The 86,592-nt window shown below is 39.9% G+C and carries 78 protein-coding genes and 2 pseudogenes; 38 read left to right on the top strand and 42 right to left on the bottom strand.

Annotation, left to right across the window (positions count from 1 at the left end):
• Positions 1–160: pseudogene (locus tag VGE44_RS04490) on the top strand (gfo/Idh/MocA family oxidoreductase); the annotation flags it as partial.
• Between the two features lie 156 nt (positions 161–316).
• Here the strand turns inward: VGE44_RS04490 and VGE44_RS04485 are convergent.
• The 3 genes from VGE44_RS04485 to VGE44_RS04475 form a co-directional block, all read right to left on the bottom strand.
• Positions 317–1,294 (bottom strand): acyl transferase, encoded by a 978-nt coding sequence (locus tag VGE44_RS04485; protein ID WP_331076554.1) that lies wholly within the window; start codon positions 1,292–1,294, stop codon positions 317–319.
• A 389-nt stretch (positions 1,295–1,683) separates the two neighbouring features.
• The gene (locus tag VGE44_RS04480; protein ID WP_331076552.1) at positions 1,684–2,034 is read right to left on the bottom strand and encodes a hypothetical protein; all 351 of its coding nucleotides are present in this window, start codon (positions 2,032–2,034) and stop codon (positions 1,684–1,686) included.
• 28 nt (positions 2,035–2,062) lie between these two features.
• Positions 2,063–4,504 (bottom strand): penicillin acylase family protein, encoded by a 2,442-nt coding sequence (locus tag VGE44_RS04475; protein WP_331076551.1) that lies wholly within the window; start codon positions 4,502–4,504, stop codon positions 2,063–2,065.
• Positions 4,505–4,727: 223 nt separating this feature from the next.
• On the opposite strand from VGE44_RS04475, the gene VGE44_RS04470 reads away from it, so the two are divergent.
• From VGE44_RS04470 to glgB, 3 genes are all read left to right on the top strand, one after another.
• The gene (locus VGE44_RS04470) at positions 4,728–7,604 is read left to right on the top strand and encodes a TonB-dependent receptor (protein WP_331076550.1); all 2,877 of its coding nucleotides are present in this window, start codon (positions 4,728–4,730) and stop codon (positions 7,602–7,604) included.
• Positions 7,605–7,852: 248 nt separating this feature from the next.
• Entirely contained in the window at positions 7,853–10,309 is a 2,457-nt protein-coding gene (locus tag VGE44_RS04465) for a TIM-barrel domain-containing protein (RefSeq protein WP_331076549.1), read from the top strand.
• 50 nt (positions 10,310–10,359) lie between these two features.
• Complete coding sequence (gene glgB, locus VGE44_RS04460) at positions 10,360–12,315, top strand: 1,4-alpha-glucan branching protein GlgB (protein ID WP_331076548.1); 1,956 nt, start codon at positions 10,360–10,362, stop codon at positions 12,313–12,315.
• Between the two features lie 16 nt (positions 12,316–12,331).
• Here glgB and VGE44_RS04455 read toward each other — a convergent pair whose 3' ends face one another.
• The 4 genes from VGE44_RS04455 to pfkA form a co-directional block, all read right to left on the bottom strand.
• Positions 12,332–13,300: a Gfo/Idh/MocA family oxidoreductase gene (locus VGE44_RS04455; protein WP_331076547.1), complete on the bottom strand. Its 969-nt coding sequence runs from the start codon at positions 13,298–13,300 to the stop codon at positions 12,332–12,334.
• A 175-nt stretch (positions 13,301–13,475) separates the two neighbouring features.
• Positions 13,476–14,474, bottom strand: a complete 999-nt coding sequence (gene gap / locus VGE44_RS04450; protein WP_331076546.1) for a type I glyceraldehyde-3-phosphate dehydrogenase — start codon at positions 14,472–14,474, stop codon at positions 13,476–13,478.
• Between the two features lie 91 nt (positions 14,475–14,565).
• Positions 14,566–15,414, bottom strand: a complete 849-nt coding sequence (locus tag VGE44_RS04445) for a hypothetical protein (RefSeq protein ID WP_331076545.1) — start codon at positions 15,412–15,414, stop codon at positions 14,566–14,568.
• A 3-nt stretch (positions 15,415–15,417) separates the two neighbouring features.
• Positions 15,418–16,401, bottom strand: a complete 984-nt coding sequence (gene pfkA / locus VGE44_RS04440) for a 6-phosphofructokinase (RefSeq protein ID WP_331076544.1) — start codon at positions 16,399–16,401, stop codon at positions 15,418–15,420.
• A 118-nt stretch (positions 16,402–16,519) separates the two neighbouring features.
• On the opposite strand from pfkA, the gene VGE44_RS04435 reads away from it, so the two are divergent.
• The gene (locus tag VGE44_RS04435) at positions 16,520–17,215 is read left to right on the top strand and encodes an NUDIX hydrolase (RefSeq protein WP_305366446.1); all 696 of its coding nucleotides are present in this window, start codon (positions 16,520–16,522) and stop codon (positions 17,213–17,215) included.
• Between the two features lie 41 nt (positions 17,216–17,256).
• Here the strand turns inward: VGE44_RS04435 and VGE44_RS04430 are convergent, their stop codons facing one another.
• The 6 genes from VGE44_RS04430 to VGE44_RS04405 form a co-directional block, all read right to left on the bottom strand.
• A complete protein-coding gene (locus tag VGE44_RS04430) occupies positions 17,257–18,303 on the bottom strand; it encodes an alkane 1-monooxygenase (RefSeq protein WP_331076543.1) in 1,047 nt (348 codons plus the stop codon).
• 46 nt (positions 18,304–18,349) lie between these two features.
• A complete protein-coding gene (locus VGE44_RS04425; RefSeq protein WP_331076542.1) occupies positions 18,350–18,712 on the bottom strand; it encodes a hypothetical protein in 363 nt (120 codons plus the stop codon).
• A gap of 56 nt (positions 18,713–18,768) precedes the next feature.
• Complete coding sequence (locus VGE44_RS04420) at positions 18,769–19,173, bottom strand: hypothetical protein (protein ID WP_331076541.1); 405 nt, start codon at positions 19,171–19,173, stop codon at positions 18,769–18,771.
• Positions 19,174–19,190: 17 nt separating this feature from the next.
• On the bottom strand, positions 19,191–19,550 hold the full coding sequence (gene gldC / locus VGE44_RS04415) for a gliding motility protein GldC (protein WP_331076540.1): 360 nt from the start codon (positions 19,548–19,550) through the stop codon (positions 19,191–19,193).
• A 168-nt stretch (positions 19,551–19,718) separates the two neighbouring features.
• Positions 19,719–19,982 carry a hypothetical protein gene (locus VGE44_RS04410; RefSeq protein WP_331076539.1) on the bottom strand — a complete coding sequence of 88 codons (264 nt, stop codon included), beginning with the start codon at positions 19,980–19,982 and terminating at the stop codon, positions 19,719–19,721.
• Complete coding sequence (locus VGE44_RS04405; protein ID WP_331076538.1) at positions 19,979–21,355, bottom strand: DEAD/DEAH box helicase; 1,377 nt, start codon at positions 21,353–21,355, stop codon at positions 19,979–19,981. Before VGE44_RS04405 ends, VGE44_RS04410 begins: the two co-directional genes overlap by 4 nt.
• Positions 21,356–21,620: 265 nt before the next feature.
• Here VGE44_RS04405 and VGE44_RS04400 point away from each other — a divergent pair, with 265 nt between their 5' ends.
• Positions 21,621–22,955: a dihydroorotase gene (locus VGE44_RS04400; RefSeq protein ID WP_331076537.1), complete on the top strand. Its 1,335-nt coding sequence runs from the start codon at positions 21,621–21,623 to the stop codon at positions 22,953–22,955.
• A 47-nt stretch (positions 22,956–23,002) separates the two neighbouring features.
• On the opposite strand, the gene VGE44_RS04395 is transcribed toward VGE44_RS04400, so the two are convergent.
• Positions 23,003–23,497: a DinB family protein gene (locus VGE44_RS04395; protein WP_331076536.1), complete on the bottom strand. Its 495-nt coding sequence runs from the start codon at positions 23,495–23,497 to the stop codon at positions 23,003–23,005.
• Positions 23,498–23,657: 160 nt separating this feature from the next.
• Between VGE44_RS04395 and hscA the strand changes: the two genes are divergently transcribed.
• Together hscA and VGE44_RS04385 are read left to right on the top strand one after the other, a co-directional pair.
• On the top strand, positions 23,658–25,508 hold the full coding sequence (gene hscA, locus VGE44_RS04390; RefSeq protein ID WP_331076535.1) for a Fe-S protein assembly chaperone HscA: 1,851 nt from the start codon (positions 23,658–23,660) through the stop codon (positions 25,506–25,508).
• Positions 25,509–25,648: 140 nt separating this feature from the next.
• Positions 25,649–26,791: a tetratricopeptide repeat protein gene (locus VGE44_RS04385; protein WP_331076534.1), complete on the top strand. Its 1,143-nt coding sequence runs from the start codon at positions 25,649–25,651 to the stop codon at positions 26,789–26,791.
• Between the two features lie 113 nt (positions 26,792–26,904).
• On the opposite strand, the gene VGE44_RS04380 is transcribed toward VGE44_RS04385, so the two are convergent.
• The 4 genes from VGE44_RS04380 to VGE44_RS04365 form a co-directional block, all read right to left on the bottom strand.
• Positions 26,905–27,216, bottom strand: coding sequence for a hypothetical protein (locus VGE44_RS04380; RefSeq protein ID WP_324488191.1), 312 nt, complete (start codon positions 27,214–27,216; stop codon positions 26,905–26,907).
• A gap of 485 nt (positions 27,217–27,701) precedes the next feature.
• Positions 27,702–28,292 (bottom strand): riboflavin synthase, encoded by a 591-nt coding sequence (locus VGE44_RS04375; RefSeq protein WP_331076533.1) that lies wholly within the window; start codon positions 28,290–28,292, stop codon positions 27,702–27,704.
• 17 nt (positions 28,293–28,309) lie between these two features.
• Positions 28,310–29,794 carry an acetyl-CoA carboxylase biotin carboxylase subunit gene (gene accC / locus VGE44_RS04370; RefSeq protein WP_331076532.1) on the bottom strand — a complete coding sequence of 495 codons (1,485 nt, stop codon included), beginning with the start codon at positions 29,792–29,794 and terminating at the stop codon, positions 28,310–28,312.
• Between the two features lie 55 nt (positions 29,795–29,849).
• Positions 29,850–30,884: a GntG family PLP-dependent aldolase gene (locus VGE44_RS04365; protein WP_331076531.1), complete on the bottom strand. Its 1,035-nt coding sequence runs from the start codon at positions 30,882–30,884 to the stop codon at positions 29,850–29,852.
• A 193-nt stretch (positions 30,885–31,077) separates the two neighbouring features.
• Here VGE44_RS04365 and VGE44_RS04360 point away from each other — a divergent pair, with 193 nt between their 5' ends.
• Positions 31,078–33,258 carry a bifunctional alpha,alpha-trehalose-phosphate synthase (UDP-forming)/trehalose-phosphatase gene (locus tag VGE44_RS04360; protein ID WP_331076530.1) on the top strand — a complete coding sequence of 727 codons (2,181 nt, stop codon included), beginning with the start codon at positions 31,078–31,080 and terminating at the stop codon, positions 33,256–33,258.
• Positions 33,259–33,292: 34 nt separating this feature from the next.
• On the opposite strand, the gene VGE44_RS04355 is transcribed toward VGE44_RS04360, so the two are convergent.
• On the bottom strand, positions 33,293–35,074 hold the full coding sequence (locus VGE44_RS04355) for a glycoside hydrolase family 15 protein (RefSeq protein ID WP_331076529.1): 1,782 nt from the start codon (positions 35,072–35,074) through the stop codon (positions 33,293–33,295).
• 337 nt (positions 35,075–35,411) lie between these two features.
• On the opposite strand from VGE44_RS04355, the gene VGE44_RS04350 reads away from it, so the two are divergent.
• Positions 35,412–36,275 (top strand): N-acetylglucosamine kinase, encoded by an 864-nt coding sequence (locus VGE44_RS04350; RefSeq protein WP_331076528.1) that lies wholly within the window; start codon positions 35,412–35,414, stop codon positions 36,273–36,275.
• Between the two features lie 53 nt (positions 36,276–36,328).
• Here VGE44_RS04350 and VGE44_RS04345 read toward each other — a convergent pair whose 3' ends face one another.
• Together VGE44_RS04345 and VGE44_RS04340 are read right to left on the bottom strand one after the other, a co-directional pair.
• Complete coding sequence (locus VGE44_RS04345; RefSeq protein WP_331076527.1) at positions 36,329–36,853, bottom strand: DUF421 domain-containing protein; 525 nt, start codon at positions 36,851–36,853, stop codon at positions 36,329–36,331.
• Position 36,854: 1 nt separating this feature from the next.
• Entirely contained in the window at positions 36,855–37,334 is a 480-nt protein-coding gene (locus tag VGE44_RS04340) for a methylated-DNA--[protein]-cysteine S-methyltransferase (RefSeq protein WP_331076526.1), read from the bottom strand.
• Between the two features lie 86 nt (positions 37,335–37,420).
• Here VGE44_RS04340 and VGE44_RS04335 point away from each other — a divergent pair, with 86 nt between their 5' ends.
• The 12 genes from VGE44_RS04335 (at position 37,421) to VGE44_RS04280 (ending at position 47,009) form a co-directional block, all read left to right on the top strand.
• Positions 37,421–38,083 carry a heme exporter protein CcmB gene (locus tag VGE44_RS04335; RefSeq protein ID WP_331076525.1) on the top strand — a complete coding sequence of 221 codons (663 nt, stop codon included), beginning with the start codon at positions 37,421–37,423 and terminating at the stop codon, positions 38,081–38,083.
• A gap of 12 nt (positions 38,084–38,095) precedes the next feature.
• Positions 38,096–38,761, top strand: a complete 666-nt coding sequence (locus VGE44_RS04330) for a cytochrome c biogenesis protein (RefSeq protein ID WP_331076524.1) — start codon at positions 38,096–38,098, stop codon at positions 38,759–38,761.
• Positions 38,762–38,880: 119 nt separating this feature from the next.
• Positions 38,881–39,093, top strand: coding sequence for a CcmD family protein (locus VGE44_RS04325; protein ID WP_331076523.1), 213 nt, complete (start codon positions 38,881–38,883; stop codon positions 39,091–39,093).
• A gap of 152 nt (positions 39,094–39,245) precedes the next feature.
• Positions 39,246–40,682, top strand: a complete 1,437-nt coding sequence (locus VGE44_RS04320; protein ID WP_331076522.1) for a Glu/Leu/Phe/Val dehydrogenase — start codon at positions 39,246–39,248, stop codon at positions 40,680–40,682.
• Between the two features lie 156 nt (positions 40,683–40,838).
• A complete protein-coding gene (locus VGE44_RS04315; RefSeq protein WP_331076521.1) occupies positions 40,839–41,249 on the top strand; it encodes a cytochrome c maturation protein CcmE in 411 nt (136 codons plus the stop codon).
• 6 nt (positions 41,250–41,255) lie between these two features.
• Positions 41,256–43,721: a heme lyase CcmF/NrfE family subunit gene (locus VGE44_RS04310; RefSeq protein WP_331076520.1), complete on the top strand. Its 2,466-nt coding sequence runs from the start codon at positions 41,256–41,258 to the stop codon at positions 43,719–43,721.
• Positions 43,721–44,497 (top strand): Rossmann-like and DUF2520 domain-containing protein, encoded by a 777-nt coding sequence (locus tag VGE44_RS04305; RefSeq protein WP_331076519.1) that lies wholly within the window; start codon positions 43,721–43,723, stop codon positions 44,495–44,497. Before VGE44_RS04310 ends, VGE44_RS04305 begins: the two co-directional genes overlap by 1 nt.
• Before the next feature lie 24 nt (positions 44,498–44,521).
• Positions 44,522–44,854, top strand: a complete 333-nt coding sequence (locus VGE44_RS04300; RefSeq protein ID WP_331076518.1) for a 2Fe-2S iron-sulfur cluster-binding protein — start codon at positions 44,522–44,524, stop codon at positions 44,852–44,854.
• Positions 44,855–44,870: 16 nt separating this feature from the next.
• The gene (iscX, locus tag VGE44_RS04295) at positions 44,871–45,113 is read left to right on the top strand and encodes a Fe-S cluster assembly protein IscX (RefSeq protein WP_305366672.1); all 243 of its coding nucleotides are present in this window, start codon (positions 44,871–44,873) and stop codon (positions 45,111–45,113) included.
• A gap of 67 nt (positions 45,114–45,180) precedes the next feature.
• A complete protein-coding gene (locus VGE44_RS04290; protein WP_331076517.1) occupies positions 45,181–45,711 on the top strand; it encodes an HAD-IIIA family hydrolase in 531 nt (176 codons plus the stop codon).
• Between the two features lie 62 nt (positions 45,712–45,773).
• Positions 45,774–46,139: a hypothetical protein gene (locus tag VGE44_RS04285; protein ID WP_331076516.1), complete on the top strand. Its 366-nt coding sequence runs from the start codon at positions 45,774–45,776 to the stop codon at positions 46,137–46,139.
• Positions 46,140–46,433: 294 nt separating this feature from the next.
• On the top strand, positions 46,434–47,009 hold the full coding sequence (locus VGE44_RS04280) for a Maf family protein (protein WP_331076515.1): 576 nt from the start codon (positions 46,434–46,436) through the stop codon (positions 47,007–47,009).
• Here the strand turns inward: VGE44_RS04280 and VGE44_RS04275 are convergent, their stop codons facing one another.
• The 4 genes from VGE44_RS04275 to VGE44_RS04260 form a co-directional block, all read right to left on the bottom strand.
• Positions 47,010–47,936 (bottom strand): exopolyphosphatase, encoded by a 927-nt coding sequence (locus VGE44_RS04275; RefSeq protein ID WP_331076514.1) that lies wholly within the window; start codon positions 47,934–47,936, stop codon positions 47,010–47,012. It lies immediately after the preceding gene.
• Between the two features lie 186 nt (positions 47,937–48,122).
• Positions 48,123–49,427 carry an ABC transporter permease gene (locus VGE44_RS04270; protein ID WP_331076513.1) on the bottom strand — a complete coding sequence of 435 codons (1,305 nt, stop codon included), beginning with the start codon at positions 49,425–49,427 and terminating at the stop codon, positions 48,123–48,125.
• Between the two features lie 7 nt (positions 49,428–49,434).
• Complete coding sequence (locus VGE44_RS04265; protein WP_331076512.1) at positions 49,435–50,331, bottom strand: ABC transporter ATP-binding protein; 897 nt, start codon at positions 50,329–50,331, stop codon at positions 49,435–49,437.
• A gap of 102 nt (positions 50,332–50,433) precedes the next feature.
• Entirely contained in the window at positions 50,434–51,552 is a 1,119-nt protein-coding gene (locus tag VGE44_RS04260) for an AI-2E family transporter (RefSeq protein ID WP_331076511.1), read from the bottom strand.
• 247 nt (positions 51,553–51,799) lie between these two features.
• Between VGE44_RS04260 and VGE44_RS04255 the strand changes: the two genes are divergently transcribed.
• From VGE44_RS04255 to VGE44_RS04235, 5 genes are all read left to right on the top strand, one after another.
• Positions 51,800–54,532, top strand: coding sequence for a DUF1553 domain-containing protein (locus tag VGE44_RS04255; protein WP_331076510.1), 2,733 nt, complete (start codon positions 51,800–51,802; stop codon positions 54,530–54,532).
• Between the two features lie 31 nt (positions 54,533–54,563).
• Positions 54,564–56,069, top strand: a complete 1,506-nt coding sequence (locus VGE44_RS04250) for a DUF1501 domain-containing protein (RefSeq protein WP_331076509.1) — start codon at positions 54,564–54,566, stop codon at positions 56,067–56,069.
• 20 nt (positions 56,070–56,089) lie between these two features.
• Positions 56,090–57,025, top strand: coding sequence for a sugar phosphate isomerase/epimerase family protein (locus VGE44_RS04245; protein WP_331076508.1), 936 nt, complete (start codon positions 56,090–56,092; stop codon positions 57,023–57,025).
• Positions 57,026–57,040: 15 nt separating this feature from the next.
• A complete protein-coding gene (locus tag VGE44_RS04240) occupies positions 57,041–58,465 on the top strand; it encodes a c-type cytochrome domain-containing protein (protein WP_331076507.1) in 1,425 nt (474 codons plus the stop codon).
• Positions 58,466–58,571: 106 nt separating this feature from the next.
• Positions 58,572–59,408, top strand: a complete 837-nt coding sequence (locus VGE44_RS04235) for a metallophosphoesterase (RefSeq protein WP_331076506.1) — start codon at positions 58,572–58,574, stop codon at positions 59,406–59,408.
• Between the two features lie 54 nt (positions 59,409–59,462).
• On the opposite strand, the gene VGE44_RS04230 is transcribed toward VGE44_RS04235, so the two are convergent.
• The 7 genes from VGE44_RS04230 to VGE44_RS04200 all read right to left on the bottom strand — a co-directional run bounded on the left by VGE44_RS04230 (position 59,463) and on the right by VGE44_RS04200 (position 66,330).
• Positions 59,463–61,550, bottom strand: coding sequence for a TonB-dependent receptor (locus VGE44_RS04230; protein ID WP_331076505.1), 2,088 nt, complete (start codon positions 61,548–61,550; stop codon positions 59,463–59,465).
• A 219-nt stretch (positions 61,551–61,769) separates the two neighbouring features.
• Positions 61,770–62,111, bottom strand: coding sequence for a hypothetical protein (locus tag VGE44_RS04225; protein ID WP_331076504.1), 342 nt, complete (start codon positions 62,109–62,111; stop codon positions 61,770–61,772).
• Between the two features lie 125 nt (positions 62,112–62,236).
• The gene (gene dnaJ / locus VGE44_RS04220; RefSeq protein WP_331076503.1) at positions 62,237–63,409 is read right to left on the bottom strand and encodes a molecular chaperone DnaJ; all 1,173 of its coding nucleotides are present in this window, start codon (positions 63,407–63,409) and stop codon (positions 62,237–62,239) included.
• A 77-nt stretch (positions 63,410–63,486) separates the two neighbouring features.
• Positions 63,487–64,101: a nucleotide exchange factor GrpE gene (locus tag VGE44_RS04215; protein ID WP_331076553.1), complete on the bottom strand. Its 615-nt coding sequence runs from the start codon at positions 64,099–64,101 to the stop codon at positions 63,487–63,489.
• Positions 64,102–64,286: 185 nt separating this feature from the next.
• The gene (locus VGE44_RS04210) at positions 64,287–64,967 is read right to left on the bottom strand and encodes a cell division ATP-binding protein FtsE (RefSeq protein ID WP_331076502.1); all 681 of its coding nucleotides are present in this window, start codon (positions 64,965–64,967) and stop codon (positions 64,287–64,289) included.
• Entirely contained in the window at positions 64,964–65,167 is a 204-nt protein-coding gene (locus VGE44_RS04205) for a fructose-6-phosphate aldolase (RefSeq protein WP_331076501.1), read from the bottom strand. Before VGE44_RS04205 ends, VGE44_RS04210 begins: the two co-directional genes overlap by 4 nt.
• Before the next feature lie 137 nt (positions 65,168–65,304).
• Positions 65,305–66,330, bottom strand: a complete 1,026-nt coding sequence (locus tag VGE44_RS04200; protein WP_331076500.1) for an acyl-CoA reductase — start codon at positions 66,328–66,330, stop codon at positions 65,305–65,307.
• Positions 66,331–66,433: 103 nt separating this feature from the next.
• Between VGE44_RS04200 and VGE44_RS04195 the strand changes: the two genes are divergently transcribed.
• Positions 66,434–66,784 carry a 4Fe-4S binding protein gene (locus VGE44_RS04195; protein ID WP_305366030.1) on the top strand — a complete coding sequence of 117 codons (351 nt, stop codon included), beginning with the start codon at positions 66,434–66,436 and terminating at the stop codon, positions 66,782–66,784.
• 55 nt (positions 66,785–66,839) lie between these two features.
• Here the strand turns inward: VGE44_RS04195 and VGE44_RS04190 are convergent, their stop codons facing one another.
• A complete protein-coding gene (locus VGE44_RS04190; RefSeq protein WP_331076499.1) occupies positions 66,840–67,313 on the bottom strand; it encodes a universal stress protein in 474 nt (157 codons plus the stop codon).
• Between the two features lie 86 nt (positions 67,314–67,399).
• On the opposite strand from VGE44_RS04190, the gene VGE44_RS04185 reads away from it, so the two are divergent.
• A complete protein-coding gene (locus VGE44_RS04185) occupies positions 67,400–68,185 on the top strand; it encodes a C40 family peptidase (RefSeq protein WP_331076498.1) in 786 nt (261 codons plus the stop codon).
• A gap of 299 nt (positions 68,186–68,484) precedes the next feature.
• On the opposite strand, the gene VGE44_RS04180 is transcribed toward VGE44_RS04185, so the two are convergent.
• The 9 genes from VGE44_RS04180 to hisG form a co-directional block, all read right to left on the bottom strand.
• On the bottom strand, positions 68,485–69,402 hold the full coding sequence (locus tag VGE44_RS04180) for a WD40 repeat domain-containing protein (protein WP_331076497.1): 918 nt from the start codon (positions 69,400–69,402) through the stop codon (positions 68,485–68,487).
• A gap of 21 nt (positions 69,403–69,423) precedes the next feature.
• Positions 69,424–70,017: a bifunctional phosphoribosyl-AMP cyclohydrolase/phosphoribosyl-ATP diphosphatase HisIE gene (hisIE, locus tag VGE44_RS04175; RefSeq protein ID WP_331076496.1), complete on the bottom strand. Its 594-nt coding sequence runs from the start codon at positions 70,015–70,017 to the stop codon at positions 69,424–69,426.
• A gap of 11 nt (positions 70,018–70,028) precedes the next feature.
• Positions 70,029–70,829 (bottom strand): imidazole glycerol phosphate synthase subunit HisF, encoded by an 801-nt coding sequence (hisF, locus tag VGE44_RS04170; protein ID WP_331076495.1) that lies wholly within the window; start codon positions 70,827–70,829, stop codon positions 70,029–70,031.
• A gap of 115 nt (positions 70,830–70,944) precedes the next feature.
• Positions 70,945–71,694 carry a 1-(5-phosphoribosyl)-5-[(5-phosphoribosylamino)methylideneamino]imidazole-4-carboxamide isomerase gene (gene hisA / locus VGE44_RS04165; protein ID WP_331076494.1) on the bottom strand — a complete coding sequence of 250 codons (750 nt, stop codon included), beginning with the start codon at positions 71,692–71,694 and terminating at the stop codon, positions 70,945–70,947.
• Positions 71,695–71,698: 4 nt separating this feature from the next.
• Complete coding sequence (gene hisH, locus VGE44_RS04160) at positions 71,699–72,292, bottom strand: imidazole glycerol phosphate synthase subunit HisH (protein ID WP_331076493.1); 594 nt, start codon at positions 72,290–72,292, stop codon at positions 71,699–71,701.
• Positions 72,289–73,383 (bottom strand): bifunctional histidinol-phosphatase/imidazoleglycerol-phosphate dehydratase HisB, encoded by a 1,095-nt coding sequence (hisB, locus tag VGE44_RS04155; RefSeq protein ID WP_331076492.1) that lies wholly within the window; start codon positions 73,381–73,383, stop codon positions 72,289–72,291. The genes hisH and hisB overlap by 4 nt, the downstream gene beginning before the upstream one ends.
• Complete coding sequence (gene hisC, locus VGE44_RS04150) at positions 73,380–74,441, bottom strand: histidinol-phosphate transaminase (RefSeq protein WP_331076491.1); 1,062 nt, start codon at positions 74,439–74,441, stop codon at positions 73,380–73,382. Before hisC ends, hisB begins: the two co-directional genes overlap by 4 nt.
• A gap of 29 nt (positions 74,442–74,470) precedes the next feature.
• Positions 74,471–75,769: a histidinol dehydrogenase gene (hisD, locus tag VGE44_RS04145; protein WP_331076490.1), complete on the bottom strand. Its 1,299-nt coding sequence runs from the start codon at positions 75,767–75,769 to the stop codon at positions 74,471–74,473.
• 10 nt (positions 75,770–75,779) lie between these two features.
• Positions 75,780–76,631, bottom strand: coding sequence for an ATP phosphoribosyltransferase (hisG, locus tag VGE44_RS04140; protein WP_331076489.1), 852 nt, complete (start codon positions 76,629–76,631; stop codon positions 75,780–75,782).
• 364 nt (positions 76,632–76,995) lie between these two features.
• Between hisG and VGE44_RS04135 the strand changes: the two genes are divergently transcribed.
• The 9 genes and pseudogenes from VGE44_RS04135 to VGE44_RS04095 all read left to right on the top strand — a co-directional run.
• A complete protein-coding gene (locus VGE44_RS04135; protein WP_331076488.1) occupies positions 76,996–79,050 on the top strand; it encodes a BatA domain-containing protein in 2,055 nt (684 codons plus the stop codon).
• Positions 79,047–80,312, top strand: a complete 1,266-nt coding sequence (locus tag VGE44_RS04130; protein WP_331076487.1) for a dihydroorotase — start codon at positions 79,047–79,049, stop codon at positions 80,310–80,312. The genes VGE44_RS04135 and VGE44_RS04130 overlap by 4 nt, the downstream gene beginning before the upstream one ends.
• A gap of 9 nt (positions 80,313–80,321) precedes the next feature.
• Positions 80,322–80,990, top strand: a complete 669-nt coding sequence (locus VGE44_RS04125) for a hypothetical protein (protein ID WP_331076486.1) — start codon at positions 80,322–80,324, stop codon at positions 80,988–80,990.
• Between the two features lie 20 nt (positions 80,991–81,010).
• A complete protein-coding gene (locus VGE44_RS04120) occupies positions 81,011–81,586 on the top strand; it encodes a DUF4199 domain-containing protein (RefSeq protein ID WP_331076485.1) in 576 nt (191 codons plus the stop codon).
• Positions 81,587–81,711: 125 nt separating this feature from the next.
• On the top strand, positions 81,712–82,665 hold the full coding sequence (locus tag VGE44_RS04115) for a glycosyltransferase family 2 protein (protein WP_331076484.1): 954 nt from the start codon (positions 81,712–81,714) through the stop codon (positions 82,663–82,665).
• Positions 82,666–82,692: 27 nt separating this feature from the next.
• Positions 82,693–83,661, top strand: a complete 969-nt coding sequence (locus VGE44_RS04110; protein ID WP_331076483.1) for a glycosyltransferase — start codon at positions 82,693–82,695, stop codon at positions 83,659–83,661.
• 3 nt (positions 83,662–83,664) lie between these two features.
• On the top strand, positions 83,665–84,423 hold the full coding sequence (locus VGE44_RS04105; RefSeq protein ID WP_331076482.1) for a DUF975 family protein: 759 nt from the start codon (positions 83,665–83,667) through the stop codon (positions 84,421–84,423).
• Complete coding sequence (locus VGE44_RS04100; protein WP_331076481.1) at positions 84,413–85,915, top strand: GH3 auxin-responsive promoter family protein; 1,503 nt, start codon at positions 84,413–84,415, stop codon at positions 85,913–85,915. Before VGE44_RS04105 ends, VGE44_RS04100 begins: the two co-directional genes overlap by 11 nt.
• Positions 85,916–85,986: 71 nt before the next feature.
• A pseudogene (locus VGE44_RS04095) lies at positions 85,987–86,592 on the top strand (1-deoxy-D-xylulose-5-phosphate reductoisomerase); the annotation flags it as partial.

Raw genomic sequence — 86,592 nt, 5'->3', positions numbered from 1 at the left:
TGATGTCCGTAAAGCAAATGCTTCAGGGAATGGTTTCACCTACCCGGGAAGATATAAAAAGCTACTTTGGGACGGCCCAAATATGAAAATTACCAACTTTGATGAAGCCAATCAGTTCGTTAAACGGGAGTACCGTAAGGGCTGGACGTTGGGAGCGTAGTAAGTTGTACGTTATTAGTAATAAGTAATAAGTAATAAGTAATAAGTTTTATGGCTGCTTCATATTAAATGAAGCAGCCATAATTTCTTTGGTCTTTAGTCTTTGATCCTTGTTCTTGTTCTTTTCTCATATCTCAAATCTCACATCTCAATACTATTATTGCACCAGCAAATTACACCCCCTGATATCGCTGTGATCGAATCTGCCCAGGACTTCAAAACTTCCATCATCATAGCATTTTCCAAGATCTTGGGTAGCTATAAACGAACAGGAGTGGATATTTGCAAGATCAATAATATTGATTCCGCCGGTGGATTCATTTCCTAATAGAGTAAGCGGATCGTTAGTATCCCTGATTCTCACTTTCATCCATGGGGGAGTCTGAAAAATCCCTGATCCTTTAGAATAGGCCTGTGAGAGCAGTTCAGTCATACCGTATTCTGAATGAATTCGCTGCACTCCAAAACCCGCACATAAGACTTCATGGAGTTCTGTTCTAAGAATTTCCTTGCGCTTTCCTTTCATTCCACCGGTTTCCATAACGATCAGCTCCGGAAACTCAATGGAGTGACTTTCTGCAAAATCCAGCAGAGCATAGGTTACGCCAATCAGGATGGTAGGTGTTTCAGAAGCCTTGAGTTCCTCAAGTGTCTGTTTCAAAAGATCATGATTGTCGAGAAAATAGCCACTTTTTTGATGATTGCTTAAGCTGATCAGATCATTAACCATATAAATTAATGATGATCCTTCCCGCTCAAGATAGGAGGGCAGCAGGGCCAGAACAGCGTATTTACTGATCTCGCCATAAAACAGACTAAAAGTTTTTCTATAGCTTTTTATGTAGATATCGATATCCTTTACATAATGCTTACTCTGGGTCATTCCTGTCGTACCCGAACTACTGAAAATAGTTTTTGCATTATTTTCTCCGCATATAACCTGCTGGCTTTTGAAGAATTCTATTGGTAAAAAGGGAATACTGTTGTAGTCTTTTACCTTCCGGATATCAATCCCAAGATTACTGACAAAGCGTCCATAAACCTCACAATTCCCGACCTGATAGTTGAAAATCTCAAGAGACAGTTTTTCAAATTCCAGAGAATCAGAAACAGAGAAAATATGATCCGGGTTTATGTATTGCACATACAAAGATAAGAAATGCGTTGCTAGTTGAGACCCGATAGCCATCGGGTTGAGAAGGGAGAGTTGAGACGATAACTATCGGGTGGAGATCAAATGAACTATTAATAGTCTTTATTCCTTGTTCTTTGCTCCTTGTTCAAGTAAAAAGCAAAGGGATTACCCGACTCGAGTGTCGTTCAAGCCTTGTCCTACCCTTGTCCTACCCTGTCTGTATCGGTATAAGGTCGGTATAAGGACCCTATAAGGTCGGTATAAGGCTTGCAAGAAATTCTTTGAAGGGATTATTGATTTGATTAAATACTAATATAATAAAAAATAAGATCATATCCACAAAACCTTTTATCTACCAAATTGAACTGTCAATTATCAATTATCAACTGTCAACTTTTCTTTATCGCTTCTTTGAAGTAAAATCCTGATAGTCCTGAAAACCCGGATGCAAGTCCGCCGATTATTCCAGTAAGTAACAGCACAATTATCCAGTTAAATGAAGTGTCGGGCAGACTTAACATGCTCCCGACTCTGTTAGCCAGGATATTTTCATTTGGCAGAGTATGGATTAATCCCATACCTATCCATAAAAGGAATATAGCCAGAAAAGCTGACCCAAAGGCCTGTTTACCCGACCTGGCCATCCAGAAAGAAATACCAAAGGAAATGGGAGCAATGATCCACCATGGAAGAAAAAATTGTAAGATCAGAGAAACTACGGCAATAATAAGTATTAGCATGATTTTTTAATTTAAGATTTTAGCCGGTTTATTTTTTACTTAATTTCCAGGAAGTAATAATGCGTTTTGATTTCTCATCTTTTGTTTTCAGGTAAACCAGTTCATTTAGTTTACCATCCGACCAGGTATCGATCATATCATCATAATAATGGCTGCCCGGATTCCCTGACTCACCTCCGGGGAATACACCGTAAGCTTTTACATCCTTGCCAAGTGCAACGATCATTCGCCATGAAGGGCCATTGCTTTCACTTGTTGCATTAACCGATGTTTTTGAGCCTCCATTATAAAGGAACTTCGATCCGAATCCTGCCACCTTGGCCAGATGGGGAACATGGGTCTTTTTCAAGTTAGCCCATGCCCAGTCACTATCTAAAGGACCGAATTTTCGCTGGAGACTGTCGATAGCAAATTTAAAAGAGGCATTAACCAGATCAGCCCGGGTTTCTTTTTTTGCAGTTTTTACATTATCCCACCATACTGCATCGGGCTCATTTAGAAGTAGCTCTACATTCCTGTCGCGGGAAGGGTATCGCATTGGCGTTTTCGGATCTCCAAATTCGTCCTGCCAGATCTGAAGCCCCAGATTCTTATGCCAAAGTTCAAATATGCTTGCCCCGATTTCATCAGCATCGAAAAATTTATTCCATTGGCTAACAATATTGAATCCTTCTCGTTCACTGGCATTCAGTTTCTCGGAATCAACAAGGCTGACCAGGGTTGATAAAATATTTTCAGCAAGGATACTGTAATTATCATTCTGTAGATTTTGAAGGCTATCAACATTTGCCTGAGTCATTACCGATAGTCTTTTGTTGATGCGGTGTGAACGCTCGTAACCCGAATATTCCCAGTTAAGGTAATATGGATAGCTCTGATCAGATGGAAACTGATTTGCCGAGCTTACAAAATTCCGTTCAGGGTTCTTTACAGTTGGGTTATGTTCTGCCGGAATCCTGCCTTTCCAGTCGTTTGCAGGATCTGTTCCATCTAGCAAAAATTTGCCCTGTCCCTTCCATTTCAATGGGAAATAGCCATTAGGTGTGATCGCAATATCATTTTCAATACTGGCAAACACAAAATTCTGTGCAGGAGCAGAAAAATAAGTAAGCGCTTTACGATAATCGGCGTAATTCTTTGCCTTATTAAGGGAGATGAAGGTTCTGACGTCATTTGAGCCAATATGGGCGACCCATTTTAAGGCATGTCCGGTCGGAATATTATTGATCTTTGGAAAATTATCAGGTCTTTGTTCACTGGTATAAACTACAGGGCCATGATGAGTATACAAAACAGTATCAGTCAATATTTCACCATTGCTGATTTTTATGTTCTCAATCCTCTCCTTTACAGGGTTCCATTTATTATCGTACCAGTATTCCTTTTTTGAAGCGTCTTTAAACTTAATATTGTACCAGTCAAGAACATCAGCGCCTACATTCGTTACTCCCCATGCCACATCCTTATTAAAACCAATGATAATTCCAGGTGAACCAGGAATCGAAACCCCGCAGGCATTCATATCATTGGATACAAGCTGGATCTGATACCAGATAGCAGGCAGGGTAAGGTCTAAGTGAGGATCATTGGAGAGTAAGGGATAGCCGCTAGCCGTTTTCTTTCCTGAAAGCGCCCAGTTATTACTTCCGATACCTTCTTCTTTTTCTTTTGTTTGTATGTTAGACGCCGTTTTATTTTCACTAATGGCAGGCATTTGCGGGATGTTTACCGGATCAAAATCCCATTTCGTTCCAACAGGTATGATTGGATCCTCTCTGAAGGGGTAATCAGGGAAAAGATTTTTCGTAATCTCCGGCCCATACTTCTGCAGTATATTATTCATGTAAAATTCATTGGAACCTCCGGCAAGGGTGGCCGACATGAGTTTCAATAATAAGGCAGAGTATAATGGTTGCCAGTCTTCGGGTTCATAATTCAAAAGCTTGAATTCAATTGGATAATCTGCAGATTTTAAAGAATGAATGTAGGCGTTTACACCTGCAGAATAGGCATTCATTATCGCCTTTATTTCAGGGTCCTTCATCATAACTTCCACCATATTCTCAGCTCCGAAGCTCATTCCCATACGGCGCTGGTATCGATCGAGCTCAATCGCTTTAGGTCCTACAACCTCCGAGAGTCTTCCGGCAGCAAAACGCGTCTGAAAATCCATTTGCCATAGTCTGTCTTTTGCAGTGATATAGCCCTGAGCAAAATACAGGTCATGATCATTGTCAGCGAAAATATGAGGGATCATCTGATCATCAAAATGGATTTCAACCTGGCCATTTAAACCTTCAATTGTCAAATTCTTTTCAGGATCCTGTACTTTACTTTCAGCATTTGCCCAGAAACCATTAAATGGATCAAGGAATCTGGCGAGAGGAGGAATATCCCCAAATTTATTATTGAGGACATAAATCAACGCAAAGGCAAAAAGACCTGAAATGGCTGCTTTAACTATTTTCATGAGATTTTTTAAAAGATTAAATATGTTAAAAATTAATAGTTAATTCAAAATATTGTTTGCTTTAATGGAATTTAAAAAAAGCTCAAATCCTTTGTTATTTAAGAGTAGGGCCAGTATTTTACTATGCAAGCATAAAAAAAATATCAAAATCCTTTGTTTGAATTAAAATATTACAGTATTTTGTATAGTTAAAATGTATTTAACCAATATAAATCTGAGAGTTATGAACAGAATCATTACTTGTTTTGCCTGTTTTTTAGTTCTGCTTACAATGACCATATCAATGGCTTTTGCTCAAAGCGTTACTATTTCGGGAACTGTCACCGACAGACAAACAAATGAAACCTTACCCGGGGTTTCCATTAATGTAAAAGGAAAATCAATTGGGGCATCTACAAATGCAGATGGTAAGTTTACTTTCAGTACATCTGAGAGTACCCCATTTACGATCGTGATCAGTTATCTTGGTTATAAATCAATAGAGCAGGAAATAAATGCATCTGTTTCTGACTTGGTATTTGCATTAGAATCTCAGTCTATTCTTGGACAGGAAGTTGTAATTGCCGCTTCACGTACCCCGGAGCGGATTTTGGAATCTCCGGTTTCAATTGAGCGTTTCGGACAGGCCGCAATACGCGAAACTGCATCACCGACCTTTTATGACGCCCTGAATAATTTGAAAGGTGTTGAGATGAGTGCTCAAAGTTTAACTTTTAAATCAATCAATACCAGAGGTTTTAATGCCAATGGTAATACCCGTTTTAACCAGTATGTAGATGGTATGGATAATCAGGCTCCCGGTCTGAATTTTTCAGTGGGTAATATTATAGGTATATCTGAACTGGATGTAGATAATGTCGAATTACTACCAGGTGCTTCCTCTGCTTTATATGGTGCAGGTGGTATCAATGGAACAATGTTAATGACATCAAAAGATCCATTTACTTCAGAAGGTGTCAGCTTTTCTATCAAGAAAGGAATAAACCATGTAAATGATCCGCTGCGGGATACACAGCCATTTGAAGAAGCAGGAGTACGGGTTGCTAAGGCCTGGAATAAATTTGCATTTAAGACTACATTTTCATTCCTGCAGGCAGACGATTGGCAGGCATCGAACTATTCTAACTTCGACCGTACCGCAAGAACCTTTAAAAACGGTGACAGGAGCACTGATCCAAATTATGATGGTATAAATAGCTATGGTGATGAAGTGAGTCAGAATATGAGAATTATTGCAAACTCAGTTCAAACTGCAACTAATGCAGGTGTCGCAGCGGCAACAGGAGGTGCAATTCCGAATATAATCGGAATGATCAATGCCTCTCTTCCTCCAACGGCTACGCCAGCACAGATTGGTGGATTTTTGAGTGCTTTTCCGGCTGCATTAAGGCCCACAATACAAAATGTTCTTCCTTTCAACTTCGGTTTGAGAGCAGGAATTATTCCTGATCAGGCGGTATCAAGAACTGGTTATAATGAGGTTAATCTTGTAGACTATAATACCAAATCATTAAAAACATCGACTTCATTACATTATAAATTAAGTAACACAGTTCAGGCCATTTTTCAGGCTAACTGGGGTTCCGGTACATCTGTTTATACTGGTTCAGATCGTTATTCACTCCGTAATTTCAGTATCGGACAATACAAACTGGAGTTAAAGGGAGAAGACTTTATTGTTCGTGGTTATACCACGCAGGAACGTTCAGGAGATTCTTACATTTCTTCAATCCTTGGAAGTTATATTAATGAAACATCAAAAGCAAGTACCACATGGTTTCCTCAATATATCGGCAATTATGTAGGTGCACGTTCTGCCGGTTTACCTGATGCTCAGGCACATGCAATGGCACGTTCTGTTGCCGATCAGGGTAGGTTTGAACCTGGATCTGCAGAATTCGCAGCTGCCAAAAACAAAATTATGAACACAACTATCAGTGCAGGTTTAGGAGCAAAGTTTGATGATAAAAGTAATCTATGGCATTATGAGGGGATGTATAATTTCACAAATGCTTTGAAAGGTGCTTTGGATCTTCAGGTTGGTGCATCATTCAGAAGATATGATCTGAATTCCGCAGGTACTGTATTTGATGACCTTAACCGTACAATTGATATAGATGAGACCGGTGCCTTTATACAAATGGGTAAAAAGCTAAGTGAATCATTCAAACTTGCTGTATCTGGTCGCTATGATAAAAACATGAATTTTGAAGGACGGTTTACACCTAGAATTACGGGTGTTTATACCGTTGCGCCTAATAATAACATCAGATTGTCATACCAAACCGGATATCGTAATCCAACCACACAAAATCAGTATATCGACCTTTCTGTTGGTGGTGGATCAACCCGTTTAATTGGTGGTTTACCTGAGATGGTTCAAAAGTATAACCTATATACTAATAAACCATTTACAGATGTCAGCTACAGGAATTTCCTTGCTTCAGCTTCAGCTGGTGCGGCAAACCCTGCTTTGCTTCAGACCTATACATTCGATCCTAAAGGAGTAAGACCTGAAAGTGTTAAGGCTTACGAACTTGGATACAAAGGATTACTTGGAAGTAATGTATTGGTTGATGCCTACGGATATTATAATACCTACAAGGATTTTGTTACTGCAATTGAGGTATTCCAGCAAAACGGAACCGCATTTACCAAGTTTGGTGTACCGGTGAATGCTGCCGGTGATGTTTCTGCTTATGGAATGGCACTTGGACTGGATTATTTAGTCGGAAAATTCAATCTGAATGGAAATATTTCATATAACCAGATTGGGGATCTCCCTGCTACTTATGTAAATGATTTTAACACTCCAAAAGTACGCTACAACCTGGGAATCAGTAATCGCAGTGTTGCAAAGAATGTAGGTATGAATGTTTCATATCGCTGGCAGGATTCATTCTACTGGGCATCATCTTTTGCCTCAGGAGCGGTTCCATCTTTTGGAACTGTAGATGCACAGGTAAATCTGAAAATTCCTTCAGTAAAGGGTATGGTTAAGATCGGAGCATCAGACATCTTCAATAAATACTATGTAACATCATACGGAAACCCTGAGATGGGCGGTATGTATTATATTGGATTTACATTTAATCAGTAAGATCAGGAATTCTATAGGGTTCTGCTTAAATGATCTGAAAATTTTATACTAACCAATTTATAAGTCTCGTTCCATGTAATGGAACGGGACTTATTTATATAGAAATATGGCAGATTCGATTTTTATTTCTAACTATGTGGCTTAGTATGAATTTAAGCGGTATACAAAATTGTTTAAGTTAAACTTTAGCCCCGGCTTCTCATATATCTAACAGGAGAAGACGTTTAATATATAATAAAGAATAAAATATGGAAGTAAGTAAGGATCCCTTATCTACGATTTTGGATGTCAATGATCTTGAGGATGATATTCAACACGTAAATAATCCTATTGTGGGGCTTGAGCCCATAGTTAAGAAGTATCTGGCAGATGTAAAAGAGTACCGGCAGGAAGGCAATAGTTTTTTCTTCTCTGACGGGAGTGCTCAGGTTGAGGTACGTGTGGTAAGTGATGAAATAATACGGGTCAGACTTGCTCCACAGGGAGTATTCCTTGAAGAGTTTTCCTACGCTCTCAGCCATACCGAACAAAAAGTTACAGTTTTCTCCTGTATTGAAGATGAGCATACTTATAGTGTTCAAACAAATACAGTAGCCTGTAAAATTAATAAGAGCGATTTTTTTATATCCTTTGAAGATATTGATGGCCATTTAATTAATCAGGATCTGAATGCGATGCATTGGGAAGAGAATGTTGATTTTGGTGGGTATTATGTATACGCGACAAAAAAATGCAATGAAGAAGAAAGTTTTTTCGGATTAGGAGATAAGTCGAGTGATTTCAACCTGCGGGGTAACCGTTATATAAATTGGAACACAGATGCTTATTCTTTTGGGAAGGGGCAGGATCCGCTTTACAGAACCATCCCGTTTTATATGGGCATTAATCAAGGTATCAGCTATGGGATATTTTTTGATAATACCTTCAAAAGCCATTTTGATTTTGCCTGTCAGGAAAAGGATAAAGTAAGCTTTTGGGCTGATGGTGGCGAAATGCAGTATTATTACATTCATGGTCCGCATATGATGGACGTTTTAAAGCGTTATCATAGTTTGACAGGCACTCATCAAATGCCGGCAAAATGGACACTGGGTTTTCATCAGTGCCGCTGGAGTTATTATCCTGAGAAGAAGGTAAAAGATATAGCCCGTAATTTTCGCGAGCGGAAGATTCCTTGTGATGCAATCTATCTCGACATAGATTACATGGATGGATATCGCTGCTTTACCTGGAACAGAAAGTATTTCCCTGATCCCGCGAGGATGATGAAGGAATTGGCTGACGATGGATTCAAGACGGTGGTTATCATAGATCCGGGAATCAGGGTTGACGAAAACTACCGGATATTTAAGGAGGGTAAGCAAAATAATTATTTCTGCCGGCGTTGTGATGATTACTTTATGGAAGGGCATGTCTGGCCTGGAAGATGCCAGTTTCCAGATTTTACAAATCCTAAAGTAAGGGAATGGTGGGGAGGATTATTCAAGGAGCTTGTGGATGCAGGAGTAGCCGGAGTTTGGAATGATATGAATGAGCCTGCCGTTTTCGGATCAGGTACCTTTCCTGTTGATGTGCGTCATAATTACGATGGATTTCATGGATCGCACCGCAAAGCTCATAATATTTATGGTATGCAGATGGTACGCTCCACTTATGAAGGATTGAAAAAACTTCAAAAGAATAAAAGGCCATTTACTATTACCAGAGCAGGTTATTCAGGTGTTCAGCGCTATGCCACAGTGTGGACTGGGGATAATGTGGCATCATGGGAACACCTTAAAATAGGCATAGTGCAATGCCAGCGTTTATCAATATCAGGTATCTCTTTCTGTGGTACAGATATTGGTGGTTTCAGTGGTGAACCTGATGGTGAGTTATTTGCACGCTGGATACAGATGGGAGTATTTTCACCATTCATGAGAGCACACTCAGCTGGGGATACTGCAGAGCGTGAGCCCTGGAGTTTTGGACAGGAGTATGAAGATATCAACCGTAAATTTATTGAGCTCAGGTACAGATTGCTTCCTTACATTTACTCGGCTTTTTGGGAGCATCACAGGCATAGTTTCCCGATTCTCAGGCCATTGGTCATGCAGGAACAGGAAAATGTGCTCACACACAGTATCCAGGATATATTTACTTTTGGAGATAAAATATTAGTCGCTCCGGTTAGTGATCCGGGTGCGACAAGTAAAAATGTGTATTTGCCTGTTGGTAAATGGTATGATTACTGGACCCATGAACCTTTTGCCGGTGGGCAGGAACATCTGGTATCTGCACCTATTGATTCAATGCCAATTTTTGTGAAGGCGGGTTCTGTTATTCCTGAATCACCCCTGATGCAGTATGTAGGTGAGTATGAAGTTGATGAGCTGGTTTTTCAGATTTATTACTCCGACTACGAAGTGAATTCTTTCTATTTTGAGGATCACGATGATACCTTTGCCTTTGAGCAGAATATCTACCTTGAGAAAAAGTATGTGGTGAATGGCGATCATAAATCCATGACGATAGTACAAACCGTAGAAGGTTTATTTACACCTCGCTATGAAACCTATGATTTGAAGATAATTGGCTTGCCATTTAGCCCTTCTAAAGTGTTGATAGATGGAAAAGAATTTACTAATGATCTGGAGTTTGATGAATTGAAGCGTGTTAGAATAAAGTCGAGTAAGAATTTCAGACGAATAGAAATCCTTGCCTGATATATTGTAGTCATTAATTAAATATTCATGTAATGTAATCTACCCTAATTATGGCAAAAAAAGTTAATGCCATTCAGGCTGTAAAGAACGAATCTGTATCAACAGAGTCATGGTATTCCCGTTTTTCGGATTTTGATATCAGTCTTTTCAGATCGGGTAAACATTACAGGTTATATGAGAAATTAGGTTCTCATGTTGTTGAACATGGAAGAGTTAATGGGACATATTTTGCAGTATGGGTTCCAAATGCCCACCAGGTTTTCGTAGAGGGTAATTTTAACGGATGGAATAAGGCCTCTCATCCCATGCAGGTCAGATGGGATGAATCCGGTATATGGGAAACTTTTATTCCAGGGATTGGAACCGGGGAAGTTTATAAATATTATATTCAGTCAAATTCAGGAGAGAGTCTTGAAAAAGCTGATCCCTTTGCATTAAGATGGGAGGAGCCGCCATCTACAGCCTCTATCGTTTGGGATACCTGGTACGAGTGGAAGGATGGCCCATGGATGAGATCAAGGTATGATATAAATGCCCTGAATAAACCCATGTCGGTTTATGAAATGCATTTTGGATCCTGGGCACGTAGTCCTGAGTCGCCTGATGAGTTTTTAAGCTATCGCCAAATGGCAGAGAAGCTTATTCCATACCTTTTAGAAACAGGGTTCACCCATGTAGAATTTCTTCCATTAATGGAACATCCATTCTATCCTTCATGGGGTTACCAGATTACCGGATATTTTGCTGCCACTTCCAGATATGGAACTCCGCAGGATTTGATGTACCTTATTGAACAATTGCACCAAGCCGGAATAGGAGTGATTCTCGATTGGGTACCTTCTCATTTTCCCGGTGATGAACATGGCCTTTATCGTTTCGATGGAACTCATTTATATGAGCATGAAGATATGAGGAAGGGTTTTCATCCCGACTGGAAATCCTATATATTCAACTATGGAAGAAATGAAGTGAAGTCATTTCTGATCAGCAATGCTATATTTTGGCTTGACCGTTATCATGCCGATGGTTTGCGAGTAGATGCTGTAGCATCAATGTTATATCTCGATTATTCGAGAAAGGATGGTGAATGGATACCTAATGATGAAGGTGGACGAGAGAATCTGGAAGCAATAAGTTTTATCAGGGAATTCAATGAGGCGGTTTATTCTAATTTTCCGGATGTTCAAACCATTGCTGAAGAATCCACTGCATTTAGTGGTGTAAGCAGGCCTACTTTTATGGGTGGATTGGGTTTTGGGATGAAATGGATGATGGGCTGGATGCATGATACGCTCAACTATTTTGGGAAGGACCCTGTCCACAGGAAATACAATCATCAGGGAATAACTTTTAGTACTGTTTATGCATTTACGGAGAATTTCATGCTCCCATTTTCACATGATGAAGTAGTTCATGGCAAGGGCTCATTACTTGACAGAATGCCTGGCGATGAATGGCAGAAGTTCGCCAACCTGAGGTTATTATATCTGTATATGTTTACTCACCCGGGCACAAAATGCCTTTTTATGGGTTGTGAGTTTGCCCAATCTGCGGAATGGAATTTTAATCAGTCCCTCGACTGGCATTTGCTCGAATATGCACCGCACCAGGGCATCAAAGAGACAGTTACGGTATTGAATAAGTTATACCGATCAGAACCTGCTTTGTATGAAAAGAGCTTTGAGTCTGGGGGGTTTGAATGGATTGAAGGTGGGGATGCCGAAAATTCAGTACTTGTGTATACCAGAAAGGGAAATAATCCTTCTGATGATCTTCTGATTGTTTTGAACATGACACCGGTGCCAAGGAAGACCTGGCGTATAGGACTTCCAGCAGAGGGCAAGTGGAAGGTAATACTGAATTCAGATGATTCGCATTTTTATGGATCTGGTTTATTTCTGGATCAAAATGTTATTTCTGAAGAGATATTCTGGCACGGAAAAGTACAATCAGGCCTAATGAACCTTCCACCTCTTGCGGGTTTGGTGCTGAAAAAGGTTAATTGATCTTAGGGGAAGGCCCTTATTTGAGTTTTCCGCACACCCGATCCATCATCTCCATTACAATTAGTGCCTCCGAAGCTGAACATGGATTAGGGCCTTTATTGAGGAAATAATTTACAACCTGTTCAATCATAGGTTGTTGTACATGCGGAATTGGAGGAAAATGGAGGTCTTTGGTTAGACCTTCCAGCGTCAGTTGACATCCATCAGTAAAGATCGGAAAACGAAGGGTTCCCTTCGTTCCTTTAATTTCACAGAGATCAAGTTCTTTATCGGGTGTGATAGTGTAATCCCAGGTCCCTTTGAAAGGCACATTATCTCCAAAAATAATATCCGCAGTCACATAATCATCTGCCTGGTAATTCTTCCCCCGGTTAGATGAACTTCCTTTTACCGATTTTGGCTCCCCAAAAAAATAAAGCATCAAATCCAACTGGTGTGGAGCAAGATCATGAAATAGTCCGCCCCCTGAGATTGAAGGATTTACCCTCCATGTATCTGCTACACCTGGAGTAGGTGCCTGGGATAATCTGATTTCTGCAGATAGAATTTCACCCAGAGTATTATTTCGGATCAGGTTACGGATTTCTAAAAACCTGGGTTGAGCTCTGCGATAATGTGCAACACTGAGCTTACATGAATATTTTTCTGATGCTTCCAGCATTCTCCGTGCTTCAGAAGAATTCAGGGCCATAGGTTTTTCGACGTAAACCGGTTTACCTGCCTTAAATGCAGCGATGGTATATTGCTCGTGAGAATTGGGAGGGGTAGCAATGTAAATGGCATTAACATCCCGGTCATTGATCAGTGCATTAGCGTTTGAGTACCATTTTTTTACATGATGCCTTTGCGCATAATCTTGTGCCAGTGTTTTATCGCGGCGCATAACTGCCGCCAATGATGAGTTTGCAACTTTGTTAAAAGCCGGTCCGCTTTTGACTTCAGTAACATTACCGCAACCGATTATACCCCAAACTATTTTATCCATTATTTCCCTAACGCTGACAGGGTTTAAAACCCTGTCAGCGTTGCGAAAATAATTATTTATAATCGAAAAATCTGTATACGGTTAATATCAATTAGTAAGCGGTATTAGTCAAAACAAAAAACCCTGCTTTAAACATAAAGCAGGGTCCAGGTTAGTATAGAAAGCTATTAGAATATTATTTCACATTAGCGATATGCTGAACAAGGTCAATTAGTTTGTTGGAATAACCCCATTCATTATCATACCATGCCACAACTTTTACGAAGTTATCGTTGAGGGCAATACCTGCTTTTGCGTCAAATATTGAGGTACGCGCATCGCCAAGGAAATCAGTTGAAACAACATCCTCTTCAGTATATCCTAAAATTCCTTTAAGCTCACCTTCAGATGCTGTTTTCATTGCCTTTTTGATCTGATCGTAGGACGCTGGTTTGTTCAAACGGACAGTCAGATCTACCACTGAAACGTCAGCAACTGGAACACGGAATGACATACCCGTTAATTTTCCCTTTAATTCAGGAATGACCAGAGTCACAGCTTTGGCTGCACCTGTTGAAGATGGAATTATATTCTGGTATGCACCTCTTCCGCCTCTCCAGTCCTTTGCTGATGGTCCATCAACAGTTTTCTGAGTAGCAGTTGCGGCGTGTACAGTAGTCATTAATCCTTCCAGAATCCCGAACTCATCATTCAGCACCTTTGCAAGAGGGGCCAGGCAATTGGTGGTACATGAAGCATTAGACACAATTGTTTGATCTGCTTTCAGGTCTTTGTGATTTACACCCATTACAAATGTTGGAGTGTCATCCTTCGCCGGAGCGGAAAGAACAACTTTCTTTGCACCGGCCTGAATATGTTTTTGTGCGTCTGCCTGAGTTAGAAATAAACCTGTTGACTCAATAATGACTTCGGCTCCAACTTCACCCCATTTCAGGTTTGAAGGATCTTTTTCCGCAGTAACCCGGATAGTTTTTCCATTTACTACCAGGTGGCCACCTTCAACTTCAATTGTTCCTTTAAACTTACCATGAGTTGAATCATACTTAAGCATATATGCCATATAATCAGGCTCTACAAGGTCGTTGATGCCAACCACTTCAATACCTTCACGTTCAATTGCAGCTCTGAAAGCCAAACGGCCTATTCGGCCAAATCCGTTGATTCCAATTTTCATCTGTTTACTTTTTTGTTTTTATTGTCTTAGAATCCCCTGAATGAAACAGGTCTTATAAGTGCTTTAATGCAAATCACTTAATGATTCATTATTAATTTTTGTTTGAATAATATTTTAACAAGTTATATATAGGCTCTTTAATAACGGAGCTTACTTTTAAGTTATTGCTTTGTGCAGCCTGATGAAGATATTCCTGGAATCCCGCTGCTACTGTTCCAATCATGTGTAATGGGACATTCGGATATTGTTCTTTAAGAGGGATGATATAAGTTTTAAAATAAATATCAAAACCATCAGTTACCATGTTTTTTACAAAGCTGTCCTCTTTATTTTCCATAAGAAAATCGGCAAATGAACTTAAAAACAAAGAAGGCTGAGCTTGTCTGTATACTTTGTCGAGTATCTGAGTCCTGTCGAGGTCATATTTCTTTTTGAATTTAAATTCGAATTCGTCAGGAAGAAGATCATTCAGATATGATTTCAGCAATCTGCGTCCCAGCCAGTTTGACGACCCTTCATCACCCAGAATATAGCCCAGTCCGTAATTATTCTCTATTATTTTTTTACCATCAAAATAAGCCGCATTTGACCCACTTCCCATAATGCCCAATATCCCAGGTTCATCCCCGCTTGCCGCAAGTGCAGCTGCTTTGAGGTCATGGTCTACAATAACCTTACTGAATCTGAAGAAACGGCCAAGGGCGTTCGCTACAATTTCCCTGCGCTCATTTGATGATGCTCCTGCCCCGAAAAAATATACCCATTTAATTTTTTCGGCATTATTTATTAAGTGGATATTCTTATTGAGGAATTGCGTAATATAGTTTTCATCATTAAAAAACGGATTGATTCCAGGGGTTCTGAATTCTGAAATTGTTTTCCCTTTTTCAGCTAGCTTCCAATCGGCATGCCTTGATCCACTATAAACTACTGCAATCATATATTAAATAGATAATACACTCACCATTTCCATTAAATCGTCCTCAAGTTTAAAATGAGTAAAATTTAATGCTTCCTCGAGGGGTGTCATCACAACTGAATTTCCCCGGAGTCCTACCATTTGCCGGCTATTTCCAGCGATCAATCCTTTGACTGCTGCAAAGCCCAGGCGACTGGCCAGAACCCGGTCAAAACTGCTCGGACTGCCTCCACGTTGCAAGTGCCCTAATATAGTGACTTTGACGTCGTAAAAATCAAATTTTTCTGTAACACGTTTAGCTAAATGATAGGCTCCACCACTTTTATCACCTTCGGCTACTATCACAATACTGGATGTTTTTTTGTTTCTGGCATCAAGCGATAGCTTTTCGATGAGTTCATCAATAGCAGTCTCACGTTCTGGTAAAAGAACAGCCTCAGCTCCCCCCGCAATTCCCGAGCGTAAAGCAATGCACCCGGAATCGCGTCCCATTACCTCTACAAAAAACAATCGGTTATGCGATGCTGCAGTGTCTCTGATTTTGTCAATCGCTTCAATAACCGTATTGGTAGCAGTATCGAATCCAAGTGTGAAATCGGAGCCATAAAGATCATTGTCAATTGTTCCTGGAATACACATGGTCGGAATATCGAATCGCGAAGAAAGACGCTCTGCACCTCTGGCTGTACCATCACCTCCTATTGCAACCAATGCATCGATTCCTTTTGCTTTCAGATTATTGTATGCCTTTTCCGTTCCTTCATCTGTCTTGAATTCCAGACAGCGGGCAGTTTTTAGAATTGTACCTCCTAGATGAATGATGTTTCCAACAGAACGTGCGTCCATGTCCCAAAAATCACTATCCAGCATTCCCTGGTATCCCTTCCGAATACCTACTACTTCAATGCCCATGAATACTGCTGTACGAACAACTGCCCTGATACATGCATTCATTCCGGGTGCGTCACCTCCAGAAGTAAAAACGCCTATTTTTCTTATTCCTGACAAATCTGATTATGAATAATATGCACGAATATAGTGTGTATTTTTTACACTAAGTAATTTTTGAATATTTTTTCACTCTTTATGACTAATCCTTATATATTTAGTTTTTAAATTTTACATTTTGGGAACAATCCTGCCTAAGTTCGATTCGGTATTTTCTATTGACTGTGTAATATTTGGTTTCGATGAAGGAGAATTGAAGATTCTTCTGATTGAACGAAATGAAGAACCATTCAAAAACTGGTGGGCATTGCCCGGATATATTGTTGAGCAGGATGAAAGTATTGATCATGCAGCTGAACGTATTCTTTATGAGCTAACCGGGCTTAGAGGAATTTATATGGATCAGTTTTATACTTTCGGGGATGTAAACAGGCATCCTCAGGGAAGGGTAATTACTGTTGCCTATTATGCAATGATCAGATTAAGTGGGAGTAAGGATCTTAAGCCCGTCAGCAATTATGCATCCAAAGCTGTCTGGATTCCGGTAAATGATTTGCCAAAGCTGGCTTTTGATCATGAGAAGATCTTTTCCAAAGGTTTTGAAAAGATCAGACACAAAATTAGTTATCAGCCCATTGCATTCGAGTTGCTTCCGGAAAAATTTACCCTGACCCAGCTTCAGCATCTTTATGAAGTCATTCTAAACAAGAAGCTGGATAAGCGGAATTTCAGAAAAAAGATGCTCAATTACGGGATTCTAAAAGAACTGGACGAGAAGCAGAAGGGTGTATCATACAGAGCAGCTAAACTCTATAAGTTTGATAAGCGAAAATATGCCAAACTGTTCCAGAAGGAAATTACGTTTGGGAAGTGATTGCGGATCGGGGTCCGCAATGGCAGGAGATGTGGAATTATTTATGTTGTTTGGTGAAAACCTTCAGGAATTCTTTTATCTACAAGCTTAAACCATAATGGTGGAATCAGTGCAGGTAACATCATACTTGCATAACCTCCCGGGAGAACCGGACTTTCAGGATACGACAGTAATTGATTAAATGGCTTTGCAGCATGAAAGTGATGATCTGAATGCCTGCTAAGGTCTATCAGTAGGAAACGGCTGATCAGTTTATCACTCTGCCAGGAGTGTTTTTCATTCACACGCTCATTGTCCATCCTGCTCAAACCATAATGTTCAATATAGTTTGTATACTCAAGTAAAAGGTTTGCAAAAATGGCCTGGAGAAGTACTGCAACTGATACTTCCCAAGCCCAAAAGATCGTGCAAAGCAAAATGATTCCGAGGTATCCGGATATACAACTAATCATATAATTGTTTAATCCGTATGGAGCCAGTTTTTTAGCCACACAACGCTGTTTTTCCATTTTCATGGATTGTTTTAACTGTCCGCCAATGGAGCGTAAAACAAAATGATAATAGTTTTCGCCGAATTTTGCAGTTACCGGATCCTGATCTGTACCGACATATTTATGGTGAATACGAAGGTGATGTATATAAAAATAGGGGTTGAAAACTGTAAATAAAAGAAAACGACCAGCAAAATTCCAGATCCTGTTCTTTCTGTGAATCAATTCATGAGCAACAACGATGGCCAGAGTTCCAGAAGATCCACCTGTTGAGAGTGCCGCAGTGATTATCCATTGGTCGTGAATAATGCCTGTTGAAATACCATAAATGAGACTTGAAATTGCTAAAATTTGTCCGGTAATCGATAAAATCATTAGGATATCCGGTAACTCATCCTCTATCCAATCATCGTTTGTATGGTCTTCCGGAAGCAATATCTCAGCAATTCCAAGTAAAATAAAAGAGAATGTAAAATTCAAAAGCGTAAACCAGCCACCCGAAAGGTTTCCAAATATGACCAGTATTACCGGAGTCAGATTTAAAAAGTACTTCCAGTTTCGGAATGATCTGCCAGTTCTCTTAACTTCAGTATGCATTTTTGATCTTAGGGTTTGGCAGCGAATATCAAATAAATTCCTGCTTTTATTTAGATGAAGAACTTCCTATATAAAGTGCTCCAGCCATCAGGGCAAGATCCTTCAATAAGCTTCCCATCCCATTCTGATCACCACCCATAACCACCGGCAGATGTATAGTTAGTATAAATATCAGCATTAATCCACCCAATAAGTAGCCTGCAAGTTGCACCGATTTATTGATTATGAAACCAGCAGCGCCCAGTATTAATAAAACACCAGTGATGTACACCCAGATTACCCCGCCCGGAACATAGGAAGGGACCATTCCCTGCATCTTGTCGGCAGACATAAGATGCATCACGCCAAATACTGCAAACGGGATTGCAAAAATTACTCTTAATAGACCGTGGGAAAGAATTTGATTCATTTTTTTAGGTTTAGGTTAAGAATTTGATTTAATTTCTATACCTAATTTACTAATTATCAATGAATTTGAGTTTTTTTATTCTTTCCAGAAAAAAGTATGATTAAAAGAGCTCCGAAGGCTATTAATGCCCAGCCAATCCATCTGTAATGGATCATTCTGCCGGCAACAGCCGCCAGCTTTTTCAATGGAATGAAATTAAAATAATTGCTTACTTTAAAATAAACTGCCCCGAATGTAAAGGCCAGAACAAGGAGTAAAGTCCATCCGCAAAAACGCAGCAAACCTGTTTTATTGCTTGCAGCAGCTATCAGTGATAGAATGGCGAGCGAATAGACAATCGAAGCCAATACCGTATCAAGATCCCAGTAATTCCAGTTGCCGATAATTGGTATATGCAGCATGGGCATCATTCCCCCGGCAATAACCAGAAGAGCACCAATGATTCCGATGTAGTTTTTCAAGGTCATGGCATTTAGAATTAACCTTTTAGATCTGATTGAGGGTTATTGCCTTCTGTCAGCTCCATTTTTTCAGCAAAATGAGCACAGTAATCACGAAGATCTTCTACAATTGCTTCTTCACCAGTTGCCCTTAAAAAACTGTCGCCCATAGTCTGAAGTGTCTCATAAAAAAAACGTTTCATTTCATCAACTGGCATATCCTTGGTCCAAAGGTCTATGCGCAGGGAGTTCTTATAATTATGGTCCCATAAAGCCAGCATCATTGATTTAACAGGCAATGCTTCCTTGTTCTGAGAGTCGGTTGATTCCCAAAGGATATTTTCAGGTACGTTTTGATCGTCTAGTTCTATGGTAAGTTTTATTTCGGCTTTTTTCATTATCGAGTTGTAGGTTTTAAGTTGTAAGTAATAAGTTCTAGTTGAGCCTGTGTATGGTGTTATTTATGGGATTCTATTTCTCTGTATTTTAGGTTTTAATGGCTTGTCTTTTCATTCTCAACCCGATAGCTATCGGGTCTCAACTGTCAACCCGATAGCTATCGTGCCTCAACTGAAAATATACAATTTAATCAGAATTATCAAAACAGCCACAAAGATGAGAAATAGAAGTTCAATTAACCAAATGCGTTTTAGCTCTGGTATAAATCTACGGAATACCTGATCTGTGATAAAACTGAGAATAACCAGAATGATAAATGGAATCCCCCCTATTTTACGAAATAAGTTTCCATCCGGGGAAAGTGGAAGGAAGATAGTGCTTACAATTAAGAGGGAAGTGACGATGTTAAGCGGAGTTAAACGCAGCTTCATTTTTTTCGGTCTTTTTTATGAACAGAGTCAAATTTGACACTTTTCTTTCTTCTGGCAGCACCGGGTTTATTATTTCTAGCCTTGGCCTTAGGTTCTCCCTTGGCTGATTTTACCGATTTCGAATTCTTAGCTTTTTTCTCATGGAACGCTCCTTTGAATTCGGGATCTTCTCTACGTTTTTGCAGATCAATTTCCCGCGCGATATTCTGACGTTCCTCATAAGGAGTATCATCGATGAATACATTTTCAGGCATTTCGGATATTGGAATGGTCTGACGGATCAGTTTTTCAATCTTTTCAACGTAATATTCCTCAGAAGGGCTGCAAAAAGTGATCGCATCTCCTGTTTGAAGAGCCCGGCCGGTTCGTCCGATACGGTGAACATAATCTTCAATGATAATCGGCACATCAAAATTGATCACATGGCTTACATTGCTTACGTCCAGTCCGCGGGAAGCCACATCTGTTGCAACCAGAATCCGTATTTCCCCTTCCTTAAAGGCATTGATCGAATTAATCCGGGTGTTTTGTCCCTTATTGGCATGAATAACCCTTACCTGATCAGCACCATATCGCCGTTCAAGGAAATGAAAAATATTATCAGCTACGGTTTTTGTTTTACAGAAAACAATCAGACGGGTAAAATCCTCTGTATCCCTGAGCAAATGCTGCAACAGGTTTAGCTTGGTTTTCAGATTCGGAACTTTATACAATACCTGACTTACTGTTGCTGCAGGAGTAGCCTGCTCTGCCACCTCGATCACAGTGGGATGTTTCAGGAAATCACCCGATATCTTATGCACCAGTTCACTCATAGTAGCCGAAAACAGTAGGTTCTGACGTTTTCTTGGCACCACTTCCAGAATGCGGTGAATTGAACCGATAAAGCCCATGTCCATCATTTTATCGGCCTCATCCATCACCAGAAATTTCAGATTTTGAGTGTTGATATTTCCTTCAAGATATAAATCAAGAAAGCGGCCCGGCGTTGATATGATGATATCTACCCCTTTTTTTAATTCAGCGATCTGGGTTTTTGGACCTAATCCTCCATAAAGCACAACAGTCCGAAGATCAGTATATTTAGCAAAGGTTTTTACATTTTCTTCGATCTGCATTGCCAGTTCACGGGTAGGGGCGATGATTAATGCCCTTGGATCATTTCCCTGAGCATATTTCAGCTTCATCAGAATGGGCAGCACAAAAGCGGCGGTTTTACCGGTTCCGGTTTGCGCAATCCCCATAATATCCTGTCCGGATAAGATCGGCATGATCGCTTTTTCCTGTATTGGAGTAGGTAGGGTATAACCTGCATCAGCAACAGCATTCAGGATCTGCCTGTTCAGCTTAAAATCTTCGAAGGATAGTGACATCGTGCAAAGGTAGGGATTTGGAATTTAGATTAGGACTTAAGAGGTCAGTTGTCTGTTATCACCCGATTGCTATCAGGTTGCCTGTTGTCTGAAAAATCAGCCAATTCCAGATCAGTGGTTCACTCTCCTTAATCCTTATACCTTTTTCTTGACTCCATTATTTTATCGATTCTGGTAGGCGAAATTTATTTACACTTATGCTGACCAAGAACTAAAGAAAATTATACCGAAATTTGCATTCAAATATTAATCTAAAACTCAAAGAATGTCCTCAATAATCATCAAATCTGCGACAATTGTAAATGAAGGCCGGACATTTATAGGGGATGTTTTCATTAAAAACGGACTCATTGAACAAGTCGGGTCAAGCCTCAATATGGCTGCTGATAAGGTTATCAATGCCGAGGGGCTGCACCTTTTTCCGGGATGCATTGATGATCAGGTTCATTTCAGGGAACCCGGATTAACCCATAAAGCAGATATTTTTACAGAGAGCAGGGCGGCAATAGCAGGTGGGATTACCTCCTTCATGGAAATGCCTAATACAGTGCCCAATACCCTTACACAGCAATTGCTTGAAGATAAATATCAGATCGCAGGAAGGACTTCTGCCGCAAATTATTCTTTCTTCATGGGAGCCGGGAATGATAACCTTGAACAAGTACTAAAAACAGATCCGAAAAATGTCTGTGGCATCAAGGTATTTATGGGCTCTTCTACAGGTAATATGCTTGTGGATAATGAAAAGACCCTGGATGGGATCTTTAGCCGGACACCTATGCTGGTTGCTACTCATTGTGAGAATGAGGCTACCATTAGGGCAAATGCAGAGCGATTCAAACTTCAGTATGGGGATAATTTAACACCCGAAATGCATCCTCTGATCCGAAATGCTGAAGCCTGTTTTATTTCAAGCTCTTTAGCCGTAGGACTTGCAAAAAAGTATAATACCCGTTTGCATATTCTGCACATTTCTACCGCAATAGAGACTTCTCTTTTTGATAATTCTATCCCTCTCGAAAAGAAGAGGATTACCTCTGAAGCCTGCATCCATCATTTATGGTTTTCGGATGCTGATTATGCTAAAAAAGGAAACTGGATCAAATGGAATCCCGCTATTAAAACTGCTGCAGACCGGGATGAGATATTTAAAGCGGTATTGGATGATCGGATTGATGTTATTGCCACAGATCATGCACCGCATACGATCGAAGAAAAATCACAGCCTTATTCAAAGGCACCGTCCGGCGGACCATTGGTGCAGCACGCACTGATTGCCATGCTGGAATTTTATAAACAGGGCAAAATATCTCTTGAGAAGATCGTTGAAAAGATGGCTCATAGTCCGGCGATCTGTTTTCAGGTTGAGAATCGCGGATTCGTTCGTGAAGGCTATTGGGCTGATCTTGTATTGGTCGATCTCAATAAACGATCAACAGTTAACAGAGCCAATGTGCTTTCTAAATGTGGCTGGAGCCCGTTTGAGGGACAAACATTTGCATCTTCTGTAGTAAGTACAATCGTATCAGGAAACCTGGTATATGAAAATGGTAAAATTACAGATGGGATATTTGGGAAGAGGTTGGTGTTTAACAGATAGTTTAAGGCTGACAGGGTTCTAAACCCTGTCAGCCTTTCTAAACCCTGTCAGCCTTTTTCTCTCAAAAACATTATGAAATCACTTGCCGACTGGTCGGTATATCCCACATGCCTGAGCATACATATCACTTGCCCACGGTGAAAAGTTGAGTGATTCATGCAGTGAAGGATGATTTCAGCATTATTCTGGCTGAAAGTCTTTCCCTTCAAATTGATATATTCAGTACCGGACAGGAAGAATTGATCTTCTTTCCCGGATATAAAATCGATAAAATCTGTTGAATTGTTTCTGATCGTTTTGCAAATATCAGTAAAGCCACTTGTAGCATCCAGATTATGCATATGAGGAATATTCTTTCCATTCAGGCGGGCTAGCCAGGTTTGCTCGGCATCTGCAATATGTAGTATTACTTTTTTGATGGTCTGATATTCAGCTTTTTTATTTGCAACGATCTCATCTTCATCAACGCCTGACAGATAATTACACATTTTCTCATTTGCCCAATGATTGTATTGCAGGTAATTTAAAAGAAGTGTTTTCATATTCCGGCTTTAGGTTAATTTAAAAATACGATTATTTAGATAGAAAATTGCCCCATGCATTCTTAAAAACTAATCAGATTGTAATAAAATCTCAAATTGAAGGGAATAGTTCCTTATTGTGGGTAAACTGCATACCTTTGCGCCTTGTTGATAAGCAATTATGGCTAAAGTTTCTATTAATATTGCAACCGGTTCTGTACAGAAGGAAGATATAATTGTTGGGATAGACCTGGGCACAACAAACAGCCTGGTCGCCTTTATTAATCCTGAGGGCCATCCACAAGTGATAAATGATACCGGTAAGGGTGTACTTGTACCTTCAGTAGTTCATTTCCAGTCGGACGGTGGACTTATTGTAGGAAATGAAGCTAAAGAGTTTTTAATATCTGATCCTCAGAACACTATCTTTTCTGTAAAACGACTCTTAGGTCGATCATTTAAAGATATTCAGGAGCATAGCAATTTATTTTCCTACAAAATTATTGACGACGATAGTGAAAGTCTGGTAAAGATTAAGGCAGGAGATAAATATTTTACCCCGATTGAGCTTTCGGGGATGATTTTGAAAGAACTGAAGGAAAGAGCTGAGCATGCCTTGAAAACCTCGGTTAACCGTGCTGTGATCACCGTGCCGGCTTATTTTAATGATAGCCAGCGTCAGGCGACACGCGATGCCGGTAAACTTGCAGGACTTGACGTTTTACGTATCGTTAATGAACCTACTGCTGCAAGTCTGGCCTATGGTATCGGCCTTGATCCTGAAGAAGAAAAGATCATCGCAGTCTATGATCTGGGAGGCGGAACCTTCGATGTTTCTATTCTGAAAATACAGAACGGAATTTTTGAGGTCCTTTCAACCAACGGGGATACCTTTTTGGGCGGAGATGATTTCGACAGGGCAATTGTGGATTACTGGATCGAACAGAATCAGTTAGGAGACAGGGCAAAGGGTTCATCATTAAATCAGGCGCTGCGTTTGAAAGCTGAAGAGGCAAAAAAGGCACTGACTACACAGAATATCTTTAATGGTTTTGTGGATGACATTCCTTGTGCAATCACTAAACAGAAATTTGAAGAACTAATTCTTTCCCGTGTTGAGCAAACGATAAGTTGTTGTAAAAATGCTTTGAAAGATGCAGGTCTGAAGACAGATGATATTCAGGAAGTGGTGATGGTCGGTGGTTCAACCAGGACACCATTGGTTAAAAAGATGGTTGCTGCATTCTTTGAGAAGGAAGTTCATGATCAGATCAATCCGGATGAGGTGGTAGCATTAGGTGCTGCAATTCAGTCGGATATCCTTGCAGGGAACAGAAAAGATATTTTATTGCTGGATGTTACGCCACTTTCACTGGGGATTGAAACCATGGGTGGACTTATGGACGTGATCATCCCCAGGAACGCCAAAGTACCCGCCAAGGCAGGACGACAATATACTACCTCCATTGACGGGCAGATCAATATGAAAATCTCTGTTTTTCAGGGTGAGCGTGACCTTGTGTCCGAGAACCGGAAGCTGGCCGAATTTGATTTGAAAGGAATCCCGGCAATGCCTGCAGGTTTTCCAAAGGTGGATATTAATTTCAGGTTGAATGCCGATGGAATTCTAACTGTTGAGGCAATTGAATTGCGCTCAGGAGTAAAACAGGAAGTTGAAGTGAAACCAACCTATGGCCTTACTGACGAACAGGTAGAAAAAATGCTGATCGATAGTATTGAAAACGCTAAAGATGATGTAAGCAGGAGAATGCTGATAGAAGCCCGTACAGAGGGGGAACAGATGGTCTATACTGTAGAACGCTTTTTGGAGAAGAACAGCGAACAGGTTTCTGCACAGGAAGCAATTGATACTCAAAAATTAATTGGGAATCTAAAGTCTGCTTTAGGCTCAGGCGACAAAGATCTGATCCACAAAAGTATTGATGAGCTAAATGAATTTACCCGGCCATTTGCTGAGAGACTGATGAACACAGCAATTTCTTCTGCAATGAAGGGGAAGGCGATAGAGTAGGAATGTTGTCTGACTTCTGATGTCTGAAGTCTGAAGAAGTACTGCTGATTTGAAATTAGTATTTATGTCCTGAATCTTGGCTCCTGATTCTTTGTTCTATCAACTCTATTGAATAATTGAACCATTTCAGAGGTTTTTCTATGAGAATCATAGTATTGTTATCTATTTTACTCCTTTCACTGAAATGTTCTGCCCAGAATACAGCGGCGGATAATTTGATGATACTCGAACTTCTGCAGAATCAACGCTATGATGAAGCAGCCGAAACCCTCAGGAAAATCTATCCAGAGCCTATTTCCGATTCAAAAATTCTATCCAGAATAGGCTACAGTCTGAGGATGGCCGGTAAATTATCTGAAGCAGAAACTTATTATCTCCGAATTCTGGAACAGGATCCCTCAGAGATTTCTTCACTTTTCAGCATGGCGGGTATCAGTCAGCGCAAGGGTAATTTTGTAAAAGCAAAAGAGTATTATAAACTGATTTTAGCGAGTGATAGCACCAATTTTTCGGTTTATAAGCAGTTAAGTGATATGATCGAGTCTTCCGAAGGTCTTCTATACGCAAGCGCCTACCTTCAGAAAGCTAACAGTCTTAATTCTTCCGATGGGGATATAGCCTACAGTTATTCCAAAGTTTTGAAGGATATGAAGCAGTTTGAATCAGCTGCCAGGGTGCTTAATGATGCAATAAAAGCTGATTCGACCAATCTGATTCTGTTGCGGGGTAAAGCTGAGCTGGCTTATGCTATGAAAGACTGGAATGGAGTAATTGACATCTGCAGTGTCATTATCAGGGATGGTGACCGCAGTCCAAACATTGTCAAAATGCTTGGAGAAGCATATTACTCAGTCGGAAAATATCAGCAGGCAATCGATATTCTGGAAGGAATGGAAGCCAATGATATGAAGACTGAGTCGACCCTGTATTTCATTGCAATGAGTTATAAAGCGCTCAATAATTATAGCAAATCGGTTGATTATCTCAATAAAACAATAAAGGAATCAATTTCGCAAAACACCGCCGGATATTATGCGCAGATAGGGGATGTGCTGGAGAAAAGTCAATTGACCAGTAAGTCGCTCGAAGCCTATCAGAAAAGCCTCTTTTTTGAGAATAAACCTCTGACTCTTTATACAATCGCGACGATTTACGATCAGAAACTGAAGCAGCCTAAAACTGCCTTAAGCTATTATAAAAGATATATTAACTCAAAGCCTCCTGCTGAGCAGAAGGCCTATGTCGAGTATTCAAATTATAGGGTATTACAATTGAGCAAATAAATCAGTTTCGGGGTATAAAATGTCATAATGAGTCAATCTCCTGCCCAATAGCCATCAAATCCCTATTCCCCGTTTCCTCAATCGCCAGCACAAATCACCCAATAAGCTTTTTATTAGTTCTTTGCTCCGCCTTCCATTGCTTCCCTGATCGCTTCCTGTTCTTTCAGTCCTTCAATGTTATTTTTCTTGCCATAGACATCTTTAGCTTCTTCAAAGCTTATTAAGATCTCAGCAATTTTATCAAGATTGTCAGCAACATTCTGGTGCATTTCGGGAAGAATCCGCTCAAGTGTTTTATTTCCCAGGTCAAAATTGTCGATCTCGATTTTACCGATCTTTTGGACGATTGCAGTCTGACTATTTTTCAAATCTTCCAGCTCGTTCGTAATTTTCTCCATCAACTCAAATTTTTTCAGCTTATCCATAGTATTTCTTTATTTTAAATATTAATACAGGTTAAGCAATTATACTGCCACTAATTTTGCAAAATTTAAGAGTTTTGGTTATAAATGTAATTGAGTTCTATATGAGGATTGTATTTTAACCTGAGTTGGAAAAGAAAGGGCAAAAAATTACCATTATAATTGGTCATATAATACCTTGGAGCCAAGATAATTTGTTTTTTGAAACCAATACCCGTGTGTTATAGGCTGGTTCAGCCCTTTCCTCCGGAGTATTTCCGGCAGGAAATCGCGTTTTATTTCAAAATACCAATAGCCGGAAGCTACCTCCTCCGGCAAGGTTTATTTTACTACCAGCTGTTTTTCATTGGGAAGGTCAGCCCGGCAAAAGGATTATTTGCCATTTGAGGTAAACCTAAGGGGTGGCCTATCTGTCTTTATGCTCAGAATTTTATGTGATAGGAGACCCCCCACGCACGTATTCTGTCTCATATCTCACATCTCCCATCTCATATCTTTTGACGTGTTAAACGGGCAACATATTTTCCAATAATATCGAATTCAAGATTTACAGTATCACCAATCTTAAGGCTTTTCATATTGGTATGTTCATAGGTATAGGGTATTATCGCTACAGAAAAAGAATTTTCTTTTGAGTTAACAACTGTCAGGCTTATACCGTTAACACAGATTGAACCCTTTTCGACGGTGATATTTCCAATTGCAGCATCATAGCTAATGGTATATTCCCAGCTACCATTTTTTTCGATTAGTTCAGTACAAATACCTGTCTGGTCAACGTGTCCCTGAACAATATGTCCATCAAGCCGGCCATTCATCTGCATGCAGCGCTCCAGATTCAGAAAATCTCCTTCTTTAAGTTTACCGAGGTTTGACTTATTTAATGTTTCTGATATGGCTGTCACGGTATGTGTGCCCTCTCCAAGTGCTACTACAGTTAAGCAGACTCCATTATGAGCAACAGACTGATCTATTTTCAATTCGTTTGAAAGGTCAGATTCAATGGTAATCTCAAGATTATCCTGATCCCTTTTCAGATTGGAGACCCTGCCTATTGTTTCGATGATACCCGTAAACATTTTTTATTTTTTATGAGTTAGTACGATTTTCTGTTTTTATGCCAGGAAGATGCTGAAGGAGTTTGGTCGGTATTTATTAAGCTACTGCTTTTTTGCATCATAAACTCTGCCCCGATTAAAGCTGCAATCATTGCTTCTTCCTCATTTTCAGTACTCAGATATTCAGGACGGAAGTACTTACCTACGAAATGTGTGTCAAACTTACCCGAAATAAATGCTTCATGCTGCATCACAAACTTCCCGAAAGCCAATGTAGTCTGAATTCCTGTGATGCGGTATTCATCTATCGCTCTGATCATCCGTTCTATGGCTTCAGTCCGGTCTTTACCATAAGTAACCAATTTTGCAATCATCGGATCATAATAAATAGGTATCTCCATGCCCTGTTCAAAACCATCATCTACCCGTACTCCAGGGCCTTTTGGGGTGATATAGGTTTGAAGTCTGCCAATATCAGGGAGGAAATTATTTGCTGGATCTTCGGCATAAACTCTTACCTCAATTGCATGTCCCCTGATCTTCAGATCTTCCTGTTTGAAACTTAATTTCTCTCCTCTGGCTATTTTAATTTGCTCTTTAACCAGGTCGATGCCGGTAATCATTTCAGTTACCGGGTGCTCAACCTGAAGTCGGGTGTTCATTTCCAGGAAGAAAAAATCAAGGTTCTCATCGAGAATAAATTCGACGGTTCCGGCTCCTGTATAATTGCAGGATCTTGCAGCATTTACAGCGCTTTCACCCATTTTTTGTCTTAATTCTTCGCTCAGAATGGATGATGGAGCTTCTTCAACAACTTTCTGATGTCTTCTTTGAACTGAACAGTCGCGCTCAAACAAATGAACAATATTGCCATGATTATCTCCCAGAACCTGAATTTCAATGTGCCTTGGTGAGGAGACATAGCGCTCAATAAAGACAGATCCATCTCCAAATGCCGATGTGGCCTCAGAAACAGCCAGATCCATTTGCTCTACAAAATCAGCCGGCTTCTCTACAATCCTCATTCCCTTCCCACCGCCACCTGCTGCTGCTTTGATGAGGATAGGGAAACCGATCTCCTGAGCTCTGTTTTGAGCAATAAGAATATCTGTTACTGCCTCCTCTGTCCCGGGAACCATAGGGATATTGTATTTCATCGCTGCTGCTTTTGCTGACAACTTATTTCCCATGATCTCCATCGCTTCAGGAGAAGGCCCGATAAGTGTCAAACCGGCCTCTTTTACCATTCTGGCAAATGCCGCATTCTCTGAAAGAAAACCATAGCCTGGATGAATTCCCTGAGCACCTGTACTGATACAGGCTTCTATAATTTTTTCTCCTGAAAGATATGATTGAGAAGAGGGAGCAGGGCCAATACAAACAGCTTCATCGGCATATCTTACATGCAGGGCATTGCGGTCGGCTTCTGAGAATACCGCTACAGTTTTTATGCCCATTTCTCTTGCTGAACGCATGATGCGTAGCGCTATCTCTCCCCGGTTGGCTATCAGGATCTTTTCCATTTACAAAGGTATTTATTTAGGCGCTACGCTGATAGGGCTAATTCGAACTCAACGTTTAATGCATTTTCTTCAAAACATCAATGGTATATTCTATTTGCTCATCATTGATATCCAGGTGTGTAACAAATCTGATCATTTGTTTGCCGAAGGTATTACACTTTATTCCATGATGTTTTAATTTTTCAACAAATTCATCCGGATTATGTTTTTTGTCGAGCTCAAAGATCACAATATTTGTATCTGCGGGCATAATACTGCTTACAAATGGTAAACTAATTAATGTTTCAGCCAGTATTTTAGCATTCTTATGATCCGTTTTCAGGCGATCAATATGATGATCAAGGGCATAGATTCCGGCCGCTGCCAGATAACCTGCCTGTCGCCAGCCTCCCCCCAACGCTTTACGAATCCTTCTTGCATGATAAATGGTTTCTCTGCTTCCTAAGAGCACAGAACCTACAGGAGCTCCCAGACCTTTTGATAAACAAACGGATATCCCATCAAACATTCTTCCATACTCCTTGGGATCATCTCCCGACTCAGCCAGGGCATTAAAGATCCTGGCTCCATCCAGATGCAGGAAAATGTTTTTTAATCGGCATAAATGATAGATCGGCTCAATCTGATCCAGAGTATAAAAACTTCCACCACCACGGTTTACTGTATTTTCAAGGACAACCAGACTGCTTTTTGGATAATGAACATTATCGGGGTTTATATGAGGTTCGATAAGCTCGGCACTAAGACGGCCTCTGTCGCCATAAAGCAAGCGGACAGAAGCCATAGAATTGTAGGCGATTCCACCACCCTCATACCGATATATATGCGCGGTTTCATCACAGATCACCTCTTCCATCGGATTGGTAAAACGTTTGATCGCAATCTGGTTTGTCATAGTCCCGGAAGGACAAAAAAGTGCATCTTCCATACCAAAGATGGCTGCAGTTTTTTCCTGCAATTCATTTACAGTTTCATCTTCTTCAAATACATCATCCCCAACCTTTGCACTATACATAGCCTCCAGCATTCCTGGTGTTGGCCGCGTAACTGTATCACTTCGCAGGTCAACAATCATTTTGTTCTCATTCATGCCTAAAATTATATTTTATACCTATTATCAAAAATTTTTTCTTATATTAATCCTAAATCTTTTGTAAATCAGCAATTATTGCAATTTACAATGGTCGTTTCTGACCAATAATATCCCGGTTAATGAAGTTTTAATTGACCATATCTGGCTCATTTTAAGGAACCAGGGTCTGCTTATTAATCTAAAAAATCACATGAGTAAAACAATAATAGTATCAAACAGGTTACCCGTCAAAATTTCTGAAGAGAATGGGGAATATACCTATTCTTCAAGTGAAGGCGGACTGGCAACGGGTTTAGGTTCTATCTATAAAGATGGTGAAAATATCTGGATTGGTTGGCCTGGAATTGAGGTGAATGAATCCGGAAAGAAGGCTGATATTACCAGAAATCTGAGAGACATGAAACTTCTCCCTGTTTTCTTAAGTCAGGAGGAGATTTCAGAATACTATGAGGGTTTTTCCAACGAAATTTTATGGCCAATATTTCATTATTATGCTTCAACTTATGTTAATTACAAACAATCAAACTGGGATTTTTACCAAAGTGTAAATCAAAAGTTCAGGGATGTTATATTAGATGTAGCAGAACCTGGTGACACAATTTGGATACATGATTATCAATTATTGTTGCTACCGGGAATGATCAGGGCAAAGAATGCTGATCTGACTATAGGGTTCTTTTTGCATATTCCCTTTCCTTCTTATGAATTATTCAGGCTAATTCCCTGGAGAGCAGAATTACTTGAAGGTATGTTAGGAGCTGATTTGGTTGGGTTCCATACCTATGACGATGTACAGCATTTTATGAATGCGGCTATTCGTATCCTGCCAATTAATTCCAATTCTAATATTTTGACCGTAGATGACCGTCCGGTTGTTGCTGAAGCTTTCCCTATGGGGATTGATTATAATAAGTATTCTTCTCTTACCAATGACGATGCAGTATTAGAACAGATCGAACTACTAAAGGAAAATTTTAGTGATAGCCGAATTATTTTATCTGTAGATCGACTGGATTATAGTAAGGGCATTTTGCAAAGATTAGCAGCTTTTGAGCTTTTGCTCGAATTGTATCCTGAATATATAGGTAAGGTGGTGCTATATATGGTTGTTGTTCCATCCCGGGATACGGTACCTCAATATAAAGAGTTGAAAGATCATATTGACAAAAAGGTAGGAAATATTAATGCCTCCTACCGTACCATGCAATGGTCGCCTGTGTTGTATTTCTATCGATCATTATCTATTGAAGAATTATCAGCTTTATATCAGATCGCTGATATCGGTCTTGTAACTCCTATGCGCGATGGGATGAACCTTGTCAGTAAAGAATATGTAGCCAGCCGAACCGGCAATAACGGAGTTTTAATTCTTAGTGAAATGGCAGGGGCATCTAAAGAGTTGATTGATGCATTAATTGTGAATCCGAATAATATAGGAGATATAACCAGAGCAATAGTTCAGGCCTTGAATATGACTTTAGCTGAACAGGAAACCAAAATGGCGGAAATGAGAAAGGTGGTTTCTCAGTTTAATATCTTTCATTGGGTCAAGATATACATGGATAAGTTGCAAGAAGTCAAGGAATTGCAAAGATCGCTGCAATCAAGGCATGTTGATCAGAGTATAGCAAAAACAATAATTACCAGATATTCTGCTGCCTCAAAACGCATTATCTTTTTAGATTATGATGGCACACTGGTTAATTTCAATAGTGACATAAATAAAGCCAGTCCTGATTCCGGACTATATCAATTACTTGCAAAACTAAGTGCAGATAAGGCAAACGAAATTGTTCTGATAAGTGGACGTGATCATAATAAGATGGAGGAATGGTTTGGTAATTCCGGCGTTCACATTATTGCTGAACATGGTGTCTGGCAAAAGGAGATAGGTGGTAATTGGACAAGCATTATGGGATTAACCGATACCTGGAAAGAAGAAATATTTCCGATTTTAAACACTTATGTCGAACGGACACCTGGCTCATTTATTGAAGAGAAAAGCTTTTCTCTTGTATGGCATTTCCGGAAGGTCCCAAAAGATCTGGGAGATCTCAGAGTTTCTGAACTTGTAAACAACCTTGTGTACCTTACTAAAGATAAAGGTCTTCAGCTTTTACCGGGTAACAAAGTGATCGAGATCAAAAATATTGAGATCAATAAGGGAAAAGCTGCCCTGAATTTCATGTTCAAGAAAGATTATGATTTTATAATGGCAATAGGCGATGATCATACCGATGAAGATATTTTCAAGGCCCTGCCAGATTCTGCCTTTACCTTTAAGGTAGGCAGCAGCTTATCAGCTGCCCGTTTTTATCTTCGTAATTCCGGCGATGTAAGACAATTTTTACATCATCTTAGCTCTGAATGAATTCTAAACATATTTGCCTGTAATTCAAAATGGTCTATATAAATACAGGCCTGTCTAATTTTATTGCAATCCTGTAAGCAGCATTCATTAAACCTACATGGCTGTAAGCTTGAGGGAAATTTCCCCATTGGCTCCCAGTTTCTTCATCTACATCTTCACTAAACAAGAGGAGATGGTTTGAATATTGCAGCAGGTTTTCAAATTCCCGGATTGCATCATCAAGCCGGCCTACACATGCCAAAGCTTCAACATACCAGAAAGCACAGATTAGGAAGGTAGATTTTGGTTTGCCAAAATCATCCGAATGTAAATACCTGTGAAACAGTCCATTATCCGTTTTTAATTCTTTCTCAAGCATGCAGAGATGGTCTTTGGCGCGGTCAGAACTTGGGTCAAGGTAATTCATCATGATAAGCTGTAATGTACTTGCATCAAGATGCGGGCTTCCTGCGGCATGGGTATAGACTTTGCGTATCGGATCATAGCAATTTTCAATATGAACCGCAGCCCTGTTTTTAAGTGAAATTGCTTTTTCAACCAAATCAATGTCCCCTAATGCTCGTGCCATTTTCTCTGCGGCAGAGCAACCAGCCCATTGAAAGAGGTTACTGTAGCAGTGGGTATTCGAAATATTTCTGAATTCCCAGATCCCTGCATCCTTTTCATCAATGGTTAGTTCAACTTTCGAAAGTAAATAGCTGATCCAGCGTGCAGAATCCTTTCTCTCAGAATTAACAAAACGATGGTCTGTGTACAATGGCAGGAGAGAAATGAGAACTTGGCCATAGATGTCATTTTGAATATGTTCAAATGCCTGATTACCAATACGAACTGGTTTATTACTCTGATATCCATCAAGATGCTCCAGTATGATCTCATTCAGGAATTTTTCTCCTGTTATACCATACAATGGCTGATATCGTCCTTTTTCTGAAAATGAAAGATCTGAAACATAGTTGAAATAGCGCTCCATTTCTTCAAAATGCCCGATATGACTTAATGCATTAATAACATAAAATGTATCTCTTAACCAGCAATAGCGATAGTCCCAGTTGCGCCCACTGCCCGGAAATTCAGGCAAACTGGTTGTACTTGCAGCAATAATTGCACCTGTGTCTTCATATTGATGGATTTTGAGTGCCAGAGCAGATCTGATTACATTTTTTTGATAGAATATTGCTATGGAAGAATGTTTTATCCAAAGTCTCCAGTAATTGATAGTTTCGAGAAGAAAACGTTCAGCAGTTGTCGCCAATGGAGCTTCAAGCGGTTCACCATAGGTAAATACCAGGTATTTAGGTTCATTTAAAACCGAAAACTGTTCGTCAATAATATAATTAACGGGGATATTTGTTGTTAAACGTATTCTATCATCGGAGCCACTATATTCGATATGGCTGCTTCCACGAGATACTTTTAACTTCTTTTCCCCATAATCATAAACTGGTTTGCATTTAACCCTTATCCGAGGTGTTCCACTAATCAATTCAACTTTTCTGATCAGCATTAAAGGTTTAAAAAATCTATCAAACTGATTAAATCGGGGTGCAAAATCAGTTATCCTGTAAACCCCCTCGGTAGATGTAATTTCTGTACAAATTACATTGGTATTCTCCAGATAATATTGATGGGATTCATAATTGCCTGATGGTAAAATGGAAAATTCACCCCCTTTGTCTTTATCTAAAAATCCGCCGAAAACAAATGAACTATCAAATCTTGGCCAGCATAACCAGTCTATGTTGGTATTCTTGTTAATATGTGCAATAAAAGCACAGTTTCCTATTATACCGGTTTGATATGTATGTTTTTGCATAATTTTTGCGAAAAATTTCGGGATAAGTCCCGGAGATGCATTTTACAGCCTAAATAATATAGATACTCCCTTTTGCAGATTTACTACAATACAATTGAACGGGCATTTCAAATTTATATTTCGATGAATAGATATGCCTCAATCGCTAAAATACATCATTTTTTACGGCATTGCTAAAATTAATCCGCTATTTAAAAGGGAAATTTCTAAATAGACTTAATTTCGGGCCTTGAAAACTCTTGATAATAAAAGCAGAGCAATGTAAATTTCAAATACTCTCTTATCGGACAATTAGTATAAATTCATACATTTAGCTTTTTAAAAATATTTATAAACTATGATCATTATTGCAGATGGAGGGTCTACCAAGACCAATTGGTGTTTATTGAATAAATCTGGTCAAAAAATCTATTTTAATACCGAAGGATATAATCCATATTTTGTAAGCGCTGAGTATATAATTGATTCACTCAGGAAAGGATTACCAAGCGATCTCGATCTTTCTGATATTCATGAAGTGAATTATTATGGTGCCGGTTGTTCGACTGAAGATAAGGTAGAGATAGTTGAAGAGGCTATGTCTACAGTATTTAATAAAGCCAGTATTTATGTTGGACATGATCTTCTTGCTGCAGCACGGGCTTTACTTGGTTTAGATAGTGGTTTTGCCGCTATTTTGGGGACAGGAACAAATACTGGTCTTTATAATGGTAAAGACATTTCATTAAATATTGATTCTGCAGCTTATATTCTTGGTGATGAGGGTAGTGGTTGTGATATTGGTAAAAAATTACTAACTGATTATTTAAGGGGTTACATGCCCGAAGTGGTCAGAGAGCGCTTCTGGGAAACTTATAAACTTACTCCTGATGAAGTGACTGACAATGTTTATACCAAACCATTGGCAAATCGTTTTTGTGCGAGTTTTGCCAAGTTCGTATACGATAATAATGTTCATGCAGAATATTCACGGAACATTGTAAAAACATCCTTCGTTGATTTCTTCGAAAACCTGGTTACTCACTATCCTAATTACAAAGATTATACATTTAATTGCATAGGTTCTGTCGGGTATAATTTCAGAAACGTACTCGAGGAAACTGCCACAGAGTATGGAATGAAGGTGGGTAAAATCATCCGTTCTCCAATAGATGATCTTGTGCGTTATCATGTTGAATTGGCACCACGGGTGCAGTCCTAGGCCGCACTGACAACGTCTCCAGACCGCACTGTAATTGCAGACTTGATCCGCAATCAGTTCTTATTTGCAAGATTTTTATTTTTCCTGCGATGCTTATTCTGGGGCGGCCTAAGTTTATCAGGTTCACCTGCAATAACACTGATATTGCCATCAACTTCAAGAATGGCAAGTTTGACATTTTTGTAAGAGTCAATTCCGTGTTCTCTGATTGCTTCTTCAAGCTCATCCATACTAATACTTTCCTGATGCAGGTGAGCTATATCAATTTTGCCATGATAGACCAGTATGACAGGTTTGCCCTCGATCAATTCCTTTACAGATGATGAATGGTACATGATAAGCTTCATAAGATAGTTTAAGCAGAATAAAACACTGGCCGCAACCAGTCCACCTGATAGACTTGAATTGGAACCTACCATAGAATTCTGTACCGAGTTACTGATTAAAACAATAAATACCAGGTCTGTTGTTGAAAGCTGCGACAATTCTTTTTTGCCAAAGAATCGTATAGCCAATACCATAAAGAGGTATACACCAATACACCTTAAGATTATATCCAGGTAAGGATTAATATCCATTTTAGAAAGTTAAAGTTGACTGGCCAATAGAGGTCATTTTTGCTTCATGTTCAAGCAGCCATTTTTTACGCCATAATCCTGCCGAGAAGCCAACCAGATCACCATTACTTCCTATAACTCGATGACATGGAACGGCTATCATCAGATTATTGCGGCCATTTGCCGATGCGATGGCGCGTATGGCCAAAGGATTTTTCATTCTTTTTGCTAAGGCTGCATAACTTATGGGTTTGCCCGCATTAATTCTTCTGAGTTCATCCCATACTTTTTGTTGAAAATCTGTGCCGGGTTGGGCCATTGGAAAATCGAAATGCTTTCTTTTTTCCTCAAAATATTCTCTGAACTGCTCTTTTGCCATTTCCGAGAGTTTATTGGGATTCTCCAAAGGTAGTTCCGAAGGAAAACCAATAGCACATATCTCATGCTCATCCGCCTCAATGACCATTTGTCCGATAGGGCTATCAAGTATTGAAAAAAACATGACACAAAATACAAAGAAATATTCGATTCATTTATTGCACCATTATGAATACCCGAAACTGAAAAGCAAATTCTATATTTGTTGCAATGGATTTATTGAATCAGGTTAAATTTCTGATCCGTAAGGAAATCATGCTTGAATGGCGTTCAAAATATGCATTGAATGGCATTTTACTATATGTGGTTTCAACAGTTTTTGTATGTTATCTGGCTTTCCGTGAGATAACAAGTCCGCCGACCTGGAATGCCCTCTTCTGGATCATTATGCTGTTCGCCTCAGTGAATGCAATCACCAAAAGTTTTATCCAGGAAAGCAGGGGAAGGCAGTTGTACTACTACACAATTACCAGTGCGCAAGCGATCATTATCTCCAAGATCATTTATAATGTTTTTCTGATGCTTTTGCTCTCTGCTATCGCACTAGGTTTTTATACCCTGGTATTTAAAAATCTGCTGGGAGATCCACTATTCTATTTTTTTGCAGTTCTCTTGGGAAGTGTCAGTTTCGCATCTGTCTTCACGATGATTTCGGGGATTGCCTCCAAAGCAAACAACGCAGGAGGGCTCATGGCTATATTGAGTTTCCCGGTAATAATACCCCTGTTGGTGGTGCTGATTAAGTTATCGAAGAATGCAATGGACGGTTTGGACCGTTCGGTATCATATGATGAGATCGGTGTTCTGATAGCCATAAATATCATCGTGATCACTACATCTTTATTGTTATTTCCTTACCTTTGGAAGGACTAATTAAAGAACCTTATGAATAAAAACTGGTGGAAAATCCTGGCCACAGTTCTTGTGCTCTACTCAATTATTGCGGGGTTTTTATTTCATGTTCCGGCAAAGCCGATATTAAACGAAACTATCCGTAATATTCATTTTCATGTACCGATGTGGTTTGCCATGATCGTCATGTTAACTGTTTCTTTTGTGTACAGTATCCGTTATCTGAACTCTTCAAATGAAAATGATGATCTGATGGCCGTAGAAAGTGCCAATGTCGGAATCATTTTTGGTATTCTGGGTTTGGTTACCGGTGCAGTATGGGCTAAATATACCTGGGGCGAAGCCTGGAGTAATGACCCGAAACAAAATAGTGCAGCAATTGCTTTGCTTGTTTATCTGGCTTATCTTGTGCTTAGAAACTCTCTGGAAGAAGAACAGAAAAGAGGCAGAATATCAGCTGTATATAATATTTTCGCATTCCCGATCATGGTGGTATTACTATTCATACTTCCGCGGATGACCGACTCACTCCATCCTGGAAATGGTGGTAACCCCGGATTTAATACCAAGGATATGGCACCAGAGCTGCGCCCGGTATTTTACCCGGCTGTATTGGGATGGATTTTGATCAGTACATGGATTACAACTATCAGGTATAGGATAAGGAAGGTTGAGAATAGGCAAAACTTTATCAATTGAGAGTGGAGAATTGAGACCCGATAGCTATCGGGTGGAGAATTGAGAGTTCCTGATTACAAATCATTCGACATTTAGCAGTATTTGCTAACAACCAATAACCAACAACCAACAACAAAATGATGAAAAAATTTATCCTTACACTAGCCTTAATTCTGTCATTTACTTTAAACCTTCTGGCACAGAATTCCAATGGAGTTGAGATGGCAGATTCCCTTAGAAGTTCCGGAAAGATTTATGTGGTGGTACTGGTTATTTCAGTTGTCTTCATCGGATTGGCCATTTATCTCTTTTCCATCGATAACAGGTTGAAAAAAATTGAAAAACAGAAGTAATAAATATACCTTGTTTAAGTTCTTTAAATAAGGTTTATACCTGCTTATTAGATATTGTATCCTATACACTAAGTAATTTTCATTTTTAGTATCGGTTTATTTCTATCAACTTTGCAGCATATAACCAATTATTCAAATTAATTTATTTTCTTATGGCTAAGTCTATAGACGCAGCGCATTCAGAAACTTCGTTTTTTGGTGACGTTTGCCAGTTTTTTGATCATGCAGCACAGTTTACTTCCCACCCGGAAGGATTGCTTGACCAGATCAGGTCATGTAACAGTGTTTATCGTTTCCGTTTCCCAATCCGGCGTGAGAACGGTTTTGAAGTAATTGATGCCTGGAGAGTAGAGCATTCACATCATAAATCACCAACAAAGGGTGGTATTCGTTACAGTGACATGGTAAATGAGGATGAGGTGATGGCACTTGCAGCACTCATGACTTATAAGTGTGCGATTGTAAATGTTCCTTTCGGTGGTGCGAAAGGTGGTATTAAGATCAATACTAAAAATTATACTGTTGCCGAACTTGAAACCATAACCCGCAGATATACTGTGGAATTAATTAAAAAGAATTTTATCGGTCCCGGTATTGATGTCCCTGCTCCTGATTATGGTTCAGGCGAGCGTGAAATGAGCTGGATTGCAGATACTTACCAAACCATGAATCCCGGGCAATTGGATGCATTGGGTTGTGTTACCGGTAAACCGATTGCTTTACATGGCATCGCAGGACGAAGGGAGGCTACCGGTCGCGGGGTAGCTATTGCTGTGCGCGAATGTGTTGATATCACCGAAGATATGAATAAACTTGGCCTTAGTACAGGTCTATCCGGTAAACGGGTGATCGTTCAGGGATTGGGAAATGTGGGTTACCATACCATTAAATATCTGATTGAGTTTGGTGCTACAGTTGTTGGTATCTGTGAGTTTGAAGGAGCTATTTATAATCCTAACGGACTTAATCTGGATGAAGTGTTCTACCATCGCAACACCACCGGTTCGATTCTTGGTTTTGCCGGATCAACAAAGGAATTTATCAATTCGGCCGAAGGTTTGGAACAGGAATGTGATATTTTGGTCCCTGCTGCGCTCGAAAACCAGATCACGATAGCGAATGTGGCTAATATTAAAGCAAAAATTATTGCTGAAGCTGCCAACGGGCCAACTACTCCGGATGCAGCCGATTTTCTTATCCAAAAGGGTTGTATTTTAATCCCTGATATGTATTGTAATGCCGGTGGTGTTACGGTTTCTTATTTCGAATGGCTTAAAAACCTTTCACATGTAGCATTTGGACGTATGGATAAGCGGTATGAAGAAAATGCCAATCAGAACCTGGTTAATATGGTTGAAAAGATCACAGGCATTTCCCTTGATTCAGCTCAAAAGAGTATAATCGTTAAAGGAGCCTCAGAATTGGAATTAGTCAATTCCGGGCTCGAAGACACCATGATCCGATCTTATCATGAGATACGTGATATACAAATGGCTAATCCTAAAATTGACGGACTCAGAACTGCGGCATTCGTTGGTTCTATCGATAAAGTCGCCATTTCTTACATGAATATGGGAATCTGGCCATGATCAGAACTGTTTAATTATACAAAGGGAGGCTGTAAGGTTTCCCTTTGTTATTTAGAATGATTCTAATATAGAAACATTCTTGTTATATTGACTACTAAAGTGAAGTATTTAGTACTTTTGTAATTGCATTTGATTGAATTAGTTAAAAGCATAATTATGAAAAAGAGTTCCATCGCCGGTATCGTTATCATCGCATTAGCAATTGGTATTATTATCAGTACATACGCTGATTCAAGTACTTATGGATCATTTGCAGATGCCACAGAGAGCAGTTCAGAATTGCATGTTGTTGGACAACTGAATAAAGAAAAAGAGCTTTTTTATAAACCACAGCAGGATGCTAATTATTTTGCATTCTATATGAAAGATAATGAGGGGAAAGAGTGTAAAGTGGTGTTTAATGGCTCCAAGCCGCAGGATTTTGAACGTTCAGAACAGATTGTACTAACGGGCAAAATGATTGGTAATGAATTTCATGCTTCAAAAATTCTAATGAAGTGCCCTTCTAAATATACTACGGATGAAGTTGAGGTTACTGAGGTTACTGCTACATCCGCAAAAATCTAAATCTTAATGGAAATACAATACATTGGAGAAAACCTTCTTCCGGGGAAGTTAGGTCAGTTCTTCATCATCCTGTCGTTTTGTACTGCTCTTCTGGCAACCCTTGCCTATTATTTTGCAACGACTAGCGCACTCTCTAAAGACCAGTCAAAGCAGGCAAGTTCTGATGGCTGGAGACGAATTGCAAGAATCGCATTCCGTTTAAATACAGTTGCCGTTATTGGAATAGGGTCATGCCTGTATTACATTATCTATAATCACTTGTTTGAATACCATTATGCATGGGCTCATTCATCAAAGATACTTCCGGTCTATTATATTATTTCTTCCTTTTGGGAAGGGCAGGAAGGAAGTTTCTGGCTTTGGATGTTCTGGCAGGCATTTTTAGGAACAATTATACTTTCAAAGGGCAAAACCTGGGAAAATTCAGTTATGACTACCATCATGCTATCTCAGGCCTTTATCGCATCAATGCTGGTTGGGGTTGAGGTTTTCGGACTCAGGATCGGAAGTTCTCCATTTATCTTATTGAGAGATGCTGTACCAGGGCCAATCTTTGCAAGAGGTGATTACCTGAGCATGATAACTGATGGTAACGGATTAAATCCGCTGCTTCAGAACTACTGGATGGTCATACATCCACCAACATTATTCCTTGGCTTTGCATCAATGATTGTTCCTTTTGCTTATGCAATTGGCGGACTATGGGAGAGAAGATATTCGGAATGGATTACTCCAGCTTTGCCATGGACACTTTTTGCCGTGATGATTCTGGGAACAGGTATCATTATGGGCTCATTCTGGGCATACGAAGCACTCAATTTTGGAGGCTTCTGGGCCTGGGATCCGGTTGAGAATGCCTCTATCATTCCATGGATGACTTTGATTGCAGCCGTCCACGTTCTGATTGCTTATAGAAATGCAGGCCATTCTTATTTTACAGCCACTTTTCTGGTACTGATCAGCTTTGTACTGGTGCTTTATGCCTCCTTCCTTACCCGTAGTGGTATTTTAGGTGAAACATCTGTACACGCTTTTACCGATTTAGGGATGTTCTGGCATCTGGTTCTTTATGTGGTGGCATTCCTCTTTATTGCTGTTTTGTTTCTGGTTATCCGCTGGAAGGAACTGCCAATAACCAAAAAGGATGAAGAAACTTATTCGCGCGAATTCTGGCTTTTTATAGGTGCTTTGGTATTATCAATCGCCTGCGTTCAGATACTTGCTACTACCTCAGTGCCGGTATTTAATGCCATTTTCGGAACTGAAATTGCACCGCCAGCGGATGTTATTGCACATTACAACAAATGGCAGGTTCCTTTTGCTGTAGTAATTGCCTTCATTTCGGCATTTTCTCAATTCCTGAAATACAAAAAGACAGATCCTAAAAAGTTCTTTGTCAGTATTTCGATATCCCTGCTTGTTTCAGTATTCATTACCGCAGCAGCCGTTTACCTAATGAATATATATACCAATGTGATGTATATCATACTGACCTATGCTTCAGTATTTTCGATACTTGCGAATGCCAAGATTCTGGGTGAAGCTTTCAAGGGGAAGTGGAGACTTGCAGGATCTGCAGTTGCACATATTGGCTTTGCCTTATTGCTTGTCGGAGCACTTGTCGCTGCCGCAACGAATAAAATTATTTCAATCAATAATACAGGGATTGGTTTTGGTGATGAGTTCGCAAAGAGTAATAACCCCCGTGAAAACATTATCCTGTACAAGGATGAGCCTACAAAGATGGATCGTTATACCGTCACTTATTTGGGTGATTCAACGCAGGGTGTAAATACCTATTACAGAATAAATTACAAAGTGATTGATGAGAAGAGCGGAGACGTTAAAGAGAACTTTACGCTTTATCCAAATGCTCAGCAAAATGCCAAAATGAGGCAGATCATTGCTTCTCCTGATACCCGGCATTACCTGTTTCATGATGTTTATACCCATGTAAGCAGCGTGCCTTTGAAAGAAGAGGACCATGAAGATCATGAGGGTCATTCTGAGGATGAAAAATATGAAAAGCCTGCTACTTATGAAGTGAATGTTGGTGACACAGTCCGTTTCAGAGAAGGTTATATATTGGTTAAGGGTATTAACCGTGAGGCAAAGATTCAGAATATTCCTGTTGGTGAGCGGGATATCGCCATTGGGTTGCAGTTAGATATTGTTTCAGATGGTAAAGTTTACCCGTCTGAGCCTATCTATTTATTAAAAGATGGTTCCAAATTTGATTTCGGAAAGACAGTCGATGAAAAGGGACTGAAATTGCGTTTTTCAAATGTTTATCCTGATAAGGACAAGCTTGAGCTGATGGTCTATCAGAAACCAAAAGCAGAGAAGGATTGGGTAGTATTAAAAGCCATTGAATTTCCGTATATAAATTTATTCTGGGGAGGAACGATCATTATGGTGATCGGATTTATTCTATCCATTTTCAGGAGAAATAAGGAAATCAAAACAGTCTGATGAATATTGTCATTTTAGGCAGTGGTAATATAGCCACGCATTTAGGTCGTGCATTTAAAATGGCCGGCCAGGATATATCTCAGGTTTGGAGCCGTGATATAACCCACGCAAGCTCACTAGCAGATACTCTGGCAGCAGAAGCCATCGACAATATGTTTGATCTGGATCGCTCTGCCGACTTGTTTATCATCGCTGTTAAGGATGAAGCAATCAGGGAAATTGCTCTTGAATTAAAGCTCAGTGATCAATTGCTTGTACATACATCCGGTTCAACCGGACTTTCTGCTCTGGAAGGAGCATCCACAAAAATTGGTGTGTTTTACCCGCTGCAAACCTTTTCAAAGGTCAAATCGGTCGATTTCAGGCAGATTCCAATCATTATTGAAGCAAATAGCCCCGATGTATTGTCAGGTATCCGGGCAATTGCTGATCGCTTATCAGAAAAAGTAATTGAATTAAATTCAGAACAACGTAAAACACTTCATGTTGCTGCTGTATTTGCCTGTAATTTTACCAATCATCTCTTTGGACTCGCTCAGGAATTATTGGAAGAAAAGGGCTTGGATTATGAACTCTTGAAGCCACTGATTGAAGAAACCCTCAGTAAAATTGAAATGAATGATCCTGTTTCTGTCCAGACGGGGCCGGCTATTAGGGAAGACCAGGCTACCATTCAGTCACACCTCGAACTTCTTAAACATAATCCCGCCTTATCAGAACTTTATACTAAACTTAGTCAAAGCATAGTCAATTTGCACAAGCGCTCACAGGGCTGAGTTTAAAATGCTATTTTTGCACTAATGAACATTTTTAAATTAAAAATCAATTTTGAAGAGGCTTCAAAGTCAGCCGTAGAGCTTCCGATAGCAGAAGGCGAATCAGTTCTTGATGTTTGTCTGGATAACGGGATTGAATTACAACATAATTGCGGAGGCGTTTGCGGATGCAGTACCTGTCAGGTTTATGTTAATTTCGGGATGGATAATATTCAGGAAATATCCGATAAAGAAGAAGATTTTATCGATCGTGCGGTCAATCCAAGAATTAACTCCCGTCTGGGTTGTCAGTGTGTGTTAATAAACGGTGATCTTGAAGTAACGCTTCCGGATCAGAATCAGTTTTTAGGACATTAATAATTATACAAGAGAAATGGCGAAGGAAAGTTTTGAATTACCGATTTACTGGAATGACTATGAAGATATAGCCATGGGCCTTTATGAGAAATTTGGCGATGATTTCGGAGAATCTCAGATCTACAGAATACGTTTCACCGAACTTCTTGACTGGATTTTGAGTCTTCCAAATTTTGCAGGTACCCGTGAACAATCCAATGAAGGTCATCTGGAGCAAATTCAGACAGCCTGGGTTTACGAGTGGCGCGACAATCAATAGGAGATCGGAAGTCTGATGTCAGAAGTCCGACCTGATACCTCTTACTTCAAACCTCAATTCTACTACCATGTTCTTAGAAAAACTGAAGCATATTAAAGCATTTATTCTTGATGTTGATGGTGTCATGACCAATGGTATGCTTTTGGTTACTGAGTCGGGGGAATTTTTGAGGCAGTTTAACATCAAAGATGGTTATGCACTGCAACTTGCAGTGAAGAGAGGATTTAAAATAGCAGTTGTTTCCGGTGCAAGATCCAAAGGAGTAGAGCATCGCTTGAGAGGATTGGGTATTACAGATATTTATCTCGGTTTGGATTCGAAAACGGCTGCTTATAACGAGTTTATAGAAAATAATGGATTATTGCCGGAGCAAGTACTCTTTATGGGGGATGATATTCCTGATCTGGAACTTATGAAGATGGCAGGTCTTGCAGTTTGTCCGGCTGATGCAGTTGAGGAGATTAAAGCTGTTGCCCACTATATATCCCCAAAAAATGGCGGTGATTCATGCGTCAGAGATATCATTGAAAAAGTATTGAAGATTCAGAATCTATGGATCAATGCGGATCCTTCATCTGCTGACGGTAGCAAAATTTGATTATTTCCTTCAGATTTAAACCTTTTGCTCTACTATCAATCAAAAGGAGAAAACCAGCAGATATGAAAAGATTAATTATTGCCATGGGATTGATTCTCTGCATGGCAACATTCGCCAATGCACAGGGCGGCCGACAAATGGGTACACCAGAGGAAAGAGCCGAGCGCCAGATTGCTCAATTGGAAACACTAAAGCTTTCAGCTGAACAAAAAACTAAATTAAAGGATGTATTTATCTGGTCGGCAAAACGTGTTGATAGTGTCAGAGCCACTCTAACAGATGGTGGTAATTTTCAGGCATTACGTGCTAAAATGGCACCTTTGCAGGCAGAAACAACGACTAAAGTGAATGCTTTACTAAACGATGAACAAAAGAAAGCCTATGAAGCTATTCTGGAAGAGCGTCGTGCCAGAATGAGGAATAACTAATAAACCCATTTTTATTGAGTAGGGGATAGATTAGGTTTAATTGTACTGTCTGATGTTTTTAAACCCGATTGCAGCGGATACCAGCCTGTGCTTAAGGCCTGTGGCGTATGAGCGAAAAGCGGGAATGCATTTAAGAAGAGCACAGCAGCACATTTCCAAATGATAAAAATCTTAATACAAGCCCGAAAAAGCATAGTAAACTATATTTATAATTACGAACTCAGTTTAAGATTCTTTTCTACATATTAAAGCGGCTTTTAGCCGCTTTTCTTATTTTTGGCAAAGTCCAATCAGATGATCAAACAATTTCCGCCAATTATTCTGGCCTCCAAATCACCGCGCAGACAAGAACTGCTGAAACTCATGGGATTTGATTTTCAGGTTGTTCTCAGAGAGGTGGATGAAAGTTATCCTCCCGGATTATCGCCATCTGAAATTGCTGTTTATATATCCGAAAAAAAAGCAAAAGCTTTCGATCTGCTGATTGAAAATGAGATCGTGATTACGGCAGATACAATTGTCTCCCTTGATGGTAAAATATTGGGTAAACCCGAAAATGAAGATCATGCATTTGGGATGCTTTCTGAGTTATCGGGTAAAAGACATGATGTGATTACAGGAGTAAGCTTGCTCAAGGATCATAAGCTTAGCAGTTTCTATGAACTTACAGAAGTGTTCTTTAAGGAGGTCAGTGCTGAGCAGATACGATATTATATTAATACGTGTCAGCCGATGGATAAGGCAGGAGCTTATGGTATTCAGGAATGGATAGGCTTGGTAGCAGTTGATAGGATCAATGGTTCTTACAGCAATGTGGTAGGCCTTCCCACTCATCGTCTTTATACTGAGTTGTGTAAGTTATCTGAATGATCACAGGGTTTTGTTTTTCAGGTATTCGTACAGCAGGCCTTCTTTCAATGAATAAGTTGACAATTTAAGTGCTTTAAAAGCAAACTGATTCATAAGGTACTTTGTGATCAGGGTGGCCATAACGATCATATCAACCCTGACAGGAATAATCGCAGGATTCCTGCTGCGCTCTGCATGTGAGCTTTTCAAAATGAACTCTGATACTCCTGCAAAATCACTCAAATCAATCTTTATTTCAGGATTTGTAAAACTGGTCTTAAATTGGGGATTAATAAGTGTTGCAAAAGTTTCAAATGCACCTGCCGAACCAATGAGCAGTTCTGGTTTATAAATTTTAACTTGATTTCTGAGCTCAGAAAGAGTACTCTCAAGATATAAATTGAGTTTATTTATATCCGGTTTAGAAATTGGGTCTGAATGATGAAACTGTTCCATGAGCCGGGCTGCCCCGATGTCATAGCTCCTTTTCCAGAAAACTTCTTCCTGATCGCAGATGATAAATTCAACACTTCCACCGCCAATGTCAATAATCAGACATTTCTCATCGCCCATATTAATAGCTGCCCTGACACCCTGATAAATCAGTTCCGCTTCATGCTCTCCAGAAATAATTTCAGGTACAATTCCAGTTTCAGATCGGATTTTATCTAAAAATTCCAGTCCGTTGCCGGCAGTCCGGAGTGCTGAAGTTGCTGCAGCCCTGACCAGCTTAACCTGATACAGATCTATTGATTTTTTGAATTGTTTTAGTGCTGAAAGTCCACGATCAAAAGCTGTCTCGATTATATAACCTTTTTCGATTCCACCTTCACCTAATTTTACAGCAATGCTCTCCTCAAGAACAAGCACAGGCTTATTATCATTGATGTTTGCAATCAATAATTGAAAGGTATTGGTGCCCAGATCCAGGATTGCAATTGAACTCATTTTTTGGAGTTATAAGTTGTAGGTTTTAAGTTATAAGTAATAAGTTTTAAAAGGAGACCTGTTAACTTTAACTTTCTGCCTTTAACTTTCACCTTTTTGCTTTCCACTTTAAGCTTTCCACTAAAAGCACTTAATTTTATCTTAACCAGTATTAATACTTACAACCTACAACTTGTTACTTACAACTTATTCTTTATACATAAACCATTTCCCCAACTCCGCAAAACTTACCTTTTTGCCATACATCAGAATACCTACACGGTAGATTCGTGATGCTACCCATGTGGTGAATATAAATCCGCCGATAAGCAGAACTATAGACAATGCCAACTCCCAGTTTGGTACCCCGAAAGGTAATCTGACCATCATCGCTATTGGCGAGGTAAAGGGTATGATACTCAACCAGAAAGAAAGACTACTGTCTGGATTATTAACAATAAAACTGAATGACATAATATAGGTAAACAGCAGTGGCAGGGTAATGGGCAGCATAAATTGCTGGGTTTCGGTATCACTGTCTACGGCAGAACCTACTGCGGCAAAAAGAGCGCTGTACAACATGTATCCACCAAGAAAGAAAATAATGAATACCGGAAGAATGTAGGTCCAGTTAACGGTTTGAACAGCCTTGATGATGTCCATTCCGGGGCCATCACTGCTTGCTGCAGCAGCCTGTTTGCTCATCGGCATTTCAGATTTTATCTGTTCCATTTTGCCTTTAAATATGATCTGACTTGCAACGGTCATCAGTCCTATTGAAAGGGTGATCCAGAGCAGGAACTGTGTCAAACCTACCAGTCCGATTCCGATTATCTTTCCCATCATCAGCTGAAATGGCTTTACAGATGAAATAACAACCTCAACGATTCTGCTGGTTTTTTCTTCAATAATTCCCCGCATTACCTGAATCCCATAAATGAAAAGTGACATATAGATCAGAATAGCGGCGGCAAATCCAACGGCCATTGCTGCGCCTGAGCTGCTGTCTTTTTCTCCCTCGAGGGTTAATTCTTTCGAAACAACAGATAATTTTGGTTTTATTTTATCCAGTGTAAGGGCATCAATTCCGGCATCTGCGAGTAGTTTGGTCCGCATCTGATCGTTCAATTGATTTTCTATCGTGCTGATCACAGAAAGTCCTGCCTTTTTCTGAGAGAACATTTCAATCGTTCCTCCGCTGGCAATATCCGCCGGGATGTATAGCACAAAGGCATCTTCATTTTTAATAACTTTCTGTTTAGCCTCTGACAGTGTGAGTTCAGATTTACTAAATGTTGCTGACTTTTTATTTTCGAGACCTTTGTCAAATATTCCGCTATCATCAATGACTTCGACTGCGGGGATATTGTCGCCACCTTTCATCGAGAGTGCAAAAATAAGTGCGTACATACCAATAATTAACATCGGTACAAGAAAGGTCATAATCAGAAATGACTTCTTTTTTACCCTGCTGAAATATTCTCTTTTTATAATGAGTATAATCTTGTTCATTTCCTGATTAGTTTTTTACGTTTTGAATGAAAATGTCGTTCATGCTGGGCACAATTTCGGTCAGCTCGGTGACCTGAACCTGTGGTATTAAGAACTTCAATACATCATTTGAAGAATAACCCGGATTGATTTGAATCGTCAGATGCGTGGCTTCCTCATCTTTCTTCTCTTCATTGATGTTAAATAAGGGAGTTTCAACCGGATTCAAAATTCCTGCATAAGCTATTCTGTAGGTGTTATTTCTATACAGATTCTTAATATCCTTAACCTTTCCATCAAGAATTTTCTTCGATTTATGAATCAGGGCAATGCTGTCGCATAATTGCTCTACAGATTCCATCCGGTGGGTTGAAAAGATAATGGTAGCACCTTTTTGGTTTAATTCAAGGATTTCATTGGTAATTAACTGGGCATTTACCGGATCAAATCCCGAGAATGGTTCATCCAGAATGATCAGTTCAGGATCATGAACAACAGTAGCAATAAATTGTACCTTTTGTTGCATGCCCTTGCTCAGATCCTCCACCTTTTTATTCCACCAGCTCTGAATACCCATTTTCTCAAACCAGTATCTGATCCTTGCTGTGGCATCAGCCTTTGATAAGCCTTTTAACTGTGCCAGATACAGCATTTGTTCACCAATCTCCATTTTTTTATACAAACCCCGTTCTTCGGGCAGATATCCTATTTTGGAAATATGGGATGGATTAAGCTTTTCGCCATTTAATAATATTTCGCCCTGATCCGGTGCCGTAATCTGATTGATAATTCGAATCAGTGAGGTTTTTCCGGCACCATTTGGACCCAGCAATCCGAAAACTGAGCCCTTCTCGATTTCGATCGAAACATTGTCTAAAGCCCTGTGATTAGAGTATTGTTTTACTATATTTCTGATGCTCAGCATATTGTTGGATTATTCATAATTAGAGGAATTCAGCGGATTTTTGTTACAGTTTTCTCCGGTATTAATTATACACAGTTTTTGCCTGAAATTGTATTCCAGGTTCTATGAGTTTGTTGAGACCTTATTATTCAGGCCTAACCAGTTTCGAAGCTTTATGACAATCCTTGGATGCTTGTCTGATCTTGCGCGACCAATAAGAAAACCATATGGCTTAAGCTGTGTCACATGATCACAAATAATTTTAACTATCCCAAGCATAGGTATAGCAAGAATCATCCCCGCAACACCCCAAACAATCTCCATGAAAACAATGATCAGGATCGTAAATAATGGATTAATATTTACCTCAGAGCCTACTACCAGCGGTTCTAGAAAATAAGTTTGAATAAATTGTATTATCAAATAAGTTACAATCACACCTATAATCATTCCGTTACTTCCACCCTGTGAAATTACTGCCAGTACAGTTATTACAGTACCTGTGAAGTTTCCTATGAATGGAAGAATCTCCAGAAGACCGCATAAAATAGCAAAGAATATTGCACTTTTTACTCCAACAATTGAAAATCCGGCAGCATACATGATCCATAAAATAACAATCATACTGCTAAGCCCTGAAATGTATTTCTGCGCCACTTTTCCAGCGTCGGATATGATCTTTTCAGTTTCGTCTGTTTCACTCAAAGGAACCAGCATCAGGATGAATTTTTTAAGGTGAGACCGGTAATAGATGAACAGAAAGAGGTAAACAAGGACAAGAATAAAGTGGATGAAAATGCTCATCAGCGAACTTAGCATCAGCCCGGCCATGCCTAAGGTTGCAGATGATCCATTCGTTTGGTTTAACATCCATTGTTTTTGTTTTTCAGTAGATATGCCAATATTCCTGGCGATAAATTCCCTGAGATCGTCGGCAATCATACTGATACGCCGGGTAATCTCAGTAAGATCCTCGGAAATTCCGCTTGCCTGCCATGAAAGCAAACCAATTATAGCACCAGTACCCAGTAAAAAGATCAATACACAGATTACTCCAGCTACCATTCGGCTAATACCCTTGTTTTCAAGCCAACGGGAAAGAGGAACAAACAACATGGCCAAAAGAGCACTGATCGCTAAAGGGATCAGGAAATTCTGTGCAAAATAGAGTCCGCTAATTACCAGAAATGAAAAGAATAATATATATATGCTTTTTTGTAAAGATGGTGATGATCTAATCATAGCTGTTCCTCGGATCAATGATCATAAAGATACCTGAAGTTTTCTTTATTTAATAGGTCCATAGGTTTATGCCAGGATCTTGTAAACTAAACGAATACCGTAGTTATGAATATGATATGTTCTGAAAGAAAATTACACATTGTTTATCCCTGGTTTTTGCAGCTTATCTGAAGGATTCGTACCTAAAATGTTTCGTACCGGTCTTTTTTTTGAGTGGAATTTATATCTTTAAAATAAGGATAAACCGATGAAGATATTTTACTCAAGAAAAATTATTGTGTTGCTTGCGCTGCTGCTGGTGGTAAGCGTCTTGTATAAATTGGCTTTGTCAAATCAGAAGATCGATTATAATACACAGGTTAAGCCTATAATCAATAAAAAATGTATCTCCTGCCATGGCGGAGTGAAGCAGGAAGCCGGATTTAGTCTTCTTTTTCAGGAAGAGGCTTTGGGACTTACAGAATCCGGAAAACCAGCGATTATCCCTGGTGATCCCGAAGGCAGTGAACTGATCAGAAGAATTACTGAAAATGACCCGGATGAAAGGATGCCCTACAAGCATGAAGCACTTTCTGAAGAGGAGATCGAAGTTTTCAGACAGTGGATTAAAGAAGGAGCAAAATGGGGAGAGCACTGGGCTTATGTGTCTGTAAAAAAACAAAATATTCCTGATGTAGAAAATAAGTGGGTAAGAAATGATATAGACCGCTTTATTTATGAAAAACTTGAGGAACAAAAATTGGAACCCTCAGAAGAGGCTGATAAGGCAACTTTGTTAAGAAGACTCAGCCTTGATCTTATCGGACTTCCGGCTTCAGCCGGTATTACAAAAAAGTATCTTCAGGATAATTCCGATAAAGCATATGAGAACCTTGTTGATGAGCTCCTTGCCTCGCCCCGCTACGGTGAGCGCTGGACATCCAATTGGCTTGATATTGCCCGTTATGCAGATACCAGAGGCTATGAGGCCGACCGCGGACGAATTATCTGGAAATACCGTGACTGGTTGATTAAAGCTTATAATTCGGATAAACCATACAATGATTTTCTGATCGAACAGCTCGCCGGAGATCTGATGCCAAACCCTGATGATGCAAAATACATAGCTACGGCTTTTCACCGGAATACAATGACTAATGATGAGGGCGGGACTGATAATGAAGAATTCAGAACCTCTGCCGTCATGGACAGGGTGAATACAACATGGAGTGCTACAATGGGCACAACTTTTAATTGTGTTCAATGTCATAGCCATCCTTATGACCCGTTTAAAGCTGATGAATATTATAAGTTCATGGCATTTTTTAATAATACGCGGGATGAAGATACAAATGCTGATTATCCATTATTGCGGCAATACGATTCTCAGGACAGTTTAAAACTGGTACAATTGACTGGCTGGTTAAAGAGCAATGCCTCAGAAGCTCTGGCAAAAAAATATTTTAACTTTCTTAAAACCTGGCAGCCTACAATTAACTCACTGCAATGTGATCAGTTTGTGAATGCTGCCCTGATCAGTAGCTGGTTTGCCGGATTGCGAAATAACGGAACATGCCGGTTGAAGGATGTTGTACTACAGGATAAGACCCAGCTGATGTTTCGTTATAAAACCAATTTTGATGGAGGTAAATGGTCTATTTATCTCGATACATTGAATGGGAAACTATTGAAAACTGTTCCGCTTGCAAATACAAAGGGCGAATGGAAAATTGTGACTGTACCGATACCTGCTGAAAAGGGAAAGCGAAACCTGTTTTTTAAATATTATAGTCCGGTGATAAAAAGCCCTGATGATACAGGTGTACAGTTTGAATGGTTCCAGTTTGATGTCCCCTTTCCTGGTAAGGGAAAACCTGGCTATGAGCTTGCTTTGAGTAATTTCAATCAATTGATGCAGGCTAAAGTAGATGAAACGCCGATTATGATCGAGAATAACAGGGAGCAGTTCAGAACCACCCATGTTTTTGAACGGGGTAACTGGATGGTCAAAGGAAATAAGGTAGAGCCGGGTGTACCTGATATTATGAACCCAATGCCGGCAAATGTGCCCAAAAACAGATTGGGAATGGCATTATGGTTAACCGATAAAAAAAATCCGCTTGTAGCCAGAACCATGGTGAACCGTTTATGGGAGCAACTGTTCGGATTCGGAATTGCCGAAACACTCGAAGATCTCGGTTCACAGGGAATTGCACCTACTCATAAAGAATTGCTTGATCATTTATCCTGGCAGTTTATGAACGAGTATAACTGGAGCATGAAGCGTCTTTTAAAAGAGATTGTAATGTCTGCGACATATCGGCAAAGTTCTGCTGTGACTGAGGAAAAATTAAAGATCGATCCTAATAATAAATTTTATTCCAGAGCATCCAGAATCAGACTTTCAGCAGAGCAGCTCAGGGATCAGGCATTAGAGGTAAGTAATGTGTTGAGCAAAAAAATGTATGGGCCAAGTGTCATGCCATTTCAGCCTGAAGGAATCTGGCGCTCCCCTTATAATGGCGAAAAATGGAAAATGAGTACAGGTGAAGACCAGTACAGAAGAGCAGTTTACACTTACCTGAAGCGTACTGCCCCTTATCCTTCAATGATGACTTTTGATGGTAGTGCAAGGGAATCGTGTCTGCCCCGAAGAATCAGAACCAATACTCCATTGCAGGCACTAACCTCTCTGAATGACTCGACCACCCTGGTCATTTCAAGAAGTCTTGCTCTTCGCATGAAGGAACTGGGAGGCAAGGAAAGTAAGGTTCAGATCAGTAAAGGCTATGAAGCCATGATGTTTAAGCCTATTTCAGCGAAAAAGTTAAAGGCACTATCCGACTTGTATGCAGAAGCCCTCAGGAAATATAAAACGGATAAAACAGCCATGAATCAATTAATGGGAGCAAAAGATAAGCCTGCAGATCCTGAAACGGCATCACTTGTCATTGTTGCCGGCGCGATGCTGAATATGGATGAATGGCTGAATAAGAATTAGACAGGGTCAAAGTATTCAAATACTATCGATTATGAAGAGAGATGCTCAGGAGCAAAGGTTAGCAAGGGAAGCAGAACATGCAGCTTTACAATTACATACCCGTCGTCATTTTTTAAAGGAAGGGGCTATGGGCTTTGGAGCTTTGGCATTAGGCTCTTTGCTTGGAAGCTGTGGTTTAGGTGGTTCTTCTGCTCCGAATGCAATGTTCGATGCTTCCAATCCGCTTGCACCAAGGCCACCAATGTTTCCCGGGAAAGCTAAATCTGTTATTTATTTGCACATGGCAGGAGCACCCTCACAGCTGGAGATGTTCAGTTATAAGCCGGAACTTGCAAAACTCGACGGACAGGAATGTCCACAGTCTTTACTGGAAGGCAAGAAGTTTGCCTTCATAAGGGGGGTGCCTAAAATGCTTGGTCCGCAGGCCAATTTCAGGCAACATGGAAAAAGTGGGTTATGGCTTTCAGACAATTTACCTCATCTGGCCACTGTTGCTGATGAGATTGCAATGCTGAATGCGGTTACAACCGATCAGTTTAATCATGCACCAGCCCAATTATTGATGCAAACCGGTTCAGCACGTCTGGGAAGGCCAAGTATAGGTGCATGGGTAACCTATGGAATGGGATCAGAAAATAAAAATTTACCGGGATTCGTCGTATTAACTTCCGGAGGCAATAATCCCGATGCAGGCAAGAGTGTATGGGGAAGCGGCTTTTTGCCGAGTGTCTACCAGGGCGTTCAATGCAGGGGAGAAGGCGATCCTGTTTTGTTCATAAAAGATCCGGCAGGGATGGACAGGGATCTGCGCAAGGCATCAATTGATGCGATCAATAAAATAAATCAGGAACAGTTCGAAGAATATAAAGATCCGGAAATTCTGTCGCGCATAGCACAGTATGAAATGGCTTACAAAATGCAGATATCTGTGCCTGAAGTAATGAATATCAACGATGAACCGGCATACATCCATGAGATGTACGGTACTGAGCCGGGTAAAACGAGTTTTGCAAACAATGTGCTGCTGGCCAGAAAACTGGTTGAAAAGGGTGTTCGTTTTGTCCAGTTATTTGACTGGGGTTGGGATACTCATGGTACTTCTGCCAGTGGGTCTGTTGATATTGGTCTTGTAAACAAATGCCGGAGTGTGGATAAACCGATTACAGCATTGATTCTTGATTTGAAGCAAAGAGGTTTGCTCGATGAAACCCTGATCGTTTGGGGTGCTGAATTTGGCAGAACTCCGATGCAGGAGAACCGTGAAGGTAAGGATATGCCATTCAAAGGCAGGGATCATCATGCCGCTGCTTTCAATATGTGGATGGCCGGAGGGGGCATCAAAGGTGGTACCACTTATGGAGAAACAGATGAGATAGGATATGATATTGTAAATGGAAAGACAGAAGCGTTTGATATTCAGGCGACTATCCTTAATCAATTGGGTTTTGACCACGAAAAATTCACTTATGAATCTCAGGGCAGACCTTTCCGTTTGACTGATGTTGGAGGGAAAGTGATCACCGATATTTTAGCATAAACGAATTTTGCAGCAATTATATGAGACAAGACAGAAGAAAGTTCATTAAAGCATCTGCAGCAGGTTCGGCTGCCCTGCTATTATCCTCCTTAGAATCTTTCGCATTACCCGAAATGACTTCATCTGCCGTGAATAGGAACTACGATCTGAAAATCATGGCAACCAGCTGGGGCTATCAGGGAACGATTGATTCATTCTGCGCAAAGGTTAAGAAGGAAGGTTATGATGGAATAGAATTATGGTGGCCTACTAATAATAAAAAGGCACAGGATGAAATATTTGCTGCTCTGAAGACTCATGATCTGGAAATCGGTTTCCTCTGCGGAGGGTCTCAGTCCAATCCACAGGAGCATCTCGAATTCTACAAAAGAATGGTGGATGCAGCCGCAAAGCAAAACATTCAGCGACCACTCTATATTAATAATCACACAGGAAAAGATTATTTCAGCTTTGATGACAATAAGAAATTCATTGAGCATACACAGGCATTGGCAAAAGAAACAGGCCTGTTGATATGCCATGAAACACACCGTGGCAGAATGCTGTTTGCTGCACATATAACCAGAAACTTTCTTGAAAAATACCCTGATCTGAGACTGACTCTGGATATTTCACACTGGTGCAATGTGCATGAGAGTTTACTGGCTGATCAGAAGGAGACAATTGATCTGGCATTGGCTCGTACTGATCATATTCACGCCAGAATTGGCCACCCCGAAGGCCCGCAGGTGAATGATCCTCGTGCCCCTGAATGGGAGCAAACCGTGAAGCAGCATTTCGAATGGTGGGATAAAATTGTGGAAAGGAAAAGAAGAAATGGAGAGCGGATAACTGTTCTTACAGAATTTGGTCCACCCGATTATATGCCCACTTATCCATATACCAGACAGCCACTGGCTGATCAATGGGCCATTAATGTGCACATGATGCATTTGCTTAGAAAACGATATTCCTGATTTCATACTCCCTGAATGAGCACACTTTCTGTTTTTTTGTTTAGCCTGATTGATTTTATTGGGAGTTTTCATCCCTTGCTTGTACATCTCCCGATAGGGGTATTGCTGCTCGCCGCCTTGTTTCAATTTTTATCCCAAAAGGAAAAATATCAGTCGCTGGCTTCAGCAGTAAGTATTTCTTTGTTTATTGGGATGCTCAGTGCGATTGCATCATGTATTAGCGGCTATTTGCTTTCAGGCACTGGTGATTATGATGAAGGCCTGATCTTTAATCATCAATGGTCTGGTATAGCGCTCGCTATAATTTCAATTGTTGCTTGGTACTTAAACTGGAAGGGAAAACAAATCAGCTGGATTACCGCCCTTATGGTGTTCCTGATTATCCTTACCGGTCATTTTGGAGGTTCAATTACACATGGGTCAGACTATTTGACCCGGGCATTCTCTGCAGAAGGCTCAGGACAGGCTGAAGAGAAAAGAAAACCTATCCCGAATGTTCAGCAAGCCATGGCTTACCAGGATGTGATTAAACCAATTCTGACTTCGAAATGTTATAAATGTCATGGCCCAAATAAGCAGAAGGGAAAACTTAGACTAGACATGCCTGATTTTATTTTAAAGGGTGGCAAGGGTGGAAAGGCGATTATTGCCGGAAATACAGACGAAAGTGAATTGATCAAACGAATCCTATTGTCAAAAGAGAGTGATGATCATATGCCGCCTCTCGAACAGCCGCAGCTGACTAAAACTGAACTTGATCTGATCCATTGGTGGGTTAGCAGCGGAGCTGATTTTAATAAAAAAGTGGCTGAGCTTGCCCAAACTGAAAAGATCAAGCCGGTTCTTTTGTCCCTTCAATCTGAAGAAAAAACTGAAACGGCATTGATCTCAGATATTCCGGAAAAGAGTGTCGGACAAGCAGATGCGAAGATAGTTCAGGAACTGCTCGCCCGCGGAATTGCAGTTATACCGGTCGCACTAAACAGTAATTACCTTTCTGTCAATTTTGTAGCGCTGGATTCAATCACTGCAAAGGATCTGCAATTACTTGAACAATTAAGTAAACAGGTGATATGGTTAAAAATCGGGGATTCCAATCTGGATGATAATGATCTGAAATCAATAGTGAAATTATCGTCTCTTACCCGCCTTTCCATTGAAAGGACTGCTGTAAGTGATGCGGGAATTGCATTATTGAATGGTTTGCCGAAACTGACTTACCTAAATTTGGTTGGAACTAAAATAACAGCAAAAGGACTTACACAGTTGAAATCATTAAAGGACCTGAGACAGATTTTTCTGTATCAGACAGCGATTTCGGGAGCTGAGTTCAGTCAGCTTAGCAAACTTTTCCCAAAGGCTCTTATTGATACCGGAGGGTATAAACTTCAGTTCCTGGAAAGTGATACTGTGGAGTTGAAGTCGGCAAGACTTAAATAGAGCAATTCGATTTAATCTTAACAGGAAATTAATATGCATACAAACATTAAAATGCACCTTTGAATAAGGGATTTTAATGAATCATTTTGACAAAATTATACAGAATATGGAAAAAAATTTAAACAGTCAGACACGGAGGAAATTCATTCAGCAGATTTCTTTGGCATCTGTTTTATTGCTCAGTGGCAGAATTACTGACCTTTCTGCAGAAGAGGTTTATGGCCTGAAAGCCAAAGTTAAGCTGAGGTTTGTGCTTGCATCCGACTTTCATTACGGGCAACCGAATACAGCATTTGATGAAATGACTGACAAGGTGATCAATCAGATTAATTTGTTCAATAAGAATAATCGTATTGATTTCTGTGTGCTGAATGGGGACATTATTCATAACGAAGAGAATCTTTTACCATTAGTCAAGAAAAAAACAGATAATCTTCAGGTGCCCTATTATGTTGTAAGGGGGAACCATGATATGGTAACAGAAGAACTCTGGAATGAGGTATGGAAAATGCCTTTGAATCACAGTTTTGAGGCTAAGGGCTCGGCATTTATACTTGCAGATACCTCTAATGTCCAGGGAACTTATGTTTCACCTGATCTGAAATGGTTAAAGGAAAAACTGGAACAATACAAAAGCAAAAAGAATGTATTTCTGATCCTGCATATTCCCCAGGCTAAATGGACTGATCATGCGATAGATACCCCTGAATTTTTTGAACTGATTCATAAATATCCAAATGTCAGAGCAGGATTTCACGGTCATGTACATGATCAGGATGGTGTGTTCATGGCGAAAAATATCCCCTTCTTATTCGACTCTCATGTTGGAGGCAATTGGGGTACACCTTACAGGGGCTTTAGAGTGGTGGAGTTATTGAACGATGGTACGCTTATAACTTACATGATGAATCCAACTGAGAAACTGGCTGAACTCAAATATTAAGCATTATTTACTCATCCGATGACTCTGAGTCATTGGATGAGTAATCATGAAATATTATAAGGTATATTTTACTCCGCCAAAGAAGTTACGCTTCGCAGCCGCATTGAAATACCGGCCTCCAAAAGCATTTATGTCATTCCCAAGACTATAGGTTTCGTTCAGAAGATTATCTATTCCTGCGTAAAAATCAAGTACAGGTTTTCCAGGTTTTGAACTTCTCCAGCCTGCTTTGAAATGTACAAGGTCAAAACTTCCAGCGTATACACTGTTCGCATCATTCAAAGGAATTTTCGAGGTATAATTGTGCTGTGCAAACAGGTAGAAATTCTTTTGAAAGCGGAAATCAAGACCACTTACTATCACACTTCTTGGCGTGCCGGTTAAACGGTTTCCCGAATAATTAGCTGTCCCATTCTGATAATCCCTGAAAAAATATTTACTGAGTGTAAAGCTGTTTTGCAGCTGAAGGCCGCTTAAGAAGCCTTTTGAACCCGGCTCGATAAGCCAATAGCTGGTTTGGGTTTCAACACCTGTTTGACGGGTACCACCGGCATTTAAATAAAACTCGGTATCATCTGCGTTTACACGACGAACAATTGCATTTTCAAGACGGTACTGGAAAATAGAAGCATCTATCCAAAGACGGTCGTTACTGTTACGTAAACGGAAACCGGCTTCGTAGTTCCATCCTGTTTCAGATTCCAGGGTTGTATTGATCTTATTGTCGGAAGCTCTAACCTCGGCAATTGTAGGAGGTGAGTAACCTCTGCTGACAGAAGAGCGAATTGCCAGCATATCTGAGACCTGGTAAGATAGTGCAAACCGTGGCATTAGTTCAGGATCAAAATTGCGTTCAAATCTGCTTGCATAAGATCTGATATCCTTTGAAAACTTATACCTGTAATAATTTAAGCTGGCGGCAACTTCTGCAGTAAGCTTATCGCCGATATTTGCAGAAAAACGTGTGAAGTAGAAAAATTGACGCGAAAGAATATCGTCCTGTGCCTGTAAACTACCCTGAACTCCTCTGTTATTATTATAGTTGGCAATATCAGCACTGGTACCCTGTAATTCAAGTCCGGCATTCCATTTCCAATTCACTGCTTTATCTTCATTTCCGGATAGCTCGAGGTATGTTCTTATTCCACCTGTATATTCTTTACGGATCTCATAATTGGTAATGAAAGGATTCAGATAATCGGTTTTTGAGCCATATACAGCAAGAACATGTCGTAAGTTACCGGTGATCTTTGCGTCATTCACAATTCCGGCATACAAAGTATTGTTTTCAATCCTGGCTTTTTGTGCAACCGGACCCGCCGCGAATGCCGTTGACGGTCTCGCTGCCTGTGGATTAAGATTGTATTGAGCCAGGGTTAAACCTCCCGGAGTTTTGTATTCCAGATCTGAGTAAAAAGCAAGTACGCGAAGCTGATTCTCTTTTGAATAATTCATTCTATACATCAGCTGTGCATAATGACGGCTCATGGCGCTATGTTCACGGTAACCATCTGATCTCTGATAAGAATGGTTAATATTCAGGTACTGGTTTTTGAATTTTTTCTGAACGGCTAGTTTTTCATGGAACAAACCATATGATCCGCTACTGATACCTGCAGATGCCCAGGTACTGTCGGCATTTTTGTCGACCGGGTTTATCAAAACAACTCCGCCGGAGTTTGCTCCAAATAAACTGCCATCCGGGCCTTTCAAAACTTCAATATTATGGATGCTGTTCACATCGATCAGATTCAGATAGGTATTTCCACCCGCATCTGTCAGTGGGAATTCATCCAGATAGATTTTCACGTTTCTTACTCCAAAAGGGGATCTTAATGAACTTCCACGAATGGATAGGCGATAACTTCCGGGAGATCTTTCTTCCATTCTGATACCGGGAACCGAGTTAAGGGCGGGTACCATAGAGATTCCGGGCTGGTCTCTCAATTGTTTATTACTGATTAAACTCACAGATGAAGGAACCTGTAATATTGGCTGTTCAGATAGGTAGGCCCTGATCACAATTTCTTTTACTTTCTGAACTGAATCTACCTTGCTTTGTGCAAAGCTAACATTCACAAGTAATGAAAGAATCAGGACAAATTTTATTCCTCTAAATCTTAAAAATTTGCTTATTTCCATTTTTATTATTGATTATCCTTTTCTCTAAGGAGCGGCTAATTTATTAAAACTTCTATTGGATTTTGTGCAACAAAAGTAGCAGATGTGCAGTATTGATGTAAAATTTTTGAGTGATAAGGAACAATCCTGATCTGGTTCTTCAATAACAACCTTATTGAAGAAAATAACAAGATTTGTTTTCCTGCATTCATCATATCCTCCATGTTCTATGCTCAACATTTATTTGTCTTTAAAATCAGGCCCCTTAGATATTTTTGGGTTAATAAATGAACCTATAGAAAATAGTTTCCAGTTAGGGTGTTCATCATATTCTGCCACATTAATAAGTAAATTGTGGCTGATTTCATGCCCTACTGCTTGCATTGCGCTGCCCGGTGGGTTCCCAATAAGGAATACCTGAATTGCAAAATTATCAGCCATAATATTCATGCTTGAATCAATACTGCCTAAAAGCTTAACAACAGACTTTGTTTTTACAGGCTTTAAAGAAGGTTCAGGTAATTGGCTAAAGGAAAGGAATGCCCGACTTATTAGAAGCAAGCAAATGATTATGGATTTCATCAGAGATAGATTTATACATCAAGGTACAAAACTTTGAATTGCCTGGTTTAAGCCAAAGCTAAGCCCACATTCATAAAAAAACCCATCCGGTTTTGGATGGGTTTCATGAATCGAAATTAGATTTTTTATTCGAAATACTCCTTCATTTTATCGAAAAAGCTCTTTTCATTTTTCCCTGGCTGAGGTTTAAAATTCGGAGACTCTCTTAGTCGGTCAAGTATTTCGTGCTCATCTTTTGACAATGCTTTTGGAGTCCAGATATTAACGTAAATGAGTTGATCTCCTTTATGATAAGAATTTACTTCCGGAACACCCTTGCCTTTCAGGCGTAAAATTTTTCCACCCTGGGTACCTGATTCAATCTTGATTTTTGCTTTTCCATCAATAGTTGGTACTTCAACGCTGGCGCCAATGGCAGCATCTATGAAACTGATATGGAGGTCGTAAATAACATTATTTCCTTCACGTTTCAATGATTCATGAGGGATTTCTTCAATTAGAATGATCAGATCGCCAGGAATACCACCTCTTGGAGCTGCGTTTCCTTTGCCACTCATTGAAAGCTGCATGCCTTCACTAACCCCTGCAGGGATATTGATGCTGATTGTTTCTTCGCCTCTTGTTAATCCATCACCATGGCAAACAGTACATTTTGAAGTAATCTGTGTTCCTTCACCATTACAGGTAGGACAGGTGCTGGTAGTTTGCATCTGACCTAAAATGGTATTGGTTACCCTTCTTACTGCTCCGCTTCCGTTACAGGTACTGCAAGTATTAAATGAAGATTTATCTTTAGCACCGCTTCCGTCGCAGGTATCACAAACAACCTGTTTGTTCACTTTTACTTTTTTCTCAACTCCTTTGGCTATCTCTTCAAGACTTAATTTAACCTTGATGCGAAGATTACTTCCTCTGGAAGCACGGCGTCCGCCTCTGCTTTGCTGCTGGCCACCGAAAAAACTATCGAAGGGACTCCCGCCACCACCGCCACCGCCAAAGATGTCTCCAAACTGACTGAAGATATCCTCCATATTCATGTGGCCACCGCCATAAGAACCACCATTCGGACTAGATGCGCCTCCGGCATGACCAAACTGATCGTATCTTTTTTTCTTATCAGGATTGCTTAAAACCTCGTAAGCCTCGGCAGCTTCTTTAAAATTCTCCTCAGAAGCTTTATCCCCGGGATTTTTATCCGGATGATATTTGATCGCCATTTTCCGATAAGCTTTTTTTATCTCATCGGCATTTGAACTGCGTGTGACACCAAGTATGTCGTAGTAATCTCTTTTAGCCATTTTTATAAATCAACAATATGCACGTTGTTTAATTGAGCAATTAATTCTGATTTGAATATAATTGCCAGCATATTATTTTATGCACCAATAATAACTTTTGCAAAGCGTATAACCTTATCATTCAGTAAATACCCCTTTTCTAATTCATCTATAACCTTGCCCTTCAAATCAGCTGAAGGCGCAGGAATACTGGTTATTCCCTCATGCAAATCGGCGTCAAATTCTTTGCCTATTGATTCCATCTCCTTCAAACCTTTTTGGTTAAGGATACTTTTTAATTTATGTTGAACAAGTGTTACCCCTTCTTTCACTGCTACCACATCTGTAGCAGTTTCTATCGATTTTTGCGCTCTTTCAAAATCATCGAGTACGGTTAAGAGATCAGATATGACATCTTTTCCTGCTATTTGCAGTAATTCCAGTCGCTCTTTACTAGTGCGGCGTTTAAAATTGTCAAATTCTGCATATAAACGCAGGTATTTATTCTGCCATTCAGTAGATTCTGCCTTTAATTTATCTTCGTCTGAAACCTGGGACTCTTTATTTTCAGGAGACGATTCTTCTGATCCCTCTTCTAAACCATCTGAAACTTCATTTTTATCGGTCTCATTTTCATGCAATGTTTCATTTTGCTCTGTATTTTCAGGATTTTGATTCACTTCCATTTTGTTCTTCTTCTTTTTATTCAATATTTCTGAAAAGTTCATATAAACTCATGACAATTTTTTTGCCAAAGATAAAATCAGTCAAGCTGTCAGTGTTTTTGCAGGATAGAGGATTAAAGAGCAGGGAACAAAGACAGGTTAGCCGTCAATAAAATTTTTGATTTAATTGAGCTTGAAATCAAATTAGAGATTAGTCTGTTTTAATCTCCGCTCTATATTTTGACATCTTCATGAACCATTCCAGCTTCACATTTGATAATTCTGGATGGAAAGGTCCTTATGATATGATAATCATGTGAGGCCATCAAAACCGCAGTACCCGACTGACTAATCTGCTTCAAAAGTGTAACAATCTCTTCTGATGTTTCAGGGTCAAGATTTCCTGTTGGCTCATCCGCAAGTATTAATTCAGGATCATTCAATAATGCTCTTGCAATTACAACGCGCTGCTGCTCCCCACCGGATAATTCATGAGGCATTTTTTTGATCTTTGAACGTAATCCTACCTTTTCCAGAACATCAAGTATGCGTTCTGAAATTAGTTTTTGATCCTTCCAGCCGGTGGCTTTCATTACAAATTCAAGATTTTGTTCAATTGTACGATCGGTCAGTAACTGAAAATCCTGGAAAACAATTCCCAGTTTACGACGAAGAAAAGGGATGTCTTTTTCTGTTAGTTTCTTAAGATCAAAACCAGCAACAAGCCCGTTTCCATTTGAAATATGCAGATCTCCATAGATAATCTTCAATAAACTGCTTTTTCCTGAACCGGTTTGTCCGATCAAAAACACAAATTCACCCGGATTGATATGCAGATTTACATTGCTCAGCACCAGATGCTTTTGCTGATATACATCTACAGCTTCTAATTTTATAACGGAGTTCCCGATCATAATTCTAGTTTTAAAATTTGCCCGAAAGGCAGTTCTTTAATTTTATTCATGATGTAATCTGCCTGCTCTGCAAGTCCCGCTTTCTCCAGTGCTTTTTCAGGCCTGTCAACACGAAAATACGCCAGAAGTGTGAATTTCTCATCACGCAATTGAACATAATCCGGGATTTTTGCCCCCCCCTTTACTTTAATCACATACATTATGGTCAAAGTTAATTATTTAGTTCAAGTATCAAGTATCAAGAGCCAGGAATCAAGACTGGATTCAGCTTCATTTGATATTTAGAACATAGAGATAAAGTACTAACTTATTTCAGACCTCAGATAACAGACAACTCCTATCTCAGTTCTCTCAAAAACTTCATCGTATCCACCCCATCGGCATAATCGAAAAGACCGGGGCACTGGCTTTGACCAAATGTTACTGTACTGAGTGGCAATTTAGAATTTGAAACGATGCACTGGATCAGATCTTCATTTTTCAGTAATTCGGATCCCACTTTTTCCAGGCTCTGATATTCTTCGTAATATAATACTGCCAGAGGTGAAACAAAACGTGAATCTTCTTTTAATAGCAGAAATCCATTGTCGAGGTGTTTGTCGAGATTGACTAAAAAGATCGACTTGTTATAGTCGTAGTTATTATTGTACTTATGATGATCAGCTACCGGTTTAAATTCTTCAATCGACTCAAAAAATGTTCTGAAATCATAGCCTTGAGGTACATAGAGTTTTGAGACGTTCCTGCAGCCGAGTCCGAAATAATCAAAAATATCATGGCCAAGAGCTTTGAGCTCATCCCTGTTTTCCTGACCGTTTAATACAGCCACACTGTTTCGGTTTTTGCGGATGATATGCGGGACCTTGCTGAAATAATAGTCAAAATATCTTGAAGTATTGTTGCTGCCGGTCGCGATTACTGCATCAAAATCTTTCAATCTATCAATATAACTGATCTGCTGCTCAAAACCGGGCTCAATTTCAATTAGTTTATCTAGTATGTAGGGTATAAATTTCTGATCCTGGGAAGATAGTTTGATCAGCGCCTTGTGTCCGGATGCCAGTACGCAAAGAATATCATGGAATCCAACTATCGGAATATTGCCTGCCAGAATTAAACCTATGGAGAGCATGTTAGTTTTGGTGCCTTCCGGTTCATTTTCCAGCCATTTTTCCAGATCATTTTTATTCAGCATTCCTGCAATTGCACTCACCGCCATTGCAGCACTTTGAGGAGTGAACCAGGCATTGTATTGGTGTGCAGAGTTAATCAATGTACTTAATTGCTCATCTGGTTTTGCGATGATACGCCCTAAAGCCTCAAAAGCCGCGATTCGTTGATTGCTTGTCAAAATCTTACTCATTCAAATATTTACTTCAAATAATGTTATATTTGTCCAACATTAAAAAATGAGTTTCTGCTCAATTTTAGTGCAAAAATAACTTAAAAATAGACTTTTAGATAAGATGGCAATTAAAATCACCGATGAGTGTATTAACTGCGGGGCGTGTGAGCCCGAATGCCCAAATAACGCAATTTATGATGCCGGTGCAGCATGGAGATTTTCAGATGGCACAGGATTAAAAGGGCTTATTGATTTTGGAGATGGTTCGACATTGAATGCAGAAGAAGCACAAGCTGCTATTTCTGATGAGGTATATTACATTGTTTCCGATAAGTGTACCGAGTGTGTTGGTTTTCATGATGAACCACAATGTGCTGCAGTTTGTCCGGTTGACTGCTGTGTTGATGACGAAGATGTTCGCGAAAGCCGTGAAGAATTGCTTGCTAAGAAGGCATGGCTTCACGTTGAATAGGATTAATAGATTATAATAGCGGTCTGATAATTCAGGCCGCTTTTTTTATGTCTTTTTATTTCTTTTCGGGATTGGGAATGATCAAAACAGGGCATTTTGATTTTCTGGCAACACTCTCAGAAACACTCCCTGAAATGAAATGATCAAATCCTGTTCTTCCGTGTGTTCCCAAAATAATGAGATCTGCTTTGCATTCCTCTGCTACTGAAAGTATTTCATCCTGTGGCCTTCCAATCCGGGTATAGGTTGAAATTTCTACGGTCTCACCATGCTTCTTGATCAACCTTTTAAATAGATTTTTGCTTGCTTCTTCCTGTATGTTCATTAACTCAGGAATCATTGCCGGTGACTCATTAAGTAATGGATCAGCTGTATATGATGAGGCAATAGGAATTTCATCAGCATGAACCAGGATGATATTAGAACCAAGATTTTTGGCCAGTAATACACCATAATTTACCGCCAATTCCGAATAAGGGCTGTCTTCAACCGCTATAAGTATTCTGTTAATGTTTTCAGGACTTATCATAATTCATTTTTGGTTAAATTTCAGTCATTTTGGTAATTAGGATTCAATTATCGCTCAATTTAATGTAAAATTGGTTTATTTGCAATATGAATCAACAGTTTGGTGTCTGTAATCTTGCACTTGTCCCGCTCCGGACTGATCCTTCTGATAAGAGCGAGATGTGTTCCCAACTATTATTTGGCGAAGTTTTTAGCATTCTTGAAGTTGGAGAAAAATGGACAAGGGTTCTGACAAGCTACGATGATTATGAAGGCTGGATCGATAATAAGCAATACATTGGGATCAGTGATACCGCACATGCGGGTCTATCAAACCTGAATACAATACTTGGTTTATCTGCAATTCATGCAGTATTGAAAACCGATACTTCAGAAGTGCTGAATCTGCTGGCGGGCACAATTATTCCGCATACTGTTGATAATTATTTCTATCTGGGAGAAACCCGATATAAACTTGAGGGGCAAGTCCACCATCCGAATATTAACGAGTTCAGATCTTCAGTTGCTGATGCAGCCATGTTTTATATTAATGCACCTTATCTATGGGGAGGACGTTCAGTTTTTGGGATTGATTGTTCAGGGTTTACACAAATGGTGTTCCGGCAGTTCGGTATCCGCATAAAACGGGATGCATGGCAGCAGGCCGAACAAGGACAATTACTAGGATTTATTCAGGAAGCCAGAGCCGGTGATCTTGCTTTTTTTGATAATGATGAAGGCCGCATTACCCATGTAGGAATCATGCTTGATAATGGCCGTATCATTCATGCTTCAGGAAGGGTTAGAGTCGATCCGATCGATACTCAGGGTATATTTAATCAAGGGCTGAATAAGTATACGCATAAGTTGAGGATAGTTAAGAGATTTAATTAGTTTTTAATTGATAATTGACAGTTGATAATTGACAACGAAGAGAATCCTCTAATTAGTAAAATCCAATTATTCATAATCAACCATTAACATATTTCTGCTTTCCAATTATCCGTCATGCCGACGAGCGAAACATATTTTGAATTTATCGGGATTTTTGCGCGAGGAGAGATCTGTTGCAAGTGCAGTAGAGACCTTATAACAATCGGGTTGAGAAAGCATTTTAAAATTAAGATATTTTGAAAGCAAATGCCTGAACTTAGGACAATTTCACTGAAAACTGACAACTGATAACAGGCAACTTATTCCTCAAATTCCACTTTCCAAATCTTCAGTAATTTATCGTCACTAACTGAAATGAGCTGATTATCTACTGGTTCCCAGATAATTTTATTAATTGACAGGCGGTGTGCATTATAACCTTTTTCAAGGCTGATGGTTTTCTTTAAGCTATAAGTTTCTGTATCCCAAATCTTAATACTTTTATCTCTGCTTGCAGTGGCCATAAAAGGCAGGTCGGGGTGAAAGGCGATACTGTAAATCGAAAATAAATGTGCCGGAATACTTTGAACCAATGAATAATCGGAACTACTCCAGATCTTCAACTGAGCATCCCTGCTTCCTGATAAAAGGTGCTTCCCATCAGGAGAAAACTGGATTGAACTGATTGGCATAGTATGCTCATCAATAATATGAATCAGGTTATAATCTTCAAGATTGTATATCCTGATCGTATTATCCTTACAACCAAAAGCAACTGTTTTTTCATCGGGGCTGATACTGATCACCCTGACCGTATCTGTAGAGACCTTAAATGAAAATAAAAGCTTCAGACTTTTAATATCCCAGATGCTTATGGTACCATCCTCAGATGAAATAATCAGTTCATTTTTGGAAAATACAGATTTGATATCAAAAACCGGAAGTTTATGATGATCCAATACAGCTACAATCTTTTGTTCCTCAAAATTGAAAACATCCACAACACCGCTACGCTCAGCAGCAAGAAGGAGTGGCGCGGAAACAGGGCAATGCAGACTGTATACAGATGATCTTACGGGGAAAAGCACCTTAATAAAGCCCGGATTTTTTACATTCCATTCAACAACTCCTTTATCATTTCCTCCTGTAAAGATTATCCCTGCTTTCTGAGAGTTCTCGACGGTAAAAATAGGGTTCTGATGCCCAGATAAAGTGGCTGTATTTTGAATCTCAATCATATTTGGCGGGTGCTCAAAAAACTATTTTCCCGAATGTCTGCCTTCCAGGTTCCGGGCAATTTTTTCGAGACTGACATTCTTTTCTTTTAATAATACCAGAAGGTGAAACACCAGATCAGAGGCCTCGTTGATTAAGTCATGTTCTGTTTCATTCAGAGCAGCGATCACAGTTTCAACCCCCTCTTCACCAACCTTTTGCGCAATCTTATTCAATCCTTTGTTACGAAGCTTGTTTACATAAGATCCTTCCACGGGATTTGCGTAACGGTCCTCAATGATTTTCTCCAGTTCAAAGATGAAATTCTGGTTATAAGCCGTATCAAAACAGCTTCTGTTACCTTTGTGACAGGTTGGCCCAACCGGATTTACCTTAATCAGCAGGGTATCATTATCACAGTCTTCACTTATGGATACCACATTGAGAAAGTTTCCACTCTCTTCACCTTTTGTCCACAAACGGTTTTTCGTCCTTGAAAAGAAAGTAACCTTATTTTCAGACACCGTTTTCTGATATGCTTCTGCATTCATATAGCCAAGCATAAGCACTTCCAGCGTTTGCTCATCCTGAATAATTGCAGGTACCAGACCTTCTCCTTTATTGAAATCAATCGTCATTTTCTCCGGACTTATATTCTAACCTCGATATTGTTTTGCTGCAGCACTTTTTTAAGATCAGGGATCAGAATTTCACCATAATGAAAAACCGAAGCTGCAAGTGCTGCATCAGCATTACTTATTTTAAACACATCCACAAAGTCCTGAATATTGCCGGCACCGCCGGAGGCAATCAAAGGAATGCTCAGTGTATCATTTATTTTCTTTAACAGGCCATTGTCAAAACCCGCTTTTGTGCCATCATGGTCCATAGAAGTCAGAAGGATTTCTCCTGCGCCTCTGCTTTCGGCTTCTCTTATCCAGTCTTCGGTTTCAATTTCAGTAGCTATACGCCCGCCATTTAAATGAACATAGTTTTTGCCATTGATGTGTTTAGTGTCAATGGCCACAACAACAAATTGCTTTCCAAATGCCAAAGCAAGTTCATCAATGAAAGCCGGGTTTCTTACAACTGCAGAATTTACGGATATTTTATCCGCTCCTGAGTTAAGAAGTATGTCGGCATCAGAAATCTCATTTATTCCTCCCCCAATGGTAAATGGAATATTTACCTGCCGGGCAACAGCTTTTACGAGTTCAACTATAGTTTTTCGTCTCTCATGAGTAGCGGTAATATCCAGAAAAACAAGCTCATCGGCACCCTGTCGTGAATACTGATAGGCAAGTTCAACAGGGTCCCCGGCATCGCGTAATGCAACAAAATTGACGCCCTTAACTGTGCGGCCATCTTTTACATCCAGACAAGGAATGATTCGCTTTGCCAGATCATTGCCGGCTTTAATAACTTCAGTTTGTAGGCTTGAGGATTCCAAAACTTAGATAAATATATTACCCATATACATACGGGAATTGATCGTAAAAACGATTTAATTAATTGCTTGCCTATGGACAGGCCAAATTTTCCGGTTCTCAGAAAAATACTGAATCTTAGAAACTAATCAGCGCTTTCAGATTCCAGTCTTTGATTTCTTCTATCGAAATTCTTCCTTCATAAATTGCTTTTCCAACAACACAGGATTCAACTTTTATCTTCTGCAGCTCTTCAATATCCTTCATTGAACTTATTCCTCCTGAAGCAATCAGTTTTATAAAAGGGGAGTGTTCAAGCAGTTTTTTGTAAAGACTTACCCCTGCACCACCCAGTTTTCCATCTTTGTCGATATCGGTACAGAGAAATCTGAAAAAACCAAGATTCAGGCACTTATCAACATAATCCATCAGTTTAATCGGAGAACTCTCCATCCATCCCGAATATTTGATCACTTCATCAAGTACATCAATAGCCACCACAACCTGATCCTGACATTTCTCTTTACCGCAAACTTCCTGACTTAATTCCTGAAGGAAATTTACATTTGTGATTGCCTGAGTTCCAACGATAACCCGGTGAACTCCGGCATCGATCAGTTCTTTCACTTTATCGATGCTCCTGATACCGCCACCGTACTGGATCTTGATACTGGTCTTGTTGATAATGTCAAACAGGTATTTCTGATTGCTAAAATCACCTTTGGCGCCGTTAAGATCAATGATATGAATGAACTCGGTACCATTAGATTTGTATTTTTCAATCATCTCCTCGAGGGTAACATCATAAAATGTTGCCTGCTCGTAATCACCTTCGCGTAAACGGACAACTTTTCCGTTTAAAATATCAATTGCTGGAATTATATACATGAGTTTATGCTAAGTGTGCAAAATTTTTCAATAATTGTTCTCCGGCAATACCGGATTTTTCAGGATGAAACTGAACGCCATAAAAGTTATCTTTCTGTATTACAGCAGAGAATTTTATTCCGTATTCTGCTAAAGCAATCGTAAAAATAGGATTAAATTCTATAAAATAGGAATGAACAAAATAAAAATGAGTTCCCGGTCTTATATCACTGAATAAAGGATTTTCAGATGATTGAAAGACTTTATTCCAACCTGTATGCGGCACCTTAACGTTAAGTTTGTCACTAAAAAGCCTTGTTTGCAATGGTATAATACCTGTAAGTTCAGAATCACCTTCTTCTGAATGAGTGGTTAGCAATTGCATCCCTACGCATATTCCAAGCACTGGTTTCCTGAGAGCAATAATGGATGGTACCAGACCTGTATCCTCAAGCTTTTGCATAGCAGAACCTGCATGGCCTACACCAGGAATAATATAGCGGTCATATTTTTCAAAGTCTTCAGCTGTTTTAATCATGCCATAACTTAAGCCCAGGCGATCAAGTGCAGCTGTTAATGAAAAAATATTTCCGGCACCATAATATACTATACCGATCATAATACTCCTTTAGTACTTGGTAATTCTGTTCCAGTAATTTGAATAGCCTGTTTAATGCTTTTAGCCAGGGCTTTAAAGCTGGCTTCTATCATATGGTGGGTATTGCTCCCGTCAATAATTTTTAAGTTTAAATTCATTCCGGCATGTTCAGAGAATGATTTCATCCAATGTTCAAACATTTCTGTCGGGAAATCACCTACATACTCCCGATCGAACTTACCTTCATAAATAAAATATGCACGGTCAGAAAAATCAATGGCGCATTGAACCAGGGCCTCATCCATAGGCAATAGGAATCCATAACGCTCTATTCCGCGCTTATCACCCAGTGCTTGTTTAAAGGCTTTACCCAACGCAATCGCACTGTCTTCTATCGTATGGTGTTCATCAATTTCAAGATCACCTTCTACAGTCAAACTGAGGTCAACACCAGAGTGTTTTGCGAGCTGATCGAGCATATGATCATAGAATTTCAATCCGGTATCAATTTTATGTTCACCGTTTCCATCCAGATTCAGACTAAGCCTGATCTTTGTTTCCTTTGTATTGCGTTCAAGCTCTACCAGCCTGTCTTTTTTAGCTGTAAGAAACTTGCAGATCTCCGGCCAGCTATTGCTGTTCAGGGCTGTATTTTCCAAACTTCTGTCTGAAAAAAAGATAGCCTTACATCCCAAATTTACCGCAAGCTGAACATCCGTTTCCCTGTCGCCAATGGTATAAGAATTATGAAGGTCAATGAGGTTGGATATGAGGTAATTGGTTAATAATCCGGTATTCGGCTTGCGATTCGGACTTTTGTCTTCAGGAAAAGAATCATCAATAAATATTTCTGCAAACTTGATGCCTTCAGCGGCAAGTGTATTCAGCATTTTCTGATGTGGTTTCTGAAAATCCTCCTCAGGGAAACTGCTCGTTCCTCTTCCATCCTGATTGGTAACCATCACAAGCTCGTAGCCATAATCCTGAAGCTTTTTCAGAGATGAGATCGCATAGGGCAGAAACTCCAGTTTTTCCAGGCTGTCAACCTGTAAATCGACAGGAGGTTCAACGATCATGGTTCCATCTCGGTCTATAAACAATACCTTTTTCATATTTTATCAGATTCCTGAAAGGATTTTAACGCATTTAATAATTCTATATTTTCTTGCGGCGTGCCTATGGTGATCCTTAGACAGCCTTCACAAAGTTCGACTTTTGAGCGGTCGCGAACAATGATCCCCAAATTGACTAGGTGATTGTAAATACCTTTTGGATTACTTGTTTTCACAAGAATGAAATTCGCATCTGAGGGGTATATTTTCAGGACAGAAGAGATTTGGGCAAGTTCAGCTATTAATTTCTCACGTTCTGCAACCGTTTCTTTTATCCAGTTGTTTATCTGATCCACATTTTGCAATGCTTCAAGAGCCAGTTCCTGCGATGCTTCATTGATGTTATAAGGTGGTTTCACCTTATTGAAAATTTCTATGATCTCTTCACTCGCAAATGCCATTCCGACTCTCAATCCTGCAAGTCCCCAGGCTTTTGAAAGGGTCTGAAGTATAACCAGATTCGAATATTCAGTCAGTTCCTGAATAAAAGTTTTTTGCCTGCTGTAATTAATATAGGCTTCATCAATCACCACCAGACCATTAAAGTTGGCAAGAATGGTTTCAATATCCTGTCTGTCAATGGAGTTTCCGGTGGGGTTATTGGGAGAGCAGATAAAAATGATTCTGGTATGCTCATCTATTGCTTCTGCAATAGCTTCCATATTCAGCTGGTAATCAGGTCTGAGTGGTACTTTTCGTACTTCGATATCGTTGATATTTGCAGAAACCTCATACATTCCATAAGTAGGAGGAAGGGTTATTACATTATCCACACCGGGATTGCAAAATGCTCTGAAAAGAATGTCAATGGCTTCATCACTGCCGTTCCCTAAGAAAATATTCTTACCAGGCACTCCTTTTATTTCAGCAAGGCGATTTTTGACCTTCCATTGCAGCGGGTCAGGATAACGATTGTAATTATGGTTTAATGGTGAGCCATAACTGTTCTCATTGGCATCCAGAAAAACCGATGCTTCACCCTTAAATTCATTCCTTGCAGAGGAATAAGGCACCAGCTCCTTTATATTTTTACGAAGTATATTATCTATGTTGAACATCGTATTTCTTTCTTTTATGCCGGGATATTTTATTCCCGGCTGTCTTTCAAACGTACAGTCACAGCATTCTTATGCGCCTGTAATCCCTCCAGCGATGCCAGTATCTCTACGGCAGGCCCAAGGTTTCTTATGCCTTCTTTATTGATGTGCTGGAAAGTGATTTTTTTCACAAATGAATCTACTGAAACTCCTGAATATGCCTTCGCATATGAGCTTGTAGGAAGGGTATGGTTCGTCCCTGATGCATAATCTCCTGCACTTTCAGGAGTAAGATGCCCGAGGAATACCGAACCTGCATTAACTATATCATCACAGATACTTTCCCACTGATCTGTTGCCAGAATCAAATGTTCTGGCGCATAGGAATTACTGAATTGCATTGCTTCCTTCAGATCTGAACAAAGAACGGCATAAGAGTTGGCAATAGCTTTTGCAGCAATCTCAGCTCTTGGGAGTAATGCAAGCTGTTTTTTAAGTTCAAGTATAGTTTCTTCAATGATCTTTGCAGAATTTGAAATAAGTACTGCCTGACTGTCGATTCCGTGTTCTGCCTGAGCCAATAGATCAGCGGCAACATATTCTGCATTTGCCGTATCATCAGCTATGACCAAAACTTCAGAAGGACCTGCAGGCATATCTATGGCAGTCTGACTTTCAGATTGTATGATCGTTTTTGCCTTGGTTACATACTGATTCCCCGGACCAAAAATCTTATCAACTTTTAGAATACTCTCTGTGCCATAAGCCATTGCAGCTACTGCCTGTGCACCCCCGGCAAGATAGATCCGGTCTATTTCAAGCAGTTCGGCACAATAAGCCAGATATGCATTTACCTTTCCGTCTTTCTGCGGCGGAGAACAAACAATAATTTCTTTACATCCGGCAATTCTTGCAGGTATGCCAAGCATCAGAAAGGTACTGGGCAGAACCGCGGTTCCTCCTGGTATATAGAGCCCAACTTTCTCAATTGCCCTTAATTCCCGCCAGCAGACCACACCTTTTGATGTTTCAGTCTTTTCTTCTGTGCGGAGCTGGCTTGCATGAAACCTCCAGATATTATCATATGCGAGTTTTAGTGCCTGTTTTGTCTCTTCAGAAGCACCTGAAGCAATAGTTCTGATCTCCTCTTTCTCTAAAAAGAGCTTATTGAGAGATATACCATCAAACTTTTCGGCAAAGGCTTTCAGGGCATTGTCGCCATTAAGCTTTACCTCATCAATGATTTCTGTTACTGCCGCCCGGATGTGATTATTGGAATCTATATTGCGTTTGCAAAGATCTTCAACAGCTTTAGCGTTCAGATCCTTTAAATTATAGACTTTCAACATGGTTGTCCTGTTATAAGATGATCTTTTCGATAGGCATCACGACAATACCCTGGGCACCTGCACTTTTCAGCAGACTAATCTTCTCCCAGAAATCACGCTCAGGAATTACCGTATGAACAGCTACCCATCCGCTTTCTGCCAGAGGTACTACCGTCGGACTTTTAACACCCGGAAGGAGCTCAAGTATGCGATCAAGGTTTTTAGACTCTGCATTCAGAACCACATACTTGGTTTCTTTCGCCCTCAGTACGGATTGGATTCTTTGAATCAGTTCAACAACAAGAGGCTCCGCTTCAATTCCATTTCTTCCGATCAATACCGCTTCAGACTTCATCACTTCAGCGAATGGCTTCAGTCCGTTGCTTTTAAGTGTACCACCTGTTGATACAATATCAAATATCGCATCACTCAAGCCAAGACCCGGAGCAATTTCAACCGAACCGGATATCGTGCGGATATCCGCGCTGATATTATTCTTGTCAAGGAAGTTCTTCAGTATTACAGGATAAGAAGTAGCAATGGATTTTCCATTCAGATCAGCAATGTTTTGAATGCTGCTATGAGTTTGCACCGCCAGTTTCAGGGTGCACTTGCCAAATCCCAGCATTTGCAGGAAGCTGACATCAACACCTGTTTCACTAATCACGTTTTCTCCTACTATTCCGAGGTCGGCAATGCCATCCTGAACATATTCAGGAATATCATCATCCCGAAGGAACAATATTTCAAGCGGGAAATTCGATACAGTGGATATCAGTGAACTTTTATAATTTTCGAAGCTTAATCCGCAATTTTTGAGCAGTTCGACCGATTTTTCGTTTAATCTACCAGATTTCTGGATAGCTATTTTAAGAGTTTTCAAATTGTAAGTTTTAATCAGACCAAAAAATTATTAAGAAACAGTTTCACGTAGAAACGTATATTATATCACATCGCCGCAAAGCGATGATGGAAATGTACGTGATGTGTGAAAACTATATTCATAATTTTTGGCCCAAATAGCTTGGGAGGCGAGCAAATATAAGGATTGCTTATTGGAATTAAAAATTTATGTTAGTTGAGACCCGATAGCTATCGGGTTGACAATTGATAATTGACAGTTGACAGAGTACTAAATTGTGATATTTCCATTCCCCATTCCCTATTTCCCATTTCCTATTCCCAATTCTCAACTAATTTCCCAATTCCTTTCACAGCAGATTAATTATAGTTAATTTTGGTTCTTAATGAGATTCCTGTCGCCCGGATTTTTATTTGCCCTACTGACAATCGCCATACCTGTCATTATCCATCTTTTTAATTTCAGGAAGTTTAAAAAAGTTTATTTCAGCAATGTTCGTTTTTTAAAGAACGCTCAGATCCAGACCTCTTCGCATCAGCATCTTAAAGACAGATTGATTCTGGCCACAAGAATTCTTGGTATAAGTTTTCTGGTTTTCGCATTTGCACGCCCATATATTCCGGTGGCAGATCAGCAAAATGCTTTTAAGCAACAGGTTTTGAGCATTTATATTGACAATTCATACAGTATGGAGGCTGTGAATAAGGAAGGAACCCTCCTGGATGAAGCAAAAAGGAGAGCCAGGGAGATCGCATCAGCTTATAGTTTAAACGATAAATTCCAACTCCTCACTAATGATTTTGGAGGTAAATACCAGAGGCTGCTGAGTTTGGAGGAATTTCAGACTGCGGTCGATGAAGTGAGTATCAGTTCGGCTAACCGGAAACTGGATCAGATAATCATCAGGCAAAAGGAAGTATTTCTTAAAGAGCCAAACTCCCAAAAAACGATTTATCTCATTTCTGACTTTCAGAAAAACATGCTTTCGGCAGCCACTATTCCTGCAGATAGTACCGTAAAAACACGTCTTATCAGGTTAAATTCAAATTCTCAGCCAAATATTTCTGTAGATTCAGTATGGTTCAGCACTGCTATTCACAAACCGGGTGATTCTGAGAAATTGATAGTGCGTCTCCAAAATAATTCAGATGAAGAGGCCATAAATATTCCGGTAAAATTGCAGGTCAACAAGGTTCAAAAATCCATTGCCAGCATGACTATTAAGCCCCGCAGCACTGTGACAGATACCATGACATTCAGTGGATTGCAATCGGGCTGGCAGGAAGCTGAATTAGAAATTACTGATTTTCCTGTAGTCTTTGATGACAAGTTCTTTTTCAGCTTTAATGTTCAGACCTCTCTTTCTTTACTCATTATCAACGGAAATAAAGAAAATGAGTATCTGAACTCGGTATATCGCTCTGATCCATTTTTTAAAGCTCGGAATGTTGCTGCAGGTAATATTAATTATTCAGGATTGGCAGAATATCCATTGATTATACTGAACGAAGTGGCCGAAATAAGTGATGGATTAGGCCAGCAATTGATTAACTATATCCGAAATGGCGGAAACCTGATAGTATTTCCTGATCTGAATAACGATCAGTCCGCTTTGAAGAAATTTCTCAGTACAGCAGGTACTGATGTACCTGTTCAGGTGTTGAATGCTGAAAATAAGGTTTCATTAATCAATCTGGAGCATCCCGTATTTCAGGGTGTTTTCGATAATGTTCCTAAGCAAATTGATCTGCCGGTTGCGAAGAAATTCCTTCGCTACAGCTCACAGACTAATACAAACCGGCAAATTTTACTGGAAATGCCGGGTAAAGTTTCATTTTTCAGCGAATACAGGCTGGGTTCAGGAAAAATATATCTATCGGCAGTACCTTTGAGCTCTGAAACAAGTAATTTTGCCAGACATTCTGTATTTGTACCTATCATGTACCAGACGGCTCTTTTATCTCTACGGAACCAGAACTTGTTTTATAAACTGAACAGGGAGCAGCAAATTGAATTACCAAAAATATCCTTAAACTCAAATCAAACTCTTAAATTGAAGAATGAGAAGTTTGAGGCAATACCTGATCTGAGGCAGAATGAGAATTTTTCACAACTATATATTGCCGATCAGATCAAACAGGCCGGAAACTATCAGTTATTGAAAAATGATAGTCTGATAGCAGTGTTTTCTTTTAATGAAGCCGGTTCTGAATCAGATATGAGCTATGCAAGTGATGAAGAGATAAAAAAATTGTTCCCTGAACAAAGAATTGAAATTTTGAATACAGATCCGGGTTCTTTGACGAATGCTGTAAAATCTATTAATCAGGGAACTTCTTTATGGAAAGTTTGTCTGATATTGGCCTTAGTTTTTTTTGCTGCTGAGATTTTGCTCATCCGCTTTTACAAAAGGACTCAAATTAAACCGTTAAACAATTGAAGAATTTATTAATTCAGTCTGCAAAAATTTTAGATCATCAAAGTCCTTTTAATGGAAAGATTGCTGATGTTTTGATCCGTGATGGAAAGATTTCTGAAATAGGGAAGAACATCAGTGTTTCGGACAAAAACACCATTATTATCTCTGCAAAAGGGCAGGTACTGTCACCTGGCTTTTTTGATCTCAATGCGAATTTTGGAGAGCCCGGCCTCGAAACCAAGGAAGATATGGGCACGGGTTGTATGACAGCCGCAGCAGGAGGCTTTACAGGTCTTGCTCTGATGCCAAACACTCAGCCCCCGATTCATTCAAAGGCAGAGGTCTCTTACCTGATCAGTAAATCAAGAAATAATCTGGTGGATATTTATCCTCTTGGATGTATAAGTCATAACAGGGAGGGTAAGGAACTTGCCGAAATGTATGATATGCAACAATCCGGTGCTATAGCTTTTACAGATGGTAACAGGCCTGTATCAAATGCAGGCTTGATGAGCAGGGCTTTATTGTATACCAAATCATTTAACGGACTTGTTCTATCATACGCAGAGGATCAGGATATTGCAGGTAAGGCGAAAATGAACGAAGGGCTGATGAGCACTTATCTGGGTATGAAAGGAAATCCATCCCTTGCTGAAGAATTGATGATCTCCCGTGACCTTTATCTTGCGGAATACAATGATTCCCGGATACATTTTAGTACGATCAGTTCTGCCGGGAGTGTGGACCTGATTAGAAAAGCTAAAAAAGCAGGAATTAAAGTAAGCTGCGATGTTGCAGTCCATCATTTGATATTTACCGAGGATGATCTGGAAGGATTTGACAGTAACTTTAAGGTTAAACCGCCTCTCCGCACCAAGAAAGATCAGAAAGCTCTGATTGCTGGTCTAAAGGATGGAACCATTGATGCAATAGTTTCTCAGCACAGTCCCCATGAAATAGAATTTAAAAATGTGGAATTTGAAATTGCATCTTATGGAATCACCGGGTTACAAACCGCATTGCCAGTTGCACTAAAAGCCGGTTTAAGTTTGGAGACAATTATCGAAAAAATGGCACTTGCTCCAAGAAATATTCTCGGAATTTCAATTCCTGAATTGAAAACCGGAAATTCTGCTAACTTTATTCTGTTTAATCCGGAAGAAGAGTGGGAGTTGAATGAAGAGAGTAACAGATCCAAATCATCCAATTCGCCTTTCTTCGGACAAATACTGAAGGGGAAAGTGAAGCTTGTATACAATAATGGTCAGTACATTATATTTTAATCAAAAATTATGAATACAAGTATAGATCGGGCAATGAATGCGGCTTTGGCGCAGTTTGCTTCAGTAAATAAGCAGGATTTTAAGCCATTTTCAAAGGCTTTGACAGGTGTTTTTAATCTGGATAAGCCTTACCTCGAAAAAGTTGATGCACTGGATAGTGTTTTTGATGATCAACCCGATTTTGAACCACTACGTGAATTATTCTTTGATTTGTTACTGATCAACTTTCTAAACGAAGATGTTCGTAAACTGGAAGAAGACTATCTCGATTCACCTGAGTGGGAGAAAATTGAAGAGAGTACGATTGACCGTGGGACTGAGCTTCTGAACCTCCTGCTTTATTTACAGGAATGTAAGGATGAAGCGATTGAGCCTGAACTGAGTGATTTTCTTCGTGAGTTTTTGCTTGTAGACGAAGATGAGTTTCAGGATGAACACCGTATTTATGAAGAGGTTATCGCAAACCAGATTCTGGTAGAAAGTGATCTGAAGGAACTGGCCCGTGTAACGGCCGAAATACCTGATGATTCGGAGCTAAAAGAATTGTTTTATCCGATGATTGGCTTTTTCAGGGATACAGATCCTTCAGAAAAGGATTTCAATGATTTTGTAAGCCATAGTGCAAATCCTGATTTTGATTCAGCAATATATTCTCTTTTAATTTCATACAACTCTTAAAACTAAACCAAACTAAAAAAATGGAATTGTCATTAGAAAACTTAAACAAAGCCGCAAGCACTAATGGGGTGATTATCGGCATTTTATCTACTGTGATCGGGGTTGTTACTTATTATGTATTTCCCTCGCTGCTTGGCTCAATGTCATTTGGAATCGGAACTTTGGTTGTCTCCCTGCTGATTTATATCTTTTTTACTCTTGATCTGAAAAAGAAGATCGGCGGATTCTGGACTTTTAAAGAAGCTTTAAAGGGAATTTTTCTGATGTCCTTTATTGCAGGATTGGTCTATTCATTAGCCAATGTCGTTTTTTATAAATTCATAGAGCCGGGTGCTTTTGAAAAAATTGCCGGATTTATGGAATCAGGAATGTCTCAGACCTTCGAAAATATGGGTATGGAGCAGGAGAAGATTGATGAGGCAGTGGCTAAGCAGATCGAAGGAATTAAGGCACAGTATGATCCAACATTTGCGCAGTTTTTCAAGAATCTGGGTATTGCGGTGATCATCCAGTTCGTAATGTCACTTATTTTTGCTGCGATATTCAAGAAAGAGGCTCCGGTATTCGCTTCAGCCGGAGAAGATGAAGAGGAATAGTCTTTTAAAATAATCTGACGTGCAGGTTTTATCAATATTATTGATGAAATTTGCACGTTTTTAATTGTTAAACAAGCGGGATTCTATTATCTCATATCTCAAATCTCATATCTCACATCTAAAGAATGGATATATCCGTAGTTGTTCCTTTATTCAATGAGGCAGAATCTCTGCCAGAACTCCTCAGCTGGATCAACAGGGTGATGACTAAGCATGGATTTAGTCATGAAGTGATATTGGTTGATGACGGAAGTAACGACGGATCATGGGAGGTCATTGAGGGATTGAAACAGGAATTTCCGGCCATAGTAGGGATCAAGTTTCGCCGTAATTATGGCAAATCAGCAGCCCTGAATGTAGGTTTTGAAGCATGCCAGGGTAATGTGGTTATTACAATGGATGCTGATCTTCAGGATAGTCCGGATGAAATTCCCGAACTTTACAGAAGTATCGTTGAGGAGAAATTTGACCTTGTTTCTGGATGGAAACAAAAGCGTCACGACCCGCTTTCAAAAACTATTCCCACAAAATTGTTTAATCTGGTTACCCGCCGAATGTCGGGCATACATAATCTCCACGACTTTAATTGCGGTTTGAAAGCCTATCGTAAAGAGGTTGTCAAAAGTATTGAAGTTTACGGTGAAATGCACCGCTATATTCCGGTGATTGCCAAATGGGCCGGTTTTAAGAAGATAGGCGAACAGATAGTAGAGCACCGGGCACGCAAATACGGCCATACCAAATTTGGTTTCAGTCGCTTCATTAATGGGTTTCTGGATCTCTTGTCCATATTTTTTGTCGGTAAGTTTGCCAAAAGGCCTATGCACTTCTTTGGTACGATGGGAGCCCTGAGTTTTCTGGCAGGAACTATCATTGCCCTATGGATCATTATTGAGAAGCTGTATCACATCAGCATGCATATCAAATACTCACGTGAAATTGTTGACCAGCCACTTTTTTATATCGCCCTTGTAGCTATAGTTGTTGGTTTTCAGCTCTTTCTTACCGGTTTTATAGCAGAACTTGTTTCCAGGAATTCGCCTGAGCGCAACAGTTATCAGATTGAGAAGACTGTTTGATTTTTTATTCCCTAGATTCTGATCAAGATGTTTTTTTCAATCATCATTCCACTTTATAACCGGCCTCAGGAAATTGATGAATTGCTGCATACTTTGACCAAGCAAAGCTACCTTCAATTTGAGGTTCTGATCATTGAAGACGGATCGAAAATTGATGCAAAGTCAATCGTTGATTCGTACAGCGACCGGCTGGACATCAGCTATTATTATAAAGAAAATGCCGGACAGGGTTTTGCCCGTAATTATGGCTTTGAACGTGCAAAGGGAGATTATTTTATCGTTTTCGACTCAGATTGTCTCATACCTTCAAATTACCTTGAAACGGTTAAAAATTACCTGCTTGAGCATCAGCTGGATGCTTATGGCGGTCCGGATGGTGCACACCCCTCATTTACCCCTGTTCAAAAGGCCATCAGTTATTCTATGACTTCACCTTTCACTACAGGTGGTATCAGAGGTAATAAAAAGCATATCGGGACTTTTCATCCGAGAAGTTTCAATATGGGGATCTCACGTGAAGTATGGGAAAAGACAGGAGGCTTTATTCTGACCCGTTTGGGTGAGGATATTGAGTTCAGTATTCGGATTCACTCTTTAGGCTTTAAGATCGGACTGATTCCCGATGCGGTGGTTTATCATAAACGGCGTACGGATCTTTTTCAATTTTATAAACAATTGCATTTCTTTGGCAGGGCCAGGATTAACATTTATAAACACTTTCCTTCAGAATTGAAGCTGGTCCATTTTTTTCCGGCTTTTTTTACTATATTTTTGTTGCTGAGTTTATTTTTTAATCTGTTTGGCAGCACATTAGCTGAATTATGTAATACCTTGCTGGCTGTTTACATTTTGTTGATATTTTTCCATTCCTGGAAAGTAAACAAATCATCAAAAGTTGCATTTTTGAGTATTGCTGCTGCATTTGTACAGTTAATAGCCTATGGACTCGGGTTTATGCAGGATTTTTGGAAGAGAATTATTTTAAGAAAACAATAATATATGGACAAATCATTGTCAGTGAATGAGATATTGGCAGATGCCTGGCAACTGGCCAAAACGAATATCTGGGTTTTGCTGGGCTTTACTGCCGTTCAGTTTGCTTTTATTCTGATCATTACTACTATACTTACAGGTGTGTTTGGAGGGGCCAGCGGGGCGGGCGTATTGATTCAGAATATTATTCTAAGCCTTTTTGATGCTTTTTTTACTGTCGCTTTTTATCAGGTATTCTTTAAACTGATTGATGAGGATACTGACCCGGAATTTCCTGATTTTATTCCCAATCTGGTAAAAGCTGTAAATTTTCTAATTGTCAAGCTCATAATCGGTTTGGTTCTGGTATTTATCATCGCCATAATCAGTTCAGTTTACTTCTATAATAAGCAGGATATTGATACCAGTAACCCATTTAGCTGGGATCTTCTGCCTGTTTTTGCACTCATTGCTATTCCGCTTGTTTTTTTAACAATCAGACTATGTTTCGTAGTATGCTTTATCGTTGACCAGGAATCGGGTGCTTCAGAGTCAATCAGTCAGAGCTGGGCAATTACCAAAGGACATTTTTGGTTTATAGCACTTCTTTTCCTGGTGATGCTTGGTTTAAACGTCCTTGGAGCCATGGCATTGTTTGTAGGATTGTTATTTACAGTTCCTTTTTCCAGCTTAATCCTGATCATTGCCTATCGTCATTTGGTAAATATGTATACCGAGGAAGAAGAGATTCTGCTGGATGATGCGGAGGATAAGCATGGGAATTAAATCCTGGTTGGCTAAGCCTCTGGCGGCATTTGCCGTAAGGCAAATCAATAAATGGAAGAATAATCCCATTGCAGCACAGGAGCGTACCTTCGAGCACCTCATCAGAAAAGCCAGTGGCACTGCCTTTGGAAAGGATCATGATTTTGCTTCAATTAAAACATACGTTGATTTTAAGAAGCGTGTTCCCATTGCTGATTACGAAGAACTGAAGCCTTATATAGATAGGGTTGTTGAGGGCGAGCCGGATGTTATGTGGCCGGGAAAACCAATTTATCTTGCTAAAACATCAGGTACTACCTCAGGGGTGAAATACATCCCAATCTCTAAAGAATCTATGCCAGAACATCTGAACGGGGCCCGCAACGCATTATTCTCTTATATCCATGAAACCGGAAAGTCTGAGTTTATCGATGGGAAAATCATTTTTTTGCAGGGGAGTCCGGTTCTTGAGCGTAAAAATGGTATCAATTTCGGACGCTTATCGGGTATTGTAGCCAATCATGTTCCTGCCTACCTTCAAAGGAACCGATTGCCATCATACAAAACCAATTGTATCGAGGATTGGGAAGAAAAGGTTGATGCGATAGTAGATGAAACCCTCTCGGAGGATATGCGATTGATATCCGGGATTCCACCCTGGGTTCAGATGTATTTCGACCGGCTCAGAGCCCGTACAGAGGGAAAGAAAATAGGAGATATTTTTAAGAATTTCTCACTTTTTGTGTACGGAGGAGTGAATTTTGAACCTTACCGTGCCCGCCTGGAAGAAAGTATCGGGCGGAGGGTAGATTCAATCGAGACCTATCCGGCATCAGAAGGCTTCATTGCTTTTCAGGACTCACAACAGGAGAAAGGATTGCTTTTATTAGTGGACTCAGGTATTTTTTATGAATTCATCCCATCTGATGAATACTATAATGAAAACCCTGGCCGGGTATCCCTTGAGGATGTAGAAATTGATAAAAATTACGCGATTATTTTAAATACCAATGCCGGACTCTGGGGATACAGCATTGGAGATACCGTCAAGTTCGTCTCCAAAAATCCATATCGCATTCTGGTCAGTGGTAGAATCAAGCATTTTATTTCAGCTTTTGGCGAGCATGTTATTTGCGAGGAGGTAGAACATGCAATTTTATCGGTAGCAGGCCAGGAGGGGGTTGAAATCACTGAATTTACAGTCGCACCCCAGGTAAGTCCTGAGGATGGTTCTTTACCATATCATGAATGGTATGTTGAGTTTGCAAAAGCTCCTGAAGATATGGATAGTTTTAGTCTCAAAGTAGACCTCGCCTTACAAAAGAAAAATACCTATTATTATGATCTGGTTGAAGGAAAGGTATTGCGCCCCCTGATAATGCATAAGCTTGAAAAGGACGCATTTCGAAACTATATGAAATCGAAGGGAAAGCTTGGCGGTCAGAATAAAGTGCCGCGTTTGTCAAATGACAGGCATATCGCAAATGAATTGAATGAATGGATCAGCAGATAAGTCGGGAATCTCAAAAAAATTAATAAGTTTAGGCAATTTCAGTTTTGAATTAATAAATCGGGTTCGGTTTGATGGGAAAAGATATTAATAAAGGTTTTGCAATAAAGAACATTGCTATTCTGGGTTCAACAGGTAGTATTGGTACTCAGGCGCTTGAAGTTATCCGGCAGAATCCTGATCGTTTCCGTGCCTTTGTGCTAACGGCAAACAGCAATGCCAGTCTTTTAATAAAACAGGCTCTGGAATTTAATCCGGAATATGTTGTTATCGCTGAGCAATCAAAACTTGATGAAGTAAAAAGCGCTTTAAGAAACACCGAAGTTAAGGTTTTATGTGGGCAGGATGAGCTTTGCGCGACTTTGGAACAACCAGAAGTTTCCCTGGTGCTAACTGCCATTGTTGGATTTGCAGGCCTGATCCCAACCCTTGCTGCAATCAGAGCCGGAAAGGACATAGCCCTTGCGAATAAGGAAACGCTGGTTGTTGCAGGAGATCTGGTTACCAGCCTGGCCAAAGAACATGGGATTAAAATATTGCCGGTAGATTCCGAGCATTCGGCTATCTTTCAATGCCTTGCCGGAGAAGAACAAAATCCAATTGAAAAAATTTACCTGACAGCCTCCGGGGGACCCTTCAGGGGGAAGGACAGGGATTTTCTTGCAACTATTACCCGTAAG

This window comes from Daejeonella sp., assembly GCF_036405355.1.
In the GTDB taxonomy this organism is placed as follows: Bacteria; Bacteroidota; Bacteroidia; order Sphingobacteriales; family Sphingobacteriaceae; genus Daejeonella.
The sequence above is the reverse complement of the archived record's forward strand: the minus strand, read 5'-3'. Positions and strand labels throughout refer to the sequence as shown.

Excerpts from the sequence above, each read along its gene's own strand:
- glgB (WP_331076548.1), top strand. The coding sequence starts at position 10,360 with ATGGCAAAAAAAGTTAATGCCATTCAGGCTGTAAAGAACGAATCTGTA.
- VGE44_RS04235 (WP_331076506.1), top strand. The coding sequence starts at position 58,572 with ATGGAAAAAAATTTAAACAGTCAGACACGGAGGAAATTCATTCAGCAG.
- VGE44_RS04310 (WP_331076520.1), top strand. The coding sequence starts at position 41,256 with ATGGAAATACAATACATTGGAGAAAACCTTCTTCCGGGGAAGTTAGGT.
- VGE44_RS04255 (WP_331076510.1), top strand. The coding sequence starts at position 51,800 with ATGAAGATATTTTACTCAAGAAAAATTATTGTGTTGCTTGCGCTGCTG.
- VGE44_RS04400 (WP_331076537.1), top strand. The coding sequence starts at position 21,621 with ATGTCCTCAATAATCATCAAATCTGCGACAATTGTAAATGAAGGCCGG.
- VGE44_RS04305 (WP_331076519.1), top strand. The coding sequence starts at position 43,721 with ATGAATATTGTCATTTTAGGCAGTGGTAATATAGCCACGCATTTAGGT.
- VGE44_RS04335 (WP_331076525.1), top strand. The coding sequence starts at position 37,421 with ATGGATTTATTGAATCAGGTTAAATTTCTGATCCGTAAGGAAATCATG.
- VGE44_RS04380 (WP_324488191.1), bottom strand. The coding sequence starts at position 27,216 with ATGGATAAGCTGAAAAAATTTGAGTTGATGGAGAAAATTACGAACGAG.
- hscA (WP_331076535.1), top strand. The coding sequence starts at position 23,658 with ATGGCTAAAGTTTCTATTAATATTGCAACCGGTTCTGTACAGAAGGAA.
- VGE44_RS04425 (WP_331076542.1), bottom strand. The coding sequence starts at position 18,712 with ATGAATCAAATTCTTTCCCACGGTCTATTAAGAGTAATTTTTGCAATC.
- VGE44_RS04330 (WP_331076524.1), top strand. The coding sequence starts at position 38,096 with ATGAATAAAAACTGGTGGAAAATCCTGGCCACAGTTCTTGTGCTCTAC.
- VGE44_RS04315 (WP_331076521.1), top strand. The coding sequence starts at position 40,839 with ATGAAAAAGAGTTCCATCGCCGGTATCGTTATCATCGCATTAGCAATT.
- VGE44_RS04250 (WP_331076509.1), top strand. The coding sequence starts at position 54,564 with ATGAAGAGAGATGCTCAGGAGCAAAGGTTAGCAAGGGAAGCAGAACAT.
- VGE44_RS04190 (WP_331076499.1), bottom strand. The coding sequence starts at position 67,313 with ATGATAAGTCCTGAAAACATTAACAGAATACTTATAGCGGTTGAAGAC.
- VGE44_RS04260 (WP_331076511.1), bottom strand. The coding sequence starts at position 51,552 with ATGATTAGATCATCACCATCTTTACAAAAAAGCATATATATATTATTC.
- VGE44_RS04480 (WP_331076552.1), bottom strand. The coding sequence starts at position 2,034 with ATGCTAATACTTATTATTGCCGTAGTTTCTCTGATCTTACAATTTTTT.
- VGE44_RS04470 (WP_331076550.1), top strand. The coding sequence starts at position 4,728 with ATGAACAGAATCATTACTTGTTTTGCCTGTTTTTTAGTTCTGCTTACA.
- VGE44_RS04105 (WP_331076482.1), top strand. The coding sequence starts at position 83,665 with ATGGACAAATCATTGTCAGTGAATGAGATATTGGCAGATGCCTGGCAA.
- VGE44_RS04270 (WP_331076513.1), bottom strand. The coding sequence starts at position 49,427 with ATGAACAAGATTATACTCATTATAAAAAGAGAATATTTCAGCAGGGTA.
- VGE44_RS04355 (WP_331076529.1), bottom strand. The coding sequence starts at position 35,074 with ATGCAAAAACATACATATCAAACCGGTATAATAGGAAACTGTGCTTTT.
- VGE44_RS04230 (WP_331076505.1), bottom strand. The coding sequence starts at position 61,550 with ATGGAAATAAGCAAATTTTTAAGATTTAGAGGAATAAAATTTGTCCTG.
- VGE44_RS04385 (WP_331076534.1), top strand. The coding sequence starts at position 25,649 with ATGAGAATCATAGTATTGTTATCTATTTTACTCCTTTCACTGAAATGT.
- VGE44_RS04300 (WP_331076518.1), top strand. The coding sequence starts at position 44,522 with ATGAACATTTTTAAATTAAAAATCAATTTTGAAGAGGCTTCAAAGTCA.
- VGE44_RS04475 (WP_331076551.1), bottom strand. The coding sequence starts at position 4,504 with ATGAAAATAGTTAAAGCAGCCATTTCAGGTCTTTTTGCCTTTGCGTTG.
- VGE44_RS04430 (WP_331076543.1), bottom strand. The coding sequence starts at position 18,303 with ATGCATACTGAAGTTAAGAGAACTGGCAGATCATTCCGAAACTGGAAG.
- VGE44_RS04365 (WP_331076531.1), bottom strand. The coding sequence starts at position 30,884 with ATGAATGAGAACAAAATGATTGTTGACCTGCGAAGTGATACAGTTACG.
- VGE44_RS04115 (WP_331076484.1), top strand. The coding sequence starts at position 81,712 with ATGGATATATCCGTAGTTGTTCCTTTATTCAATGAGGCAGAATCTCTG.
- gap (WP_331076546.1), bottom strand. The coding sequence starts at position 14,474 with ATGAAAATTGGAATCAACGGATTTGGCCGAATAGGCCGTTTGGCTTTC.
- VGE44_RS04205 (WP_331076501.1), bottom strand. The coding sequence starts at position 65,167 with ATGTATGTGATTAAAGTAAAGGGGGGGGCAAAAATCCCGGATTATGTT.
- hisIE (WP_331076496.1), bottom strand. The coding sequence starts at position 70,017 with ATGACGATTGATTTCAATAAAGGAGAAGGTCTGGTACCTGCAATTATT.
- iscX (WP_305366672.1), top strand. The coding sequence starts at position 44,871 with ATGGCGAAGGAAAGTTTTGAATTACCGATTTACTGGAATGACTATGAA.
- VGE44_RS04265 (WP_331076512.1), bottom strand. The coding sequence starts at position 50,331 with ATGCTGAGCATCAGAAATATAGTAAAACAATACTCTAATCACAGGGCT.
- hisB (WP_331076492.1), bottom strand. The coding sequence starts at position 73,383 with ATGAAAAAGGTATTGTTTATAGACCGAGATGGAACCATGATCGTTGAA.
- VGE44_RS04375 (WP_331076533.1), bottom strand. The coding sequence starts at position 28,292 with ATGTTTACGGGTATCATCGAAACAATAGGCAGGGTCTCCAATCTGAAA.
- hisA (WP_331076494.1), bottom strand. The coding sequence starts at position 71,694 with ATGTATATAATTCCAGCAATTGATATTTTAAACGGAAAAGTTGTCCGT.
- dnaJ (WP_331076503.1), bottom strand. The coding sequence starts at position 63,409 with ATGGCTAAAAGAGATTACTACGACATACTTGGTGTCACACGCAGTTCA.
- VGE44_RS04350 (WP_331076528.1), top strand. The coding sequence starts at position 35,412 with ATGATCATTATTGCAGATGGAGGGTCTACCAAGACCAATTGGTGTTTA.
- hisC (WP_331076491.1), bottom strand. The coding sequence starts at position 74,441 with ATGTTCAACATAGATAATATACTTCGTAAAAATATAAAGGAGCTGGTG.
- VGE44_RS04445 (WP_331076545.1), bottom strand. The coding sequence starts at position 15,414 with ATGATTGCAGTAGTTTATAGTGGATCAAGGCATGCCGATTGGAAGCTA.
- VGE44_RS04320 (WP_331076522.1), top strand. The coding sequence starts at position 39,246 with ATGGCTAAGTCTATAGACGCAGCGCATTCAGAAACTTCGTTTTTTGGT.
- VGE44_RS04100 (WP_331076481.1), top strand. The coding sequence starts at position 84,413 with ATGGGAATTAAATCCTGGTTGGCTAAGCCTCTGGCGGCATTTGCCGTA.
- VGE44_RS04110 (WP_331076483.1), top strand. The coding sequence starts at position 82,693 with ATGTTTTTTTCAATCATCATTCCACTTTATAACCGGCCTCAGGAAATT.
- VGE44_RS04240 (WP_331076507.1), top strand. The coding sequence starts at position 57,041 with ATGAGCACACTTTCTGTTTTTTTGTTTAGCCTGATTGATTTTATTGGG.
- VGE44_RS04285 (WP_331076516.1), top strand. The coding sequence starts at position 45,774 with ATGAAAAGATTAATTATTGCCATGGGATTGATTCTCTGCATGGCAACA.
- VGE44_RS04135 (WP_331076488.1), top strand. The coding sequence starts at position 76,996 with ATGAGATTCCTGTCGCCCGGATTTTTATTTGCCCTACTGACAATCGCC.
- VGE44_RS04200 (WP_331076500.1), bottom strand. The coding sequence starts at position 66,330 with ATGAGTAAGATTTTGACAAGCAATCAACGAATCGCGGCTTTTGAGGCT.
- VGE44_RS04225 (WP_331076504.1), bottom strand. The coding sequence starts at position 62,111 with ATGAAATCCATAATCATTTGCTTGCTTCTAATAAGTCGGGCATTCCTT.
- VGE44_RS04325 (WP_331076523.1), top strand. The coding sequence starts at position 38,881 with ATGAAAAAATTTATCCTTACACTAGCCTTAATTCTGTCATTTACTTTA.
- VGE44_RS04195 (WP_305366030.1), top strand. The coding sequence starts at position 66,434 with ATGGCAATTAAAATCACCGATGAGTGTATTAACTGCGGGGCGTGTGAG.
- gldC (WP_331076540.1), bottom strand. The coding sequence starts at position 19,550 with ATGAAAAAAGCCGAAATAAAACTTACCATAGAACTAGACGATCAAAAC.
- VGE44_RS04345 (WP_331076527.1), bottom strand. The coding sequence starts at position 36,853 with ATGGATATTAATCCTTACCTGGATATAATCTTAAGGTGTATTGGTGTA.
- VGE44_RS04340 (WP_331076526.1), bottom strand. The coding sequence starts at position 37,334 with ATGTTTTTTTCAATACTTGATAGCCCTATCGGACAAATGGTCATTGAG.
- VGE44_RS04405 (WP_331076538.1), bottom strand. The coding sequence starts at position 21,355 with ATGTCACTATCCTTCGAAGATTTTAAGCTGAACAGGCAGATCCTGAAT.
- VGE44_RS04410 (WP_331076539.1), bottom strand. The coding sequence starts at position 19,982 with ATGAAGCTGCGTTTAACTCCGCTTAACATCGTCACTTCCCTCTTAATT.
- hisD (WP_331076490.1), bottom strand. The coding sequence starts at position 75,769 with ATGTTGAAAGTCTATAATTTAAAGGATCTGAACGCTAAAGCTGTTGAA.
- VGE44_RS04120 (WP_331076485.1), top strand. The coding sequence starts at position 81,011 with ATGGAATTGTCATTAGAAAACTTAAACAAAGCCGCAAGCACTAATGGG.
- VGE44_RS04360 (WP_331076530.1), top strand. The coding sequence starts at position 31,078 with ATGAGTAAAACAATAATAGTATCAAACAGGTTACCCGTCAAAATTTCT.
- VGE44_RS04290 (WP_331076517.1), top strand. The coding sequence starts at position 45,181 with ATGTTCTTAGAAAAACTGAAGCATATTAAAGCATTTATTCTTGATGTT.
- VGE44_RS04245 (WP_331076508.1), top strand. The coding sequence starts at position 56,090 with ATGAGACAAGACAGAAGAAAGTTCATTAAAGCATCTGCAGCAGGTTCG.
- hisH (WP_331076493.1), bottom strand. The coding sequence starts at position 72,292 with ATGATCGGTATAGTATATTATGGTGCCGGAAATATTTTTTCATTAACA.
- VGE44_RS04275 (WP_331076514.1), bottom strand. The coding sequence starts at position 47,936 with ATGAGTTCAATTGCAATCCTGGATCTGGGCACCAATACCTTTCAATTA.
- VGE44_RS04455 (WP_331076547.1), bottom strand. The coding sequence starts at position 13,300 with ATGGATAAAATAGTTTGGGGTATAATCGGTTGCGGTAATGTTACTGAA.
- VGE44_RS04465 (WP_331076549.1), top strand. The coding sequence starts at position 7,853 with ATGGAAGTAAGTAAGGATCCCTTATCTACGATTTTGGATGTCAATGAT.
- VGE44_RS04125 (WP_331076486.1), top strand. The coding sequence starts at position 80,322 with ATGAATACAAGTATAGATCGGGCAATGAATGCGGCTTTGGCGCAGTTT.
- VGE44_RS04185 (WP_331076498.1), top strand. The coding sequence starts at position 67,400 with ATGAATCAACAGTTTGGTGTCTGTAATCTTGCACTTGTCCCGCTCCGG.
- VGE44_RS04180 (WP_331076497.1), bottom strand. The coding sequence starts at position 69,402 with ATGATTGAGATTCAAAATACAGCCACTTTATCTGGGCATCAGAACCCT.
- accC (WP_331076532.1), bottom strand. The coding sequence starts at position 29,794 with ATGGAAAAGATCCTGATAGCCAACCGGGGAGAGATAGCGCTACGCATC.
- VGE44_RS04395 (WP_331076536.1), bottom strand. The coding sequence starts at position 23,497 with ATGAAAACACTTCTTTTAAATTACCTGCAATACAATCATTGGGCAAAT.
- VGE44_RS04280 (WP_331076515.1), top strand. The coding sequence starts at position 46,434 with ATGATCAAACAATTTCCGCCAATTATTCTGGCCTCCAAATCACCGCGC.
- VGE44_RS04210 (WP_331076502.1), bottom strand. The coding sequence starts at position 64,967 with ATGATCGGGAACTCCGTTATAAAATTAGAAGCTGTAGATGTATATCAG.